Annotated in this window: 77 protein-coding genes, 1 tRNA gene and 2 pseudogenes; 67 read left to right on the top strand and 13 right to left on the bottom strand. The window is 42.2% G+C overall.

The genetic code is table 11. The features are described from left to right. The first annotated feature begins 53 nt into the window (after positions 1–53). From JEQ21_RS00840 to JEQ21_RS00805, 8 genes are all read left to right on the top strand, one after another. Positions 54–127: transfer RNA gene (locus tag JEQ21_RS00840), tRNA-Pro, on the top strand. A gap of 956 nt (positions 128–1,083) precedes the next feature. Beyond that, a complete protein-coding gene (locus tag JEQ21_RS00835; RefSeq protein WP_199363572.1) occupies positions 1,084–1,731 on the top strand; it encodes an HAD family hydrolase in 648 nt (215 codons plus the stop codon). Positions 1,732–1,793: 62 nt separating this feature from the next. Further along, positions 1,794–2,009: an acyl carrier protein gene (locus JEQ21_RS00830; protein WP_199363571.1), complete on the top strand. Its 216-nt coding sequence runs from the start codon at positions 1,794–1,796 to the stop codon at positions 2,007–2,009. Between the two features lie 246 nt (positions 2,010–2,255). Next, positions 2,256–3,419, top strand: coding sequence for a helix-hairpin-helix domain-containing protein (locus JEQ21_RS00825; protein WP_196091787.1), 1,164 nt, complete (start codon positions 2,256–2,258; stop codon positions 3,417–3,419). Between the two features lie 23 nt (positions 3,420–3,442). Next, a complete protein-coding gene (locus JEQ21_RS00820; protein WP_199363570.1) occupies positions 3,443–4,738 on the top strand; it encodes a hypothetical protein in 1,296 nt (431 codons plus the stop codon). A 481-nt stretch (positions 4,739–5,219) separates the two neighbouring features. After that, positions 5,220–5,819, top strand: coding sequence for a GNAT family N-acetyltransferase (locus JEQ21_RS00815; RefSeq protein WP_199363569.1), 600 nt, complete (start codon positions 5,220–5,222; stop codon positions 5,817–5,819). A gap of 23 nt (positions 5,820–5,842) precedes the next feature. After that, on the top strand, positions 5,843–8,491 hold the full coding sequence (locus JEQ21_RS00810; RefSeq protein ID WP_199363568.1) for a valine--tRNA ligase: 2,649 nt from the start codon (positions 5,843–5,845) through the stop codon (positions 8,489–8,491). 125 nt (positions 8,492–8,616) lie between these two features. Next, positions 8,617–9,921, top strand: coding sequence for a hypothetical protein (locus JEQ21_RS00805; protein WP_199363567.1), 1,305 nt, complete (start codon positions 8,617–8,619; stop codon positions 9,919–9,921). A gap of 51 nt (positions 9,922–9,972) precedes the next feature. Here JEQ21_RS00805 and JEQ21_RS00800 read toward each other — a convergent pair whose 3' ends face one another. Then, on the bottom strand, positions 9,973–10,947 hold the full coding sequence (locus JEQ21_RS00800; protein ID WP_196967101.1) for a DUF4767 domain-containing protein: 975 nt from the start codon (positions 10,945–10,947) through the stop codon (positions 9,973–9,975). Between the two features lie 114 nt (positions 10,948–11,061). Beyond that, the gene (locus JEQ21_RS00795) at positions 11,062–12,543 is read right to left on the bottom strand and encodes an LPXTG cell wall anchor domain-containing protein (protein ID WP_199363566.1); all 1,482 of its coding nucleotides are present in this window, start codon (positions 12,541–12,543) and stop codon (positions 11,062–11,064) included. A 186-nt stretch (positions 12,544–12,729) separates the two neighbouring features. On the opposite strand from JEQ21_RS00795, the gene JEQ21_RS00790 reads away from it, so the two are divergent. From JEQ21_RS00790 to JEQ21_RS00765, 6 genes are all read left to right on the top strand, one after another. Beyond that, positions 12,730–13,035 carry a helix-turn-helix domain-containing protein gene (locus tag JEQ21_RS00790; RefSeq protein ID WP_233340667.1) on the top strand — a complete coding sequence of 102 codons (306 nt, stop codon included), beginning with the start codon at positions 12,730–12,732 and terminating at the stop codon, positions 13,033–13,035. Positions 13,036–13,295: 260 nt separating this feature from the next. Next, positions 13,296–13,838: a 16S rRNA (guanine(966)-N(2))-methyltransferase RsmD gene (rsmD, locus tag JEQ21_RS00785; protein ID WP_199363564.1), complete on the top strand. Its 543-nt coding sequence runs from the start codon at positions 13,296–13,298 to the stop codon at positions 13,836–13,838. Further along, positions 13,825–14,319, top strand: coding sequence for a pantetheine-phosphate adenylyltransferase (gene coaD / locus JEQ21_RS00780; RefSeq protein ID WP_196967104.1), 495 nt, complete (start codon positions 13,825–13,827; stop codon positions 14,317–14,319). Before rsmD ends, coaD begins: the two co-directional genes overlap by 14 nt. Beyond that, a complete protein-coding gene (locus tag JEQ21_RS00775; RefSeq protein ID WP_199363563.1) occupies positions 14,303–15,358 on the top strand; it encodes a SepM family pheromone-processing serine protease in 1,056 nt (351 codons plus the stop codon). The genes coaD and JEQ21_RS00775 overlap by 17 nt, the downstream gene beginning before the upstream one ends. Before the next feature lie 11 nt (positions 15,359–15,369). Next, positions 15,370–15,867 carry a YutD family protein gene (locus tag JEQ21_RS00770; RefSeq protein ID WP_199363562.1) on the top strand — a complete coding sequence of 166 codons (498 nt, stop codon included), beginning with the start codon at positions 15,370–15,372 and terminating at the stop codon, positions 15,865–15,867. Then, positions 15,864–16,367, top strand: a complete 504-nt coding sequence (locus JEQ21_RS00765) for a VanZ family protein (protein WP_199363561.1) — start codon at positions 15,864–15,866, stop codon at positions 16,365–16,367. Before JEQ21_RS00770 ends, JEQ21_RS00765 begins: the two co-directional genes overlap by 4 nt. Here the strand turns inward: JEQ21_RS00765 and JEQ21_RS00760 are convergent. Continuing rightward, complete coding sequence (locus JEQ21_RS00760; RefSeq protein WP_199363560.1) at positions 16,329–16,985, bottom strand: prepilin peptidase; 657 nt, start codon at positions 16,983–16,985, stop codon at positions 16,329–16,331. The genes JEQ21_RS00765 and JEQ21_RS00760 overlap by 39 nt on opposite strands. Positions 16,986–17,050: 65 nt before the next feature. Here JEQ21_RS00760 and JEQ21_RS00755 point away from each other — a divergent pair, with 65 nt between their 5' ends. From JEQ21_RS00755 to ileS, 15 genes and pseudogenes are all read left to right on the top strand, one after another. Then, the gene (locus JEQ21_RS00755; protein ID WP_196091775.1) at positions 17,051–17,275 is read left to right on the top strand and encodes a YqgQ family protein; all 225 of its coding nucleotides are present in this window, start codon (positions 17,051–17,053) and stop codon (positions 17,273–17,275) included. Continuing rightward, positions 17,272–17,655 carry a rhodanese-like domain-containing protein gene (locus tag JEQ21_RS00750; protein ID WP_199363559.1) on the top strand — a complete coding sequence of 128 codons (384 nt, stop codon included), beginning with the start codon at positions 17,272–17,274 and terminating at the stop codon, positions 17,653–17,655. Before JEQ21_RS00755 ends, JEQ21_RS00750 begins: the two co-directional genes overlap by 4 nt. Before the next feature lie 866 nt (positions 17,656–18,521). Continuing rightward, positions 18,522–20,369: a translational GTPase TypA gene (typA, locus tag JEQ21_RS00745; protein WP_196091773.1), complete on the top strand. Its 1,848-nt coding sequence runs from the start codon at positions 18,522–18,524 to the stop codon at positions 20,367–20,369. A 21-nt stretch (positions 20,370–20,390) separates the two neighbouring features. Next, complete coding sequence (locus JEQ21_RS00740; RefSeq protein WP_199363558.1) at positions 20,391–20,699, top strand: DUF3165 family protein; 309 nt, start codon at positions 20,391–20,393, stop codon at positions 20,697–20,699. A gap of 82 nt (positions 20,700–20,781) precedes the next feature. Further along, the gene (gene murD, locus JEQ21_RS00735; RefSeq protein WP_199363557.1) at positions 20,782–22,137 is read left to right on the top strand and encodes a UDP-N-acetylmuramoyl-L-alanine--D-glutamate ligase; all 1,356 of its coding nucleotides are present in this window, start codon (positions 20,782–20,784) and stop codon (positions 22,135–22,137) included. Continuing rightward, complete coding sequence (locus tag JEQ21_RS00730) at positions 22,134–23,207, top strand: UDP-N-acetylglucosamine--N-acetylmuramyl-(pentapeptide) pyrophosphoryl-undecaprenol N-acetylglucosamine transferase (protein WP_199363556.1); 1,074 nt, start codon at positions 22,134–22,136, stop codon at positions 23,205–23,207. Before murD ends, JEQ21_RS00730 begins: the two co-directional genes overlap by 4 nt. Next, positions 23,207–24,343 carry an FtsQ-type POTRA domain-containing protein gene (locus tag JEQ21_RS00725; protein ID WP_199363555.1) on the top strand — a complete coding sequence of 379 codons (1,137 nt, stop codon included), beginning with the start codon at positions 23,207–23,209 and terminating at the stop codon, positions 24,341–24,343. The genes JEQ21_RS00730 and JEQ21_RS00725 overlap by 1 nt, the downstream gene beginning before the upstream one ends. 109 nt (positions 24,344–24,452) lie before the next feature. Further along, a pseudogene (gene ftsA / locus JEQ21_RS00720) lies at positions 24,453–25,614 on the top strand (cell division protein FtsA); the annotation flags it as partial. A gap of 247 nt (positions 25,615–25,861) precedes the next feature. Then, a complete protein-coding gene (gene ftsZ, locus JEQ21_RS00715; RefSeq protein WP_199363553.1) occupies positions 25,862–27,127 on the top strand; it encodes a cell division protein FtsZ in 1,266 nt (421 codons plus the stop codon). 1 nt (position 27,128) lies between these two features. Next, positions 27,129–27,830: a YggS family pyridoxal phosphate-dependent enzyme gene (locus tag JEQ21_RS00710; RefSeq protein WP_199363552.1), complete on the top strand. Its 702-nt coding sequence runs from the start codon at positions 27,129–27,131 to the stop codon at positions 27,828–27,830. Positions 27,831–27,972: 142 nt separating this feature from the next. Further along, positions 27,973–28,500, top strand: a complete 528-nt coding sequence (locus tag JEQ21_RS00705) for a cell division protein SepF (protein WP_199363574.1) — start codon at positions 27,973–27,975, stop codon at positions 28,498–28,500. Then, on the top strand, positions 28,500–28,769 hold the full coding sequence (locus JEQ21_RS00700; RefSeq protein ID WP_196091764.1) for a YggT family protein: 270 nt from the start codon (positions 28,500–28,502) through the stop codon (positions 28,767–28,769). Before JEQ21_RS00705 ends, JEQ21_RS00700 begins: the two co-directional genes overlap by 1 nt. A gap of 14 nt (positions 28,770–28,783) precedes the next feature. Further along, complete coding sequence (locus tag JEQ21_RS00695; RefSeq protein WP_199363551.1) at positions 28,784–29,557, top strand: YlmH family RNA-binding protein; 774 nt, start codon at positions 28,784–28,786, stop codon at positions 29,555–29,557. 9 nt (positions 29,558–29,566) lie between these two features. Continuing rightward, complete coding sequence (locus JEQ21_RS00690; RefSeq protein ID WP_199363550.1) at positions 29,567–30,325, top strand: DivIVA domain-containing protein; 759 nt, start codon at positions 29,567–29,569, stop codon at positions 30,323–30,325. A 374-nt stretch (positions 30,326–30,699) separates the two neighbouring features. Further along, positions 30,700–33,504: an isoleucine--tRNA ligase gene (gene ileS / locus JEQ21_RS00685; RefSeq protein ID WP_199363549.1), complete on the top strand. Its 2,805-nt coding sequence runs from the start codon at positions 30,700–30,702 to the stop codon at positions 33,502–33,504. Positions 33,505–34,107: 603 nt separating this feature from the next. Here ileS and JEQ21_RS00680 read toward each other — a convergent pair. The 3 genes from JEQ21_RS00680 to JEQ21_RS00670 form a co-directional block, all read right to left on the bottom strand. Beyond that, positions 34,108–34,410: a DUF1827 family protein gene (locus JEQ21_RS00680; RefSeq protein WP_196967398.1), complete on the bottom strand. Its 303-nt coding sequence runs from the start codon at positions 34,408–34,410 to the stop codon at positions 34,108–34,110. Positions 34,411–34,434: 24 nt separating this feature from the next. Continuing rightward, positions 34,435–34,887, bottom strand: coding sequence for an NUDIX hydrolase (locus JEQ21_RS00675; RefSeq protein ID WP_196967397.1), 453 nt, complete (start codon positions 34,885–34,887; stop codon positions 34,435–34,437). Between the two features lie 151 nt (positions 34,888–35,038). Then, a complete protein-coding gene (locus tag JEQ21_RS00670) occupies positions 35,039–37,249 on the bottom strand; it encodes an ATP-dependent Clp protease ATP-binding subunit (RefSeq protein WP_199363548.1) in 2,211 nt (736 codons plus the stop codon). Between the two features lie 162 nt (positions 37,250–37,411). Here JEQ21_RS00670 and JEQ21_RS00665 point away from each other — a divergent pair, with 162 nt between their 5' ends. The 5 genes from JEQ21_RS00665 (at position 37,412) to folD (ending at position 40,730) form a co-directional block, all read left to right on the top strand. Further along, a complete protein-coding gene (locus JEQ21_RS00665) occupies positions 37,412–38,011 on the top strand; it encodes a GNAT family N-acetyltransferase (RefSeq protein ID WP_196967395.1) in 600 nt (199 codons plus the stop codon). A 57-nt stretch (positions 38,012–38,068) separates the two neighbouring features. Next, entirely contained in the window at positions 38,069–38,299 is a 231-nt protein-coding gene (locus JEQ21_RS00660) for a DUF1797 family protein (RefSeq protein ID WP_135037840.1), read from the top strand. Between the two features lie 149 nt (positions 38,300–38,448). Next, positions 38,449–39,132 carry an amino acid ABC transporter permease gene (locus JEQ21_RS00655; protein WP_196967394.1) on the top strand — a complete coding sequence of 228 codons (684 nt, stop codon included), beginning with the start codon at positions 38,449–38,451 and terminating at the stop codon, positions 39,130–39,132. Then, complete coding sequence (locus tag JEQ21_RS00650; RefSeq protein ID WP_199363547.1) at positions 39,132–39,866, top strand: amino acid ABC transporter ATP-binding protein; 735 nt, start codon at positions 39,132–39,134, stop codon at positions 39,864–39,866. Before JEQ21_RS00655 ends, JEQ21_RS00650 begins: the two co-directional genes overlap by 1 nt. A 15-nt stretch (positions 39,867–39,881) precedes the next feature. Further along, complete coding sequence (folD, locus tag JEQ21_RS00645) at positions 39,882–40,730, top strand: bifunctional methylenetetrahydrofolate dehydrogenase/methenyltetrahydrofolate cyclohydrolase FolD (protein WP_199363546.1); 849 nt, start codon at positions 39,882–39,884, stop codon at positions 40,728–40,730. A gap of 25 nt (positions 40,731–40,755) precedes the next feature. Here the strand turns inward: folD and JEQ21_RS00640 are convergent, their stop codons facing one another. Next, entirely contained in the window at positions 40,756–42,300 is a 1,545-nt protein-coding gene (locus JEQ21_RS00640; protein ID WP_199363545.1) for a beta-carotene 15,15'-monooxygenase, read from the bottom strand. A gap of 81 nt (positions 42,301–42,381) precedes the next feature. On the opposite strand from JEQ21_RS00640, the gene JEQ21_RS00635 reads away from it, so the two are divergent. From JEQ21_RS00635 to gloA2, 3 genes are all read left to right on the top strand, one after another. Continuing rightward, complete coding sequence (locus JEQ21_RS00635) at positions 42,382–43,494, top strand: AI-2E family transporter (protein ID WP_196091874.1); 1,113 nt, start codon at positions 42,382–42,384, stop codon at positions 43,492–43,494. A gap of 931 nt (positions 43,495–44,425) precedes the next feature. After that, complete coding sequence (locus tag JEQ21_RS00630; RefSeq protein WP_199363544.1) at positions 44,426–46,729, top strand: DNA translocase FtsK; 2,304 nt, start codon at positions 44,426–44,428, stop codon at positions 46,727–46,729. Between the two features lies 1 nt (position 46,730). Beyond that, entirely contained in the window at positions 46,731–47,117 is a 387-nt protein-coding gene (gene gloA2 / locus JEQ21_RS00625) for an SMU1112c/YaeR family gloxylase I-like metalloprotein (protein WP_199363543.1), read from the top strand. Positions 47,118–47,143: 26 nt separating this feature from the next. Here gloA2 and JEQ21_RS00620 read toward each other — a convergent pair whose 3' ends face one another. Then, positions 47,144–47,500, bottom strand: a complete 357-nt coding sequence (locus JEQ21_RS00620) for a DUF3397 family protein (protein ID WP_199363542.1) — start codon at positions 47,498–47,500, stop codon at positions 47,144–47,146. Between the two features lie 191 nt (positions 47,501–47,691). Between JEQ21_RS00620 and rplK the strand changes: the two genes are divergently transcribed. The 7 genes from rplK to JEQ21_RS00585 all read left to right on the top strand — a co-directional run bounded on the left by rplK (position 47,692) and on the right by JEQ21_RS00585 (position 52,970). Further along, positions 47,692–48,117, top strand: coding sequence for a 50S ribosomal protein L11 (rplK, locus tag JEQ21_RS00615; RefSeq protein WP_160333093.1), 426 nt, complete (start codon positions 47,692–47,694; stop codon positions 48,115–48,117). A gap of 253 nt (positions 48,118–48,370) precedes the next feature. After that, positions 48,371–49,060, top strand: a complete 690-nt coding sequence (gene rplA / locus JEQ21_RS00610) for a 50S ribosomal protein L1 (RefSeq protein WP_196967387.1) — start codon at positions 48,371–48,373, stop codon at positions 49,058–49,060. Between the two features lie 85 nt (positions 49,061–49,145). Then, complete coding sequence (yycF, locus tag JEQ21_RS00605) at positions 49,146–49,847, top strand: response regulator YycF (protein ID WP_199363541.1); 702 nt, start codon at positions 49,146–49,148, stop codon at positions 49,845–49,847. Further along, on the top strand, positions 49,837–51,174 hold the full coding sequence (gene vicK, locus JEQ21_RS00600) for a cell wall metabolism sensor histidine kinase VicK (protein WP_199363540.1): 1,338 nt from the start codon (positions 49,837–49,839) through the stop codon (positions 51,172–51,174). The genes yycF and vicK overlap by 11 nt, the downstream gene beginning before the upstream one ends. Before the next feature lie 19 nt (positions 51,175–51,193). Beyond that, a complete protein-coding gene (locus JEQ21_RS00595; RefSeq protein WP_199363573.1) occupies positions 51,194–51,997 on the top strand; it encodes an MBL fold metallo-hydrolase in 804 nt (267 codons plus the stop codon). 92 nt (positions 51,998–52,089) lie between these two features. Next, entirely contained in the window at positions 52,090–52,671 is a 582-nt protein-coding gene (locus JEQ21_RS00590; protein ID WP_199363539.1) for a hypothetical protein, read from the top strand. After that, positions 52,656–52,970: a hypothetical protein gene (locus JEQ21_RS00585; RefSeq protein ID WP_199363538.1), complete on the top strand. Its 315-nt coding sequence runs from the start codon at positions 52,656–52,658 to the stop codon at positions 52,968–52,970. Before JEQ21_RS00590 ends, JEQ21_RS00585 begins: the two co-directional genes overlap by 16 nt. A gap of 83 nt (positions 52,971–53,053) precedes the next feature. Here JEQ21_RS00585 and JEQ21_RS00580 read toward each other — a convergent pair whose 3' ends face one another. From JEQ21_RS00580 to JEQ21_RS00570, 3 genes are read right to left on the bottom strand one after another with little or no spacing between them, the layout of a single operon-like run. Then, complete coding sequence (locus tag JEQ21_RS00580) at positions 53,054–53,965, bottom strand: DUF4097 family beta strand repeat-containing protein (RefSeq protein WP_199363537.1); 912 nt, start codon at positions 53,963–53,965, stop codon at positions 53,054–53,056. Next, positions 53,962–54,543, bottom strand: a complete 582-nt coding sequence (locus tag JEQ21_RS00575; RefSeq protein ID WP_199363536.1) for a DUF1700 domain-containing protein — start codon at positions 54,541–54,543, stop codon at positions 53,962–53,964. The genes JEQ21_RS00580 and JEQ21_RS00575 overlap by 4 nt, the downstream gene beginning before the upstream one ends. After that, positions 54,530–54,856: a PadR family transcriptional regulator gene (locus JEQ21_RS00570; protein ID WP_196967602.1), complete on the bottom strand. Its 327-nt coding sequence runs from the start codon at positions 54,854–54,856 to the stop codon at positions 54,530–54,532. The genes JEQ21_RS00575 and JEQ21_RS00570 overlap by 14 nt, the downstream gene beginning before the upstream one ends. Positions 54,857–55,012: 156 nt before the next feature. On the opposite strand from JEQ21_RS00570, the gene JEQ21_RS00565 reads away from it, so the two are divergent. The 16 genes and pseudogenes from JEQ21_RS00565 to JEQ21_RS00495 all read left to right on the top strand — a co-directional run bounded on the left by JEQ21_RS00565 (position 55,013) and on the right by JEQ21_RS00495 (position 76,476). Further along, a complete protein-coding gene (locus tag JEQ21_RS00565) occupies positions 55,013–55,249 on the top strand; it encodes a DUF2829 domain-containing protein (RefSeq protein WP_199363535.1) in 237 nt (78 codons plus the stop codon). Then, positions 55,242–55,940, top strand: coding sequence for a 3-oxoacyl-ACP reductase (locus JEQ21_RS00560; RefSeq protein ID WP_199363534.1), 699 nt, complete (start codon positions 55,242–55,244; stop codon positions 55,938–55,940). The genes JEQ21_RS00565 and JEQ21_RS00560 overlap by 8 nt, the downstream gene beginning before the upstream one ends. An 88-nt stretch (positions 55,941–56,028) precedes the next feature. Further along, positions 56,029–57,411 carry a bifunctional UDP-N-acetylglucosamine diphosphorylase/glucosamine-1-phosphate N-acetyltransferase GlmU gene (gene glmU, locus JEQ21_RS00555; protein ID WP_199363533.1) on the top strand — a complete coding sequence of 461 codons (1,383 nt, stop codon included), beginning with the start codon at positions 56,029–56,031 and terminating at the stop codon, positions 57,409–57,411. A 3-nt stretch (positions 57,412–57,414) separates the two neighbouring features. Next, complete coding sequence (locus JEQ21_RS00550) at positions 57,415–57,972, top strand: NUDIX hydrolase (protein WP_196967606.1); 558 nt, start codon at positions 57,415–57,417, stop codon at positions 57,970–57,972. Next, positions 57,969–58,193 (top strand): cell wall synthase accessory phosphoprotein MacP, encoded by a 225-nt coding sequence (gene macP / locus JEQ21_RS00545; protein ID WP_196967607.1) that lies wholly within the window; start codon positions 57,969–57,971, stop codon positions 58,191–58,193. The genes JEQ21_RS00550 and macP overlap by 4 nt, the downstream gene beginning before the upstream one ends. A 12-nt stretch (positions 58,194–58,205) precedes the next feature. Beyond that, on the top strand, positions 58,206–58,898 hold the full coding sequence (locus tag JEQ21_RS00540; RefSeq protein WP_199363532.1) for a 5'-methylthioadenosine/adenosylhomocysteine nucleosidase: 693 nt from the start codon (positions 58,206–58,208) through the stop codon (positions 58,896–58,898). Between the two features lie 60 nt (positions 58,899–58,958). Further along, complete coding sequence (locus JEQ21_RS00535; RefSeq protein ID WP_199363531.1) at positions 58,959–60,497, top strand: ABC-F family ATP-binding cassette domain-containing protein; 1,539 nt, start codon at positions 58,959–58,961, stop codon at positions 60,495–60,497. Between the two features lie 8 nt (positions 60,498–60,505). Continuing rightward, positions 60,506–60,802, top strand: coding sequence for a nucleotide pyrophosphohydrolase (locus JEQ21_RS00530; protein ID WP_199363530.1), 297 nt, complete (start codon positions 60,506–60,508; stop codon positions 60,800–60,802). A gap of 245 nt (positions 60,803–61,047) precedes the next feature. Beyond that, a complete protein-coding gene (fic, locus tag JEQ21_RS00525; RefSeq protein WP_199363529.1) occupies positions 61,048–61,653 on the top strand; it encodes a protein adenylyltransferase Fic in 606 nt (201 codons plus the stop codon). A 763-nt stretch (positions 61,654–62,416) separates the two neighbouring features. After that, on the top strand, positions 62,417–63,430 hold the full coding sequence (locus JEQ21_RS09845; RefSeq protein ID WP_233340665.1) for an SNF2-related protein: 1,014 nt from the start codon (positions 62,417–62,419) through the stop codon (positions 63,428–63,430). Positions 63,431–63,565: 135 nt separating this feature from the next. Then, positions 63,566–65,659: a DEAD/DEAH box helicase gene (locus tag JEQ21_RS09840; RefSeq protein ID WP_233340664.1), complete on the top strand. Its 2,094-nt coding sequence runs from the start codon at positions 63,566–63,568 to the stop codon at positions 65,657–65,659. 77 nt (positions 65,660–65,736) lie between these two features. After that, positions 65,737–66,333, top strand: a pseudogene (locus tag JEQ21_RS00515) (DUF4391 domain-containing protein); the annotation flags it as partial. 363 nt (positions 66,334–66,696) lie between these two features. Continuing rightward, positions 66,697–68,346 carry a site-specific DNA-methyltransferase gene (locus tag JEQ21_RS00510; RefSeq protein ID WP_199363527.1) on the top strand — a complete coding sequence of 550 codons (1,650 nt, stop codon included), beginning with the start codon at positions 66,697–66,699 and terminating at the stop codon, positions 68,344–68,346. A 1-nt stretch (position 68,347) separates the two neighbouring features. After that, the gene (locus tag JEQ21_RS00505) at positions 68,348–68,986 is read left to right on the top strand and encodes an SLATT domain-containing protein (protein WP_199363526.1); all 639 of its coding nucleotides are present in this window, start codon (positions 68,348–68,350) and stop codon (positions 68,984–68,986) included. Positions 68,987–68,996: 10 nt separating this feature from the next. Further along, entirely contained in the window at positions 68,997–72,077 is a 3,081-nt protein-coding gene (locus JEQ21_RS00500; RefSeq protein WP_199363525.1) for a type III restriction-modification system endonuclease, read from the top strand. A 25-nt stretch (positions 72,078–72,102) separates the two neighbouring features. Beyond that, a complete protein-coding gene (locus JEQ21_RS00495; RefSeq protein ID WP_199363524.1) occupies positions 72,103–76,476 on the top strand; it encodes a DUF4011 domain-containing protein in 4,374 nt (1,457 codons plus the stop codon). A gap of 61 nt (positions 76,477–76,537) precedes the next feature. Here JEQ21_RS00495 and JEQ21_RS00490 read toward each other — a convergent pair whose 3' ends face one another. Beyond that, positions 76,538–77,464, bottom strand: a complete 927-nt coding sequence (locus JEQ21_RS00490; RefSeq protein ID WP_199363523.1) for an aldo/keto reductase — start codon at positions 77,462–77,464, stop codon at positions 76,538–76,540. Positions 77,465–77,645: 181 nt separating this feature from the next. Here JEQ21_RS00490 and JEQ21_RS00485 point away from each other — a divergent pair, with 181 nt between their 5' ends. Then, on the top strand, positions 77,646–78,557 hold the full coding sequence (locus JEQ21_RS00485) for a Fic family protein (RefSeq protein WP_199363522.1): 912 nt from the start codon (positions 77,646–77,648) through the stop codon (positions 78,555–78,557). Positions 78,558–78,595: 38 nt separating this feature from the next. Here JEQ21_RS00485 and JEQ21_RS00480 read toward each other — a convergent pair whose 3' ends face one another. After that, positions 78,596–79,333, bottom strand: coding sequence for a peptidylprolyl isomerase (locus JEQ21_RS00480; protein WP_199363521.1), 738 nt, complete (start codon positions 79,331–79,333; stop codon positions 78,596–78,598). Positions 79,334–79,442: 109 nt separating this feature from the next. On the opposite strand from JEQ21_RS00480, the gene JEQ21_RS00475 reads away from it, so the two are divergent. From JEQ21_RS00475 to JEQ21_RS00450, 6 genes are all read left to right on the top strand, one after another. Beyond that, positions 79,443–79,823: a VOC family protein gene (locus JEQ21_RS00475; RefSeq protein WP_196091903.1), complete on the top strand. Its 381-nt coding sequence runs from the start codon at positions 79,443–79,445 to the stop codon at positions 79,821–79,823. Beyond that, the gene (locus tag JEQ21_RS00470) at positions 79,820–80,236 is read left to right on the top strand and encodes a VOC family protein (protein ID WP_196966994.1); all 417 of its coding nucleotides are present in this window, start codon (positions 79,820–79,822) and stop codon (positions 80,234–80,236) included. Before JEQ21_RS00475 ends, JEQ21_RS00470 begins: the two co-directional genes overlap by 4 nt. 1 nt (position 80,237) lies before the next feature. Beyond that, the gene (locus tag JEQ21_RS00465) at positions 80,238–80,768 is read left to right on the top strand and encodes a hypothetical protein (RefSeq protein ID WP_199363520.1); all 531 of its coding nucleotides are present in this window, start codon (positions 80,238–80,240) and stop codon (positions 80,766–80,768) included. 17 nt (positions 80,769–80,785) lie between these two features. Continuing rightward, positions 80,786–81,925, top strand: coding sequence for a hypothetical protein (locus tag JEQ21_RS00460; protein WP_199363519.1), 1,140 nt, complete (start codon positions 80,786–80,788; stop codon positions 81,923–81,925). Between the two features lie 135 nt (positions 81,926–82,060). Next, positions 82,061–82,270 (top strand): hypothetical protein, encoded by a 210-nt coding sequence (locus tag JEQ21_RS00455; RefSeq protein WP_199363518.1) that lies wholly within the window; start codon positions 82,061–82,063, stop codon positions 82,268–82,270. After that, positions 82,251–82,643 (top strand): DUF2335 domain-containing protein, encoded by a 393-nt coding sequence (locus JEQ21_RS00450; RefSeq protein ID WP_233340662.1) that lies wholly within the window; start codon positions 82,251–82,253, stop codon positions 82,641–82,643. The genes JEQ21_RS00455 and JEQ21_RS00450 overlap by 20 nt, the downstream gene beginning before the upstream one ends. Positions 82,644–82,961: the final 318 nt, after the last annotated feature.

Here is an 82,961-nt window from a genome sequence, read left to right as displayed (position 1 = left end):
CAAATCTACTTAGCAAGTACTCTACAGCTGAGATACAACCGAATTTATAGTTACGGGAAGTAGCTCAGCTTGGTAGAGTACTTGGTTTGGGACCAAGGTGTCGCAGGTTCGAATCCTGTCTTCCCGACTAGAGCAGATGACAGCAATGTCATCTTTTTTTGTACGCCAAAACCAGTCTCATAGCGAAGATTATCAACAAATTGTTTGAGACCAATTGGACCAAGGTGTCGCTCGCTCTCTCACTCAGGAATTGAGTGAGAGAGTATTTCGATAAAGCGAAGGTACTTCGCGTCAATATCCTGTCTTCCCGACTAGAGCAGATGACAGTAATGTCATCTTTTTTTTGTACGCCAAAACCAGTCTCATAGCGAAGATTATCAACAAATTGTTTGAGACCAATTGGACCAAGGTGTCGCTCGCTCTCTCACTCAGGAATTGAGTGAGAGAGTATTTCGATAAAGCGAAGGTACTTCGCGTCAATATCCTGTCTTCCCGACTAGAGCAGATGACAGTAATGTCATCTTTTTTTTGTACGCCAAAACCAGTCTCATAGCGAAGATTATCAACAAATTGTTTGAGACCAATTGGACCAAGGTGTCGCTCGCTCTCTCACTCAGGAATTGAGTGAGAGAGTATTTCGATAAAGCGAAGGTACTTCGCGTCAATATCCTGTCTTCCCGACTAGAGCAGATGACAGTAATGTCATCTTTTTTTGTACACCAAAACAAGTCTCATAGCGAAGACTATCAACAAATTGTTTAGTCCAATTGGACCAAGGTTTCGCTCGCTCCTCCACTCAGGAATTGAGTGGGGAGAGTGTTTATAGATAAAGGGAAGGGGCTTCGCGTCAAAGCTCTTATGAATGACTGAATTAGCATAGCTTTAGTATTGGAATATTGAGGGTTAGACCAAAGTTGTACCTTCATCCTTTAAGATGTGGTTTGTGTGAATTCTTTGCTCCTGTTTTAAAACAAATACGGTTTCATGTCCTATTGGTATTGCGACTGGTCTTTTATGATGGTAGGATAGAATGTGTGAACTTTCATGTTTTTTTCATTTCTAATTTTATAGCGAGGGATCTATATGTCATTTCAGGCCATTATTTTTGATATGGATGGGGTTTTATTTGATACGGAGCGTTTCTATTATGAACGTCGGGAGAATTACTTAGCGAATCAAGGAATCTCGATTAATCATTTACCACCAGCTTATTTTATTGGTGGGAATACGAAGCATGTGTGGGAAAATATTCTAGGTGAGTCTTATGATGAATTTGATGTGCCTTCTTTGCAGGCAGGTTATTTGGCGCATAAGAAGGAGAATCCCTTACCTTACCGAGATCTTGTTTTTCCTCACGTTCATACTGTTTTGCAAGGTCTAAAAGAGAAGGGCTATCCACTTGGTCTAGCATCTAGTTCTGTTAAAAAGGACATTGACCGTGCTCTACAGGAATTGAGAATTACTTCTTATTTTGATGTAGTTCTGTCTGGAGAAGAGTTCCCGGAATCTAAGCCAAACCCAGAGATTTACCAAGCAGCTTGTAAAGCTCTTGAGGTGGAACCAAAAGATACCTTGATTATCGAAGATAGTGAAAAAGGAATTCGGGCGGGAGCCCGTGCAGGCGCTGAGGTCTGGGCCATTCGAGATTACCGTTTTGGTTTAGATCAAAGTCGTGCTAGTCGGACCATTGACCACTTGGGGCAAATTATTCCTCTTTTGGAAGTCCTCTAACTTTTGCGGTTTGGGAATTCTTATGATATACTTTTTCCATAATACATGAAATGAGGTAGCTTATGTCTACATTTGAAAAAATTCAAGCCATTATTGTGGAAGAGTTGGAAGTAAATCCGGATCAAGTAACTATGGAAACTACATTTGATGATTTGGATGTTGATTCATTGGATTTCTTCCAAGTTATTACGGCCATCGAAGATGAGTTTAATGTTGAAATTAATGATGATGAGAACATTAAAAGTATTGCGGATTTAGTAGCATTTGTCGAAAAATAAGCCAATTCTTCTTGCCTTAGACTGCTTTCTATGGTAGAATGAGGCTGTTTAGAGGAATCTTAGGAAAGCCTTCTTACAGAGAGCGGTGGGGTTGAGAAATCCGCAGAAGGAGCTGAGATGGGTTGCTAAATGGTTTTTTGAATAACAATTAAGTTGCGGGCCTTGCCCGAAATTGGGTGGTACCGCGGAAAAATCTTCGTCCCTGTCATAAGACAGGGATTTTTATTTTACAAGAAGGAAAAAACAATGGCTAAAAAGAAAAATTCGAAAAAAAAACTCAAAGAATTAAGAAGAGATCACCTGAGGAATGGTCAATCCAAGATTATTAACTTTGAATCTTGGCTTCAAGATGATGTGGAAGAACAACCACAAGTTGATATTGAACATTTAAAAGAAAGAATTCAAAATCTGTTTGAAAATAAGAATTTTTCTTTTGATAATGGTCTCACGAAGGAGGAGAGAGCTTATTATGATGCTCGTGCATTGGAAAATCCAATCGAGAGATTAAGAGCTTTCAGAAAACTTCGAAAGAAATATCCAGATAATTTAGCTATTCAAAGCTATCTATTTTCTGCACGTCGAGATGAGTATTGTTATGATGATTTCGTTGAAGCTCAGGAGATTCAAAGAAAGGCAAAGGATGCTTGGGCAAAAGAAGGATATGCTTCTTGGGTATGGTTTGAATCGAGAGAACCTTTAAAAGCCCTGTATTCTGTGCTGATCTATTATTTAGAAATGGATTTTCTTACTCAGGCTGCGGGACTTGTGGATTTTATTTTGGAGATGCATACAGAGGAATTTCCTGATATGTTTGTTTATCCGATGCTATCGGTCTATAATATGCTATACCGCCATGAGGATATTGTGAACTTTTATGAATATCAAAAAGCATTAGGCTGGGAGGATGATGGTGTCCTAGTGCATCTAATCATTTCTCATTTGTTGCATGGTGATCACAAGGCAGCAGCTTCTGTTTTTGAAGAATTAGCACTGTTAAATCCGATTGCAATTCATGTATTAGGACAGGTTTATTGGAATGTCGGACTTCATAGTGATAATGACTTTGAATATTACCGTCCAAATTCGGCGGAGTACCTCCGGTTTTCTTTAAGTTTTATGTCTCGTTTTTTAATAGATAAAAGGAAAATGGCTTTTGAGTTAAATAATATTGTAGAAAATTTTATTGAAAATCAACCGGATTCTCCTACAAAACGAAATGAGTTTTTTAACAGTCCTGCCATGAAAGGTATTCACTTGCGGCAGGGTCACGCTATCTGCGATGCTGGGATCATGAGTTTGGAAGCTTTAGAGCAGCATACAGAATCTGAAATTCGAGCTATTCCTGGAATTGGGAAAAAGACCATTAACCAATTAAAGGCAAATGGTGTCAATTTTCGAAATCATTTATAGTTAAAAAAAACGGGAGGTGTCCTATGGCCAAAAAGAAAAGTAATAAAAAAGTATTGAAGCAGATGCGCCGAGAGTATAAGGATGAGAAAAAATTTTTGGATACAGGATCACAAGTCAATCACACCATTGACCTGTTTGATGATTCTGACTTTATTTCAGATGAAACTACTCTGGCCTCTAAGAATATTAAAGTATCCGATACCCAAAATATGGACCTTAGTATTTTTGATGACCTAGTTGGAAATTTGCAGGAAGTAGGAGCGAGTGAGGACGAACTAGAGACAGTTGAAGTTGGGATTGCTCTACTTCATGCTCTTCAGATGGAAGAGGGATCAGAGAGAACTAGGGTCCTGGAACAACTAGCCAAAGAACATGTCCATAGTTTTGAAGCGCAATGGTACTATTTAATGGATAGTCGTGAACAATTTACCTATCAGACAATTGAGAGCTACAAAACTTTTGCGAATCTAACGGTGCAGAAACTAGAAGAAGTTACTTCTCCTGCCTGGGACCACCCTCTAACCGGTCAGTATCTAGATGCCTTGACCTTTCTACTGACAGTCTATTTCGAGGAAGGTTTGCTTAACTTGGCACTTGACATTATGGATATCCTTGAACCATATGTCTTTGAAAAAGGGAGTCCTGGCTATTTGCACAATTTAATGGCAAGTGTCTATTGTTCAACTTTCCAACCTGAATTTGTATTAGACATGTACAGGGATAGGTTATCAGAGAATGTTTATGATGCTGGTCTCAATCTTTATGCTGTAATCGCGAGTTTAATGACGGGCGATTCAGAACGAGCGAATGACTTGTTTGAGGATCTCGTTAGAGAAGATCCTGAATTTGCTTCAGCTCTGGGAAATCCTCAGTGGTTCTTGGACGTTATGCATCATAATCAGGAAGAGTGTGAGGGGGAACATGAACATTCAATAGCTCACGTTCTCAACCCTCTAGGCTTATTTCTAGCGGATAAGGCCATTCTGATAAATCAATTGACAGACATGTATCTGGAATTTCAGGAAAGGCAACCGAATCATCTTCCAGAAAAGAATTCAAGTGGACCGCAGGACTCTACCCTTAGTGATTTACTAAAGACTTTGCCTCAAGGTAATCTCGATGATCTTGTACATCTGTTCTCTGAGCCGTCCTACGAAGGACTTCAGTTTGATAAGAAACGACTTCTACTAAATGCAGGACTTCGGAGTTTTAAAGATTTTGAGAAAAAGACAGAGAAGGAAGTTCTGGCGATTCGTGGAATTGGACCTGCAACGGTTCGGCAACTAAAAGAAAACGGAGTTATCTTCCGCAAGAGGTGATGTCTTGTTAAATCATATTGAAATCTATGTCTCTGATTTAGCGACTTCTCGTAGGTTCTATGAGTTTCTCCTAAACAATCTGGGCTACATTCTTTACCAAGATTGGGAGGGGCTTCTCCTTTTTGAAAGAAGGCATCTACTTGGTATTTGTGCAAGCTCCTGATGATGTTTTATACTCTTTTAGTTTATCTTTTATTACTGTGTTAGCTCGTCTTGCCGTACTTCAGTACTGTCTACGACTCGCTGCCTTGTACTAAAAGTAAACTACAAGACTATACAAATGGGATTTCACTGAACAAGGGTTGGCTTGAATGATTTAGCTTTTGAAGTGACAGGGGAATTGGCGACAAGACTTTTTTGGGATTGGAGTGCGGCTTCTATAAGACGAAGCTTTTCCCTATGCTGGTGGCCGAGATTGTGAGAGACGCTATGCCCTAAATCCCGATGGCATTAAGATAGAGCTGATTCAGAAGGAGGTAGAATGATAAAGATACTTGGTGAATTCGTCCAGAATCAATTGCCAGATGTAGAGACCGAGCGCCTCTACCTTCGAGAGCGTAAGGTTGCGGATGCGGCAGATATGTTTGCCAATGCTAGTTTACCGGAAGTCGCGACCAATGCTGGTTTTCCGCTTATGAAAAACGTAGAAGAGGAAGAGGCTTTCATCCAGGGTATTCCCCTTCGAATGGTGCAGGCTGGTTTACCAGGGGGCTATGGAATCACCTTGAAAGGGGAGAATAGTGTCATCGGTTCGGTCGATTTCAATCGGCGTCATGGAAAGCTGGGAGATATCTACGAAGTTGGCTATGTTCTCCATCCTGACTACTGGGGGCAAGGCCTTGTTCCCGAGGCTGTCAAAGCCCTGTGCTATGCGGCATTTACCCTCATACCGGAGCTTTATAAAATGGAAATTGCCTGTCATGCTTCAAATCTTCAGAGCCAAGCCGTTGCGAAAAAGTCAGGATTTGTTCTTGAAGCTAGACTGAGGGGACGTGAACTTCTGAGAGGACAAAGAGAAGATGAATTGAGGTTTGGTCTGTTAAGGAGCGAGTGGGAAGAACTTATCGATTTAAACCACTAAATAAAATAAAAGGAAAGAATAAAATGTCAAAAGAATTATCAACGAAATACAATCCAGCCGAGGTTGAGGCTGGGCGTTATGCCAAATGGTTAGAAGCAGATGCTTTTAAACCATCCGGTGATGCAGAGGCTAAGCCTTATTCTATCGTGATTCCGCCGCCAAACGTAACCGGTAAATTGCATTTGGGTCATGCTTGGGATACAACCTTGCAAGATATTATTATCCGTCAAAAACGGATGCAGGGCTACGATACCTTGTGGTTACCAGGAATGGACCATGCCGGTATTGCAACTCAGGCCAAGGTTGAAGAGCGTTTGCGGGAGCAAGGCATCAGTCGTTATGATCTTGGACGTGAAAAATTCTTGGACAAGGTCTGGGAGTGGAAGGATGAGTATGCGACCACAATCAAGGAACAGTGGGGGAAATTGGGCTTGTCAGTAGACTATAGCCGGGAACGTTTTACCTTGGATGAGGGCTTGTCCCAAGCTGTTCGTAAGGTCTTTGTGGACTTGTATAAAAAAGGCTACATCTACCGTGGTGAATTTATCATCAACTGGGATCCAGCAGCTCGCACAGCTCTATCTGATATTGAGGTTATCCATAAAGATGTTGAGGGTGCCTTCTATCATATGAATTATATATTGGAAGATGGCTCACGCGCCCTTCAGGTTGCGACGACTCGTCCTGAAACCATGTTTGGAGATGTGGCCGTTGCAGTTAACCCAGAAGACCCACGTTATAAGGATTTGATTGGACAGAATGTTATTTTGCCGATTGTGAACAAGCCGATTCCAATTGTAGCGGATGAGCACGCTGATCCAGAGTTTGGAACCGGGGTTGTTAAAATTACCCCAGCCCACGATCCCAATGACTTCCTTGTTGGTCAACGCCATGATCTGCCACAGGTCAATGTGATGAATGATGATGGAACCATGAATGAACTCGCGGGTGAGTTCGCTGGCATGGATCGCTTCGAGGCTCGTAAAGCTGTTGTTGCGAAATTGGAAGAACTGGGAGCCTTGGTAGAGATCGAACAACGTGTTCACTCAGTAGGGCACTCTGAACGTTCAGGTGCAGTGGTTGAACCTCGCTTATCTACGCAGTGGTTCGTCAAGATGGATCAACTGGCTAAAAATGCCATTGCCAACCAAGATACGGAAGGTAAGGTGGAGTTCTATCCTCCACGCTTCAACGATACCTTCCTTCAATGGATGGAAAATGTTCATGACTGGGTGATCTCTCGTCAATTGTGGTGGGGACATCAAATTCCAGCTTGGTACAATGAAGCAGGTGAAATGTACGTCGGCGAAGAGGCTCCAGAGGGAGAAGGCTGGGTTCAAGATGAGGATGTCTTGGATACTTGGTTTTCTTCTGCGCTATGGCCTTTCTCAACCATGGGTTGGCCAGATACAGAATCGGCGGACTTCCAACGTTATTTCCCAACCTCAACCCTTGTAACGGGTTATGACATCATTTTCTTCTGGGTGTCTCGAATGATTTTCCAATCCCTTGAGTTCACAGGCCGTCAGCCGTTTAAGAATGTTCTTATTCACGGATTAATTCGCGATGAACAGGGCCGTAAGATGTCCAAGTCCTTGGGCAATGGAATTGACCCAATGGATGTCATTGACAAATATGGTGCGGATGCCCTTCGTTGGTTCCTCTCCAATGGTTCTGCACCTGGGCAAGATGTCCGCTTCTCCTATGAGAAGATGGACGCCTCTTGGAACTTCATTAATAAGATTTGGAATATTTCGCGTTATATTTTGATGAATAATGAAGGGCTAAGTCTGGAAGCCGCACGTGAGCAGGTTGAAAAGGTTGTAAGCGGTCAAGCTGGCAATGTAACCGACCGTTGGATCTTGCATAATTTGAATGAAACGATCGCCAAAGTCACTGACAATTTTGAAAAATTTGAATTCGGTGTAGCTGGACATATCCTCTACAACTTTATCTGGGAAGAGTTTGCCAACTGGTATGTTGAGTTGACCAAGGAAGTTCTTTACAGTGAGGATGAGGCTGAGAAAGTCGTGACACGTTCCGTTCTTCTGTATACATTGGATCAAATTTTGCGACTCTTGCATCCAATCATGCCATTTGTAACTGAGGAAATCTATGGACAATATGCAGAAGGAAGCATTGTCCATGCAGCCTATCCAGTGGTGAATCCTAGCTTCGCCAATGAGGAAGCTCATGCTGGAGTTGAAAGTCTCAAGGACTTGATTCGGACTGTCCGCAATGCACGAGCTGAGGTGAACGTAGCTCCGTCTAAGCCCATTAGCATTTTGATTAAAACCAAAGATGCAGGCTTACAAGGCTTCTTCCAAGACCATGTCACCTACATCAAGCGCTTCACCAATCCAGAGCACTTGGAAATTGCGGCTGATTTGGAGGCACCAGAACTCAGCATGAGTGCGGTTATCTCTGGCGCTGAAATCTACCTCCCATTGGCAGACTTGCTCAATGTTGAAGAGGAATTGGCACGTTTGGACAAAGAGTTGGCCAAGTGGCAAAAAGAGCTCGATATGGTTGCCAAAAAATTGGGTAATGAGCGCTTCGTAGCCAATGCCAAACCTGAAGTCGTTCAAAAAGAAAAGGACAAACAAGCCGATTACCAGGCTAAATTTGACGCAACCCAAGAACGGATTGCAGAAATGAAAAAATTGGTATAAAATAGAGGACCTCGCTGGTGAAGACTGGCGGGGTTTTGTGAAATACTCATGGGCTTTCACTAGTCCGTTCTTTGAATGATTCGAGTATTTTGATTTCGAAATGAGCTATGTGCATGGAGGTGTTTATGAAAGTTGATTTGAAATTAGGGTACTATTCTCTGATATCCTTTGAGGTGAATCCTGAGGAGAAAACAGCCCAGCCAATCATTAGGAACGGTCAGCCCCATTCTGAAGGTTCTTTTACGAGCTTGGTTTTTCCAGAAAATAAACAGACCTATGTTGGTTTGGAGGCAGAATTAAATTATTTGATTCGGACCAATTACCGGACAGACAATCGCAGTTTGAAAGAACTCCTACAAGAGATTCCGTCAGGAATGGCTTTCTCTGCCAAGGAACCATATCTAACCCTAGACTTTCCCAATCAGGATGGTCCGTTGTCCCTTAAGGAAGCTCGAATCCTAGATGGGAAGCTGATGCTAGAGAGCGGTCAGACCTTCGGCGATAATCTTCTCAAAGGCAATCAACATAAGGATGTTTTCTTACAGGAAGGTCAACCTGTTATGGTGAAGCGGGATAATGTTAATCCGGAATTTGGAGATGACTGGGAAGCCGGGAATTATGACTATAGCTATTCCTCAGTAGCCGAGACCTTGGTATCGATTTTAATCGAAAATCTCTCAGGCTTGGATACCGATAGCCATGCTCGCTATCAATTTCTGATGATTGATGATGGTAAAAGCTTACAGTCGGGAACCTTGTCCCCATTTTTGACCAAGGAAACCGAAGTGGACTGGGTTCTTAGTGATCCTCGGCAACGAGAACGAAAGGTACTCACTGCTTTAGAGACCTTTGCCCAAAAAGTTGTCGACAGTCCACCCTTGGAACGCTTTCATTATTTGGTGAAGCTCTATTCCTCTTTTGACGGAATTGATGAACCACAGGCACGGGCCTTCTTACGAGATCAAATTGCTTTGGACATCTTGACTTTGAACCAGGATCGGCATACCAATGCTGGAAACTATTCAGTGGTTTTTGACCAAGTGAGTGGCCAAGCTCGCCTGATTAACTATGATTATGGACGCAGCCTACCTACACCAGTCCCTTGGTCTGATCGAACAGAGGAGGCTTATGTCGATGACTATCTGGTAGGAGATATGGAGGATGATATACGAATTAATAACCACTTAAAAAATCGTCACCATTCCCTTTTGGTTGGTCTAGATTTCGAGACCATTCTCACTTTTTTACAGGTAGAGGGGTTCCAGCCTTTTCGTCTAAATCGTGCTCAATTTGAGAAAGATTGCCAAGACTTCCTTCAACAGCTCGAAGATCTCCAAGTTCCCTTTCTAAAATTTGCCCGCTACAAGGTGGCCATGCTCCAAACCATTTTGGATACAGATTGGGGACGAGCTTTGGTGGTCAGTCAATAAGAAAATCCCAATTCTCAGTCTCTATGGAGAGAAGAATTGGGATTTTTGTTTTTATTCATTGACGATTGCAGCAAAGGCTTCTTGGAGTTTGGGGTCGTAGGAGGGATACATGTAATACATTCCGAGTTCATTTCCTTGCGTTTGTTGAGACATAAGAACTAGAGGTTTGCCTTCATTTATGGTGAAATAGAAGTGAGCTAGAGGAAAGTGTTCTGAGGATATTCCGTAGCTTGATAAAATATTGTATTGGGCAGTACCACTGCCGTCCTTAGAAGTTTGAACAAGTACCCGATTAATAGCCAGAAGTTCACTACTTCTATTTTCTTTATGTCCTACAAGGATGCGACTTCCTTTTAAAAAGCCATGAACACCCATATGGACTAAAGTATCATTTAAATCAAGTTCTTCTGCATTATATTGAACGGTATTATTGGAATTGGCACCAAATTGTTGAAGTCCTGATCGAACATATTCCTCCATAAAAGATTTAAGTTTGCTTGCTTTAATCTCGTTCCAAACTGGTTCAGTACTTGGTTTTGATTTCAATTTTGTTGGATCCATATCTCGTAAATATCTGGTCGAGAAATCAAACTCATTTCTTGAAAGTGTTGAGGCTTGATGTTCATTTAATGAACTATTATTTTGCAGTTTTCGATCATATATTTCAAGTAAATCCCCATTAACATATAGCAGATATTGCTTATCTTGACTATCCCTAAAATTTTTTGAATAGACGACATAACCACCATCAGCAGTTTTAATTAATTTGTCAATCTTAAAGTTCTGTTCATATTTATCAGTGAACAGATTTCCGTCACCATCTTTTTTTAGTATAAGTGTTGTCTGTTGTGGAAGATCGTTAACATTATAGTTTCCTCCAGTCCATGTACCGGTTACTTCTGTGGGAAGAACTTGTTTTTGATCCTCTGCAAATATTTGTGAACACTGATATAACGATAGAAAAGCTAGTAGAACTAGGTTGAAAATGAATTTAGGTAGAAAGGCAAAAGTGAATTTCTTTTTCAAAATCGTTATCTCCCTGGTAAAAATAGAATTGGATTATGATTAATTATAAATCCCCACTAGCCTTTCATCTAGTGAGGACTTGTATACAAGTATGGGGAAAAGTTATAAGTGCTTTTATTTATCCTTTGGTTTAGTGCGAATGAGGAAGTAGGCTAGTCCAAGGATAGCTAGACCAATGACTCCAATGTAAGCTGCTGCCTCCTGACCAGTGTTTGGTAAGAAACGGGTAATTCCTGTACGTTTCTTAGTTTTTTGTGGGGTCATTTGAGTACTTGTCTGACTGTTTTCAGATGTCTCAGGTGTCTCAGAAGATGTGTTGTTGGTCGTATTCTCTTGTTTTTTGTCTTCAACTTGAGACTGACTTTCCGTTGTTTCAGATTGATTTTGTTGACGGGTATAAGTGCTTTCCTCTTTGTAACTATTTTCAAAATCAATTGGAGCATCTTGACCTGGACCATCGGCTACCCACATGGTTGGTTTAAGGGTGTCACCTGTTAGATTAAAACCAAGCAGTACTTTGCGCATGCCTTCAATTCCCCAGGTTCCTGGACGATAGAATTTCATCGCTTCTTTTTGATCAACTATTTCGTAATTGCCATTGCCATGATCAAGGACTTCTGAAATGATAAAGTCTGAAGTAGCATTGCTGCTTTTGTGCGTCCCTGAGCCGTCTGCATGAATGATGATAGTGTCACCATTTTGGGTCCAGGTCCCAACCAACTTGCTTGGAATTTTACTAGTTGTTGCTGTAGGCTGCTTTGAGGAATTTGATTGAGTGGGACTGGAGGAAGTTGTCTTAGTTTCCTTTGAACTCGAAGAACTACTACTTGTTGAACTGGTGAGTTTATCTTCAGATTCGCTTTTATTCTGGCTTGAACTTTGACTGCTAGATTTTGACTGAGTGGAACTAGAATTCTCAGAGGAGCTAGATTTCTTGGGTGAACTAGATTTCTCAGTTGAACTAGAATTTTCACTTGTATCAAGCTCAGCTAGAGTTTGAATCGTGTTTTCGCCTGGTCTCGTGGCAATAATAATACCAGAAGCATCAGCAATATACCGAATGATTCCCTTTTCACTGATTACTGCTTTAAAGTTCTTTGTTTCAGACTTTTGTTCAAATGAGTCCCCAAAATACAAACTAAATTCAACAACAGGTAACTCTTCTTTAGAACTTCTCAGTGTGACTGCAAGATCCATGAAATTTCCAGTAATATAAGGATTCGAGCTACCAATATAGTCTCCGTTGGTTTTCTGATTCCTCAAGACTGTAGCAAACACACTATTAGCACCTTTCAATTTGTTTTCGGGTAGATTAGTGACAGTTAGATGAAAGTCTACGGAGAGTCCATCTGGATGAATTTGAAATCCTATATTTTCTAATTTCCCTTGCCCAGGAATATAGTTCTCTGTTTCCTCTACGGAGGAGCTAGTTTCGCTACTATCAGTGCTTTCTTCAGTAGTGTTTTGAGTGCTTGTTATCGTCTCTGAGCTAGAGTTGTTAGTTTCATCTTCGGCCATAACAATACCTGTCGTTAGAAGTAGACTGAGAGTTGTGGCGGAGGTAAGGGTTACTTTTTTCAAATAATTCTTCTTCATAAAAATCTCCTTTTTTTAATTTATTGTAAGAAAATAAAAAAAGAAAATCAGGTTTAGTTAACTAGAGGTTAAAAATTGGTAAAAAAAATGAGAGTCTAGTTTGGATGGAAACTAAGAGGGAATTGAATTTCTGGCCAAGAATTTGTATAATAAATATGTGATAAAAGTTACAAGGTAGGGTCGCTTATGGGTGTGAGTTGTTATGGAAAAGCTTTTCGTAAAATTCGAAAGGAACGAAAAGTGAGTCTAAAAGAAGCTGCTGGAGATATCATCAGCCCTCAATTGCTGAGTCAATTTGAATTGGGGAAGAAAAATGTATCTCTGTCCAATTTTGATCAATTGCTTGCTTCGGTTGGGATCAGTTTGCTTGAATTTGCGCGTGTACTAGAGCTGGAAAATCGAAAAACTTCGATATATGAAAATATGTATGAAAAGTCGGGGGGGGGGGATTTTCAAGGAATAATCTCCACTAAATTTAGTATCGAAAACTAATATGGGAGGAGGAACGTGAGATGACAGTCGCATTTACAACCGGAGTTGTCGTTGGATTTGTCGGCGCTTGGGTATTAAAAAATTGAATAAATAGCAGACGAAAAATTTATTAAAGCTTCCATTTGAAATTGGAAAAAATTTCTAAACCTTCATTCAAGGGTCCTGTTCAAGTACCAATCGAACAGGACCTTTTGTGATTTTATGGTCTATGTTATGTGGAATCTTGTAAAAAACAGATAAAATGGAGTATAATAACAGGTATGAGAGTAGTAGCAGGAAAGTATGGTGGGCGACCACTTAAGACCCTGGCTGGGCAGACAACTCGGCCGACAACAGATAAGGTAAAAGGGGCCATTTTCAGTATGATCGGTCCCTATTTTGATGGGGGTCATGTATTGGATTTGTATGCTGGTTCAGGCTCTTTGGGTATTGAGGCGATTTCACGGGGGATGGACCAGGCGGTGCTTGTTGAAAAAGATCGTCGTGCTCAGGCTGTTGTAGCGGCCAATATTGAGATGACCAAGGAGACTTCTCGTTTTCAGTTGATGAGAATGGAGGCTAAGCGTGCCTTGACCCAGTTGAATCAGCCCTTTGATTTAGTCTTATTGGACCCTCCCTACGCCAAGGAAACCATTGTGCAGACAGTCTTAGAGTTAGAGCAGAAGCAGCTTTTAGCTTCAGGTGCCTTGATTGTTTGTGAAACCGATAAGGGAGTTGATTTACCCGATTCCATAGGAACGAATTACAAGTGGAAAGAGAAAGTCTACGGAATTTCAAAGGTGACCATTTATGAAAGTCAATAAGGGCTTATATGCAGGTTCTTTCGATCCCCTGACAAATGGGCATGTAAATATCATTGAACGAGCTTCTGTATTGGTAGATATCCTCTATGTGGGAATTTTTGCAAACCCGAATAAGTCAGGATTCTTTACGATGGAAGAGAGGTTTCAAATTCTTCAAGAGTCTCTGGTGAATGTCCCCAATGTAAAAATTATTCTTGTTGAAGATCGGCTGTTGGCGGATGTTGCGCGGGAGTTATACATCGATGTTCTCTTCCGAGGTTTGCGAAACTCGGAGGATTTTGCTTATGAAGCCAATATGGATTATTTCAATCGTCGTTTGACAGAGGGGCTGGAGACTCTTTATTTGATAGCCCAGCCAGATTTAGCTCCCATTAGTTCCAGCCGTATGCGGGAATTGATTCATTTTAGACGAGATATTTCAGAATATGTACCGACTCCGGTGCTTGGAATGGTGTTGAAAAAATATGAAAACGAAAAATAAACGTAGGAAACTTTGGCTGCTGCCAGTAGTGCTTTTAGGATTATTGATTATTTCCTTCTGGATTCCGCTGCCTTACTATATCGAGGTTCCAGGTGGGTCAGATGCTGTTAGCTCTGTTCTACGGGTTAATAAGGAAGAGGATCAGGCAGATGGCGAGTACCAGTTTGTGACAATAGGGGTTATTCGAGCAAACTTACCCCTCATGCTGTATGCCGGTTTAACGCCTCATACAGATATTATTCCAGCAGCGGATTTGACCGGTGGTGCTAGTGATGAGGAGTATCAGCGGATTAATCAATTTTACATGCAAACGTCTCAAAATTTCGCCAAATACCAGGGGTTAACCAAGGCCAAAAAAGAAATTGAGATGAAATTTTTAGGGGTTTATGTTTTGAGCTTAGCTGAGGATTCTACTTTTAAAAATATTCTGCATCTTGGTGATACAGTAACCGGTGTTAATGGTAAGACTTTCAAAAGTTCCCAAGAATTGATAGATTATGTGGGCAAATTAAAAATTGGTGATGAAATCAGCGTAGAATTTGAAGACCAGGGAGAAAATCGGTCTGAAAAGGGGAAAATAATCAAACTGGAAAATGGGAAAAATGGAATCGGGATTGGATTGATTGACCGAACTGAGGTTCAAAGTGACATCCCGATTGAATTTTCAACTGAAGGGATTGGAGGTCCTAGTGCAGGTCTCATGTTCTCTTTGGCCATTTATACTCAACTCGCAGATCCAGACTTACGTGATGGACGGATTATTGCTGGGACAGGTACCATTAGCGAAGATGGTAAAGTCGGCGAAATTGGCGGAGCAGATAAAAAAGTGGTTGCAGCCCATGAGGCAGGCGCAGAAATTTTCTTTGTCCCAGATAATCCTTTAACAGATGAAGAGAAAAAAGCGAATCCAAAAGCCAAATCCAATGCGGAGGAGGCCAAGGAAACAGCTAAAGAATTGGGGACTTCTATGAAGATTGTACCGGTTAAAACCTTAGACGATGCCATTAAATACTTAGAAGATACCAAAAGGAAAGACTAAAGGAGAAGCTTATGCGTAAGTTTTTTGATCCAGAACTCTATAATTACAATCGCTTTCCTGGTCCTCAATTTACTCGGCAAGGGGATCGGATTGAGGCTGAGGAAGTCATTTTTACTCTTTTAACAGATTATGGTGAAGCTTTTGATCCAGTGAGCTTTAGTCAACGATTTTCCAATCTGCTCTTAAAATTTGACTATATCGTGGGTGATTGGAGCAACGAGCAATTGCGCCTTAAAGGATTTTATCGGGATAAACGAGCAGAGCATACCTGGTCTAAGATTTCGCGATTAGATGAGTATCTTCTTGAGTACTGTAGTTTCGGGGCAGCCTACTTTGTACTTGAAAATGCCCATCCAATCTATCCTAATAAAAATCAAAAACGTAAGCGAGATTCTAGGCACAAAGAAGGCCGCAAGCAGAAACGGGTTGGCTGGCGTAAAGAAACAGTTGCCTATAAACCGTCGGTCAGCCGGAATTTCTCCATTCGCAAGAAACAGGAGCGGGGATGAGGCGAGTCTATTCTTGGTTGCAGTCACGTCCATTTTGGATAGGTCTGACAGTAGGTTACACCTTTTTGATTCTCTTTTTTTGTTTCAGTCCGCAGATCCCGAATCCAGACCTGCCAACTCCTGGTGTTTTCTATCGGGGACGACTGGCTTTCTTGTTGACTCCCCTAAACAGCCTCTGGAATCTAAATCAAGCCACCAGCTTCATGCATTTACTGAAAATACTCTTGCAAAATGCCCTAAATATTTTCCTGCTCCATCCCTTACTTTTAGGAATCTTAGTACTCCAACCAAATTTTCGCACTCTGTACAAGATTGTATGGTTAGGATTTTACCTGTCCTTATCGATAGAGCTTGGCCAATTGCTGCTGGACTATTTGTGGGATTTCAACCGCGTTTTTGAAATGGATGATTTGTGGACAAATACTTTAGGAGCCTATCTAGCCTACCGAACCTATCTCTGGTTAGAAAAAAGGCAAGTGTTGCCAACCCCAACCAAGTAATAAAGCTGTATGCAAAATGGGAAGAAAGGGCAAAACTCCCTTTCCTTTTTTACCTAAAAAATCGATTATGGCGAGGCAAGTGGCAAGTTGGAGAATAAGCAGCAAGTCCGTAAGGGGCAGGAAGAGACTTAGACTTGCGAGGTAGGCCCAATCGCCAGCACCCATTCCTAATGGAAAAATGGCGAAAACCAGCATGATTACGAGAAAATAGGGAGAAATTTGGAGGCCTTGCAGGAGGGTTAAGATACAATGGGGAATCAGCCAGAAGCAGAGAGGGAAGGAAGTGGATTTGCGATCGAAGTGGCTGAGCATGAGGCTCATAAAGAGAAAGAGTGTCCAGGAAGGGGTCAGCCAGCCTTGGTTGTAAGCATAGGCGATTAATCCTCCCTGAATCTCATTGGCTAGACTGGCTAGGGGAATGGAGGCGAGGCAGTAGCGACACTTCCCGAAAAGACATACAAAAGAAAGGATGGGGATTAGCTCCCACCACTTCAAGGGTATTCGGCAAGTCATGCAATGGCTAGGCGGATAGAGGATTGATTGGGGGTAGCGATCAGCCCAAGCTGTCAAAAATGAAGCCAGGCTTGCTCCCAGAAAGAAGATGAGTAGGTCTGTCATATCTCTTTATTCGAAAAGTATCCGCAAATCTTGCGAGGGGGATTAAATTATAGTAGACTAAGCCTATGAAAAATTTTTATGATGTTCAGCAATTTTTAAAGGGTTATGGCCTCGTGATTTATATGGGAAAGCGACTCTATGATATTGAATTGGCACAGATAGAGTTGGAACGCCTTTATGATGCTGGGATTATGGACCGTTTGGATTATATCCAAGCCCAGTTGGTTTTGAAAAAAGAACATCAGGAAGAATTGGCTTATCTAGAACAAAAGGAGAAGAAGGAAAAATGATTGGTTTTTTAATCGTATTGCTTGGATTTTTAGGTTGGATGGGCTTTAACTATTGGCGCTTACGTCGTGCAGCAACTTTGGTGGAAAATGCTGAGTTTGCTTCTATGATTCGAGGTGGACAGGTGATTGATGTGCGGGAGCCTGCCGCTTTTCGGGAAAAACATATTCTTGGAGCACGCAATATACCTGCTAATCAGATCAAGGATAGCTTGGCAGCCTTGTCTAAAAACAAGCCTATATTGCTATATGACAATAACCGCGGTCCTTCAGTGACCAATACCATTTTTTATCTTCGCAAGCAGGGTTACCGCAACCTCTACTTATTGGCCGGAGGCCTTGATTCTTGGAATGGTAAGATTAAAGAAAATTCGAATTCATAATTGGAGGTTGGGACAAAAGTCTCAACCATCCTATTTTAGTTAGTGAATTCACTTTGACGCAGTGGTTGATTGGCACTTTCGTTCGCTTTTATTGAGAGAACTTTTCATGTTCTCTTATCCAGATACTCAAAGAGTCAATTCCTGACTCTTTGACCTCCGAAAATAACCGAATCAACATTGACATGAACTTCGTTCATTTCATTTAGAAACTCTAAAGGCATTCAACCTGCCTTTAGAGCGGGGGCTCGGATTCAAACAGTCAGGGAAGAGACTGTTTGAACCCGAGCCTAACAATAACAGAGCGAGGTCGGTTTGGAGAGAAACCGTTTCAGCTTACAACTTGAAACAAAGACTTGTAACGAACAATTTTGTAAAAATCGTTCTATCTCACTCTCTTTTTTAGGAGCATATTGAACTACATCCGTTATTGATACTCGAAACAGTTCGAAATCTGAAAAGGCAATCCGATGAAGACAGAACTGAGGGTTCGGCGAAGAGGATTAACACATTCAGATTTTGAAATGTAATGAGTATGAATTCTCGATTGAATGCGGATTACCCAGGAAAACCCTTTCTTGGTTGGCATAGCTTGTCACTGATTTCTATTTCATGTATAATGTGTTGGATAATACTCAATTGAAATCAATGTCTAAGCTAGGATGTGAGCCGCAGACAGGTCGAAATCTCTGGAGGAGTTTCTGAGCTTGCTAATGAAACTTCAAAGAAAGTTTCAAATAGGGTAGGGCAAAGTTGACAAAAACTTCGTTTTTTCAACTAGAAACTAAGTTGGTCTGCCAGACTGTCTGACCTGACAACGGTTAAAAGAGATTTTTGAAGAGTATAAACTATAAAGATTTGAGGAAATCATGTCAACATTAAGAGAAGATATCCGTAACGTCGCAATCATTGCCCACGTTGACCACGGGAAAACAACCCTGGTGGATGAGTTATTAAAACAATCAGAAACTTTGGATGCACGGACTGAATTGTCTGAGCGTGCGATGGATTCGAACGATCTTGAAAAAGAGCGTGGAATCACTATCTTGGCTAAAAATACCGCCGTTGCTTATGATGGTGTGCGTATCAATATCATGGATACCCCAGGTCACGCGGACTTTGGTGGGGAAGTTGAGCGGATCATGAAAATGGTCGATGGTGTTGTTTTGGTTGTGGATGCCTATGAAGGAACCATGCCGCAAACCCGTTTCGTTTTGAAAAAAGCTCTTGAGCAAAATTTAACACCAATTGTGGTGGTGAATAAAATCGATAAACCTTCAGCTCGTCCAGCTGAGGTTGTGGATGAGGTATTGGAACTCTTTATCGAACTAGGTGCAGATGATGATCAATTGGAATTTCCAGTGGTTTATGCTTCTGCCATCAATGGAACGTCTTCCTTGTCAGATGATCCAGCCGATCAAGAAAAAACCATGGCTCCAATCTTTGATACCATTATCGACCACATTCCGGCACCGGTTGATAATTCAGAAGAGCCCCTTCAATTTCAAGTTTCCTTGTTAGACTACAACGATTTTGTGGGTCGTATCGGAATTGGTCGTGTTTTCCGTGGCCAAATTAAGGTCGGGGATCAGGTTACTCTTTCCAAATTGGACGGAACCACTAAAAACTTCCGTGTAACTAAGCTCTTTGGTTTCTTTGGACTCGAACGTCGTGAGATTACGGAAGCCAAAGCTGGTGATTTGATTGCTGTATCTGGTATGGAAGATATCTTCGTTGGAGAGACGATCACACCTGTGGATGCAGTTGAGCCTCTTCCAGTCCTCCGTATCGATGAGCCAACTCTTCAAATGACCTTCTTGGTCAACAATTCACCATTTGCTGGTCGTGAAGGAAAATGGGTTACCTCACGTAAAGTGGAAGAGCGCCTTTTGGCTGAATTGCAGACAGACGTATCACTTCGTGTTGATCCAACAGATTCACCTGATAAATGGATTGTGTCAGGTCGTGGAGAATTGCACTTGTCTATCTTGATTGAAACCATGCGCCGCGAAGGTTACGAATTGCAAGTATCCCGCCCAGAGGTTATCATCAAGGAAATTGATGGTGTCAAAATGGAGCCATTCGAGCGTGTGCAAATTGATACTCCGGAAGAATACCAAGGTTCTGTTATCCAAAGCTTATCCGAGCGCAAAGGTGAGATGTTGGATATGATTGCGACTGGTAATGGTCAAACGCGTTTAGTCTTCTTGGTCCCAGCCCGTGGATTGATTGGTTATTCAACAGAATTCCTATCGATGACTCGTGGTTACGGAATCATGAACCATACCTTCGATCAATACCTTCCTGCCATTGCTGGTGAAATTGGCGGCCGTCACCGTGGTGCCCTAGTTTCCATCGATGCAGGGAAAGCAACAACCTACTCTATCATGTCCATTGAAGAACGCGGAACCATCTTTGTAAATCCTGGTACAGAAGTTTATGAAGGTATGATTATTGGGGAAAATTCACGTGAGAATGACTTGACTGTGAACATCACCAAGGCTAAACAGATGACCAACGTCCGTTCGGCTACTAAGGACCAAACCTCTGTCATCAAAACTCCTCGGATCCTTACTTTGGAAGAATCTTTGGAGTTCCTCAATGATGATGAGTACATGGAAGTTACCCCAGAATCTATTCGCCTCCGCAAACAAATTTTGAATAAAGCTGAGCGGGAAAAAGCCAACAAGAAAAAGAAGCTAGCAGCGGCTGAATAAGACGAAGCATAGGAGGGAAGTATGTTTTACATCATTATCATTATCCTGATACTTTTGTTCTATATCTTTGCAGCTCCCTCCAATATTAAAGGTACTTTTAATATTGTTAGTCTTGTGCTGTTAGGAGTCCTCTTTATGATCCTTCTAGCAGTTGGTGTGGTACAATTTTTCCGAATTCCTGCGGAAATCTTTATATGGGCTGCCATGTTGGCCCTGGCTTATTTTAGTTTGAAAGATTTGCGACGCTTGTCCGTAAAGGGTGGAGGAAAGCCTCTTATTCCCATTCCCAAAATTAATTGGGATAAGGTCTTTCCAAGAAGCAGTAAATGATGAATTCCCCAAGTTGTGCATTCAGCTTGGGGAATTTTTTGACTGAAAAATGGTAAAATAGACAGTGTGAAGGAGCGAGTATATGAAGAATGTGAATGAATTTAAGGGAAAGAAGATTATCGTATTAGGATTAGCCCGCTCAGGGAGAGCGGTTGCCCTGCTTTTAGACAAACTGGGAGCGGAGGTCACTGTGAATGAAGGTCAAGCGCTGGAGGAGAGTCCGCAGGCTCGTGAATTAGTTGAAAAAGGGATCCGAGTGGTAGCTGGCGGACACCCACTAGAACTTTTGGAAGAAGGATTTGAGTTGATGATTAAAAATCCTGGTATTCCCTATAGTCATCCAATGGTCACTGCAGCTAAGTCTAAGGGATTGCCTATCTGGACAGAGGTCGAAGTTGCCAGCCGGGTTTACCCACATTCATTGATCGGAATCACCGGTTCCAACGGGAAAACAACGACCACTATGATGGTGGCAGCCATTCTAGAGGAAGCGGGAAGTCAACCAGTTTTGGCTGGAAATATTGGATTCCCAGCATCCGAGGTTTTACCAGAGGTTGGAGCTGATCAACAGGTAGTCATGGAGTTGTCCAGTTTTCAATTAATGGGTGTGGAGGAATTCCATCCACATATTGGAGTAATCACCAATATTTTACCGAGCCATTTGGACTATCATGAGTCTTTCGAGGAGTATATTCAAGCCAAGTGGACCATCCAAGCCCAGATGACCCAGGATGATTTCCTGATCCTCAATGGTGACCAAGCTCTTAGCCAGGAGCTAGCCCCAGGTAGCAAGGCACAGGTCCTTATTTTTTCAACAAAAGAGAAAGTGAATGGGGCTTACCTGGAACAGGGTGACTTGGTTTATCAAGGGGAGCGTATAATGGCAGCAGCTGATTTGGGGGTTCCGGGTGAGCACAATATCCAAAATGCCCTTGCAGCGATTTTGGTGACCAAACTTTTAGGGATTGACAATCAGGTTATCGAGAGTGCTTTGAGTCGTTTCTCTGGCGTCCGGCATCGCCTTCAAGAGGTGGGAACAGTTGATGGGATTCAGTTCTACAATGATAGCAAGTCTACCAATATTCTGGCGACCCAGAAAGCCTTGTCTGGCTTTGACAATGCGCGTGTCATCTTGATTGCGGGTGGTCTTGATCGGGGGAACGATTTGAGCGACCTACTCCCTGACATCCAAGGCCTTAAGGCCTTAGTAACCTTGGGTCAAGTTGGTCCGCGGTTGGAGCTTTTGGCACAAGAAGCAGGGGTGGCCAGCCACCCTGCTCAAGAAGTGGTTGCGGCAACTAAATTAGCTTTTGAATTGGCAGAAAAAGGCGATGTAGTGCTTTTTAGCCCTGCCAATGCTAGCTGGGACATGTATAAAAATTTTGAAGAACGAGGGGAAGTCTTCCTCGCTGCGGTCAAGGAGTTAGCAGAAAAATGAAAAAAATTGTGTTTACAGGTGGAGGAACGGTCGGGCACGTAACCTTGAACCTGCTCTTGATTCCAAAATTTATCGCCAATGACTGGGAAGTTCATTACATTGGTGACCGTAAAGGGATTGAATTTGAACAATTAGAAAAAAGTGGATACGATGTCCAGTTCCATTCCATCGCAACAGGGAAATTGCGGCGCTACTTTTCCTGGCAAAACCTTTGGGATGTATTTAAGGTGGCTTGGGGGACTGTCCAATCCTTCTTTTATCTCTTAAAGATTCGACCTCAGGCCCTTTTTTCCAAGGGTGGGTTTGTCTCAGTTCCACCAGTTGTTGCGGCCAAATTGCTGGGGATTCCAGCTTACATCCATGAGTCAGATTTAAGTATGGGCTTGGCCAATAAAATTGCCTATAAATTCTCGAAACGTCTCTTTTCTACCTTCCAATTAGAAGGGGACTACACGCGCGTAGAGCACGTCGGAGCTATTTCCAAAGTTGAAAAAGGATTTCATGACTTGTCAAATGACATTAAGGAAATGGCATCTGAACTGTTTGACCCTGACAAAAGAACGATTCTTTTCATAGGTGGATCTGGTGGTGCCAAGGTCTTCAATGATTTTATCGATCAACATCGTGAGTCATTATTGGAACGCTATAACATTATCAATCTAACAGGAAACAAGGATTTGGAAGAATCCTCTCCAGGTCTCTATCGCCTGGCCTTTGCGCGTGAAACCTATCGTGATTTGATGGAACTGGCGGATCTGGTAGTGACACGAGGTGGTTCTAATACCTTGTTTGAGTTGGTAGCCCTAGAGAAGTTACACATCATTGTTCCTTTAGGGAAAGAAGCAAGTCGTGGAGACCAATTGGAAAATGCTGCCTATTTTGAGAAAAAGGGCTACAGCATCACTATCCAAGAGCCAGATCTCAACTTGGAAAATTTAGAAAATGGTATTGATCGAGTCCTCACTAGGGCAGATAGTTATCGTGATGCCATGAGTAATAGCGTGGATTTGATCAGCTTGGATGCCTTCTATCAGGTTTTGATGAATGAAATAGACGAAGGAGGCCGCTAATGTCTGACGAGGATAAAAAAGGGAATAGCCACCGCGAGGAATGGAAACGTCGAAGTCGTGAATACCAAGCACAAAAGGATGCGGAACGTATTCGGGCTGAGCATGAGCGGCAGAGAAATATCGCCCAGCGCCTGGGTCGCATCGTTGATCCGACGGCTAAAGAAATTCTTGAAGAAGAGCAAAAGGTTCAATCCATTGCTCGTCAGCAGAGTGAAAGCGATAAGAACCCTAACATCAATCGTGAGAGTCAAAAGGCGGCTCGACTGGAAAGACAACAAGAACGAGCTGCCCAACGAAAAGTAAAGCAAGAACAGCGGCAACTTCGTCGAGTTCAAAAGCTAGCGCGCCGCGAGCGAACAAAAAAAGCACGCCGCCATGTCATTCGTTTGGTACCAGTCTTTCTCTTGTTTACCTTCGTAACGATTGTGTCAGCTTATTTCATTAGTCCCTATTCTAAATTGAAAGAATTTCGAGTGACGGGAAATGATCACCAAGATCAGAGGGTTCTTGTAGCTGCGACACAAGTTGACCCGAGAGACTATACGTTAACGGTTTTACAAAACCGGAATACATATGAGCGACGGATTAAAAAAGCAAGTCCATGGGTTCGTCAGGTATCAGTTGGTTATCAATTTCCCACGACTTTTCCTATTCAGGTTGAAGAGTATGCCATTATGGCTTATCAGATTGAGAAGGGAAAAGCTTTTCCAATTTTGGCCAATGGAGAAAAAATTACAGAATCTATTGAAGAGAGTGCGATTCCGAGGGATTCCATTCGCACGCAGTTGCAGGGGGACAACTTGTACAAACAATTGAGTGAACAACTCTTGCAATTGGATCAAGAAATTCGCTCAGGTATTATCAGCATTCGTTCGACCCCAAGTAAGGCTTCAGAGGATCTGGTGACAGTTGAGATGCAAGATGGGAATCAGGTCTTGGTTCCGTTATCGGAATTTAGTCGTAAATTAACCTATTATCCTTCTATCGTAAAAGATGTGAAAGAGCCGACAACCATTGACATGGAAGCGGGTGCCTATGGTTTTCCTACTGCAAGTGAGGAAGAAGCTAGCCAGGAATCGAGTGGTGAAGACGCGCCAACACAAGGCCAAACGCAGTCATCTGTAACCCAAAATTAATAGAAAAAATCTTTTATTTTTGGAGAATTGTGTTATAATGTACGGTGATTAGCACGCCTTAGAGTGTTCAAGTTGATTGAAGATTGTATGAGAAGAGAGGAAGTATGTAATGGCTAGAGATGGCTTCTTTACAGGATTAGATATCGGAACCAGTTCCATCAAGATACTGGTAGCCGAATATATCAATGAAGAAATGAATGTCATTGGTGTCAGCAATGCCAAAAGTGCTGGTGTCAAAGATGGAATAATTGTCGACATCGAAGCTGCTGCCACTGCCATCAAGAAAGCCATTGACCAGGCTGAGGAAAAGGCGGGCATTTCGATTGGACAGGTAAACGTTGGTCTTCCAGCAAGTCTCTTGCAAATTGAGCCAACCCAAGGCATGATTCCCGTTACCAATGAGACCAAAGAAATTACGAGCACTGACGTTGTCAATGTAGTGGAATCAGCTGTAACCAAAAGTATGAACCCGGATCGGGAAGTGATTACCTTTGTACCTGAAGAATTCATTGTTGATGGATTTCAAGGTATTCGGGACCCACGTGGTATGATGGGGACACGCCTGGAGATGCGTGGACTTCTCTATACAGGTCCTCGGACCATCTTACACAACCTTCGTAAAACTGTAGAACGGGCAGGTTTGAAGTTGGATAATATTGTTATTTCACCTTTGGCTATGACTAAATCTGTTCTTAATGAAGGAGAACGTGAGTTTGGTGCAACCGTAATTGATATGGGTGGGGGACAAACCACTGTAGCCTCTGTGAAAAATCAAGAACTGCAGTTTACTCATATCTATCAAGAAGGTGGCGAATATGTCACTAAAGATATCTCCAAAGTGCTACGAACTTCTCAGGCAACTGCTGAAGGACTGAAAGTCAACTACGGTGAAGCTTATCCAGAATTGGCAAGTTCTCAAGAAAGTTTCCAAGTAGATGTAATCGGGGAAGTTGAACCGGTTGAAGTTACCGAACGGTACTTGTCTGAAATTATTTCAGCTCGTGTCCGCCATATCTTCGATCAAATTAAACAAAATCTCGAAAGACGTCACCTTCTTGACCTTCCTGGAGGAATCGTGATTGTTGGAGGTGGAGCCATTCTACCAGGAATCGTTGAGTTGGCTCAAGAAATTTTCGAGGTTCCAGTCAAATTGTACGTACCAAATCAGATTGGAATTCGGAATCCAGCTTTCGCTCACGTCATTTCCTTAGCTGAGTATGCTGGAAATATGACCGAAGTAGATCAATTAGCACAAGGTGCAGTCCGTGGAGAGATTCCTCAAGAACAGCAAGTAGCTACTGTATCTTTTAGATCGCAGCCGACAACACAGAGTCAAACGGTTCAGCAACCGGTTCAGACAAATCCAACGCCAGTAGTCTCTCAAGCTCAGACGGAAGCGAGTAAAGCTCTACCAGATGTCGATCAGGAAGTGGCTACTGAGGAAGTACAAGAATCTCGTGGCTTTGGAAAACGCGTTCGTGGCCTATTAAATTCAATGTTTGATTAAGGAGAAAGAAGATGTCATTTTCATTTGACGCAGCAGCTGCCCAAGGGGCAGTGATTAAAGTTATTGGTGTCGGAGGTGGCGGTGGAAATGCCATCAACCGCATGATTGACGAAGGGGTTGCAGGAGTTGAGTTCATCGCAGCTAATACCGACGTGCAAGCACTCAGTAGTTCAAAGGCAGAAACAGTTATCCAGCTTGGTCCAAAGTTGACGCGTGGATTAGGTGCTGGAGGACAGCCAGAAGTTGGTCGTCAAGCAGCAGAAGAAAGTGAAGAAGCGATTACTGAAGCCCTCACGGGTGCTGATATGGTCTTCATTACCGCAGGCATGGGTGGAGGTTCAGGTACTGGCGCAGCACCTGAAATTGCTCGTATCTCAAAATCGTTGGGGGCCTTGACTGTCGGTGTTGTTACCCGTCCATTCGGATTTGAAGGAAGCAAGCGTGGTAATTTTGCTGTGGAAGGAATCAATCAACTTCGTGAACATGTGGATACATTGTTGATTATTTCCAACAACAATCTGCTTGAAATTGTAGATAAAAAGACCCCATTGATGGAAGCTCTTAGTGAGGCAGATAATGTACTTCGTCAGGGTGTACAAGGAATTACTGATTTAATCACTCATCCTGGATTGATTAACTTGGACTTTGCTGATGTGAAGACGGTGATGGCCAATAAAGGAAATGCTCTGATGGGAATCGGGATTGGTTCTGGCGAAGAGCGTGTGATGGAAGCTGCTCGTAAAGCGATTTATTCGCCACTTTTGGAAACCACCATTGACGGTGCAGAGGACGTCATTGTTAACGTGACTGGTGGAATGGACATGGCCCTTACCGAAGCAGAAGAAGCATCAGAAATTGTCAACCAAGCAGCAGGACATGGAGTCAATATTTGGTTGGGAACATCCATCGATGAAACGATGCAGGGTGAAATCCGTGTGACCGTTGTGGCTACTGGTGTTCGTCAAGATCGGGTTGAAAAAGTTTCTGGGATGTCAGAGAATACCACCCCAAGACAAGAAGCACCTGCTCGTCAAGCTGTTCCGGGTCAATTTGATCGGACCTATGATATGAATGTGCCAGTGGATATGCCGGCATCCAGTCGTCCTCGTCAAAACGACTCACAAGCTATTTCACCATTTGGTAATTGGGATTTACGCCGGGGCCAAATTACCCGTCAAACAGAAACCCCATCAGGTTCTAGCGTAGAGCGTTATCAAGACCAATCTGGTTCAGATGATGATGAGCTAGAAACCCCACCATTCTTCCGCAACCGTTAAGATGAGCTTTCAACAACAGGCTCGGTTGGTTCGTAGTCAAGTTGACCTGGCAGAAGCACGGGGTCACAAGCGAGAAAGAGGAAGTCAGATTATCGCAGTAACCAAGTATGTGGATGCTGTGGTAACGAGAAAGCTGGTTGAGGAAACAGGTTTTTACCATCTAGGTGAAAACCGAGTGCCTCAATTTCTTGCTAAAAAGGAGGAGTTGGCGGATTTGCCGATTACCTGGCATTTTATCGGTAATCTTCAGAGGAGGAAAGTTAAGGACGTTATTAATGAACTAGACTATTTTCACGCCTTAGACTCCCTCTCTCTAGCAAGAGAAATTCAAAAACGAGCTAAAAAAATGATCACCTGTTTTTTACAGGTCAACCTTTCTCGTGAAGAAAGTAAACATGGTTTTTATCTGGAGGAATTGGAAGAGGCATTGAAGGAGCTGGAAAATTTGGATAAGGTAAGGATTATAGGACTGATGACCATGGCACCAGCAGATGCCAATCCAGATGATCTTGCGGCTTTGTTTGAAGCAACCTATTCGCTCCAACAAAACTTGTCCCAGCGGAATTATCCCACGATGCCTTTTACAGAATTGAGCATGGGAATGTCCTCAGATTACCAAGTGGCTGTTGAACATGGAGCCACCTTCGTTCGTGTCGGCAGTCTTCTATTTGAAGAGTCCGGAAAAGGAAACAATCATGGATAGAATCATTCATTTTTTTCAAAATATTGGTGACTTTTTGAGAGGACTGTTTGTCGAGGATGGCGATGGCTTCCAAGAGAAAGTCTTTGCTCCGGAGGAAGTGCCGGAAGAAGCTGAGCAAATAGTCACGACTAGTCACCCTCGTATGGAGGAACAGGAAAATAATAGGCCTAGCACCAAGGTGACTAGCCTACCCCAAAACAAAGCTTCTGACGGTACTCTTTCTCTTCCTCAGAAGTCACCTGTTCACCAAAGCTTAGATGAAAGAGAAACACAAATTATGAATACAAGTAGACCACAAAACATCACAGATTTACATGCAAAACAAGAGGAATTGGCTCGCCAAAACGGTCAACCTTCACCAGAAGATAAGCACGTCATTTATGTCCGCTATCCACGTCGCTATGAAGAGACTCCGAAATATTTGGATCTTCTCATCCGCAATGAAAGTGTCTTGATTGACTTCCAATATATGACAGAGGTACAAGCACGTCGTTGTTTGGATTACCTTGACGGTGCCCGTTATGTTCTTTCTGGTGATTTGAAAAAAGTGGCCAATGGAATTTACCTTTTGACCCCTGCCAACGTTATTATTAATGTAGAAGACTTACAAGTGGCAGAAGGAACCAATAATCAAAACATCGAATTTGATTTCGATATGAAGAGACGCTAATGGACATTCTCGTATACCTCTATCGAACTGTAGATCTTTTTCTCTCTGTATTAAACCTAGCCTTGATAGCCTATGTTATCCTTTCCTGGTTCCCGGGAGCCATGAGGACCCCCTTAGGTTATTGGGTCATTCGAATTGTCAGCCCCATTCTAAGACCCTTCCGTAATTTACGTTTGCAATTTCTAGGCTTGGATTGGACTGTCTTTGTTGTAATCATCCTCCTAGATATCCTGCATCGTTATCTTCCAGTTCTATTTTTCTCATGGTAAAAGGAATAGAGGCCTTGGCCCAACATGTGACATCTGAGGACCAGCTTTTTCTAGAAAAGGCTTGGGAATGGCTTCAACGGGTGGAGCAACACTATGTTCCAGTCTTGACTGACTTCCTCAATCCGCACCAAGTAACCTTGGTTCAAAATCTGGCCAGGCAAACAGAGGTCACCATTTACAATTCTACCGACCTGTGGCTAACAGAACAGTCTCGTCTGCTCATAGCACCTGATTATTATCAACTGGAATCAGAGGATTTTGAAATGGTTCTCTTGGCAATTTATTTTCAAGCTCAATTTGGAAAGTTGACTCATCCCCAGGTTTTGGGGTCCTTGATTCACCAGACGGGGTTGGATAGACGTGTTTTCGGTGATATCTTGATTGGACAAGACCAAGTTCAGGTTTTCGTTCAAGCCCCACTAGCTCCACTTCTGATTCAGGAAGTCAAGAAGATTGGTCGTATGGGAGTTCGTCTGCAGGCTGTTCCTAAAGAGGACATGCTCCAGGTGGACGAGGATATGCAGATTAAAACCATTTTTGTGGACAGTCTACGCCTGGATCGTCTGATTGCCTCTGCTTTTCAATTGGGCCGTGGTAAGGCGGCCCAATTGGTTAAGGCTAATCGGGTAAAGGTTAATTATCAGGAGAGGACAGATGTGAGCTGGTCGCTTCAAGCGGGAGATGTGGTCAGTGTTCGAGGAAAGGGTCGGTTTTATATTGGAGACCATACAGGTTTGTCGAAATCTGGTAGAATAAAGGTAGAATTAAAGATACTTGCACGTAAGTAAGGAGAAAATATGGCAGTGACAGCACAAGATATCCGTAATAAAACATTTGCAACGAAGTTTCGTGGCTATGATGTCGAGGAAGTGGATGACTTCCTAGAGATTTTAATGCGTGAATTTGAAGAATTGACTCGACAATTGGTGGCTAAAGATGAGCAGGTTCGCAATTTGGAAGAGCGTCTGCTTTACTTCGATGAAATGAAAGATTCACTCAGTCAGTCCGTTTTAATCGCTCAAGATGCGGCTGAGAAAGTGAAGCAAACGGCTTCTGATGAATCTAACAATATAATTCGTCAAGCAGAACAAGATTCTCAACGTCTTTTAGATGATGCCAAATTTAAAGCCAATGAAATTTTGCGTCAAGCTACAGACAATGCTAAAAAGGTTGCAGTTGAGACTGAAGAATTGAAAAATAAAACACGTATTTTCCATCAACAAATCCGTTCAGCTGTGGAAAGTCAATTGAGTGTGATTACTTCTCCAGAATGGGAAAACATTCTGCAACCAACTGCTTCCTATGTACAAACGAGTGATGAAGCCTTCCGTGAGGTTGTTGTTTCGGCCTTGGGAGAAGATCAAGCGAACACTCCAGAAGAGGCTATTGACATGACTCGTCAGTTCTCTCCAGTAGAAGTCGCAGAATTGCAAAACCGGATTGCTTCCGCTAATCAAATGGCTGAGACACAGTCTTATCAAGGTTTAGCAGCAGATGTGAATGCGGCACTGGATGCGGTTGAGCGAGCCGAACGGGAATCTGTTGATCTTTTATAATGATGAATGGTTTTCATCTAGATGGGCTGATTATTCGGTTTCCTATCTTTTTGTTTGGAAACCATCTATGGATGAATTGACTCCTGAGCAGATTCTTGCCGGGAGTGACAAAACGAAATGAAAACACGATTTTGAGGGTATAGTCCAAGCGAGTAGGAGTTGGTGTGAGTCCTACACTCCCTGTCCTCTGAATTATCCTTTCATGTTCTCCTCTCCCAACCGTTGTATAACGCAGTAAGAGAGGACGGGTTGTTCCGTTATCAACCAAGAGGGTAAATTGGAAACTGTGAGCCAATTTACTGAAGTAAGGTGGTACCACGCTTTGTCGTCCTTAGGGAATGACAAGGTGTGTTTTTTTGTAGAAAGGGATTTGTATGAAATTAAAAGAAACCTTGAATTTAGGAAAAACTGGCTTTCCAATGCGTGCTGGTCTGCCAACCAAGGAGCCAGTCTGGCAAGAAGAGTGGGATAAGGCTGACTTGTATAACAAGCGCCTAGAATTAAACGAAGGGAAACCGTCCTTTGTTCTTCACGATGGACCTCCTTATGCCAATGGAAATATCCATGTAGGTCATGCCCTTAACAAGATCTCCAAGGACATTATCGTTCGCTCTAAATCCATGTCTGGCTTCTATGCACCTTATGTACCTGGTTGGGATACCCATGGACTGCCAATTGAACAAGTGTTGGCTAAACAAGGTGTAAAGCGCAAAGAAATGGATTTGGTGGACTACCTAAATCTATGTCGTGAGTATGCATTGGAACAAGTTGAAAAACAAAAAGCTGATTTTAAACGCCTCGGTGTTGCTGGTGATTGGGACCATCCTTATATCACCTTAACACCAGACTATGAAGCTGCTCAAATTCGTGTCTTTGGAAAAATGGCTGAAAAAGGCTATATTTACCGTGGGGCTAAACCTGTTTACTGGTCATGGTCCTCTGAATCTGCTCTTGCAGAAGCTGAAATCGAGTATCATGATGTCACGTCTAACTCTCTTTACTATGCCAATAAGGTCAAAGATGGTAAAGGAGTTCTGGATACCAATACTTACATTGTTGTTTGGACAACCACACCATTCACCATTACAGCTTCACGTGGTTTGACGGTTGGTGCAGATATTTCTTATGTAAAAGTTTCTGTGGAGGGAGACGAGCGTCAGTTTGTCCTGGCTGAAGAATTGTTGGATCGTCTTGCAGAAAAATTTGGCTGGTCAGCAGTAGAAGTACTTGCCCGCTATACTGGTAAAGACCTTGATCAGATTGTTACCGAACATCCATGGGATACAGAAGTGGATGAGTTGGTCATCTTGGGGGATCACGTTACAACGGACTCTGGTACTGGTATTGTCCATACGGCTCCTGGATTTGGTGAGGACGATTACCATGTTGGAGTTGCCAATGGTCTTGAAGTTTTCGTGACGGTTGACGAGCGTGGTATAATGATGGACAATGCTGGTCCCGAATTTGCGGGTCAATTCTATGGCAAGGTCCTTCCAACAGTCCTTGAAAAATTGGGTGATTTGCTGATGGCACAAGAAGAAATCACTCACTCCTACCCATTTGACTGGCGAACTAAGAAGCCAATTATTTGGCGTGCTGTTCCTCAGTGGTTTGCTTCTGTATCTGATTTCCGTCAAGAAATCTTAGATCAAATTGATCAAGTGAAGTTCCACATGGAGTGGGGTCGTACACGTCTCTATAACATGATTCGTGATCGAGGCGATTGGGTTATCTCACGTCAACGTGCCTGGGGTGTCCCTCTTCCAATTTTCTATGCAGAAGACGGAACTGCCATCATGGAGGCTGAAACCATTGAACATGTTGCACAATTATTTGAAGAGCATGGTGCTTCAGTCTGGTGGGCTCGTGAAGCCAAAGATCTCTTGCCAGAAGGGTATAGCCATCCAGGTTCACCAAATGGTGTCTTCACCAAGGAAACCGACATCATGGACGTATGGTTCGATTCTGGAAGTTCCTGGAATGGTGTCTTAAACAACCGTGAGGATCTGCAATACCCAGCTGATCTTTACTTAGAAGGCTCTGACCAATACCGTGGTTGGTTTAACTCATCCTTGATTACCTCCGTTGCCAACAATGGAGTAGCCCCTTACAAACAGCTCCTATCTCAAGGTTTTGTTTTGGATGGTAAGGGTGAAAAAATGTCTAAGTCGCTAGGAAATACAATTTTGCCTAGTGATGTGGAGAAACAGTTTGGTGCTGAAATCCTTCGTCTTTGGGTAAGTAGTGTGGATACAAGTAATGATGTCCGTATTTCCATGGATATCTTGAGCCAGGTATCTGAGACCTACCGGAAGATTCGGAATACCCTTCGTTTCTTGATTGCCAACACATCTGACTTCAATCCGACTCAAGATCATGTTGCTTTTGAAGATCTTCGTACGGTTGACCAATATATGGCTGTCCGCTTCAACCAAGTTGTAGCAGCTATCCGTCAAGCTTACGATGATTTCAACTTCCTGAATGTTTATAAGGCAGTTGTTAACTTTGTCACAGTTGATCTATCTGCTTTCTATCTTGATTTTGCCAAAGACGTTGTGTATATCGAAGGAGCAAAATCTCTAGAGCGTCGCCAGATGCAAACGGTATTCTATGATATTCTTGTCAAATTAACCAAACTTTTGACGCCAATTCTTCCACACACCGCAGAAGAAATCTGGTCCTACCTTGAGTTTGAAGAAGCTGACTTTGTACAATTGACGAACTTCCCAGAAGTTGAAAGCTTTGACAAGGCTGAGCAAATGCTAGAAGAGTGGGAGATCTTCTTCACCTTCCGCTCCCAAGCTCAAAAAGCCTTAGAAGAAGCACGGGCTGCAAAAGTGATTGGTAAATCACTGGAAGCGGAGTTGGTGGTTTACCCAAGCACAGAACTTGTAGCTGCATTGGAAGCCTTGAACACTGACCTAGCTCAGTTGCTCATTGTTTCTCAATTGACCCTAGCCTCTGAGCCAGCACCTGAAAATGCCCTCAGCTTTGAAAATGTAGCCTTTGTTGTGAAAGCGGCAGAAGGGCAAGTTTGTCAACGCTGCCGTCGTGTTGATCCAAGTGTTGGAACTAATCGCAATCCAAATCTTGCTATGGTCTGTGACCACTGTGCTTCCATCCTTGAAGCAAACTTTCCAGAAGCAGTAGCTGAAGGTTTTGAAGGAACACAAAAATAAATTTTTAGTCATGAAGTTCCTATGAGCCTTCTGGGACTGAAAAGTTCCCTGTTGATTGATCCAGCAGGGACTTTTCATACTCGAAACAGTTTGAAATCTGAAACGAATTTTAATCCAGGAATTGGATTAAAACTTATAGGTAATGAAGCAAGCGTCGCTTGCCATCAATCCGATGAAGACAGTTCAACAGGTCTAGGAGACCTGTTGAATCTTATCAATAAAGCGTGCAAAGCACGCAATCAATACGATCGGCGAAGAGGATTAACACATTCAGATTTTGAAATATATACTCTTTTAGTTTATCTTTTATTACTGTGTTAGCTCGTCTTGCCGTACTTCAGTACTGTCTACGACTCGCTGCCTTGTACTAAAAGTAAACTAAAAGACTAGAATGAGTATCAGTCCCCAATACCAAAAAGAAATCTCTAGTCATAAGGCTAGAGATTTCTTTTGTATTATACTCATTGGTTTTTCAAATTCTGACTTTGTCAAGCCTTTTTGATGAACTTATTGCTTGCGTGTTTCCGCGCCTTATCTTTAACATTCAACAGCTGTCCTCGTCAATTTTTTGAAATTCCGCGAGTATTCAGATTTTGAAATTCGTTAAGTATTAATTGGAATCGAAATTTCAATCAACTTATCTGAGTAGAGGGTTTTAATATCCTCTTTTTTTATAGCCTCAGATTTGATCCGGCGTTTAAGGAAAAAGTCACGAATCGTTTCAATTTCGACTTCACGGATAGCGCGGTGTTTGTTGGTAATGAGAATTTCATAGTGGTTGGGTGCCTGGGTAAAAATGACGTCCGTGTTTCCAGCTGAAAACGTCTCAACCAAGGTGGCATCTGTGTTTTCAAGCTGGCTCTGAATCAATTGTTTATGACTGGAATTTGTATTAATTAATTTCATAAGCTGTTCCTTTCATCATAAATTCTAATCTAACTTTTGTGAGAGTTGCCATTGCTGGAGCCCCCAGCGGTGACTTCCCCGTTTCAAATGGAGAAAAGCCTCATCTACTGAAAACCATGCTAGATTATTGAAATCCTCCAGGGGTTGACCAACCTCCTGATAGGACGTGACTTCATAAATATAAGCTGGATTGTGATAATGGGTATCACGATGACTCGAATAGAAGTACTCGTCCGCCTGACCATAATACTGCCCCAACTCAGCTGTAAAACCCAATTCTTCAATTAGCTCTCGCTCCAATGCATCCTGATGATCCTCACCAGCTTCAATTTCTCCACCTGGGAGAAACCAAGCACCATTTGGAGCCTGTACTAAAATCACGCGCTCCTTGCTCGCATCCGGGACAACTGCATAAACTCCATAGCGGACCTTGTAGTCCACAGCAGGATCCTTCTTACCAAAATGAGGAATTGTCATAGGTTAACCTTCCTAAGATTCACTTGTTTTTCTTTATTATATCATGATTTTGGACCATCATCCTTTAGAAAAAAAGAAAAAAGGAGAAATAATTCACATTTTACGAATCTGTCGAAAAAAGGATGGGACTTCTGTCCCACCCTGGTCAATCTTATTCAGATTCTACTGTTTCGGTTTCTTGTTCCACTTTTTGGGTAGATTTAATGATGATCTGTCCACTTTGCATCACTGCTTTGAGGTCCTTGTCTTGAGGATTCTCCAAGTAGAAATCGGTGATGGCGTCTTCTATGTGGTCTTGAATGGTTCTACGAAGTGGGCGAGCTCCCATTTTTGGATCGTATCCAAGGTCTACCAATTTTTCCTTGACTTTATCTGTAACGCTCAGCTGAATCCCGTTTTTGCCAAGGCGTTCACGAACATCATCCAACATGAGATCTACAATCTGAAGGAGATTTTCCTTGCTTAAGGCTTGGAATTCAATGATACCGTCAAAACGGTTCATAAATTCTGGACTGAAGAAGTTACCTAGCTCATTCATGACAGAGTTGGTTCGGCCTTCACGGCTCGCTCCAAATCCGACAGAGGCTTCGACTTTACCAGTACCAGCATTAGAGGTCATGATGATGATGGTATCTTTGAAGCTGACTGTCCGGCCTTGACCGTCAGTCAAGCGACCATCGTCAAGAACTTGCAGGAACATATGCATCACATCTGGATGGGCCTTCTCAATCTCATCTAAGAGAACAAGAGAATAGGGATTGCGTCGAACTTTTTCGGTCAATTGTCCGGCCTCATCATAGCCAACATAGCCTGGAGGTGCTCCAACTAGCTTAGCGACACTATGTTTTTCCATGTACTCACTCATATCGAAGCGAATCATGCTGTCTGCGGAACCAAAGAGTTCCACGGCCAATTGTTTGGAGAGTTCTGTCTTACCAACCCCGGTAGGACCAACAAAGAGGAAGCTACCGATTGGACGATTAGGACTTCCCAATCCAACCCGGTTACGACGGATGGCTTTGGCAATTTTATCGATAGCAGGATTCTGTCCAATCACATGGGCTTTCAAATCATCAGCAAGGTTGACTAATTGGGATTGTTCTTTTTCCTTTAGGTCACCTACAGGGATATTTGTTTTTTGCTCAATGATGGCCTCGATTGCTTTTTCGGTGATAATTGGCATGTCCTGGTCGTGGATTTCGGTTTTTTGCAATTCCTTGTATTTGGCGATTTGATCGCGGTAGTAGGCTGCTTTTTCGTAATCCTCGTCCCGGGTTGCCTGAGCTTTAAGACGTTCCGCTTCAATTAAACGCTCATCCAATTCTTTTGGATCAACAAAAGTTAGGGTTAGATTCATTTTTGACCCCGCTTCATCCAAGAGGTCAATAGCTTTATCTGGTAAGAAACGGTCTTGGATATAGCGGTTCGATAAGACAGCTGCTGCCTCAATAGCCTCATCCGTGTATTTTACATGGTGGTAGTCCTCGTATTTTTTTTGGATTCCTTTAAGGATAATTAAGGTTTCCTTAACAGTTGGTTCTTCAACCTTGACTGGTTGCATCCGGCGTTCTAAGGCTGCGTCTTTTTCGATAATGCGATATTCATTGAGGGTTGTTGCACCAACCAGTTGCAATTCTCCACGTGCCAAAGCTGGTTTCAAGATATTCCCTGCATCCATATTGCCATCGCCCGCATTCCCTGCTCCGACGATTTCATGGATTTCATCAATGAAGAGAATGATGTCATCACGTTGACGAATCTCTTCCATCAACTTTTGCATTCGTTCTTCGAATTGACCACGGATTCCAGTACCTTGAACCAGACTCACCATATCTAAGCGAATGACTTGTTTCGATTGTAGTTTTTGTGGGACATCCCCATCCACAATTTTTTGGGCGAGACCTTCAACAACAGCGGTTTTACCAACCCCTGGTTCCCCGATTAGGACAGGATTGTTCTTGGTCCGCCGATTGAGGATTTCGATAACCCGAATGATTTCCTCATCCCGTCCGATCACAGGATCGATATCACCTCGTTTAGCAATGTCAGTGACATTGATACCAAATTCATCTAAAATTCCTTTTGGTCGAGGTTTGGATTGACTGGCCCGTTCGCGTTGTCCAGGACGGTTTCCAGTTTCTTCTTGTTCCGGACGTTGGAAGTTGCCCAAATTTTGGAAAAAGTCGCCAAAAGGATCGTTACTATTGGCGTTCCCACTCAAACCTTTAAGCAAGGACGCATTCGGATCGGATTTCATAATTTGATAACAGTTTTGACACAAATCAACTTGTTGCTGGTGACCATTAATATTTGTATACAAGTGAATGGTCGCCTCGTTCATTTTACAATTTTGACAAAGCATAGATCTTCCTTTCTTTGGTCATGACCTCAATTGGTCAATAAAGGTCAAATGTAATCTACTATGATTATAACACCTTTTTGCAACATTGCAAGTAAAAACTATGAAAAGGAACTACTTGACCCATTCAGGCTCATGCTTTAGAATAAAAGAAAGGAGACAACAATGAATGAAACCGTAAGACTTGCCCGCAGCGAGGATGCCCCTGCTCTTTTGGAAATCTATGCCTACTATGTCCAGGAAACTGCGATATCCTTTGAGCATCAAGTCCCTAGTCTAGCTGAATTCCGGGATCGGATGGACCATATCCAGTCCTTTTATCCCTATTTAGTGGTAGAAGTAGATGGCAAGATCCTCGGTTATGCTTATGCGGGCCCTTTTCGTTCTGCAGCCGCCTACGCATGGGCAGTAGAATCGACTATTTATTTGTCTCCTCAAGAAAAAGGAAGAGGACTCGGACACTTACTCTATGATCGGCTAGAAACTTGTCTCAAAGCTATGGGAATCCTATCTGTTAAGGCCTGCATTGGCTTAGGACAGGAGGACGATCCGTACAGTTCTGTGGCCAGTCAGATTTTTCATGCGAAACGAGGCTATGTGCAGGTGGCGCATTTTCCACAAGTTGGTTTCAAATTCCAGCGCTGGTATGATATGATTTGGATGGAAAAGGATTTAGGGTCTAAAGATGTAACGATAGAAGTGCCCAAGGCAATCTGGGAGTGTGAAAATTTACAGGAATTGGGTTTGAGTGAAGAAGTCTCCTAGAAATTTACCCTATTCTATGGTATACTAGGTAAGAATTAAGGAAACAGGAGAAATGTAATGGAATCACATTTGGTACGCATTATCAATCGTCTTGAAAAAATGGCGACAGATGGCGGAAATTTGAAACGGAATTTTGAGCGTGACGGTGTAGTTGTAGCCGAAGTTTCCTATAGTCAGGATGAAGAACTGGGCTCAATTTTCACCTTGCGTGATGTTGAAGCGCGTGAAACGTTCACTTTCGATAGTATTGACTTGATTGCAATGGAAATCTACGAACTATTGTATTAATAGATGCAGAAAGGATGGGGTGAGAAGGATCTAAACTAAGGATCAGCTTGCCCCATCCTTTTTTGCAGGAAAATCGGGTTCAGCTTGTTTGCTTGTGGGCTTTTTGGTAGAATAATGGATATTTACATTTTTTATTGGAAGGGAATTTCATGTCATTTTCATTTTTACCCCAGTTTCTCCCTTATTTTAACTATGGAGCTCTGGTAACCATTTTTGTATCGGTTTTTGTCGTCTTCTTTGGAACCATTTTAGGAGTCCTTTTGGCTTTTGCGCAACGATCTAAGTGGACTATCTTGCGTTGGATTGCCAATATCTATGTCTGGGTCTTTCGGGGAACTCCCATGCTGGTTCAGATTATGATTGCATTTGCTTTGACACATTTGACGGCGCCATCCATTCAAATCGGTATCTTACAGGTGGATCTTACGCGTCTGATTCCAGGGATTGTTATTCTTTCTATGAACTCTGGGGCCTATGTTTCGGAGACTGTTCGGGCCGGGATTAACGCAGTTCCAAAAGGGCAATTGGAAGCAGCTTATTCCTTGGGAATCCGTCCGGCGAATGCCATGCGTTATGTTGTGCTTCCGCAGGCGGTGAAAAATATTTTGCCTGCCTTGGGAAATGAGTTTGTGACCATTGTTAAGGATAGTTCGTTACTTGCGACGATTGGAGTCATGGAGTTGTGGAATGGAGCACAGACTGTTGCGACCACAACCTATCAAGCTCTCACACCATTATTGGTAGCAGCAGCTTATTATCTGGCCTTGACTAGCATTTTAGGTTTACTATTGAAAACATTCGAAAATCGACTCAAACAAGAGGAGAAAAAATAATGATGGAAACCATTTTAAAAATTGAAGACCTCCACAAATATTTCGGAAAAAATGAGGTTTTAAAAGGAATTGATTTAGAAATTCATCGAGGAGAAGTGGTCGTTATCATCGGTCCTTCAGGGAGTGGAAAATCAACCTTGCTACGTTCCATGAATCTCTTAGAGGAAGCGACCAAGGGCCATGTCTATTTTGAAGGAGTTGATATTACCGATTCCAAAAACGACCTCTTTAAGATGAGGGAAAAGATGGGAATGGTATTCCAACAATTTAATCTTTTTCCGAATATGACAGTTTTGGAAAATATCACTCTTTCACCGATTAAAACGAAAGGAATGGATAAGGCTGAGGCAGAGGAAAAAGGAAGAGAGCTTTTAACCAAAGTTGGTCTGCCGGATAAGGCGAATGCTTACCCGCAGTCCCTTTCAGGTGGGCAGCAGCAGCGGATTGCAATTGCGCGTGGCCTTGCCATGGATCCAGATTTACTTTTGTTTGATGAACCAACTTCAGCCTTGGACCCAGAGATGGTTGGTGAAGTTTTGGCGGTTATGCAAGAATTAGCGGAGTCAGGTATGACCATGGTGATTGTGACCCATGAGATGGGCTTCGCCCGTGAAGTAGCCGATCGGGTTATCTTCATGGACGGAGGTGTTGTAGTCGAAGATGGCAGTCCAGAAGCTATCTTTGATAATAGCCAAGAAGAACGGACTCGTGATTTCTTAAGTAAGGTCTTATAAAAAAGGAGGTCTCAGATGCAGGTCTTGAATGGTAAAGAACTAGCCCTAAAAAAACGGGCTGTGCTGGCTGAGAAGACAGCAGCATTAATCAAGGAACAAGGGATTCGGCCTTGTTTAGTTGTCGTTTTGGTTGGGGAAAATCCGGCTAGTCAAGTTTATGTTCGCAACAAGGAAAAGGCCGCGGTTGAGGCTGGATTTGAAAGCCGTATTCTACGCTATCCTGCAGACCTGTCTGAAGATAAACTTCTGTCCTTGTTGGATGAATTGAATCAAGATACTTCTGTGCATGGTATCCTCGTTCAACTCCCATTACCAGCTCAAATTCGGGAAGATTTAGTCCTAGAAGCAATCGATCCTGCTAAGGATGTTGATGGCTTTCATCCTTTCAATGTAGGACGGTTGTGGACAGGGGATCCTCTACGAGTTCCTTCAACACCAGCTGGAATTATGGCACTGCTTGAGGAATACGGAATCAATCCTGCTGGTAAAAAAGCGGTGGTGATTGGTCGGAGTAATATTGTTGGTAAGCCTATGGCGGAGATGTTGCTGGCAGCAGATGCGACGGTTACCATTGCTCATTCTAAAACCGAAAATCTAGCCCAATTAGCTAGTGATGCAGATATCTTGGTTGTAGCCATTGGTCGAGGGCATTTTGTGGGTCCTGACTTTGTCAAAGAGGGTGCGGTTGTCATTGATGTGGGAATGAATCGCAATGATGAAGGTAAATTGATTGGCGATGTAGACTTTGAGGCTGTCAAGAACAAAGCCGCTTTCCTAACACCTGTTCCAGGTGGCGTAGGCCCTATGACCATTGCCATGCTTTTAGAGCAGACCTTTCAGGCTGCGGCAGATACCAAGGACTAAAAAAATCGACCCTCGGTCGATTTTTTTAGGTTCTGTTAGCTTTTTTCTTTTTATTTAAATAAGAAAGCGTGAGTTCAACTCCTTGAGCTGCATAAGGAGTTAAAAGAAGAATATACATGTAGACGTACTGGCTCTTCGTTTCCCAGATTAGGTGAAAGAGAAAACCACCCATTAGGAATATGGCGCCTGCTAACTGAGTGGAAGGAAAATCAGGTTGGATTTTCCGGAACAGGTGAAAAAGGTAAAGACCAGCGAAAGAGTAGATTGTCCACAAGAGTAGGCTCATTGAAAAATGGAAGATTCGATAGGCGGTACGCCCTTCATAAAGAGATTGTAGGAGGGGCGTGAAGGTTTCCTGATTTCGTTCCCAACGATTGGGCCCCGTCCAAATGGACTGGAAGGTCGGTTCGGTCCAAGTCGAATAAATCTTTTGAAAGAAAAAACGAAAGGCATAGATAGGATCTTTAATGAAGGTGACAATACGTTTTCGGAGATCACGCTTGGCCATTTCTGTGGCCTGCTCCTCATTAAAATTATTCCGCTGGAGGATTTTGGTATTGTAGCCATCGTACCAACCTCCTAGGGTTTTTCGATCTGGGTCATCCCTAAGCCCCATGGTCACATAGGCAATTTTAGGAGTACCTGGGCTAATCTCCTGTCCGATAACCCCTTCGTAATAGGAAAGAACTGCCTTGTTCATACCAACCATGCAAATGATACAAGAAATTCCAACCAGAACTTTTTTCCAAGTGAACTCTTTAAGAATAGAGAGGGTTAGAATTCCTAGGATGGTTAATCCAAAAATCATATAGTTGTTTCGAATGACACAGGCTAGGCCCAGAAATAGAGCTGTCAGAAATCCATATCTAAGCTGTTCCTTACGGGCAAAGGTTTGATAAAACGTTAAAGCGAGGAGACAAGCAGTCAGTCCGACGGTACTTCCATAAACAAAGAGAATAAAGAAGAAGTGGGGAAGAAAGGCAAAACTGAAAAAGAGGAGATAATTTCTTGCCAGTTGACTGAATCCCCAGGTTCGTCCCAATCTCCAGATCAAATAGTTATTGGTCAGGGTCCAGACCAGGTTCATTCCAAAGGCGAGGTAGGTCGTGGGGAGGATAGCAGCGTAAATTCGCTCCAAACTCAGAAGACCTAGTTGATGAGGATTTCGATACATGTAGGCCCCAATTGTAGTCAGGGATTCAAAATCGCCTTGATTGAAAGCCAGGGCTGCCTTGTAAACGTGCTTGGCATCCGCTCGAATCTGACCTTCCACGTTGAAGAGAAGGTAGGCCCCCATGACGATATAGAGGATGGTTAGGAATCTGAAGAATTGCTTGTCGGAAATTCTTTCAAAAATAGGGGCAAGTCGCAGCAAGCCCCATAGGAACAGGAGCAAACAGGGGAAAAAATACCAGGGATTGACTTGAAAAAGGACTCCCTCGGAAATTTTTATAGGGATAAAAGTGGTTACAAAAAGAGTTGAAAAACTAAAGAAGGCACAAAAGAGCCCGGCCAGCAAGAGAACGAGATAAGTCCCAAACTGACCCAGATAGTTAAAAAAACGGCGCACGAAAGGACACCTCTTTCTTGGATTGAAATATTCTTCTAAAATCATACCACATTTGTGCTAGAATAAGGAGAGGAGGACGCTATGTTTCAAAAGAGTAAATTATTTTTCTGGACTGTCGAAATTCTTCTCTGTAGTCTGGTTCTCTTTTTATGGAGGGAAATGGGGGAGATTATTACACCGGCTGTTCGGGTACTAAACACCATTTTAATTCCGTTCCTTTTGGCAGCTTTTTTTTATTACATCACCAATCCCCTGGTTGAGTTTTTAGAAAGAGTTTTTAAAATCAAACGTGGTCTTGGGAGTTTGTTGGCTGTTGCTGGTTTGATTGGTCTCCTTGTTTGGGCGGTGGTTTATTTACTCCCAATTTTGATCAATCAGCTAACGAGTTTGATTTATGCGAGTCAGGGAATCTACCGTGAAGCCCAGTCTCTAGTGAATCATCTCGCTGAAGAGCCGATTTTAAGGAATGTTGATATTCAGAAAACGGTTGCAGACTTGAACTTATCTTATGTGGATATTTTACAAAATATCCTGAATAATGTTACGACCAGTATTGGAAGTCTCTTTTCGGCGGTTATTAATACGGCTTTCATTTTGATCATGACTCCTATTTTTCTGGTTTATTTCTTATTGGATGGAAAGAAACTTCTTCCCATGTTGCAACGGACAGTCTTAAAACGTGATTCTTTGGATATTGCCTCCTTATTGATTACTTTGAATAAGACCATCGCACGCTATATCAGTGGAATTTCGATTGATGCCTTGATTATTTTTACACTCACTTTAACCGGTTATTCGATTATCGGCATTCGTTATGCTTTGGTCTTTGCCATCTTTCAAGGGGTGTGTAATCTGATCCCCTATGTGGGTCCCACGATTGGGATGATTCCCATGTTGATTACCTATGCCTTTTTGGATCCACAGAAAATGCTGATGGCATTGATTTACATGCTAATCCTTCAACAGGTGGATGGGAATATTCTCTATCCTCGGATTGTGGGTGGGGTAATGAAGGTTCATCCAATTACCATCATGGTCTTACTTTTGTTATCAAGTAATATTTACGGAATCGTAGGCATGATTGTTGCCATACCTTTATATTCGATTTTAAAAGAAATTGTGAAATTCGCTTGGGAACTATATGAACACCATAAAGAAAATCAAATGCGAAAACAGTTAGATACGGATATTTGAGAGGGAGTGGGAAAGAACTCCGTTGATTAATGAAGAGTTCGTTACAAGTCTTTATTGCAAGTTGTAAGCTGAAATGATTTTTCCCAAAATCGACCTCGCTCTTTTTATTGTTAGGCTCAGGTACAAACAGTCTCTTCCCAGACTGTTTGTATCACCTTCGGTCTAAAGGCATGGTGAATGCCTGTAGAGTTTATAGATGAAATGAACGAAGTTCATGTCAAAGTTGATTCGGTTATTTTCGGAGGTCAAAGAGTCAGGCATTGACTCTTTGAGTATCTGGATAAGAGAACATGAAATGTTCTCTCAATAAAAGCGAACGAAAGTACCAATCAACCACTGTGTCAAAGTGAATTCACTAACTAAAATAGGATGGTTGAGACTTTTGTCCCAACCTCCTCAGTAAAAGCAAACAATTGTTATTTGCTTCGCACTCCTATCTGATACCTCAAACAGCCTTTTAGCTGTTTGACCGAATCAAGCACTGCGTCAAAGAGTTTTTGCTAAATAAAAGTTCGAGACTGGTACTTTGTACTCAGCCCCTTTTCTTATATGAAGACTAGGAGGACGGTGGAGATGAAAGGGAAAATTTTGACAAAACTTGTGTTTATAAATGTTCTATTTTTAGCAACCGCTTATCTCCGTAGCCTACTTTGGGGACTCCCTTTCAAATGGTGGATCAGTATGGGCTTGGCTAACGGTTCCTACTTGGTTTTGAATTGGCCCTGGAGGAAGGGAAGGCATTCTAATACTCATTGACTTTCAAAATCTAACATTGTCAAGCCTCTTCGATGAATTTTAGTTCAACCTTCATCGGCTTTTCTCGTCATTTTTTTGAAATTCCTCGAGTATTCTGATTTTGAATGTTGCTAAGTCTAAGAGGTAATTCGAGCTTGTTTTTGGGTTACGGGAGGTCAGATGGTATAATAGGACTATGGCAAAGAAAAAGAAATCAACAGGAAATAAAACAAGGAGGCCCAGTAAGGCTGAACAGGCTAGGCAGGCAGCAATCCGGCGGATGTTTATCTCTCTGGGGTTGGCTGTTCTGATCATCATAGCCCTCCTCCAAGTGGGGGCTTTTGGGCGTACCCTTTATAATCTAGTGCGTTGGGGTGTGGGGAGTCTTGCTCCAGCCCTCTTAGTCGCTATTTTCATCTATCTTTTTACTTTCAAGTGGTTACGAGATCGTCCAGGATTTTGGCCAGGTGTGGCCGCAGTTTTAGCTGGGTTACTCTTGATTTGGCAAGCCTATTTTGTCAGTGGCCTGCCGCAAGATATGCCTGTTCTCACTGGTCACCTCAGTATTTTGACCAGTGAGCTGCTGAGCTTGCAGGTGACGCAATTTGTGGGTGGCGGTCTTCTGGGACTTTTCCTTTACATTCCCGTAGCATCTTTATTTTCAAACATAGGTTCCTATTTTATTGGAATTCTTTTCTTGGCACTGGGAAGCCTGCTCTTGAGCCAACTTTCGATCTACGATGTGGGCGATTGGCTCTTGAATACGTATCACCAATTAACCGAAGCAGGTGAAAGCCTTTATTTGCGGGAGCGCCAGCGACGGCTTGAAGCAAAAATAAAAAAAGAGGAAGAAGAGCAAGAGTTGGCTGTGACCTATGAAAAAGAGCTTGCTCCTCAAGCCCCTCTTCCACCAGTAGACTTGGAGACAGGTGAAATTCTGGAAGCAGCACCGCTTCCAGAAGAACCGGCCATCTTCTTGGAAGAAGTAGAGACGATGGAGGAAGAGGACGAGATGCTGCCCCAAGAGGAGGTAGTCTTTGATCGTTCACCAATTGTCAGCCAGTATGTTGGTTACCGACTTCCTTCAATCGACCTGTTTCCAAGAGAAAAAGCCAAAAGTCAAGCTAGAGAACAGCAGCAGGTCAGAGATAATATCCGGATTTTGGAACAAACCTTCGCCTCTTTTGGAATTGATGCCAAGGTGGAGCGCGCTGAAATTGGACCATCTGTGACCAAGTATGAAATAAAACCAGCTGTCGGAGTCCGTGTTAACCGAATTTCGAATCTAGCGGATGACTTGGCCCTAGCCTTGGCAGCCAAAGATGTGCGGATTGAAGCACCGATTCCCGGCAAATCCTTGGTGGGGATTGAGGTTCCCAATAGTGAGGTGGCGACTGTCGGCTTCCGGGAACTTTGGGAACAAGCCAAGGTCGATCCAGGTAAACTATTAGAATTGCCTTTAGGTAAAGCTGTAAATGGTCAGGTTCGCAGTTTTGATTTAGCCAAAATGCCACACTTGCTTGTTGCCGGTTCCACAGGTTCCGGAAAATCCGTTGCGGTCAATGGGATTATCGCCAGCATCTTAATGAAGGTTCGTCCGGATCAGGTCAAATTTTTGATGATTGATCCTAAAATGGTGGAGTTGTCAGTCTATAATGACATCCCCCATCTCTTGATTCCAGTCGTAACCAATCCCCGCAAGGCCAGTCGTGCTCTGCAAAAGGTCGTAGATGAGATGGAAGATCGCTACCAACGTTTTTCCAAGGTTGGAGCTCGCAACATCCAAGGCTATAACGAACGGGTGGCCGCCCACAATGCGGAGTCTGATTTGAAAGAAGTGCCGCTTCCTTTGATTGTCGTGATTGTGGATGAGCTCGCCGATTTGATGATGGTGGCTAGTAAGGAAGTGGAAGATGCCATCATTCGCTTGGGTCAAAAGGCGCGTGCAGCGGGGATTCACATGATTCTGGCGACGCAACGTCCGAGTGTGGATGTTATTAGTGGGCTGATTAAGGCCAATGTCCCGAGTCGGGTAGCCTTCGCGGTATCCAGTGGAACGGATAGCCGGACCATTTTAGATGAAAACGGGGCTGAAAAGCTCTTGGGACGAGGCGACATGCTCTTTAAACCAATCGATGAAAATCATCCCGTGCGTCTCCAAGGTTCCTTTATTTCGGACCAAGCGGTTGAGACTTTGGTGAACTTTATCAAGGACCAAGCAGAGGTGGATTATGATGAAGCCTTTGACCCAGGAGATGTCAGTGAAGCGGATGATTCTGGTAGTGGTGGTTCTAGTCAAGGAGATCCGCTCTTTGCCCAGGCCAAAGCCCTGGTGATTGAAACTCAAAAAGCATCGGCCTCCATGATTCAACGGCGTCTTTCCGTTGGCTTTAATCGGGCTACACGTTTGATGGAAGAGTTGGAACAAGCCGGTGTTATCGGGCCCGCAGAAGGAACCAAACCGCGTAAGGTTCTTATAACTCATATGGAGGAAGAATAGAGTGAATTTTACTGGAGTAGATCACATTGCCATTATTGGTCATGATGCCGATCGAATGTTAGAATTTTATGTGGAACACCTTGGTTTTTCCATTCTTGAAGATCACGTCCGACCTGAAAAAGAAGATCGCTTGATTTTAGTTGAAAAAAATGGCTTGGTTTTGGAATTATTTGTGAAGCCCCGGGCTCCCAAAAGACCAGCACTGCCGCACCCTGAACATACAGGTTTGCGACATCTCGCTTTTAAGGTTGAGGACGTTGAAGCAACTTTAGCCTATTTTGACCAAGTGGGAATTTCCCACCAAGGTCTGCGCTATGACGACTTTAACCAGAAAAAGATGGCTTTTTTCTTTGATCCAGACGGTCTTCCCTTGGAGTTGCATGAATAACAAAAATAGTTCAGCCATCGGCTGAACTATTTTGCTTGGAAAAAAAGAGAGAGGGTCATGGCCACATACATAAAGATCATGAGTAAGAAAGAAAGGCGCCAGTAATATTTGAAGAATTTTGGATAGTAGAAGGTTCGGTAGCGGATGAGGAAGTAGCAGATGAGAATCAGGCCTAATCCGCCCATGGCTACCCCCAATTCTGGCAATAGATGATGATAAAAGGCCTGGTCTGATACCCAATAAAAGGCGTAGGCAAAGAGGGGAACCATCAAATCCATGGCCCGTATCCCTAGCTTATGAATGGGGAGTAGCCGGGTTAAGAAAAGACTGAGAACAGGAATCCCTACCAGGAGGGCTAGGGCAAGTAGTTGTAAAAAAAGCATGGGTCTACTCCTCTGACGTTTTCCTCCATTTTAACATGGAAAGCCTTTTTAGGGCAAAAATTTAAAAAGAAAAGAAGTTTCTACTTGCATTTTCTTCAAAAAGCTGTATACTAGAAAGGTATGCGACTCGCATACTTGTGGGAGGTAAAAATCTTTCATTACCGCCAAAACCACAAAGGAGGATTTAAAAAATGGCTAAAAAAGTCGAAAATATTGTTAAATTGCAAATCCCTGCCGGTAAAGCGACTCCAGCTCCACCAGTTGGTCCAGCGCTTGGTCAAGCAGGTATCAACATCATGGGATTCACCAAAGAGTTTAACGCTCGTACAGCTGATCAAGCTGGTATGATCATCCCAGTTGTTATCTCTGTTTATGAAGATAAATCATTTACATTCGTAACAAAAACACCTCCAGCTGCTGTTCTTCTTAAGAAAGCTGCAGGAGTTGAAAAAGGTTCTGGTACTCCAAACACTGAAAAAGTAGCAACTGTTACACGTGCTCAAGTACAAGAAATCGCTGAAACTAAAATGCCAGATTTGAACGCAGCGTCTGTTGAAGCAGCAATGCGTATGATTGAAGGTACTGCTCGTTCTATGGGATTCACTGTTGTTGACTAGGGAGTCATACAGAACTAAGTAGGAACTACTTAGTTCGTTGTATGACCCCCGCACAGTTGATTAGGTGTTTTCAGAACTGAAAAGTGAATGAAAATACCAATCAACCACTGCGCATAGCTTTCAACTTCTGAAAGGTTTTTGAGAGCTGGATTTCAACAAATAGAAGGAACCCAAAACCCGCAAGACTTCATCATTTCGATGAGTGACGTGGGAGATGAAAATCGATTGAACCACTTACAAGGAGAAAGATAAAATGGCTAAAAAAAGTAAAAACCTTCGTGCTGCCCTTGAAAAAATTGACAGCACAAAAGCATACAGCGTAGAAGAAGCTGTAGCTCTTGCAAAAGAAACGAACTTTGCAAAATTTGATGCAACTGTTGAAGTTGCTTACAACTTGAACATCGACGTTAAAAAAGCTGACCAACAAATCCGTGGTGCGATGGTCTTGCCAAACGGAACTGGTAAATCACAACGTGTTCTTGTTTTCGCACGTGGTGCGAAAGCTGAAGAAGCAAAAGCTGCTGGTGCAGACTTTGTTGGTGAAGAAGACCTTGTTGAAAAAATCAACGGTGGTTGGTTGGACTTCGACGTTGTCGTTGCAACACCTGATATGATGGCACTTGTTGGACGTCTTGGACGTGTCCTTGGACCTCGTAACTTGATGCCTAACCCTAAAACTGGTACTGTTACAATGGATGTAGCAAAAGCAGTTGAAGAGTCTAAAGGTGGTAAAATTACTTACCGTGCAGATCGTGCAGGTAACGTGCAAGCAATCATCGGTAAAGTTTCCTTTGATGCTGATAAATTGGTTGAAAACTTCAAAGCTTTCCACGATGTTATCGTTAAAGCGAAACCAGCTACAGCTAAAGGTACCTACATGACAAACGTAACCATCACTACTACACAAGGTGTTGGTATCAAAGTAGACCCATCTTCTTTCTAAGAAGGGGTTCTGAAAAGAGGCTAGAACTAGGGTTCTAGCCTCTTTTTTGGTATAATGGAGAAAGTACCGAGAAAGGTGAACTTATATGAAGAAAATTCTAGTAGTAGATGACGAGAAACCCATCTCTGATATTATAAAGTTTAATATGACCAAGGAAGGTTATGAAGTTGTAACAGCCTTCGATGGTCAAGAAGCCTTGGAAGTCTTTGAAGCAGAACAACCGGATATTGTGATTTTGGATTTGATGTTGCCTGAGATTGATGGATTAGAAGTAGCTAAGACCATTCGTCGTACCAGCAATGTTCCTATTATTATGCTGTCAGCTAAGGATTCCGAGTTTGACAAGGTCATTGGTTTGGAAATTGGAGCTGATGACTATGTTACCAAACCCTTTTCCAATCGAGAATTGCAGGCGCGTGTTAAGGCAGTGCTGCGTAGAACAGAATTGATTGCGGATGTTCAAGAAGAAGAGGGCAAACCAAGTGAATTGGTGATCCGTGACCTTAAGATTTTTCCGGAAGCCTTTGTGGCCCATAAGCGGGATCAGGAGTTGGAGTTGACCCACCGTGAATTCGAATTGCTCTTGCATTTAGCTTCACACGTTGGTCAGGTTATGACTCGCGAGCATCTTTTAGAGACTGTCTGGGGCTATGACTACTTTGGAGATGTCCGCACAGTTGATGTCACCATTCGTCGTCTTCGTGAGAAAATCGAAGATACCCCAAGCCGTCCTGAATACATTTTGACTCGCCGCGGTGTCGGTTATTATATCCGTCATGATCATTAGAATTCGCGATTTCCTCTTTACCAGTGATATTATTTTTGCTCTGATCGTTATTGCTTTTATCATCGTTGTTGCTCTTTTAGCTTTTGAAAATCGAAAAGACAATCAACGCATAAAAAAATTGAATGATAAGATCGAAGAGCTAATTGCAGGTCAACATACCCGTTTGGAAATGGATTCGCAAAATCCGGATATCCAAGAACTGATCACATCCGTCAATGATTTGTCGGATGTGATTCGGGTTACACAGGAAAATCTGGAGCAAGAAACAACACGCTTGTCCAGTGTCCTATCTTATATGACGGATGGGGTCTTAGCAACCAATCGGAAAGGGGAAATTACCCTCATTAATGACATGGCTTCTAAGATGTTGGGGGTCTCAGAAGAAACTGCATTGGGGCAATCCATTTTAAGCCTGTTGGAAATTGAGGATCGTTACGATCTTCGACAATTAATTGTGGAGACACCAGAGGATACCATTGATAGTCAAGATGCCAATGGTGAATATCTGACCTTGCGTGTCCGGTTTGCTTTGGTAAGACGGGAAAGTGGCTTTGTTTCTGGTTTAGTGGCGGTTTTGCACGATACGACCGAACAAGAAAAAGAAGAACGGGAACGCCGACTTTTTGTATCCAATGTTAGTCATGAGCTCCGAACTCCTTTAACCAGTGTCAAATCTTACTTGGAGGCTTTAGAGGATGGAGCACTGACAGAACCAGTGGCACCGGAATTTATACATGTGTCCCTAACAGAGACCAACCGGATGATGCGGATGATTACAGACCTCTTGAGTTTGTCACGAATTGATAACGAGGCTAGTGATTTGGAAGTTGAACTCATTAATTTCACAGCATTCATGACTCACATTCTCAATCGCTTTGATAAGATTCGCAGTCAGGAGGAAAGCAAGCACTATGACATTGTTCGCCAGTACCCGATTTCCCCTATTTGGATCGAAATTGATACCGATAAGATGAATCAGGTCTTAGATAATATTCTCAATAATGCCATTAAGTATTCACCTGATGGAGGAAAAATTACAATCTCCATGCGGACCACTGATACTCAACTCATTATTGTGATTTCCGACCAGGGTCTAGGCATCCCGCAAAAAGACTTGCCACGAATCTTTGACCGCTTCTATCGAGTGGATAAGGCGCGTAGCCGGGCCCAAGGTGGCACCGGCCTAGGCTTGGCCATTGCCAAGGAAATTGTAAAGCAACATCATGGATTTATTTGGGCCAAGAGCGACTATGGGAAAGGCTCCAGCTTTACCATTGTGTTACCATACGAAAAAGCCCTCTCCGAGGATGGAGATTGGGACGATTAAACAGGAGTAGATGCAGACAGTGACAGATAAAGGATTTCAGTATAGTATTTTAGCCTCAGGTTCAAGTGGCAATTCATTTTATGTAGAAAGTGAAAAGAAACGAATTCTAGTGGATGCTGGCTTGTCTGGTAAAAAAATTGAAAGTCTGCTTGCCGAGATTGATCGAAATGCCAGTGATTTGGATGCCATTTTTGTAACCCACGAACACAAAGACCACATCCATGGCGTAGGAGTTTTGGCTCGAAAGCATCATCTCGATATTTACGCCAACCAAGAGACTTGGGATGCCATGGAAGGTCACCTAGGAAAAATCGCTACGGAGCAAAAACATATTTTTGAAATGGGGAAAACCCTGACTTATGGGGATTTGGATATTGAGAGTTATGGTGTTAGCCATGATGCCGCTGCTCCTCAATTCTACCGCTTCATGAAGGATCAAAAAAGTTTTGTCATGCTGACAGATACAGGCTATGTTAGTGATCGTTTAGCAGGTCTCATTGAAAACGCAGATGCCTATCTCATCGAAAGCAACCACGATATTGAAATCCTTCGCAGCGGCCGCTATCCCTGGTCTCTCAAGCAGCGCATTCTTTCAGACAAAGGCCATTTGTCAAACGAAGACGGTGCAGAGACCATGATTCGAACCCTTGGTAATCAAACTAAGAAAATCTATCTCGGCCACCTCAGTAAGGAAAACAACATCAAGGAATTGGCCCACATGACCATGGTCAATAACCTTGCCCAAGCCGATTTAGCAGTAGGACACGATTTCCAAGTTTTAGATACATCTCCAGATCAGGCAAGTCCTCTTACACGAATATGATTCAAGAACGCATAGAACTTACATGATTCTATGCGTTTTTATGTACACACTTTCCTTTTTTCGAATGAATAGGAAAAGGAGATAAAAGTGTCATGAAAATAGAAAATCTAGGCTATAAGAGTGCTCCTGAACTCTTTGGATTATTTTTGATTTTTAGGGATGAATATGTAGGTTTCTTTGATGTTCGAGTTGAAGAAGAGAGACCTGTTTATCTACCGTTCTTGCGAATGGATCTAAATCATTTACTGTATTTTGCAAAAGGAAGTGATAAGGAACAGATCCTCTTAAAAATACAAAGGGGAGTAATTGATAGAAAAGTTTTTTATGAACGAAAACGAGAGTTTGATCAACTGTTTGAATATGGAGTTCAAACACCAATTCAAATCGTGACCAACGAATCCGATGCTTATTTCCATATTATCAATCGACATCCGGAAATGTTTACTGATGACGCTACTTCTCGTATTTATGAGACATTGGTTTATCCTAATGAAATCTTTAGAACAAAAGATAAGTATGGGAATGAAGCAATCTCTTATTTCAAACCTATAAAAAATCAAAAAACAGAACTCATGGTTGTCACTAGAAATGGTATAATTACGGCATATGAAGCAAAGCCCAATTATGTACAAAGACAGAAGAGGAAAGGAGAACAAATATGGTCCCAAAAGTAACATTTACATCTTACTACCTAGATGAGAATATAGGTAGTGCATTTATCGAATTCAGTAAACGCGAACCAGGTTTATATGGCGAATTCGATATCCCAGAAGATATCAAAACGATTGTTTATTATAAGGAAGCTCGAGACGGTACCTATCAATATATTGAAGTTGTTGCACCAGAGGTCTTTATAAACACTCCCGAACTTGTTGATTTTGAAGTTAATGGTTTTAATATTCGAACATTAATAGTAGAGGCCTACGCAAAAAATTATCTGGGTGAAGACCGGTCACAATTTAAAATTTCTTAACTTGTAGCGTGAGTAATGCCAAACTAAAAAGACCATTCGGGTCTTTTTAGTTTGGCTGTAAAAATATTCTTGTAATTATGATGTTATTCCAGTACTGAAATGGAGCCACTATCTGTCTCAACTAGTATTTCAACTGATGGATTTGAGATGTTTCTATACCGAGTTGGCAGGTCTATATCATCATTGAAAGAAGATTGACCGGTGAGTAGCGTTGTAGCTTCTTGATCTTTTGATAGAAGAATTTCAATATCTCCATTTTCAGAAATAAGGGTATTTTTTCCTTTGAAAATACTGTGATCAACCCAAATGGAATCCTCTTGTGCCTGTAGTTGGACGGAATTGTAGAGTCCTTCGAGAAGAGTAATAGGAGAGAGTTCAGACATAATTAAACTATTTTTTAGTTGGCTTCTGTCAAGAGTAATTTCTCCCATTTCCGTTTGAATTGTGGCCTTTTCGGATCGTGTCTGAATAAGATTGATATCGCCATTTTCAGAATGAATCTGTAAATCGGAAAACTGAAGCTTATTTATTTCTACACTTCCATCTTCTGATTGAATGGTTAAGCTTTGAACACTACCATCGGTAGGTAGAAAAAGGTAAACAGTGCCAGGCTGTTTCTGTTTTGGATGTTGTAGAATATGATACAAGGCTTTAAGACCTTCAATAGTGACAGTAGGTGACTTTTGCTCAATATTGTCTGTAAGAATAAATGAATCTTTTTCTTCTTTAATTTGAAAGTTTTGTTGATCAGATTCTGTTAGTGGAGCATATTGGAGGTGAATTTGATTATCCTTTGAAGGAAGGATAGTCAGATTGTATCGAGTTAAGTCAATTTGAATTTGTTTTTTGGTTTGAAAATGCCATTCCTCCGTAGGGGTTGTAGCATAAATCTTGTCAAGTTCTTTAATGGCACCATTAGAAATCGCTAATACAGACACGCAAGCCCCAATAAGAATTAGGAAGAGAGAAAGAAACCATATTTTTTTAAATTTCATCGTTTGTCTCCTTTCAAACTAGTCCGGTAGATCCACCCTAGTAGTTTTACAGTTGAAGCCCCAATGGAGTACGTAAGTAAGCATAGTAGGCTACCCAATCCAAGAAGGAAAGTCCCTGCTCCAATTCCAAAAGCAAAACTTGCAGGACTGCTTATAAGATTTCTAAAAGATTCGTAAAAAGCCGAAATGCTGGTCAGGATACCAGTCATTCCAAGGATTAATAATGTAAATAGAAAGGCTCCAAATAGGGCTAAAATAGTGAAGAGCAGAACTATGAAGAAAAGAGCTATAGGAAAGGCAAGTGGGGAGGCCAAAATTACAAGAGTAATCAAAGTTGGGATTTTCCAAAAGGTTCTTTTTGTTGGTTGACTAGCTGAAAGTTCTTTGTCTAATAGATTTTGAATCAAATCATAAGCGGCTTCTTTGGGACTTCCCAACTCCTCCATTAAGGCAGCTTCATTTTCAGGTCCAGCGTCCTCGAAGTATTCTTGAAAATGTTCGATTGCTTCTTGATAATCCTCTCTAGGTAATTTTCGTAAATAATGGTCTAACTGTGCAAGATACTCATCTTTTTTCATTTTTTAAACTCCCTTCTAAAATCTTTGAAATGGTTTTAGTGTATTCTAACCATTCCTTTTTTAAAAAATGCAATTGTTCCTTACCAGAATCGGTTAGGGAGTAATATTTGCGCTTTCGGCCTTGGTGCTCTTCGGAATAGGTTCGCAGAAATCCATTTTTTTCAAGTTTTTTTAAAATAGGATAGAGCGTAGATTCCTTGATGTTTGCAAGGAGCTTGATGGTTTGACTAATTTCATAACCATAGGAATCCTGCTGGTCAACAATAGCCAAAATGAGAAACTCCGTTAATGGAGATGGAACTGGGAAATACATGTCATCACCTCTTTATATATAAAATTTCTATATATAAATTTTATACCTATCTGGGAGAATCGTCAAGAGATATGTAAAAATTTTATATATAATTTTTCCGTCCTCTTCTCTCAAGTATTATTATTTGATATAATACGAAGAAAAAAGGAGGCGAAGATGCGTTTTGAAGAGATGTTGCCTGGGTTAAGGGCTAAGAAGAAATATGTCCGTCAGGGATGGAGTGGGGCTGAAAATTTTGTGCAGCTTTTTGACCATCTGGAAGTGGAAGGACAGATGTTGGAAGTGACACCCTATTTCTTGATCCATGTATCTGGAGAAGGTGAAGGGTATTCTATGTGGAGTCCAACTCCTTGTGACGTGCTAGCTGAGGATTGGGTTGAAGTGGATGACTAGGAAGGTCTTGATTACGGGAGTTTCCTCTGGCATTGGCTTGGCCCAGGCCCAGGCTTTTCTGGAGTTGGGAGACCAGGTCTACGGGGTGGATAAAGACCCTGCTCCGGAATTAAAGGGAGACTTCCACTTTATGCAGGTGGACTTGACCCGAGACGTGGAGGCTGTTTTTTCTTGGGTCGGGCAGATTGATGTCTTGCTCTTGACTGCTGGAGTTCTTGATGCCTATACTCCGCTTCTGGACATGTCCAAGGAACTTTGGGACAAGGTCTATGAAACAAATGTCCGTGTGCCCATGGAAATGAGTCGTCACTACCTGTCGAAAATGGTACGGAAGGGGCACGGAATCATTATCACCATGTGCTCGATTGCTAGTAAGACAGCGGGTGGCGGTGGTGCAGCCTACACCAGCTCCAAGCACGCGCTGATGGGTTTGACCAAACAGATGGCTCTGGACTATGCCGGGACTGGGGTTCAAATTTTTGGAATTGCTCCAGGTGCGGTGCAGACTGGGATGACCCGGTCGGATTTTGAACCGGGTGGCATGGCTGAGTGGGTAGCTAAGGAAACCCCTATTCAGCGTTGGACCCAGCCAGAGGAAGTGGCAGAGTTAACAGTCTTTTTGGCAACTGGCAAGATGGCTTCGATGCAAGGAGCTATTGTGACCATTGATGGGGGATGGACCTTGAAGTAGGAAGCTTGAGTCTGGCTCGGGCTTTTTTCTATTTAAGGGAAAAATGCTATAATAGGGGATGAGTACGACAAGAAATAGAGGAATGAATATGTCAAATTATGCCATTATCCTAGCAGCTGGAAAAGGAACACGGATGAAATCCGATTTGCCCAAAGTGCTTCACAAGGTTTCTGGAATTACCATGTTGGAGCATGTTTTCCGGAGTGTCTCTGCACTCGTTCCTGCCCAAACGGTGACGATTGTTGGACATAAAGCAGAGATGGTAGAGCAGGTACTGGCGGGGAAAACCCACTTTGCTTTGCAGGAGGAGCAGCTAGGAACAGGTCATGCGGTCATGATGGCTGAAGCGTTTTTGGATGATTTGGAGGGGCAAACGCTGGTGATTGCAGGCGATACTCCCTTGATCACGGGTGAAAGCCTCAAGTCTTTGGTGGACTTCCATATTAATCATAAGAATGTAGCAACGATTTTGACTGCCGAAGCGGACAATCCCTTTGGTTATGGGCGCGTGGTTCGGAATGCGGATGGTGAGGTTCTGAAGATTGTCGAGCAGAAGGATGCTAGCGATTTTGAGCAACAGATCAAGGAAATCAACACCGGTACCTATGTCTTTGACAACCGCCGACTTTTCGAAGCCCTCAAGGACATCAACACGGATAATGCCCAAGGGGAGTACTACCTAACCGATGTTATCGGCATCTTCCGCCAAGCAGGTGAGAAGGTTGGAGCTTATATGCTTCGTAATTTTGAGGAAAGTTTAGGGGTTAATGACCGTTACGCACTATCCATTGCAGAAAATGTCATGCGTCATCGCATCAACAAGGGACATATGCTCAATGGGGTGACCTTCCAGAACCCAGCGACAACAAGCATCGACATTGATGTAGAGATTGCCGGTGATGTGGAACTGGAAGGCCAGGTGACCTTACGGGGAAACACCAAGCTTGAAGCGGGTGTCTATATCAGTGCGGGATCTTATCTGGTGGACAGTCACGTCGGTGCCAACAGTCAGATTACCCATTCCATGATTGAGGAATCAACCATTGGCCAGGATGTCACCGTGGGACCTTACGCACATATTCGGCCAGGCTCCAGTTTGGCTGATACAGTTCATGTCGGAAACTTTGTCGAGGTCAAGGGTTCTAGTCTAGGTGCTGGTACCAAGGCTGGCCATTTAACCTATATCGGCAATAGCAAGGTTGGGCAAGATGTCAACTTCGGAGCTGGAACGATTACGGTCAATTATGACGGTCAGAATAAATATGAGACGAAGATTGGCAATGGTGTTTTTGTTGGTTCCAACTCAACCTTGGTGGCTCCGCTAACGGTTGGAGATCATGCGCTATTGGCTGCTGGATCTACGATTACAAAAGACGTGCCGGAGAATGGATTGGCACTAGGGCGATCACGTCAGGTCAATAAGGACGAGTATGCCAAGAAATTCCCACATCATCCTGAACAAAAGGGGTAAGCTATGAATTTTGAAGAAAAAACAATCAGCCGCCAGGAAATTTTTCAGGGCCGTGTTTTTCGGGTAGCAGTAGACCAGGTGGAGTTGCCAGATGGTAAAGGGACCTCCACACGCGAGTTGGTTTTTCATAATGGTGCGGTTTGTGTGTTGCCGATTACCAGCGACAATAAAGTAATCCTCGTCAAACAGTACCGCAAGGCGATTGAGGGAACCAGCTTGGAAATTCCTGCTGGAAAATTGGAAATAGGAGAAAATGCCGATCCCAAGGCTGCGGCTCTTCGGGAGTTGGAAGAAGAAATTGGTTACACAGCAGATTTGGACTTGCTATATGATTTTTATACAGCCATTGGTTTCTGCAATGAAAAGGTCAAACTTTACCTGGGTCGGAATTTAAGCAAGGTCGCTAATCCCCGTCCTCAAGATGAGGATGAGACCCTGGCTCTCTATGAGCTTGACTTGGAGCAAGCTTTGGCTGCTATTGAGTCAGGTGATATCTGTGATGCCAAAACCATTATGGCCATTCAGTACTGGCAAATACTGGAAAAGGGGAAAGGCCTATGACCGATCGACAACCATTTGATCCAGAATTGTATGAAGAAACCGAACCACTGGACTTGGATTTGTTAAACAAGATTGACCGATTAGAGGTGGAACCAGAGGTTCGAAAAAGTCGGCAGGCCGAGAACCAAAAGCGGGCGCGTTTTCAACACACCCTGAATAAAATTCTTTTTTGGCTGATACTCCTGTTAGTATTACTGCTGATTTTTATGTTTGTATTGTAGGAAAGTAAGAAAATGAAAATTGGAATTATTGCGGCGATGCCGCAGGAACTGGCAACCCTCTTGGATAACTTGGAAAATGCCCAGAAACACCTTCGCCTCCGTCAGGTTTACCACACAGGCCATATTGGACGACACGAGGTAGTTTTAGTGGAGAGTGGAATCGGGAAGGTCATGTCAGCCATGACAGTTGCCATTCTAGCCCAAGACTTCAAGGTGGACGCGGTGATTAACACCGGTTCGGCTGGAGCGGTAGCTCCAGGCCAGCAAGTAGGGGATGTCGTCCTTGCGGATCGTTTGGCCTACCATGATGTGGATGTGACTGCTTTTGGCTATGCCTATGGTCAAATGGCCCAACAACCGCTTTACTTTGAAACCAGTAAGTATTTTCAGTCGGTTTTCAAGGAAGTGTTGGAGGAACAGGGACAAGCCTATCAAATGGGACTGATCGCGACAGGGGACTCCTTCGTGGCATCGTCTGATCGTTTGACTGAGATTAAAGCTGCCTTCCCAGATGTATTGGCTGTCGAAATGGAAGGAGCCGCCATTGCCCAAGCTGCTCACTCCATCGACCTACCAGTTATGGTGGTTCGTGCCATGAGTGATACAGCTGAGCAAGATGCGGCGATTTCCTTTGATGAATTCATCGTGGAAGCTGGCCGTAAATCTGCTCAGGTTTTGGTCGTCTTTTTACAAAAATTAGTGTAGGGATTGTTAGTGAGACAGGGATTGTTGTCCCAGTCTCCTTTTTTGGAGAATTAGGATCGTATGAGTATTTTAGAAGTTAAACGTTTGAGTCATGGGTTCGGGGATCGAACCATTTTTGAAGATGTGTCCTTCCGTCTTTTAAAAGGGGAACACATTGGCCTAGTGGGGGCTAATGGGGAAGGGAAGTCCACCTTTATGAGCATTGTGACGGGCCAATTGCAGCCAGATGAAGGGCAGGTTATTTGGTCCAAATATGTGAAGGCTGGTTATCTGGACCAGCATGCGGTGCTGGAGCCTGGGATGACGGTTCGCGATGTTTTGCGGACAGCCTTTGATGATCTCTTTAAGACAGAGGCCCGGATTCAGGAAATCTACATGGAGATGGCGGAAGCCAGTGATTATGATGCCTTGATGGAGGAAGTTGGCGAGCTGCAAGATCGCCTGGATAGCCGTGATTTTTATAGTTTGGATGCCAAGATTGATGAAGTCGCGCGGGCCTTGGGGGTTGCTGATTTTGGCATGGAGTCTGATGTAACTGAACTCAGTGGTGGGCAGCGGACCAAGGTTCTCCTAGCCAAATTGTTGCTGGAGAAGCCAGACATTCTCCTCTTGGACGAACCTACCAACTACCTAGATGCCGAGCACATCGATTGGCTCAAACGCTACCTCCTTAATTATGAAAATGCCTTTATTTTAATTTCGCATGATATTCCCTTCTTAAATGAGGTAATTAATTTGGTTTATCATGTTGAAAATCAAGACTTGGTGCGCTACAGCGGGAATTATGAGCAATTCCAGGAAGTCTATGCCATGAAGAAGGCGCAGTTGGAAGCAGCTTATGAGCGCCAGCAGAAGGAAATCGCCGACCTAAAAGACTTTGTGAACCGCAACAAGGCCCGGGTAGCGACTCGAAACATGGCCATGAGCCGTCAGAAAAAGCTGGACAAGATGGACCTGATCGAATTGCAGGCTGAAAAACCAAAACCGCAATTTGATTTTAAAGTTGCCCGAACACCAGGCCGCTTCATTATCCAAGCCCACGGACTGGAAATTGGCTATGACCGCAAACTGGCCGGTCCACTGGATTTGACCTTTGAACGCAATCAGAAAATTGCCATTGTTGGAGCCAACGGAATTGGGAAAACCACCCTCCTCAAGAGCCTCTTAGGCCTGATCCCAGCACTGGCTGGACAAGTGGAGGAAGGAGAATTTATCGAACTCGGCTACTTTGAACAAGAAGTACCTGGAGGCAATCGCCAAACGCCACTCGAAGCCGTCTGGGATGCCTTCCCAGCCATGAACCAAGCCGAAGTCCGCGCTGCCCTAGCCCGCTGCGGCCTCACCACCAAGCATATCGAAAGCCAAATCCAGGTCCTCAGTGGAGGCGAGCAAGCCAAGGTCCGCCTCTGCCTGCTCATGAACCGTGAGACCAACGTTCTTGTCCTAGACGAGCCAACCAACCACCTAGACGTGGATGCCAAAGACGAACTCAAACGTGCCCTCCAAGCTTACAAAGGCAGCATCCTCATGGTCTGCCACGAACCAGACTTCTACCAAGGTTGGGTCGATCAAGTCTGGGATTTCAATGAATTGATTTAGGAGAAACCATGATTGAAAGCATTATTCAAGACATTTTGAAATTTCGCAATGAGCGTGGCTGGGGCCAAGCCCACAGCCCCCGCAACCTTGCCAGCTCCATCATCATTGAAGCCGCAGAACTCCTGGAAAACTACCAATGGGGCGAAGAGTATTCAGACCCTATCAATGTCCAGGAAGAAATCGCGGATATCCTGATTTACACCTTCCTGTTGACAGACAAACTCGGCTTAGATGTTGAGACCATTATCCAAGACAAACTCAAGAAAAATGCCCTGAAGTATCCAGTGGCTAAGGAAGATGACTAGGTGTTGAGGGGATACTCCTTAAATTTCAAAATCTAATGTTGTCAAGCCTCTTGGATGAACTCATTGATTGTGTACTTTGAACGCTTTATTGCTAATGTTCAACAGTTCTTACAGTCCTGTTGAACTTGCCTCATCGGCTTTTCTGGTCATTTTTTGAAAGATTCAAGTATTCCGATTTTGAGGTTGGTTCAGTATAAGCTATTGTAAAAACATCATGAAACCTAAGCATAGAGGAGAAAATACTGATGGTGATTGAAAATAAACTGGGGATTAAAGATTCCTTAGAATTAGCACGCATTGAAGAAAAGATGACTAAAGAACGCGCAAAAGAAATATTTGATGAAAATCTTTTATTAGAAAAGACGGTGGGTAGTTTTGAAACACTAGCTTTTATTCACTATCACCTCTTTCAAGACCTCTATGATTTTGCGGGCCGTATTCGAGAAGTTACTATCAGTAAAGGAGGATTTCGATTCGCCCCAGTCCTCTATCTCCCGCAAAGTTTGGCTAGTATTGATCAGATGCCACAGGAAACCTTTGATCAAATTCTTGAGAAATACGTGGAGATGAATGTCGCCCACCCTTTCCGTGAAGGAAACGGCCGTTCCATGCGGATTTGGTTAGACCATATCTTGAAACATCAATTGAGACAAGTCGTAGACTGGTCTCAGGTAGGCAAAGAAGATTATCTCTTGGCCATGGAAAGAAGTCCCATTCGAGATATTGAAATTAAGCACGTCCTAAAAGCGGCACTGACAAGTTATGTGGACAACGCTAGCTTGTACATGAAGGGAATTGACCATTCTTATGCTTATGAAGGTTATTCTTTGTTTAGGACCGAAGACCTGTAAACGGAATTCTTTCATTGATCAAAAACACAGCCAATCACTATCAATTGGCTGTGTTTTTAAATATGGGAGAGATTCTAAAGCTCTAGAGTCGATAAATCTTCGACTTTTAAATTGAAAAAGAGTATACTTGAGAAGTAGAAAGTTACAAAGCGGGGCGAAAATCTTATTTTGGAGGTAATGCGTATGCAGAAACCACCTAGAAAGAGAGACGCTATGAGTGTTGAAGCAGCCATTGGGCTTATGCTTCAGTTCGGGATTGACTCCTGACACTTTTGACATTGATTGTCCTATGCTTTCATCGTATGAACAAAAAATGACAAACAGCCGCTATGAACTTGACTGAGTGATTAGCGGCTGTTTGTCGTATAACATTCGTCCCGTCTTTAAAACGGTCTACATTGAGGTTGAGTTACTACCCTCAACCTCTTTCATAACAAGTATAACAAATGATTCTAGGAATGGCAAAAAATTTGCGGTTGAGGAGTTAATCCCAATCGCGATCACTTAGAATTGTCTTAGTAGATCTGTAATCGATTTAGATGTTTGGATGCGTGGATTTATTCAAATAGATGACTTGGACGCATTCGTATGTAGGAACCCTGGTGAATATCTTTTGAGGAAGGTATTTACCAGGGTTTTTGGTTTGAAAACACCTAGTTTTGAGGGTTTATTCCATGCTATAATGAACATAGGAAAATTTCGATTGAGACTATTTGTTTAGGTTGAAAATCGGATTTAAGTGAGAATAGACAGGAGGACTGATTTGAAAGAAATCGATAATCGACGAACACTGTTGGGACAAGTTTTGAAAGAAGAGTTGGCTTCCGGCAGTAGGGTGAAAATTGCTGCTGCGACTTTTTCCATATACGCTTATCAGGCTTTGAAAGAGGAGTTGGAAGGTATTGAGGAGTTGCAATTCATTTTCACCCAACCGACTTTTACCAATCATGACTTCAAGGAAGAATATCGAGAGTATGCGATTCCTAAGAAAATAAGAGAATCAGCCATTTTAGGAGCTGAGTATGAACTTAAGCTTATGAATGAACTGACTCAGAAGTCATTGGCTAGGGAATGTGCAGACTGGGTTCGAAATAAAGTTCGATTCAAGTCCATAACAGTGGATGAGACCATTGAAGATGGAATTCGCATTGAAACAGATGCAGTCAAGGCTATAGACCGATTGAAAAACTTTGATCGAAAAGAACTGGGGTATGAGACCTCTCTTTTCCAATCTAGCAGGAATCTTCATACGGAACCACAGAGTCTAACCTATCTAAGGCATTTTGAAGAGTATTGGGATAATGACGAGTATTTCCGAGATGTGACGGAAGAGGTCTTAGACAGCTTGACTTTAGCCTATAAGGAACATTCACCAGTGTTTCTTTATTACGTCATGCTTTACCATATTTTCAGTGACTTCTTAGAAGATATGAATGCAGATTATTTGCCGAATGAACATGTCCAATATAAGGAAACTAAAATTTGGAATCTCTTATATGATTTTCAAAAAGATGCTGTTAAATCAATCATTTCAAAATTAGAAACCTTTCAAGGATGTATTCTGGCCGATTCAGTTGGGTTAGGGAAAACCTTTACTGCATTAGCGGTTATGACTTATTACGCCTATCGTGGTAAACGGATTTTGGTTTTGTGCCCGAAAAAACTAGAGAATAACTGGAATATGTATCGTCATGACTATGTCAATAATCCTATCTATGACCGCTATCTTCAGTATGATGTTCTTTACCATACAGACTTGAGTCGCGATAAGGGGTAGTCGAATGGAATTGATTTAAGCTTAAATCGTTGGGATACCTATGATCTAGTCGTTATTGATGAATCGCATAACTTTCGGAATGGTGGTTCATCGGATTCGGATGAAGAAAATGGGAAGGAAAATCGCTATTCGCGATTGCTGAATCGGATTATCAAAAAAGGTGTACCAACCAAGGTACTGATGTTATCGGCGACACCCGTCAATAATCGATTCAATGATTTAAAAAATCAGTTAGCTTTGGCCTATGAAGGGAATCTGGAGGAATTTGACGGACGCCTTCAGACCAAGAAATCAGTCAACGATATTTTCCGATCTGCTCAGCTGGCCTATAATCAATGGAGTAAACTCCCAATAGAAGAACGAAGCACACAAGCCCTTCAGAAAAGTTTGGATCTGGATTTCTTTAAACTGTTGGATAGCGTAACGATAGCCCGAAGTCGGAAGCAAATTCGTCAGTTTTACGATTCCAAAGCTATCGGAGATTTCCCGAAACGGTTAGCTCCGAAAAATGTGTATCCTGATTTGGTGGTCAATCAAGAGGAGCTTACCTTCGAAGAAATTTATGAGCTATTAGAAAAACTGTCCTTAACCATTTATCAACCAACCTTATACATCCATCCTTCTAAAATTCATCTTTATGAAAAAGAAGGAAAGGGAGGGCTAACCCAACTCGGACGAGAAACGGGAATTAAAAAATTGATGATGGTCAATCTTCTCAAGCGATTAGAAAGCTCCATCGAAGCCTTCCGCTATACGCTGATTGATGTTGTGAAAGCCTATGTGGATCAGACTTTAGCTGCTATTGACGCCTTTGAAGAGGCTAAAGTGAATGGGACCTTAGAAGTTAAGAATATCCCAGAATCTGAATTGGATTTTGAAGACAGTAATCAGGACTTTTTGATTGGTAAAAAAATCACCATAAACTTAGCGGATATGGACTATGTGACTTGGAAACGGGAGTTACTCGAAGATCAGGTAATTTTAACTGAGCTTGAAAGGAAGATTTCAAAGGTGGATGCAGAGTCTGATCAGAAACTTCAAACCCTTTATCAGATCATCGATGAGAAGATGAAAAATCCTCTCAATGGAGGAAATAAAAAAATCATCATTTTCTCTGCTTTTGCGACAACAACCGATTACTTATACAAACAAGTAAGCCGATATGCTTTGGAAAAATACGGATTACATACAGCTCAAGTATCTGGAACCAAAGGTTTAGAGACAACCTTAGCAATTCCTCATAAGGATCTGAACAGTCTGTTGACCTATTTCTCACCCAAATCAAAACAAAGAGAATTGCTTTTCCCGGATGATCAGCGAGAGATTGATATTCTGATTGCGACAGATGTCATTTCTGAAGGTCAAAATTTGCAGGATGCGGATACCTTGATCAACTATGATATCCACTGGAACCCAGTCCGCATTATCCAACGTTTTGGTCGGATAGACCGGATTGGAAGTCAGAACCAATACATCCAGATGGTCAATTTTTGGCCGAATGTGACGTTGGATTCCTATATCGATTTAAAGGCGCGTGTGGAATCACGGATGAAAATTTCTGTCTTAACGTCAACAGCTGATGATAATCTGTTAAGTCAAGAGGAAGTAGCTGAAAACAATTACCGCAAGAAGCAGCTGGAGCGTTTACAAAAAGAAGTCGTTGATCTCGAGGAAATGAGTGAAGGGATTTCCATTATGGATTTAGGTTTGGAAGATTATCGCCAAGATCTTAAACGCTATTTGGAGAAACACCCTGATTTAGCAAAGGTTCCCAAGGGAATTCAAGCAGTTGTTGAAGTGGACCAAGCAGAGAGACAAGGAGCTATTTTCCTTTTGAAACAAAAAGGAGAAGAGACGGCTCTCAGTCGCCAAAATAGACTTCATCCTTATTATCTTCTATATCTGAATCAAGAAGGACAGTCCGTCTATGCCCTCAATGATGCACAAGCTCTATTGGAAGAAATTCGTCATTTGACCCAAGGTCAAGACCAGCCTCAAGATGATTTGGTCCTGAAGTTTAAAAAGGAGACGGATGATGGGGCCAAGATGGATCTGTACACCGACTTGCTGCAGCAGGGGTTACAAAGTTTAGAAGAAGGGGAAGAAGCGAGTTTTCTCGATGAACTCTTCTCGATTGATACACTTGATTTCATGGAAAGCGGCATTACCGAGTCGCAAGACTATGAATTGTTAGCCTTCATAGCCTTGATGAAAGGAGACCAAGCATGACTTTTCCAGCAGCCACGAAACTCCCTCAAGCTAAGACTTTGTATAAGCCTTATTAAAAAGGAAATAAGGACTTTTTAGATCGATTAGGTTTGACCCAGAATGAAAAACAGCTTTTGCGACAGCAGATTTCACAAATCAGTGTGACCCACCAGCTGGATTCCAAAACCCTGAATATTCCTCCGGGTAAAGAGGTTAAACAGATTATCGTTCTCGAAATCCAATTGTTACAGGAAAGCATAGACCTGGAAATCTTAGCTACTTTTGATACCCATCTTGGCTTTTACAGTCTTTTTGAATTGGTCTATCCTGATGGCAGGAGATCAACCCTTATTCACTTTAAGCAAAAACGAACCAATCCTAAAGATGGACGCAATTATAAAATTATCCGCAGCTTCCAGACGGAGCAGGAACTTGAGCTGGATTTTCAAGAACGAGACTTGGATGCCTTTTATGAAAATTTAGTTCAAACAACCGGCCAAGCTACTTTGGTTGGAAATGACGAATCGAACCTTCAAGAACGCATCCAGCAAACGGATCAATTGGCCAAATTAGAAATGGAAGCCAAAAAATTGGAGAAGAAAATGTTCGCCGAAAAGTCCATGCGCAAGCAAATGGACTGGCGCAAACAACTTCAACAAGTCCAAGCCCAAATCGACCTGCTAAAAAATGGTTAAAAAATCGTAAAAAAGTATTGACACCTAAAACAAAGGAGCTTACCATGAACAGAACAGAACAGAACAGAACAGAACAGAACAGAACAGAACAGAACAGAACAGAACAGAACAGAACAGAACAGAACAGAACAACTCGGAGACTACACTCAAGTTGAAAAAGTAGACCTAACTTCTAAAGATATTCTTTCAGATAATATTCAGAAAATTGGTCAACTTTTTCCTGAGGTTCTGACAGAAACCCGAGACCAAAATGGCGTCCTCAAAACTGCCATTGACTTTGAAAAACTAAAAATCTTCCTAGATCGGGACCTTGCCCAAGGGCGAGAAACCTATGAGTTTACCTGGGTCGGCAAGCGCCAAGCGATGGCCGAGGCAGGTAAACCGACGACAAAAACCCTGAGACCAGATCTTGAGGAGAGTGTTGATTTTGAAAAGTCTGAGAATGTCTTTATTACAGGTGACAACCTTGAAGTCCTAAAAATTCTACAAGAATCCTACCTAGGTAAAATCGATATGATTTATATCGATCCACCCTATAATACAGGGAAAGACTTTGTCTACTCCGATAAATTCCAAATGAGTGAAGAAAAACTTGAAGAAGAGTTGGAGATAATAGATGAGCAAGGTCAAAAGAAAATTGGCCTAACTAAAAATGAAAAAACTTCCGCCCGTTACCACTCCGACTGGCTTAATATGATGTACCCCCGCCTCGTCCTAGCAAGAAACCTTCTCAAAGAAAGCGGCGTTATCTTTATTTCCATTGACGATAACGAACAAGCCAACCTAAAAGCCATCTGCGATGAGATATTTGGGGAGGAGAATTTTGTGGCAGATCTAATCTGGACAACTAAAAAAGCAGCTCAGGGAATGACTACTAAACAGATGATTGTAAGTAATCACGAAACAATATTAGTTTATTCTAAATATTGTGATTTATTTTCATTTGAAGGTATGGATAGAGATGTTGAAAATGGTTTTTCAAATCCAGATAATGATCCGAGAGGTTTATGGAAAAGGCAATATTTGCAACGTTTAGGACAAGGTTTACCAATTAGGAGACTTATTGATCCAAATAGTGGTAATGTTTTTGAATTTGAGACTCCTTATACTCAAGAGAAGATAGACGAATGGATTAAAGACAATAGAATAATTTTTCCAGAGAGCACAGACAAGTATCCGATAAGAAAAGAATTTATAAATGAATATAAAAATAAGCAACAGCTAGTGTCCTATTTCGGTTACTATCCTACAAAAGCAACGACAGAAAAACTATATCAATTATTTCGTGGAACCAAAATTTTTACAAATCCCAAACCTGATAACTTAATTTTAGACATTTTAAGATATACCTATAAGTCTAATCTAGATGCTATAGTCCTTGACTTTTTCGCTGGTTCAGCCACGACCGCAGATGCTGTTATGCAGTTGAATGCGGAAGATGGTGGGAATCGGAAATATATTTTGTGCACTTTGAATGAAGAGGTAGCTGAGAAGTCAGCTGCTAAAGAGGCTGGTTATCAAACGATTGACCAGATTTCACGTGAGCGGATTCGTCGGGCGGCTCAAAAAATTCAGGAGGAGCATCCGGAAACGATTGGAAAACTGGATGTTGGTTTTAGGGCTTACATGTTAGATAGTTCGAACTTTAAGGATGTTGGGCAAAAGCCTGGAGCCTTTACGCAAGAGAATTTATTTGACAGTGTCTCCAATATTAAAGAAGGGCGGAGCGATTTTGATTTACTTTTCCAAATCATGCTCAATTGGGGGATGGAGTTGTCTCTACCTATCGTTCAAAGTGAGATAGAAGGTATTCGTGTCTTTGATGTCGCAGATGGAAGTCTATTTGCCTGCTTTGCAGACGACATGACCGAATCAGTTATCCGTAAAATCGCCAAGGAAAGACCACTGCGTGCTGTCTTTAAAGATGAAAGCTTTGCTAATTCTGCTGGTAAGATTAACTTGATGCAGATCTTTAAAGAAGAATCACCGGAAACGAAAGTGAAGGTGGTTTAGTATGGATTATAAGGATTTTAAAGATCGGGATGTAAGTTATGAAATAAACCTGAAGGCTAAGACAATTACTACTGTTAGAACCGCAAGAGTTTTAGCAAGTGAGCGTTTGTATTCTTATGCCAAAAAATGGGAATTTATTTTTCTTTTTATGAATTTAATCTCAGCAAGTTTACTTGTTTATTCCATTGTAATCGAAGCAGATAGTAAGAATAGTTTGCTAATTTCTTCGATATTTTCAATTTATACATTATTTATTCAAAGCTTTGTATCGAAACTCAATTATAATGAGCGGGCATTAAAATTTCATTATCATCAACTAGACTTAGAGAATTTTCTATTAGCGAATAAGTATTTATTGTTAGATTCTACAGGTCGTAGTGATGAAGAGAAGTTGGATGAGCATGAAAAGATTATGAAACTGTACCAACTTAGTCTCCAAGGAATCGAAAATCATAGTAATTTAGATCATAAAAAAGCTACAAAGCGAAGTAAAAAAATGGAAAAAGAAGGAGGAAGTGGTTTCCTTAGTAATATAGAACAACGTTTGATATATGCCGATTTTAGTTTGGATAATCTATTTGTGAATATTCAGCCTTTTTTCATTGCTGTTTTTGTGTATCTATATATAAATTTTAGATAGGAGACCAGATATGAAACTTCAATTTAAAGAACAGGGATTCCAACTGGATGCGGTTTCTGCGGTCGTGGATGTGTTTGAGGGGCAACCGCTGCAAGAGGGTTTCCAATATGTGATGGATCAAGGGGTTAGTGATTTAGACGATGAGGCTCCGTTGGATGTTTTGGGTTTTCGGAATGTACCTATTAAGCTTTCGGAGTCTGTAATTCGGGACCAGGTTCGGATCAAGCAGGCGCGGTTTGGTTTGAGGCCGTCTGAGGAGCTGTCGGTTTCGCGGATTGAGGGGCGTCCTTCTTATAATTTAAGTGTGGAGATGGAGACGGGGACTGGGAAGACCTATACTTATATTCGCACGATTATGGAATTGAATAAATTATACGGTTGGCTCAAGTTTATCATTGTTGTGCCGAGTGTGGCGATTCGGGAGGGAGTGCTCAAGTCTTTCCAAATGATGGAGGACCATTTCCAAATGGAATATGGGAAGAAGCCTCGTTATTTTGTCTACGATTCAAAGCGGTTGGGAGATTTGGATACCTTTGCCAATTCGTCTAGCATTCAGGTGATGATTATCAACTCGCAGGCCTTTAACGCCAGTGGGAAGGATGCGCGTCGGATTCGGATGGAGCAGGAGAGTTTTCGCTGGCGCAAACCTATCGATGTTTTAGCAGCGACCAATCCGATTCTGATTATTGATGAGCCGCAGTCGGTTGAGGGGGCTAAGACCAAGAAGGGCTTGGCGGATTTTAAACCGCTTTTTACGCTTCGTTATTCAGCTACGCATAAAGACAAGCATGATATGGTCTATCGTTTGGATGCCATGGATGCTTACAACCAGAAGTTAGTCAAGAAGATTGCGGTTAAGACGGTTGAGCAGTCGGCGACAACTGGAACCCAGGGCTATCTATATCTTCAAGAATTGGTGCCTCAAAAGTCAGGTGGTCCCAAGGCTCGGATTGAGTTTGAAATGCGGACTAAGTCTGGAGCTATTAAGCGGGTGACGCGCTTGGTGGAGGAGCCCTTTGCCTTGTTAGAGGAGTCTGGGGAGTTGCCAGCTTACCAGGATGGTTGGACTTTGAGTCATTTTGATGCGCGTGAGGGTGAGAATTCCATCCAGATTGGCGCTAATCGCAAGCTCTATGTAGGAGAAGTGATTGGGGAAACTAATGAAGAGGATTTGCGCCGAATCCAGATTCGGGAGACGATTGCCAGTCATTTGCAGAAGGAAGCGATCCTTTACAAACGTGGAATCAAGGTTCTGTCCCTTTTCTTTATCGATGAGGTTGCCAAGTACAAGCAATATGATGAGGAGAATCAAGCCTTTAATGGGGCTTACGCTGATGTTTTTGAAGAGGAGTACCAAACTCAGGTTGAGGCGCTCTTACAGGATCCTCATCTTCATGCGACTCCTTATTGGCATTATTTGAATCAATTTCAAGAGGGGCAAGGGGTTCATGCTGGCTACTTTGCGGCGGATAAAAAGAAAAAGTCTGGTCAAGTTCGGTTCGTGGATAAGGTTAATACCAGTAATGAAACGGAGGCTTATGATTTGATTATGAAGGATAAAGAGAGACTCTTATCCTTTGAGGAGCCGGTTCGCTTTATCTTTTCCCACTCAGCTCTCAAAGAGGGCTGGGATAATCCCAATGTTTTCCAAATTTGTACCTTGAAAAATACGGGGACTGAGACTGAGAAACGACAAAAAATTGGTCGTGGCATGCGTTTGGCGGTTGACCAGCAAGGGGTCCGTCAGGATAAAGAGCTATTGGGAACGGATGTACACAACATTAACAAACTCACAGTCATTGCCAATGAATCTTATGAAGAATTTGCCAAGAGCCTTCAGAAGGAACTGAGAAAAGATCTGAAAGATCGTCCAAGGAAGGTGGATGTAGGCTTGTTTGAAGGAAGAGTTCTTCAGTCGTCTTCAGGTCAAAAATTGTCACTTTCATCCGAGGATGCTCAAGAGTTGGTTTGTCAGCTCCGAAGTCAGGAGATTATTGACAAAAAAGGCCAGTTGACTGAAACTTACCTAAGTGCTGGGGAGGAGGCAAGTCTTTCTTTGTCTGAGGAGTTTGCGGGTTATGAAACAGCTGTTCAAGATTTGATCCAAAGTGTCTACACAGTAGGTTCTTATGTGATTGAATCTGAAAATGATACGGAAGTGGTCTTTGCCAAGCAACTGAATGCGGATAACTATGAGAGTCAGGAATTTAAAAAATTGTGGGCCAAGATCCATCATAAGTCTGTCTACATGGTTGAGTTTGACGATCAAGAGTTGATTGAGAAAGCAGTGGCTGCCTTGAATGAGAGTTTACAAGTATCGAAACCGTCTTATCTCATTACCGAGGCTGAAGCAGCTGAAATGACGGTCGAGGAAGGACATGATTTCCAAATTCAAAAAGATGGCAAGCGGTCTGAACAAGTGGCAAAACCATCCATTGAATTGACCTATGATTTACTAGGAGAGATTGCCAGTCGGACAGAATTGAAGCGGCGGACCATTGCGGAGATCCTAAGTAAAATGGCTCCTTATAAATTCAAGTGGTTCTCCTATAATCCGGAATCCTTTATTCAAAAAGCCAGTCAGATTATCGCGGATCAAAAAGCGAGCCGGATGATAGAACACCTACAATACCATATCTTGGATGAAACCTATGATTCTACGATCTTTACAGACAATCCTCTGACTGGGAAAGTATCAGATTCCAATATGTTGAAATCTGAGAAGGGAGTCTATAACTATGTAAAAGTGGATTCGGATGTTGAAAAAGACTTTGCTCGGGAGTTGGATCAGCACCAAGAGGTTCGGGTTTATAGCAAGCTCCCAAGTGCCTTTAAGATTTCCACTCCATTAGGCGATTACAATCCTGACTGGGCTATAGCTTTTAGAGACGGCAGTGTCAAACATGTTTATTTTGTAGCTGAAACAAAAGGAAACATTTCCAGCTTGCAACTCAAAGGAGCTGAGCAAGTAAAAATTGAGTGTGCAAAAAAACATTTTCAAGCCCTCCGTGAACTTGGAATCACAGGCCAAGATGAAATTTATGGGGTGGTCAGTGACTATAAAGAGTTATTGGAGATTATAAGAAATTAGAAAATAAGGAACGAGGTGATTTTACTTGGTACAGCAAAAATCAAATGGGTATTTTGAACCTAAATTTGATTTATGGAAGAAGAAATTACTTGATTTGTCCATGCGCAACCGCTTGTTAAATTATAAGCCCTTGAAAACAGGTACTTACCAATTAGAAGGTGAGATGGAGGAACTGTTTGATAAGTTAGTGCATGCATTTGGGTTTATCTTTGATTCGGTTCCCTATAGTGAGGCTAGTGACGAGGAGGCTCAAGAGGTTCGGAGTCGTGCTCGGAAACTAGAGTTTATCCGTAAGCAAATTAAGTCTGCGGAAGATGAGATGGGTTTTAATATTGGCTATGCGGCCTTTGGTTTTTTAAAGTGGGCAGATGAAAATGCCTTTGATAAAGAAATTCAATCTCCTTTGATTTTGGTTCCTATCACGATCAATCGAGAAAGCCTGACGAGTCCCTATGTCATTGAACACAAAGTTGACGATGAGATTGAACTTAATCCCGTGCTTCTGAAGAAGTTAGAAGATGACTATGGTATCAAGATTGATGTCCCCAAACATTTTTCAGATTTTGCAGGAGTCTTATCCGACTTGGAGAAAAAACTAAGTTCTTTTGGTTGGTCACTTGAACCAGCAGTGATGATCGATACTTTCAACTTTCAAAACTTGGTGATTTTAAAGGATTTGGAGATGAATAAGGAAAAAATTCATGCAAATCCTTTCATCAAGGCTTTAGTTGAAGAAAATGATACTTCAGTTGAACAGTTGTTTGATTCCTATAATCAGGCTATTGATTTGAAACATGAAAAATCGCAAGTACGTTTGCAGATTTTGGATGCCGATTCGAGTCAGCAGGAAGCGATCAGTCGAGCGAGGAGAGGAGACAGCTTTGTCTTACAAGGTCCTCCAGGAACGGGAAAATCCCAAACGATTTCCAATATTATCGCTGAACAGTTGGGGCTTGGAAAGCGGATTCTGTTTGTATCTGAAAAGCAAGCTGCCTTGGATGTGGTTTATCAGAAATTAAAACAGAATGGATTGGAAAAGTTTGTTCTGACCTTACACAATACCAAGCAGAAAAAAGGGGATATTCGCAATCAGTTGAAGGAATCTCTGGACTTGGCGGAAGAATCTTATCGCTTTATGGATGAGAAGTTTTCGTTATATACCAATTTGGATCAAGTTACCCAATCTTTAAATGATTATGATGAGCTTGTGCATAGGCAAGATTCTAAGCTTGGAAAATCTTTTTATGACCTACATGGGAAGTTAGCCAAGGTTCAAAAATATCCCCATCTTCGTTTTCAAGTGGATCAGACTATGTTGGAAATGTCGTTTTCACAAATCGAAGACTTGTATCGAAAAATCCAACAATTAGCTTCTACCTACTTATCGGATACACAGCATCATCATGAAAATAGTTGGCAGTACTATAAGGGTGAACTCTCCTTAAGTCAAGTTTCGGACTTAAAAGCATTGCTGCTGTCTTTAAAGGAGAAACTCCAAATTATTTTGAATAATCAAGTGGAAATCCAATCCTATCTGCCTAATTCTTTTCCCGATGATGAGATTTTGGAGCGATTGGAAAAGATGGAATCGCTGCTAGATCAAAAAGAGGTTGGTCTTTCAGAGGAATGGATTGATCTCGGGCTGGATCAAGTTTTGGAGGACTTAGAAACTCTAAGAGAAAAGCATACCTCTATTCAAGACTTTAAAGACCAGATTGAAGAAGAACAATCCAAGGTAAGGGGGATATTTGAGGATTCAATCTTTGAAACAGAGAGTTTGGGTCAGGTTTTAAAATTCTTTAAATACGAATACCAATCTTTTTTAAAGAGACTGTTCTCCAGTGAATACAAGGAACACTTCAATGCTTACAAAAAGCAAACCAAAACCTTGAAATTAACCTATGACCAATTGATTGAACATTTGGAGTTTTTGGAAAACATTCACGAGAATGAAAAAGGTCTTCAAACGGAAATCATTGAAAAAGGAAAATTAGAAAAGAGATTAAGTAAAACAATTGATCGCAAACTAGATGGCTCTGTCCAGCAAGTTGACACCTTACTATCTTTATTTTCTTGGATACATGAGTTCCAAGAAACTGTTCAGACAGACGAATGGCTCGTTTCATTGAAAACTGCTAAAGAACTTATTAGTGGTCAATTAGAGGTCAATTGGGATTCTCTCAGACAAGTGGTAACTACGGATTTAGCTATTAAATCTGAGTTAAATCAACTCCTTGAAGAATTCAGACAGAGTTTTCCTACTGTCTCGACGGAACCAGACCAGCTAAGCTCATTTTTGGATTCTTTGGATTTTGAGAAACGTGACGAATATTTCATCTACAAACGTGCAAAGGATGGCCTCCTAGAAGAATATGACTTGAATGATTTTATTAAACAATTAGAAGAAAAAAGCATACCTGCTAAAGATGTTCTACCTGTTTTCAAAAAGCGTTTCCTATTTTTACTCTTGGAAAGCAAGGATGCTTATTCCAAAATTAGTCAGATTTCCAAAAAAGAATTGGAAAATCAATTATCTCGTTTCCGGAACGACGATAAACAGACTTTTAGCTTAGCTCGGGATCGCATTTTCAAATCGTTAGTGGATCGATTACCAAGCATCAATGAGAATATTGTTGTTACGGGTGGGGAAATCTCCATTTTGAAAAAAGAGTTAAAGAAAAAGTCACGCCTGTTGTCAACGCGACGTTTAATTCAAGAATTACCAAGCTTATTACCGCGCTTGAAACCCTGTATCATGATGTCTCCTTTGACGGTTAGCACCTATTTTGCGACAAATGCAGACTGGGAATTTGATCTGGTTATTTTTGACGAGGCTTCGCAGGTTAAAACGGAATATGCGGTGGCAGCCATTAGTCGAGGGAAACAAATTATTGTGGCAGGGGATAGTAAGCAGATGCCACCGACTTCCTTCTTTGATTCTTCCAGAGCAGTGGAAGAGCTTGCTGAGGATGAGGTTGATTTTGAGGATTTGGAATCTATTTTGGATGAGCTAAGTGTCAAGATCCCTGAGACGTATTTAAACTGGCACTACCGTAGTAAGGATGAGTCCTTAATTACCTTCTCCAATCATAAGTTTTATAATAACCGCTTATACACCTTCCCTTCCGAAAATTCGGATATTCACAGTAATGTTACTTTTAATTATGTTCCAACTGGCATTTGGGAATCGAGAGCTGGTAATGACATTGAAGCCGAAAAAGTGGCGGAAATGGTCATGGATCATGCTATAAAACATCCTGATCAATCACTGGGAGTTGTGGCTTTTGGTATGAGTCAGGCGCGTGCGATTGAAGATAAGATCTTGGTCCTTCGTGAGCAAAATCCTGAACTCGAGACCTTCTTTGATGAGAATAAAGCAGAGGCATTCTTTGTTAAAAATCTCGAAAATGTTCAAGGGGATGAGAGAGATGTTATTTTACTAAGTGTGGGCTATGCTAAAGGACCAACAGGGAAATTACGGATGAATTTTGGTCCCCTTACCAAGACGGGAGGAGAGCGACGCTTGAATGTTGCGGTATCTCGTGCGAGAGAGAATATGCATGTTATTTCAAGCATCCGTTCCAAGGATATTTCAACTGAAGGTAGTAGCAATGAAAATCGCCACTTATTCAGAGACTTCTTGGAATTTGCAGAAAAAGGGGTTGGTGCTTTAATTGGTTACGACCTATCCGAGCAAGATCAAGAGCCTCAGTTCGATTCCGATTTTGAAGAAGCTGTCTATGATTATTTGGTCACTCAGGGCTATCAGATCCATACACAGGTTGGTGCTTCGGGTTACCGCATTGATATGGCCGTAATCCATCCAACCATTCCAGGTAGATATGTTTTAGCCATCGAGTGTGATGGAGCAGCTTATCACTCTTCCAAAACAGCTCGAGATAGAGACCGTCTAAGACAAGAGATTCTAGAATCAAAAGGTTGGAATTTTTATCGAATTTGGTCTACAACTTGGATCCACGATACTGTCAACGAAAAGCAACATCTGAAATCTGCCATTGACCAGGCTATAAAAAATTACTTGCCGGATGCTGAGAGGACAAGTAGGCCTGTTCAGTCCACAGATACTTTAACAACAAATTTAATCGCAGTTTCGACGGAGTCAGTTGAGTATGATGCTTTGCCATTCTATTTTGGAGATGTTTATGATTTTGAAAATGCCATCCCAGATTTGTCAGATATCATTATGAAGATTGCTCCTAAATATGTTGGCTATAAAACAGAGGATCTGATGCGACATATTAATAAAAATGTATTTGATAAACAGCGCCTGACTCAAGGTTACAAAGCAGTTTATGAAGCAGCATTTGAATATCTGGTTGAAACCGAGAGGATGGAGCTTCCAGGTGACTTAATCCAAGCAGTTCAATCACTAGAATAAAAGAAAACAGAGGTTGGGAGTTCCAATCTCTGTTTTCTTTTTACCTTGTTTCTAATTAGTATCAGGGGAGGGTTTTACCTGCTGCAAGGTAAATTTCATACCATTCTTTGCGACTGAGGGTTAGGTTAGTGGCTTGGGTCGCTTCGAGTATTCGTTGGGGTTGTGTTGTACCAATGATTGCTTGCATTTTAGCTGGGTAGCGAAGGACCCAGGCGATGGCAATGACAGAAGGAGTTGTCTGGTAATGATTAGCCAATCGGTTAAGGACTTGGTTGAGCTTTTCAAACTTGGGATCTCCTACAAAAACTCCTTGGAAATAGCCATGTTGAAGAACTGACCAAGCTTGGATCACCAGGTCGTGAGTTCGAGCATATTCAAAGATACTGCTAGTTCCAGAGCTTGTGAGGGCTTGCTCCATGTTCACATGAAATCCTGCATCAAATTCTGGAGCAAAAGCGGCACTCAGTTGTAGTTGGTTAATTGCGAGTGGTTGGGAAACCGCTGTTTTGAGGAGCTCAATCATCATCGGATTTTGATTGGAAACCCCAAAATGACGAACTTTGCCTGTTTGTTCTAGATGATCAAAACCTTCTGCAACTTCTTCTGGCTCCATCAGAACATCTGGTCTGTGGAGAAGGAGGCTATCTAGATGGTCGATGTGTAGTCGTTGGAGTATCCCTTCTACAGAATTGAGGATGTGTTCTTTGGAGAAGTCAAAGTAGGTAATGTCTTCAATACGGATACCGCATTTTGATTGGATCCACATTTGATTTCTGAGATCGGGTCTATTTTTTAAAACTTGCCCAAGTATTTCTTCAGAGCGACCTCCTCCGTAGATATCAGCCAGGTCAAAGGTATTGATGCCGACAGAAAGGGCGGTTTCAATTAATTCCTCAACTTGTGAAGGCGACAGGTTTTTAATGCGCATTAAACCAAGGACAATGCTGGATAATTTGGTTTTTTCTTGGGCGAATTCAATGGTTTTCATTTGGAAAATCCTTTCAAATTTATTGGAAAGCGATTTCATTATATACGGATTTAGGAATAAAGTAAAGGTTATTTGAGAAGGGGATTCACTTTGTATCCTTCCGTTAACCGCAAACTATCCTTCCGGAAACAAGGTATCCTTCCGCTGTGGTATAATTTTAATTGAGACTAAGGAGGGACGGATGTTTTTAAGTATTAAAGAGTTAGCAATTCGTTGGGGAATTTCCGAAAGAAGAGTTAGAGAATTGGCCTCTTTAGGAAAGATTCCAGGTGCCTTTCAAGAGGGGCGATTTTGGAGATTTCCAGCAGGAGTGAAAAAACCATCGGATAGCCGTTTCAAAAAAACGGAGAGTCTGTTATCATCAATTGAAGAGAAAAAGGCCCATTTAGATACCTTAAGACCCTTAACTTCTGGTGAAGTTCAACGACTGAATGAAGAATTTACGATAGAGTATACTTACAATTCAAATGCAATTGAGGGGAATACTTTAACATTGAAAGAGACAGCACTAGTCCTTCAGGGGCTAACAATTGATCAGAAACCTTTGAAGGACCATTTGGAAGTGATTGGTCATCGTGAAGCTTTTGAATTTGTTCAATCCTTGGTTTCGGATGAGATTGCACTAACGGAAAAGGTCATTAAAGATATACATTATCTGGTTGTCTCTGATAAAAAAGAGGACCGAGGTATCTACCGTCGAGTACCCGTTCAAATTATCGGAGCAAGTAATGAACCTGCGCAGCCCTATATGATTCGTCCTCTTATGGAAGCATTATTATTGGATTATCAGAAATCGAATGAGCCCATTGTCAGCAAATTGGCACGTTTTCATATTGAGTTTGAGAGCATACATCCTTTTATTGATGGAAATGGTCGTACAGGTCGCTTATTGGTGAATTTAGAATTAATGAAAGCAGGCTATCCACCAATTGATATTAAATTTAGTGATCGTTTAAAGTATTACCAAGCCTTTGAAGACTATCATCTAAAAGGGAGTTTGTCGACAATGGAAGATTTGTTTGCTGGTTATTTAAACGAGAGACTGGATCGATACATTAAAATTTTAGAGATGGCTGAATCTTCCTCTAACTAAAAAAATCCTCAGGCTTCAAAACTTGAGGATTTTTAAGGTTATTCTGATTTGATTTCAATTTTTTTGATGGTCACAGTCTCAGTAGGTTTATCCTTGTCATCGGTTTCCGCTGCTGCGATTTTATCAACAACGTCCATACCTTCTGTGACTTGGCCGAAGACGGTATAAGAGCCATCGAGACTGGGATTTCCCCCGTTTTTGTAGGCTTGGATGATTTTACTGTGGTAGGTTGTTGGATCTAGTCTGCTGGAGATGTCTTGGGTGTTTTGATTGATAAAGAATTGGCTACCGTTGGTATCAGGTCCAGCATTGGCCATGGAGACGGCACCTCGGATGTTGTAGAGATAAGGACTGATTTCATTGGCGAAGCCTGTGCCAGGGTCTTTTTCACTGTCCTTGCCAGCCCAGATGGATTCCCCTCCGCTACCGTCGCCTTTGGGATCACCGGTTTGGATCATGAAGTCTTTGATAACCCGGTGGAAGGTGAGTCCGTCATAGTAGCCTTCTTTGGCATGTGTAAGAAAGTTCTCGACTGCCAATGGGGCATACTCGGGGAAGAGCTTCATGGTGATGTCCCCCTGGCTGGTTTTAAGGGTAACCACGGGTTCGTTTTTAGCGGCTTTGTTAGTGAGCTGTGGAAAGTCCGCATCTGGATTCTTGAGAACTTCCTGTAGTTGTTCACTCAAGCTCAATTCTTGTTTGGGTTGGTTATGATAGATGATGAATGCTAGGGCTGCTGCACTGATAACCAGGAGAGCTGTGATTAGTTTTTTCATGCGCTGGATTCCTTTCGTGTTCTTTGCCCATTATAGCGAATACAGGGTATAGTTTCAAGCTTTTTGAGGTCTATCTGTGGTATACTAAGGTGGAATGGAGGATTATATGATGATCGAATCTCTAGGCCAAGTCATGGTCTATGTGAATGATATTGCTGGCGCTGCCAAGTTTTGGAAGGAGCAAGTTGGCTTCGAATTAGTAGAGCGTCAAGAAAATATGGGCATGGTGTCTTATTTAGTAGCGCCAAAGAAAGATAGCCAGGTGAAGATTGTCCTTCAGGACAAGGCCAAGGTAGCTGAATTGAGCCCGGAGTTGGATTTGGCGACACCATCCTTTTTGATGGAAACTTCTGACCTGGATGGTACCTACCAATATATGCTAGATATGGGCGTATTGGTCATGCCAATAGTAGACTTAGGCTTTATGCGGGTCTTTAATTTTTCCGATTTAGAAGAAAATTATTTTGCAATTCGTGAGGTGAAGAAATGATTAAAGGGATTGAAGTTTATTTAGTGACAGATGGGAATGGTCAAGAGGCTGTTGAGTTTTACAAGGGAGTGTTAGGTGCAGAGCTTGCGAGCTTGACACTCTGGGGCGATGCCATTCCTGACGTAGCGGAAGAGCATAAGGATTTGGTCTTGAATGCGCAACTGGTGGTGGACGGGATTCGTCTGCAAATCTCTGACGAAAGCCCAGAATATACCTACAACCCAGGTCGCAACGTGGTTCCAACCCTTATCGTAGACTCTGCGGAAGCTGCTCAAAAGCTCTACGATGCTCTTAAAGAAGAGGCACAAGAGGTGACACTGGAATTGCAAGAAACCTTCTGGTCACCAGCTTATGCCAACCTAATTGATAAATACGGTATTAACTGGCAGATTTCTGCAGAAGTTGAGGCTTAATATGGTTAGTCTCGCTGAACGTTATGCCGATTATCCTGTCCAGCCCTTTATCTCGGAGCAACAAGCTCAAGACCATGCTAGCGGCAAAGTAGCGCCAGCGGTACCTCGTAAGAATATGGAGCCCTTAGAGGGAGAGATCTTGGCTGGTGATGTCATTTTACTCTGGCGGATTGCCTTGGGAACTTTCACGACAGAATCTGTTTTTCCAAAGTATTTTGAATACACTTATGGAATCGATGCACCTCGGAACTTGAAAGATTTGGAGGAACGGGACCTGGTTCGTAAGCAAAGTGCGCGTGAATCCTTGGCTCATATTAATGCTGGGCAGAAGAAATCGATTCTAAAAAACCAAGGTGTTAAAGGCTTTTCTAAAATGAAAGCGGCTGAACTGGATCAGGCACTTCTGATCCAGGTAGACGAATCTGCCTTGGAAGCCAGTTTTGACATTCGTGGCTATGTTTTGACACCAGAGGGCCAGGCCCTGTTTGAACTACATCCTCAGGTATTAGATCGTCACCCTAAGAAGATGTAGGGAAGAGTGAGGTAGATATGAAAAAGAAATGTTATAAGGTCATGTTTGGAACTCTGCTCACAGGAGTTGGATTTTGGTTGGGCTATCAATTGGCGGCAATGGTAGCTCAGATTCCATCCCAGTCAATGTTTGAAAATGAATTTGTAAATTTCGGTTTCATCTACCTCCTTTTCTTTTTCCTTTTTCTTGTGGCTATCTTTATCCATGAATTGGGACACTATATTGGTGGTCGCTTGTCTAGGTATCGTTTGATTTCCTTTCGTGTGGGTAGTTGGGTTTTAGTCCGCTGGGATGAAGGCTTGTTTTGGAAACGATTTACTCTTCACGGCACTTTGGGACAATGTTTGATGGCACCGCCAAGTTCAGATTATAATCAAGTTCCGGTTCTTCTCTACAATCTTGGCGGACCTTTGATCAATCTCCTATTTGCTCCCTTGATTGTTCTAGGGCTAAAGATGGACCCATCATGGTGGAGTCTCACCCTCTTCTTATTTGGAGGGCTTAATCTGCTACTCTCTCTAGGTAATGGAATCCCTTTTAAAGGAAAAATTATCTCTAATGATGGGATGAATGCTTGGGAATTGTATCATAGCCCCGCTGCACGAGAGGCCTTTGTCAAACAGATGCTAATAACAGAAGGACTAACGAGAGGTCGTCGGTTAAAAGATTTACCGGTAGAATTGTTTCATTTGAAGAGTCCAGTAGAAGAGGGGAACTCTTTTGTTTCGATGATGAACTATTATTGGGCTTCTTACCTTCTGGATAAAGGGGCTTATAGGGAAGGAAGGGGAATTTTAGATAAGTTAGTACTTCCTAGCGGAACCTTGCCAGGTCTCCTGAAAATCTTTAGCCGATTAGCCTTATTATTTCTAGAACTCTTAGAAAATCCTAGTCAGACTGATTTATCCATTTTAGAAGAAAAACAAACCAAGCAAGTGCTAAAAGCTATGAAGAATTCGCCGGCTATTCTTTCGATCCAGTATGCCATTGCCCGTCTTCGAAACCAAAATCAAGCAGAGGCGGATGCCATTCGTCATCAACTTGAGAAAGTGATCCAGACCTATCCGACCAAGGCTGAGATTGAGATGGCGTTGGAAGATGTGGATATGGTTGATCGAATTGCGGCTGGGGAAGATGTTACGAACCTATTTTCATAAGAAAAAACAAGGTGGAAACGGAGGTTTTCATCTTGTTTTTTAGAATAGTGTGGTAGAATTATCTTGAGTAATGAAAATAACAGGTCTATAGATCCGAAAGTGTTTCTTTCAATATTCAGTTTAGGAGGAGTGCTGATGAAAAGGGTGATGAAAATTCCAAGCTATTTAAAATTAGTTTGTGTTGGGATGTCTACTATAGTGCTACCAACTTTTTTTCAGAATCAAGATATTCCGAGGATTAAAACAGATAAACTAACTGCAGGTCAGCGAGTTCAATTAGACTATTTACGCTCTTTAAATGAAATCAAGCAGGAGGCGGTCTCTTTTGACTACAAACAAGAATGATTTAGAAAGAGTAGACGACCTTGTTGATTTGGTAGAGAAGTTACCCGATGAAGAAAGACAGATTGTTTTACAAAAATTAGAAATATATCAGGGAGATTTACCTCATCCTGAAATCTTAGAAGGCTACAATAATTTATTTCCAGAAGCTGCAAAACTGATCATCGAGAATGGGGTAGCAGAATCGGAACATAGAAGAAAAATGGAAGAGAAATATCTTTCTGGAAATATTGCAGCTCATAAGTTCGGTCAAGTGTTAGGTTTCATTGTAGCATTGTTAATTATTGCTTGTGGAACCTTTTTGATATTTACGGGTTATTCTATTGCAGGTTCTATTATGACTGGAACGACTGCTCTAGGTGTTATACTCTTTTAGTTTATCTTTTATTACTGTGTTAGCTCGTCTTGCCGTACTTATTTGAAACTTTCTTCGAAAGTTGTATCGGCAAGCTCAAAATCTCCCCCAGAGATTTTGACCTGTCTACGACTCGCTGCCTTGTACTAAAAGCAAACTAAAACTCCAAGCAGGCTTCGCCTGCTAACTCATGACGGAAAATTAGTTCAGGTATATAATAAAGATGAGCAATACAAATCCGTAAGTTTATTAGGGCTTTGCCGAGCCTGTAACTAAAACTGGATGAATAAGAGTCATGAGATAACTCGAATACGCCTTGAGCGTGAAAATAAAATTACA

It is taken from the genome of Streptococcus sp. 121, from assembly GCF_016458205.1.
Lineage (GTDB): Bacteria > Bacillota > Bacilli > Lactobacillales > Streptococcaceae > Streptococcus.
This window is presented reverse-complemented; position numbering and strand designations above follow the sequence as displayed.

Coding starts and splice junctions, on each gene's coding strand:
- JEQ21_RS00835 (WP_199363572.1), top strand. CDS start 1,084: ATGTCATTTCAGGCCATTATTTTTGATATGGATGGGGTTTTATTTGAT.
- JEQ21_RS00830 (WP_199363571.1), top strand. CDS start 1,794: ATGTCTACATTTGAAAAAATTCAAGCCATTATTGTGGAAGAGTTGGAA.
- JEQ21_RS00825 (WP_196091787.1), top strand. CDS start 2,256: ATGGCTAAAAAGAAAAATTCGAAAAAAAAACTCAAAGAATTAAGAAGA.
- JEQ21_RS00820 (WP_199363570.1), top strand. CDS start 3,443: ATGGCCAAAAAGAAAAGTAATAAAAAAGTATTGAAGCAGATGCGCCGA.
- JEQ21_RS00815 (WP_199363569.1), top strand. CDS start 5,220: ATGATAAAGATACTTGGTGAATTCGTCCAGAATCAATTGCCAGATGTA.
- JEQ21_RS00810 (WP_199363568.1), top strand. CDS start 5,843: ATGTCAAAAGAATTATCAACGAAATACAATCCAGCCGAGGTTGAGGCT.
- JEQ21_RS00805 (WP_199363567.1), top strand. CDS start 8,617: ATGAAAGTTGATTTGAAATTAGGGTACTATTCTCTGATATCCTTTGAG.
- JEQ21_RS00795 (WP_199363566.1), bottom strand. CDS start 12,543: ATGAAGAAGAATTATTTGAAAAAAGTAACCCTTACCTCCGCCACAACT.
- JEQ21_RS00790 (WP_233340667.1), top strand. CDS start 12,730: ATGGGTGTGAGTTGTTATGGAAAAGCTTTTCGTAAAATTCGAAAGGAA.
- rsmD (WP_199363564.1), top strand. CDS start 13,296: ATGAGAGTAGTAGCAGGAAAGTATGGTGGGCGACCACTTAAGACCCTG.
- coaD (WP_196967104.1), top strand. CDS start 13,825: ATGAAAGTCAATAAGGGCTTATATGCAGGTTCTTTCGATCCCCTGACA.
- JEQ21_RS00775 (WP_199363563.1), top strand. CDS start 14,303: ATGAAAACGAAAAATAAACGTAGGAAACTTTGGCTGCTGCCAGTAGTG.
- JEQ21_RS00770 (WP_199363562.1), top strand. CDS start 15,370: ATGCGTAAGTTTTTTGATCCAGAACTCTATAATTACAATCGCTTTCCT.
- JEQ21_RS00765 (WP_199363561.1), top strand. CDS start 15,864: ATGAGGCGAGTCTATTCTTGGTTGCAGTCACGTCCATTTTGGATAGGT.
- JEQ21_RS00760 (WP_199363560.1), bottom strand. CDS start 16,985: ATGACAGACCTACTCATCTTCTTTCTGGGAGCAAGCCTGGCTTCATTT.
- JEQ21_RS00755 (WP_196091775.1), top strand. CDS start 17,051: ATGAAAAATTTTTATGATGTTCAGCAATTTTTAAAGGGTTATGGCCTC.
- JEQ21_RS00750 (WP_199363559.1), top strand. CDS start 17,272: ATGATTGGTTTTTTAATCGTATTGCTTGGATTTTTAGGTTGGATGGGC.
- typA (WP_196091773.1), top strand. CDS start 18,522: ATGTCAACATTAAGAGAAGATATCCGTAACGTCGCAATCATTGCCCAC.
- JEQ21_RS00740 (WP_199363558.1), top strand. CDS start 20,391: ATGTTTTACATCATTATCATTATCCTGATACTTTTGTTCTATATCTTT.
- murD (WP_199363557.1), top strand. CDS start 20,782: ATGAAGAATGTGAATGAATTTAAGGGAAAGAAGATTATCGTATTAGGA.
- JEQ21_RS00730 (WP_199363556.1), top strand. CDS start 22,134: ATGAAAAAAATTGTGTTTACAGGTGGAGGAACGGTCGGGCACGTAACC.
- JEQ21_RS00725 (WP_199363555.1), top strand. CDS start 23,207: ATGTCTGACGAGGATAAAAAAGGGAATAGCCACCGCGAGGAATGGAAA.
- ftsZ (WP_199363553.1), top strand. CDS start 25,862: ATGTCATTTTCATTTGACGCAGCAGCTGCCCAAGGGGCAGTGATTAAA.
- JEQ21_RS00710 (WP_199363552.1), top strand. CDS start 27,129: ATGAGCTTTCAACAACAGGCTCGGTTGGTTCGTAGTCAAGTTGACCTG.
- JEQ21_RS00705 (WP_199363574.1), top strand. CDS start 27,973: ATGGAGGAACAGGAAAATAATAGGCCTAGCACCAAGGTGACTAGCCTA.
- JEQ21_RS00700 (WP_196091764.1), top strand. CDS start 28,500: ATGGACATTCTCGTATACCTCTATCGAACTGTAGATCTTTTTCTCTCT.
- JEQ21_RS00690 (WP_199363550.1), top strand. CDS start 29,567: ATGGCAGTGACAGCACAAGATATCCGTAATAAAACATTTGCAACGAAG.
- ileS (WP_199363549.1), top strand. CDS start 30,700: ATGAAATTAAAAGAAACCTTGAATTTAGGAAAAACTGGCTTTCCAATG.
- JEQ21_RS00680 (WP_196967398.1), bottom strand. CDS start 34,410: ATGAAATTAATTAATACAAATTCCAGTCATAAACAATTGATTCAGAGC.
- JEQ21_RS00675 (WP_196967397.1), bottom strand. CDS start 34,887: ATGACAATTCCTCATTTTGGTAAGAAGGATCCTGCTGTGGACTACAAG.
- JEQ21_RS00670 (WP_199363548.1), bottom strand. CDS start 37,249: ATGCTTTGTCAAAATTGTAAAATGAACGAGGCGACCATTCACTTGTAT.
- JEQ21_RS00665 (WP_196967395.1), top strand. CDS start 37,412: ATGAATGAAACCGTAAGACTTGCCCGCAGCGAGGATGCCCCTGCTCTT.
- JEQ21_RS00660 (WP_135037840.1), top strand. CDS start 38,069: ATGGAATCACATTTGGTACGCATTATCAATCGTCTTGAAAAAATGGCG.
- JEQ21_RS00655 (WP_196967394.1), top strand. CDS start 38,449: ATGTCATTTTCATTTTTACCCCAGTTTCTCCCTTATTTTAACTATGGA.
- JEQ21_RS00650 (WP_199363547.1), top strand. CDS start 39,132: ATGATGGAAACCATTTTAAAAATTGAAGACCTCCACAAATATTTCGGA.
- folD (WP_199363546.1), top strand. CDS start 39,882: ATGCAGGTCTTGAATGGTAAAGAACTAGCCCTAAAAAAACGGGCTGTG.
- JEQ21_RS00635 (WP_196091874.1), top strand. CDS start 42,382: ATGTTTCAAAAGAGTAAATTATTTTTCTGGACTGTCGAAATTCTTCTC.
- JEQ21_RS00630 (WP_199363544.1), top strand. CDS start 44,426: ATGGCAAAGAAAAAGAAATCAACAGGAAATAAAACAAGGAGGCCCAGT.
- JEQ21_RS00620 (WP_199363542.1), bottom strand. CDS start 47,500: ATGCTTTTTTTACAACTACTTGCCCTAGCCCTCCTGGTAGGGATTCCT.
- rplK (WP_160333093.1), top strand. CDS start 47,692: ATGGCTAAAAAAGTCGAAAATATTGTTAAATTGCAAATCCCTGCCGGT.
- rplA (WP_196967387.1), top strand. CDS start 48,371: ATGGCTAAAAAAAGTAAAAACCTTCGTGCTGCCCTTGAAAAAATTGAC.
- yycF (WP_199363541.1), top strand. CDS start 49,146: ATGAAGAAAATTCTAGTAGTAGATGACGAGAAACCCATCTCTGATATT.
- vicK (WP_199363540.1), top strand. CDS start 49,837: ATGATCATTAGAATTCGCGATTTCCTCTTTACCAGTGATATTATTTTT.
- JEQ21_RS00590 (WP_199363539.1), top strand. CDS start 52,090: ATGAAAATAGAAAATCTAGGCTATAAGAGTGCTCCTGAACTCTTTGGA.
- JEQ21_RS00585 (WP_199363538.1), top strand. CDS start 52,656: ATGGTCCCAAAAGTAACATTTACATCTTACTACCTAGATGAGAATATA.
- JEQ21_RS00580 (WP_199363537.1), bottom strand. CDS start 53,965: ATGAAATTTAAAAAAATATGGTTTCTTTCTCTCTTCCTAATTCTTATT.
- JEQ21_RS00575 (WP_199363536.1), bottom strand. CDS start 54,543: ATGAAAAAAGATGAGTATCTTGCACAGTTAGACCATTATTTACGAAAA.
- JEQ21_RS00570 (WP_196967602.1), bottom strand. CDS start 54,856: ATGTATTTCCCAGTTCCATCTCCATTAACGGAGTTTCTCATTTTGGCT.
- JEQ21_RS00565 (WP_199363535.1), top strand. CDS start 55,013: ATGCGTTTTGAAGAGATGTTGCCTGGGTTAAGGGCTAAGAAGAAATAT.
- JEQ21_RS00560 (WP_199363534.1), top strand. CDS start 55,242: ATGACTAGGAAGGTCTTGATTACGGGAGTTTCCTCTGGCATTGGCTTG.
- glmU (WP_199363533.1), top strand. CDS start 56,029: ATGTCAAATTATGCCATTATCCTAGCAGCTGGAAAAGGAACACGGATG.
- JEQ21_RS00550 (WP_196967606.1), top strand. CDS start 57,415: ATGAATTTTGAAGAAAAAACAATCAGCCGCCAGGAAATTTTTCAGGGC.
- macP (WP_196967607.1), top strand. CDS start 57,969: ATGACCGATCGACAACCATTTGATCCAGAATTGTATGAAGAAACCGAA.
- JEQ21_RS00540 (WP_199363532.1), top strand. CDS start 58,206: ATGAAAATTGGAATTATTGCGGCGATGCCGCAGGAACTGGCAACCCTC.
- JEQ21_RS00535 (WP_199363531.1), top strand. CDS start 58,959: ATGAGTATTTTAGAAGTTAAACGTTTGAGTCATGGGTTCGGGGATCGA.
- JEQ21_RS00530 (WP_199363530.1), top strand. CDS start 60,506: ATGATTGAAAGCATTATTCAAGACATTTTGAAATTTCGCAATGAGCGT.
- fic (WP_199363529.1), top strand. CDS start 61,048: ATGGTGATTGAAAATAAACTGGGGATTAAAGATTCCTTAGAATTAGCA.
- JEQ21_RS00510 (WP_199363527.1), top strand. CDS start 66,697: ATGGCCGAGGCAGGTAAACCGACGACAAAAACCCTGAGACCAGATCTT.
- JEQ21_RS00505 (WP_199363526.1), top strand. CDS start 68,348: ATGGATTATAAGGATTTTAAAGATCGGGATGTAAGTTATGAAATAAAC.
- JEQ21_RS00500 (WP_199363525.1), top strand. CDS start 68,997: ATGAAACTTCAATTTAAAGAACAGGGATTCCAACTGGATGCGGTTTCT.
- JEQ21_RS00490 (WP_199363523.1), bottom strand. CDS start 77,464: ATGAAAACCATTGAATTCGCCCAAGAAAAAACCAAATTATCCAGCATT.
- JEQ21_RS00485 (WP_199363522.1), top strand. CDS start 77,646: ATGTTTTTAAGTATTAAAGAGTTAGCAATTCGTTGGGGAATTTCCGAA.
- JEQ21_RS00480 (WP_199363521.1), bottom strand. CDS start 79,333: ATGAAAAAACTAATCACAGCTCTCCTGGTTATCAGTGCAGCAGCCCTA.
- JEQ21_RS00475 (WP_196091903.1), top strand. CDS start 79,443: ATGATCGAATCTCTAGGCCAAGTCATGGTCTATGTGAATGATATTGCT.
- JEQ21_RS00470 (WP_196966994.1), top strand. CDS start 79,820: ATGATTAAAGGGATTGAAGTTTATTTAGTGACAGATGGGAATGGTCAA.
- JEQ21_RS00465 (WP_199363520.1), top strand. CDS start 80,238: ATGGTTAGTCTCGCTGAACGTTATGCCGATTATCCTGTCCAGCCCTTT.
- JEQ21_RS00460 (WP_199363519.1), top strand. CDS start 80,786: ATGAAAAAGAAATGTTATAAGGTCATGTTTGGAACTCTGCTCACAGGA.
- JEQ21_RS00455 (WP_199363518.1), top strand. CDS start 82,061: ATGAAAAGGGTGATGAAAATTCCAAGCTATTTAAAATTAGTTTGTGTT.